Origin of the sequence: Devosia sp. 67-54 (genome assembly GCF_001899075.1) — a bacterium.
Lineage (GTDB): Bacteria > Pseudomonadota > Alphaproteobacteria > Rhizobiales > Devosiaceae > Devosia_A.
In genome coordinates this window covers 108,496-220,119 of the sequence record NZ_MKVA01000008.1, presented here as the reverse complement: position 1 = coordinate 220,119, position 111,624 = coordinate 108,496, and the positions used below count along the sequence as shown (strand labels likewise).

Sequence of the window (111,624 nt, the reverse complement as noted above, 5' to 3'; positions counted from 1 at the left end):
CCACGCCGCGAACACCTGTCAGGCTCGGCAGTTTCATCGTCACCACAGCTCCCGGAGACCGGAGGCAAACGTCTAGCGCGGCGAATGGTTCGGTGCGGCCGCAATCGCACGCGGCGCCTCGCCGCAGCACGAGACGTGATCGCCTCGCGCAGCCGCCATGCGCAACCGGAACGGGATTTTCGCCGTATTCTGCTGCAGGATGGTCATCGATCGGGTGGGGCCGGATTTGCGCGTTCACAATGCCGTCTTGGGTGCCGTCGTCGTGTCGCTGATGTCGATGCCGCTGGCGTCGGCCTGCGAGGGCCTGCGCGATGGTCCCAGGGGTACGGTCACCCGGATCGTCGACGGCGACACGCTGCTGCTCGACAATGGCCTCGTGGTCCGGCTGATCGGCATCCAGGCGCCGCATCTGGCGCTCGGCCGGCCCGGCCTCGAGGACTGGCCGAAGGCGGCCGAATCCAGCCAGGCCCTCAGCGAGCTGGCGCTCGGCAAACCGGTGCTGCTGCGCTATGGCGGCGAGGAGAAGGACCGCTACGGCCGGCTGCTGGCGCAGGTGTTCGTCGCCACGACGCCGGAGCTCTGGGTGCAGCAGCAGATGCTGGGCCGCGGCATGGCGCGGGTCTACTCCTTCCCCGACAACCGCGCCTGCCTGCCGGAGTTGTTCGCGGCGGAGGGGAAAGCGCGCCTCGCCGCCCTTGGCATCTGGGGCGATCCCTATTACAGGGTGCGCCGAGCCGGGCGGCCGGCGGATTTTTCGACGCTTTCGGGACATTACGAGCTGGTCGAGGGGCGCGTGCTCGAGGCCGGCAAGAGCGGTGGCCGCGTCTATCTGAATTTCGGCCGCCACTACAAAGAGGACTTCACCGCCGTGATCGAGGCGAAGGCATTGCGCCTGTTCAGCGACGAGGGGCTCGACCCGCTCAAGCTCGGCGGCGCGCTGGTGCGCGTGCGCGGCTGGATCGACCTCAAGGACGGGCCGCGCGTCGCCATCACGCACCCCGAGCAGATCGAGGTGCTGGCGGTTCCATGAGCGCGCGCACCGTGTCCCGCCTGCTGGTCCTGGCTGCCCTCGCGATCCTCGCCGGCTGCTCGAGCGTGCTCGGTCCGGGCGCCCCGGTGGCGCCGGGCACCGGCCCGCTGGCGCCGCTCGTCTCCGACACGGGCGATCCCGAGGACGACATCATCGGGGCACGCGAAAATCCCCGGATCGTCGCTTCCTATGGCGGCATCTACTCCGACCGGCCGGCCGAGATCATGCTGGCGCAGATCGTCAGCAAACTGCTGTCGGCGGCCGACCAGCCCAACACCAAATTCACCGTCACCATCCTCGACAGCCCCATCGTCAACGCCTTCGCGCTGCCCGGCGGCTACATCTACGTGACGCGCGGCATCCTGGCGCTGGCCAACGACCAGAGCGAGCTGGCGGCGGTGCTGGCGCACGAGATCTCGCACGTCATCCTCAAGCACGCGCAGGCGCGCACCAACCGCATCCGCACCACGGCGCTGGTCGACAAGGTGGTGAGCGGGGTGTTCGGCGGCGATCCCTCGACCGACCAGTCGGCCAACAAGGCGCAGCTGTCGCTCGCCGCCTTCAGCCAGGCGCAGGAGCTGGCGGCCGACAAGGAAGGCATCATGATCGCCGGCAAAGCGGGGTTCGATCCGCATGCGGCGGCGCGCTTCCTCGGCGCCATGGGCCGGTTCGCGCAATACACGTCCGGCGGTGCCGACCAGGGAGCCGACTTCCTGAGCTCGCATCCCTCGACGCCCGACCGCATCCAGAAGGCGACCGAGATCGCGCGCAGCTTCTTCGGCGCGCCGGGCATCGGCCAGCAGGGCCGCCCCGAATACATGGCGGCGATCGACGGCATGATCTATGGCGACAGCCCGCAGCAGGGGGCGATCGCCGGGCAGCGCTTCATCCAGCCCTCGCTCAAATTCACCTTCACGGTGCCCAAGGGCTACAATCTGCAGATCTCCAACGGCGCCGTGGTGGGCGTCGCCGGCGACGGCGAGGCGGTGCGCTTCGACAGCGCCCAGGTGCCCACCACCATGGCGCTCGCCGACTATCTGCGCTCGGGCTGGATTGCCGGGCTCGTTCCCAATTCGGTGCAGAACCGCTCCATCAACGGCTTCGACACCGCCTCGGGCATCGCCAAGACCGACCAGTGGAATTTCCGCGTCGAGGTGGTGCGCTACGGCAGCGCCGTGTACCGCTTCATCTTCGCCGCCCGCATCGACAGCGAGTTGTTCGCGCGCGGCGCCGAGCAGACGCTGCAGAGCTTCCGCGCCACCTCCACCGCCGACCTCCGCCAGATCCACACGCTCAACATCAAGACGGTGGTGGCCGGGCCGGTGGACAGCGCCGATTCCCTCGCCCGCCGCATGGGCGCGGTCAAGGACGCGACCAATCTGTTCTACATCCTCAACAACCTCTACCCGGGCGATCCGGTGACGCCGGGCGCGGCCTACAAGATCATCACGGTGAACTGAGGCGGGCTTTGGCGTCTCGACGATGGTGCCAGCACGATTGCCGCAGTCGAAGTGAGGCTGACTGCTATCCCGGTCACATAACAACGCTTGCCGTAGGCATCGCGGGGTAGCGCGGCTTCGGAGCGAAGCCGGATGAGGAGCCACAACCGCCGAAACAAAAGGCCGGCATCGCTGCCGGCCTTTGCATTTTCGTTTGAGCGAGCCGCCTATGCGGCGGCTTCCTCGGCGTCGGGCTCGGTGCGCGGGCCGCGGCGCGGGGCCTTCTGCAACTGCTTTTCGATCAGTTGCACGGCCTCGGTCAGGGTCAGCTTGTTGACCGCACCGATCTCGCGGCTCATCCGGTCCATCGCCTGCTCGAACAGCTGGCGCTCGGAGTAGGACTGCTCCGGCTGGTCGTCGGAGCGGTAGAGGTCGCGCACCACTTCCGAGATGGCGATGAGGTCGCCGGAATTGATCTTGGCTTCGTATTCCTGGGCACGGCGCGACCACATGGTGCGCTTCACCCGGGCGCGGCCGGTCACCGTCTCGAGCGCCTTCTTGACCACCGGCTCCTCGGACAGCTTGCGCATGCCGACCGATTTGATCTTGGCGGTCGGGACGCGCAGCGTCAGCTTGTCCTGCTCGAACGAGATCACGAACAGTTCGAGCTTCAGCCCCGCCACTTCCTGCTCGTCGATCGAGGTGATCATGCCCACGCCGTGAGACGGGTAGACGATATATTCTCCGGTCTTGAATCCGAGCCGCTGCACAGACTTCTTGGCTACCATGAGATACTCCTTTGACGCCGCCCGGACCGGTTCTTTGCGGAAGACCGTCCTTGTTACTTTTTGCAGCAAGCCCCTGCCGCCGTCCGGTCTCCGCTGGACCGTCCGGTTGATCTGGTGTTCGACAAGGTCAAAAAAAGAGTGCCGCGAGGCACAGGGCTGGTTGCTGCATCGATAGTTAGGACCGTAGCACATTTTTCCGGCAAAATCAAAATTGCCGAATCAGTGCGTTAATTTGGCGCGAGCCGGGGGCGTCCGATTGCTGGAACTGTCCAGAATATGGGCAGTCTCAGTCGCCTTCGCCAGGGGCTTCCGAAAAGTACTTCTCGAACTTGCCCTCGACGCCGTCGAACTCCTTGGCGTCGGCCGGCGGTTCCTTCTTTTCGGTGATGTTGGGCCAGGCGGAGGCGTATTTCGCGTTCACGTCCAGCCATTTGTCGAGGCCGGGCTCGGTATCGGGCTTGATCGCCTCGGCCGGGCATTCGGGCTCGCAGACGCCGCAATCGATACATTCGTCCGGATGGATGACGAGCATGTTCTCGCCTTCATAGAAGCAGTCGACGGGGCAAACCTCGACGCAGTCCATGTATTTGCACTTAATGCAGTTGTCCGTGACGATGTAGGTCATGTGCGGCAGGAAAGTCCTTGGCGCGCGGCGGGAGAGGCCGGCGGTCGCCAGCGGTGCTAACGCTTTTTAGAATGGCTCGCAAGTGAGCCAAAGAGCGCGGATTTCCCGCGATCAAGCCCCGGACGGAAGATCGTTTTCAGGCGAGGCCAAGCAGGATCGCCAGGGCACTGTCCACTGCGGCGATCTCGGCTGGCGCCAGCGTACCGATCGGGTCGCCGAGCTTGCGCACGAGGGCAACGTGAGGTTTGTCCACCATGACCTGTGAGCGTAGCCGCAGGCCATTGCCGGCGCTGGCGTCGACAATCGGTCGGATCGGCTGCTGGTTCTCATGCACGTCTGAGGTAATGGGACAGACAATCCGGGTGACGAGGTCTCGGTCGATATCCGCCTGGACAACCACCGCGGGGCGCGGCTTTCCATAGTCTCCGGAGAGCGCCACGAGGACGATCGAGCCGCGCCGGATCACGATTCGTCCGGAAGCCGATAGTCCGGGATGGGGCCAAGATCGAGATCAGCGGTTACCGCATCAATCCAGGCCATGATCTCTTCTTCCTGTTCGACATTGTTCGCGATCGCCTTGCAGGCGCGCTCGATTTCCCCCGCAACATTGGGATCCTTCAGATCCGGCACCCAGATCGTCCGGGGCACCAGTCCGGCGTCGCGCATGCGCTGCCGGTAGGCGGCCACGCGCTTGGCGGATGACGATCGCGGCTTGTTCTGCGGCGTGCTCATAGCGTTACATGTAACGCTTCAGCCGCCCGCGCTCAAGTCCGGCGACAGATCCTCGTACAGCGCCTGCGCTTCGGCCGGCGGGCCGCGGCGCTCCCCGGCGGCGCGGATCTTCCACACCAGCAGGCGCGACTGGATGGTCATGGTCAGCACGTCGCCCTCGCCCACCTGGCAGTCGGTGCGGGTCTCGCGGGCGGAATTCACCCGCACCGCCCCGGCCTCGATCAGCTTCTGCGCCAGCGTGCGCGATTTCACCGCGCGCGAAAAGAACAGCCATCTGTCGAGGCGCTGCTTGCCCAAGCGCTATTCGGGCTTGGGATTGCGCAGCGCCGCCAGCGCCGCCCAGGGCGAATCCGGATCGAGCGGCGCCTCGCGCTTGTCGCGCGGCCGGTGCTGCTTCCAGTCGTCGTCGCGGTCGGCGCGCTTGCCGGCAAATTTCTTGCCCTCGAACGGCTTCTTGTCGTCGCCGAAGCGCTTGGGGCGCTTGTCGAAGGCCGGCCGGTTCGGCGCGCCGGCCTTGTCGCCGCTCTCGGGACGCGGCGCGGCGCCGTCGCGGTTGAAGCGGCGCGGCGGCCGGGCGCCGTCGGCGCCCTCGGCGCCGTCGCGATGCGGACGCTTGCCGTGGCGCGGATTGTCGGGACGCCGGCCGCCCGGGAACCAGACCTCGTCGAATTCCGGCTCGGCCGGCTCGACCCCGGCGGCCACGACTGCGTCTTCGGAAGGTGCAGGCTCGGCAGGTGCCGGCTCGGCGGTTTCCGGCGGCGGTGGGGCGGCGCCGAGATCGGCGCTGGCGGTCTCGACATCTGCCGCCTCTGCCGGCGGCGTCGCCGGCGTTGCGGCGCCCTCGACCGTTTGGGCGGCCTCGCTGCTGGCCGACGACTCCGCCGACGCATCGAGCTGTGCTTCGGTCGCGACCGGCGGCGTCACCTCGGCCGGCGGCGCCGCGACCTTGGGGGTGCGGCGCACGCGATAGCCGAGCGAGGTCAGGATGGAGTTGAAGTCCTCGCCGGCGGTGCCCAGCAGCGACGTCATCTCCACCGTGACGCGGAAGCCGTTGCCCTCGGCGGCGCCGGCCGGCGCCTCGCCCTGATGCGTCCGCGCATCGAGCGCGATCAGCGGCCGGATGATGTCGGCCAGCCGCTCGAGGATGTCGACGCGCACGGCGCGCTTGCCGGCCACCTTGAAGCCGGCGACCTCATACAGCCTGGGCGAGATTTCCGGATCGATCTGGAACGATGTTCTGCCGGAGAGCACGATGTGCGGCAGCTCGCTCACGCCCGGCTGGCGCAGCCCGCCGTTCTTCAGTGCGAACAGGATCAGCGCCAGCTCGCGCGGCGCCGGCTTCAGCGCCAGCGGCACGTAGATGTGGTAGGCGCCGAACTTGACGCCGAGCTTGCGCAGTTTGGCGCGCACGTCCTGGTCGAGCGCCTTGACCTCGTCGGCCACCATCTGCCGCGGCAGGAGGCCGAGATTTTCGTACAGCCGATAGGCGAGGCCGCGGGCGCTGCCGTCGAGGTCGGCCGGCGCCTCGAGCTGCAGCACCGGCTCGAGCACGGTGTTGACGTGGTGGCGCAGCCAGAGCTGCAGCCGGTCCTGCACGCGTTCGAGATCGGGGCCGGTGAGGCTCTCGTCGGCGAGCACGATCAGCCGTGGCGCATAGAGGCCATCGCCCTCGGCGAGCGCGGCGACGACTTCGCCGCGCCAGCGCATCTGACCGTCGGTCGACAGCACGAACTCCTCGTTCGGCGCTCCGGCCAGCCGGTCGGCGCGCCGGGCGATCTCGGGCGCGATGACCTGCTGCGCCGCGCTCGCGAGGCCCTTGGCGTCGGTGTCGCCGTCGGAACGGGCGAGGGTAAACCTGAAGCCCTGGATAGAGCCGATAACGTGCCCTTCGAGACTGATCTCGCCGTGGTCGTTGATTTCGGGGGTAGCCATGGATCTGTCTCGCAAGTGACGCATCAACACACTGGTGCGCCGGTCCACAAAACGCTGCGTGAGCCGCTCGTGCAGCGCGTCACTCAGCCGGTCCTCGATGTCACGGGTCTTTTCGCGCCAATGCAGAGGGTCTTCAAGCCAGTTTTTCCGGTTGGCGACGTAGGTCCAGGTGCGGATCTGGCGGATCCGGTTGCTGAGCGTATCGATGTCGCCGGAGGCGTTGTCGCAGAAACGCACCTGCTCGGCAATCCAGTCGGTCGCCACTGCGCCGTACCGGCGCAAATCGGTATAAATGCGGGTGATGATCTCGCCATGCTGTGCCGGTGAAATGTCGCGGTAGTCGGGAAGCGCGCAGCACTGCCACAACAATTCGACATTTGCGCGGCCAATGGCGAGATCGCCGCCTTCGTTGCGGGCCACGAACTCCAGCGCCTGCTGGTCGGTGGCGATCGGCACGCGGGTCAGCGCCTTGTGGTCGGGCGTGACCTCGAGGCTTTTCCGCAGCGCCTCAAGCGAGGTGAAGTCGAGCACGCTGTTGCGCCATTGCACCTGTCGCACCGGCTCGAAATCGTGGCCCTCGAGCGCCACCACCAGGTCCTCCTCGAACGGCGCGGCGTTGCCGGTGACCCCGAAGGTGCCGTTGTGCATGTGCCGGCCGGCGCGCCCCGCGATCTGGCCGAACTCGGCCGGCGTCAGCGGCCGCGTCTGGTGGCCGTCGAATTTGCGGTCGTCGGCGAAGGCGACGTGGTGCACGTCGAGGTTGAGGCCCATGCCGATGGCGTCGGTGGCGACCAGGAAGTCGACGTCGCCGTTCTGGTACATCTCGACCTGGGCGTTGCGCGTCCGCGGACTGAGCGCGCCCATCACCACCGCGGCGCCGCCGCGCTCGCGCCGGATCAGTTCGGCGATGGCATAGACCTCGCGGGCCGAGAAGGCGACGATGGCCGAGCGCGCCGGCTGGCGCGAGATCTTCCTGCTGCCGGCATAGAGCAGCGTCGAAAAGCGCGGCCGGTAGACGATCTCGGCGTCGGGCAGCAGGGTGCGGATCAGCGGCGCCATGGTGGCGGCGCCGAGCAGCAGCGTCTCGTGCGCGCCGCGGGCGTTGAGCATCCGGTCGGTGAAGACGTGGCCGCGGTCGAAATCGGTCGCCACCTGGATCTCGTCGACGGCCAGGCACTCGACCGGCATGTCGAGCGGCATGGCCTCCACCGTCGCCACCCAGTAGCGGGCCTTCGGGGGGACGATGCGCTCCTCGCCGGTGACCAGCGCCACGATGTCCTTGCCGACGCGGTCGGCGACGCGGCCATAGACCTCGCGCGCGAGCAGGCGCAGCGGCAGCCCGATCATCCCCGTGCGGTGCGCCAGCATCCGCTCGATGGCGAAATAGGTCTTGCCCGTATTGGTGGGCCCAAGGATGGCCTTGAGGGAGGAGGCGTCGGTCATCGCCGGCCTATGTAGGGGAGGATGCGCCGCGGGCCTAGGGGGATCGGCATGGCAACGATACGCCCGTCGGCAAACAACGTTGCACGCCGCGTGTCTTCACGCGAAGGAACGGCCCCGTCGCTGCCTCACAGATTGAGCTCCGAATGCGAGCCGAGCCGGACGAGGATGAGCCGATCGTCCCCGATGAGCCGGTAGATCAATACCAGATCGGGCCTGACATGGCAGTCGCGGTAGTCCTTCCAGTCGCTGGAGAGGGGATGGTCCCGGTGGCGCGGCTCCAGCGGTTCGTCGCTGGCAAGTGCCGCGATGAGCCGGCGCAATTCCGTCTCGAGAATCTCCCGGTGCCGCCCCTTTGCTTCGCGCTTGAAATCCCGCTTGAAGGCGACCGTGCGTTCAATCGTCCGCATGGAGATCGTCGAACAGCGCATCCACCGTGTCGAAGCGCTTGGTGGCGCCGCGCTCGGTCTCCGCGAACGCTTCCAGCGTTTCGGCGTTGGGCTGGAACAGCGCGGCCGGAATCGCCTTGTCCTGCGCGATCCGCGTCATGAGGACCCGCACCACGTCGCTCACCGTCAGGCCCGAGGCCTGAATGACCTGATTGGCAACGTCCTGGATTTCCCCCGGTACCCGGGCCTGCACCATGCGACTTGCAGCCATATGGTCACCACCTTCAATCGTATTTCACTGCAATACAGTTAGGCCTCTTTTCTGGTATCGGCAAGGTCGCGTTCGTTAACAACTGAAACAAAATGAGAACGAACAGGGGGAGAATCGGCGGCGACTCGGAAATGCCGGTTTGTTCCCCGCTACATCTGGTGGGTAGAGCAGCGAGTCGCCCCAACTCCGGCAAAAGCGTGGCTCCGGGCGGTCGAAAACGCGGCAAGGCCGTTCACACTGCTTACGATTTTATTGATTTTCGCCAGCTTCGGCGCCGACTCGCGAAGAGGTAAACGAGAGGTAAAGGCGCCGGCGGCAAAGTTTTCGCGGCTCGTCACGATCGCTGCCCCGCCGCGCCGCGGCCTTGGCGCCGCCCGTTGGCAAAAAAGCCGTTGACCGTCCCAGAACGGCACGGGCGAAATCTTTACCCGCCGCTAACCATAATTGTGACGGCAGCGCCAGAATCTGCTCGCCGCCCGCATCGTGCGGGCCGCGCTGTCTCCGTTTCGGTCAGTCGGAGCGGGTCGGACCGGAACCGGACGCGTTGCCGCTTGCTTCTCCTTCGAGATTTGGAAGGAGCCACCATGGTCGATACCCCGCCGGCGCGCAAAATCATGCCCGATGCCACGCTCGGGGAGGCGGAGTTCAAGCGGCGCTTCGCGGCGCAGTTCATCGACCCGGCGTTCGACGTCCTCACGCGCGAGCTCGACGCCGTCGCGCAGGCGGCATGGGACGGCTACACGCATTCGCGCAAATCGCCACGCACCCGCAAGGCAGGGCCGGGCTACGCCGATCCCGACTACGACCTCGCCATCGACTGGCTCGAGGCGAAGGCCGCCATTGAGGCGGCGCAGCGCCAGCACGACGCACCGGGGCCGCGCCGCGTGCTGCTGATCAACGGCTCGTCGCGCAGCGAGCACACCTGTCCGGGCGAAAGCTCGAAGAGCTGGCGCCTCATCGACATGGCGCGCGTCGCGATCGAGCAGGCCGGCCTCGTCACCGAGGTGCTCGATCTCAGCCGGCTCGCGTCCGAATACGGGCGCAACATCCATCCGTGCAAGGCGTGCTTTTCCACCGCGGCGGCGCTCTGCCACTGGCCGTGCTCCTGCTATCCCAACTACTCGCTCGGGCAGACGCAGGACTGGATGAACGAGATCTACCCGATGTGGGTGCGGGCGCACGGCATCATGATCGTGTCGCCGGTCAACTGGTATGCGCCGACATCGCCGATCAAGCTGATGATGGATCGGCTGGTGTGCGCCGATGGCGGCAATCCGGACCCGACCAGCACGCACGGCAAGACGGTGTCCGAGGCCAAGGCGCTCGAGCTCGGCGGCTGGGACTATCCGCGCCATCTCGCCGGCCGGCTGTTCTCGGTGGTCGTACACGGCGACGTCGAAGGCGCCGAGAACGTGCGGCGCTCGCTCGGCGACTGGCTCGGCTTCATGCAGCTCGAAGCGGCGGGCAACAAGGCCGAGCTCGACCGCTATATCGGCTATTGGGAGCCCTATGCCACCTCGCACGAGGCGCTCGACCGCAACCTCGAGATCCAGGGCGAGGTCCGGCAGGCGGCCGCGACTTTGGCGGAGGCGCTCGTGGCGCAGCAGGCGGGCCGCTGGACCAGCGCGGGGGCGGCGCTCACGCCGCCGCGGCAGAAATGACGCCGCTCAGTTGAGGCTCGTCAGCACCATCGACAGATCGCCCATCGAGGTGGTGAGCAGCACCCGGTAGGGGACGAAGTAGCCGGTATCGCGCAGCGGCGCGAACCAGACCAGGATACGGTCGTCCTGGGCCAGCGCGTTGGTCAGTTCGCTGGTGGTGTAGTGGCCCGAGATCGGCTTGTACTTCACCTTGCACAGCACCACCGGCCCCTGGTAGCCGGTGCGCGGACTGGTCGCCACGTCGTCCTTGGCGTAGCTGAAATTGAGATCGAACCGCTCGATGCCGGTGAAGATCGGCGCGTGCCGGCTGCACAGCGAACGGTCGAGCCTGTCGCCCTTGAGCACGAACGAGGCGAGGAAGTCGTTGACGCCCAGCAACTGCCCGCGCTCGATCGGGATGCGGTTGATGTTGTTGACGATAGGCGGGGTGACGACGAAGGCGCTCACATTGGAATTGGCGTAGGTCACCTGCACGCGGAATTCGTCGCCGCCCGAATGGGTGGTGAGGTTGAAGGCGTTGGAGACGAGGCCGTCGCCGGTCACGGCGCCGTCCGACGACGCCCGGGCGGTGCCGGCGGCCACCAATTGCGCGAAGCCGCTCACCGTGGCGTTGAGGTCGAGATCGTAGGCGGCGCCGGTCACCGCGAACTTGAAATTGGCGGTGGCGATGATGTTGCCGCCCAGGTTCACGACATAGCTGGCGGTGGCCGCCGTGTCGGCCAGCACGCTACCAGCGAGAACCAGCGACAATGCCAGGGTGGCGGACAGCGTCTTGCAGAGGCGGGCAATGGCCAAGTCGGACCCTCGGGCTCGAACGGCCCCGGGAGGGGCGAATCGCGGCGAAGCCCCAAACTGCCTGCGCCGCCGCGGGGGCGCAAGGCGTTCACGCATGGCTTCTCTTGACGAAAATGGCTGGTTTCTCTATGGAAGCGCCTCGATCAAGGTAGACCTCAGGCCCGCCGCGGGAAAATCCCCGCCACCGGGCCGTTTTGACAGGATTTTCAAGATGGCACGCCGCTGCGAGCTGACCGGCAAGGGTGTGATGGTGGGCAACAATGTGAGCCACGCCCTCAACCGCACCAAGCGCCGCTTCCTTCCCAACCTGCTCAACGTGTCGCTGATTTCCGACGCGCTGGGGCGCACGGTCAAGCTGCGCATTTCGGCCAACGCGCTGCGCTCGGTCGAGCACCGCGGCGGGCTCGATGCGTTCCTGGTCAAGGCCGACGACGCCGACCTGTCGCCGAACGCGCTGGCGCTGAAAAAGGAAGTGCGGGCCGCTCTCGCCGCCTGAGCCGTTCTCGGCTAAGTTTCGACCGCGCCTGCCTCCCGGCCGGCGCGGTTCGCTTTTCCGGGCGCCGGTCTCATGCCGGACGGCCCGTTACAGAAAGGTGCGATATGTTCGCTCGCTTCGCCATGGCGGTCGCCGCCATGATCGCGGTCGTCACCGCGTCCAACATCCTGGTGCAGTTTCCGGTCCAGGCCGATCTCGGCTCGATCCATCTGGGCGACATCCTCACCTGGGGCGCCTTCACCTATCCCTTCGCCTTCCTCGTCTCCGACCTCACCAACCGCTATGACGGGCCGCGCCGGGCGCGCGCCGTGGTGCTGGTCGGGTTCGCGGTGGCGCTGTGCCTGTCGGCCTATCTGTCGACGCCGCGCATCGCCATCGCCTCGGCCACGGCGTTCCTCGTCGGGCAGTTGCTCGACATCGCCGTGTTCTCGCGGCTCAGGAACCGCTTCTGGCTGGTGCCGCCGCTCAGCGCCTCGCTGCTGGGATCGCTGATCGATACGGCGATCTTCTTTTCCATCGCCTTCGCGCCGGCCTTCGGCGTGGTGGATACCTGGTTCGGCATGGCCGACGGATCGCTCGGCATGGGCGCGCCGTGGCTCGGCGTGGGCGCCGAGGTGCCGCTGTGGCTGTCGCTCGCCAGCGGCGATTTCAGCGTGAAGTTCTTGGCCGCACTACTGTTGCTGATGCCTTACCGCCTGCTGATGAACGCGGTGATGCCGTTGCGGCCGGCTGCGGCGTAACGCTCGCGGCGGCCGCCTTGCGCGGCCGCCCGCCCTTGGCCCCATTGGCACGCGCTGCCGCTGCCTTCGCCGGCGATGTCGCCCGGCCGGCGAGCCGCGCCATATATTTGCGCGTTCCGAAAATGCCCGCGAGCAGACCGGGCACGGTGAAGTCAACGTCCAGCGCTTCCCAGTGCAATCCGAAGCCAGTACCCAACACCTCGATGTCGGCAAGCTGCTCGTCCGTTGCGTCCGCGAGCCCCTGCGCCAACCTGGCCGGAAATGCGAACGTGCTTCCATTCTTCAGGTCGATGACAACCCGACCCGACTTACGGTCGTAGTGGGCGGATTTGGCGCGCGGTTCCGTAAGCTCGGCAATTCGCCCGCGCTCGATGGCGGCATCATATTCAGCCTTCGACAACTCAACCATGAATCTGCCTCCATCTCTCCATCAGCATTTCCTGGTGGTCCGTGACAGCCTGTAAGGCCTTCTTGAGGCTGCTCGCTTTCATGCCTGTGGCCTCTAGCACCTCGGGCTTTCCTCCAACTTCCGCGAGCCTGATCTTTGCCTGACCATCGCCAATCACGTGAACGTGCGGAGGCGGATGATCATCGGTAAAGATGACAATCCGCAGGCCGTGCGCACGCAGGATGACGATCATGGGCCATCCATAACCCAACGCGTTGGGTTTTTCAATCCGGCAGGCTGAACTCCAGCAGCAGGCTGCGTTCCCAGTCGTTGAAATTGTTGTCCGAGACCAGGGTGATGCGAGTGTCGCCGGACGGGGTGCGGTGCACGGCGAGGCCCTCCATGTTGTCGATGTCGCCGCCGGTCAACTCGAACAGCACCTCGCCCTTGAGCTCGGCGCCGGGGCGCACTTCGGTGGCGGGAACGCGCACCAGCCGCATGGCGAAGTTGATCAGCACCACGCCGCGTTCGAGCACCAGCAGATCGCCATTGGGCAGGAAGGCGCAGTCGGTGGGCGCCGTGGCGCTGCCGGACCGGTAGCTCAGCGGCCCCTTGTCGTTGCGGCCGAGCAGCCAGGCGGCGTGCAGGCCGTCGCCGACGATGACGCCTTCGGTCAGCAGCAGGGTCGAGCCCGCGACCGGCGAGGCGGGCGGCGCCACGCACACCGCCTCGAGCGATTCATTGGTGCGCGTCCTGGTCAGCCAGTCGGGGATGGCGACCTCCGTGGCCGGCCCCGTGGGCACGCCATTGTCGATGCGGAAATCGGCGACGCGGGTGAGATTTTCGAAGCCGACGCGGACCACCGGCGCCTTGCCCGGCCGCTCGATCACGGTCAGCGCCTCGGCGTCGCGGGCGAAGGCGCGTGGCAGGTCGGCGCCCTTGGAATTCTGGATCGGGTTGATGGCGACGCCGATCAGCGACAGCGGCGCGCCGTTGTCGTCGTAGAGCAACTGCCCGGAGACGAAATTGCCGCGGTCCGAGACCATCACCAGCCGGCCCTCGGTGCCGACGAAGCCGACGCCGGAGAGGCCGCCGAAGGTGTCGGCGACGCTGTTGAGCTCGAGGCCGCCACGGAAGATCAGGCCCTGCGTGCGTTCGCCCAGGCCGACGCCGGCGAAGCGCGACAATTGCACGGCATTGACGGTCACGTCCTCGGCGAGGGCAGGGGACGCAAGGAGCAGGGCGGCCAGGGCCGCCGCCCAGCGCCTCATGCGTAGCGGGTCCTGCGGAACTCCGACGGCGGCTCTTCGTCGAACAGCGCCGCGAGCTCGTCGGTCAGGGCCCCCGCCAGCTCCTCGGCATCGAGCAGCGTCACGGCGCGGCGATAGTAGCGGGTCACGTCGTGGCCGATGCCCACCGCCACCAGCTGGATCGGCGTTCTGGTCTCGATGTCTTCGATCACCTGCCGCAAATGCGCCTCGAGGTAGTTGCCGGCGTTGACGCTCTGCGTCGAATCGTCGACCGGCGCGCCGTCGGAGATGACCATCAGGATGCGGCGGTTTTCGGGCCGCGCCATCAGGCGCTTCCTCGCCCAGTCGAGCGCCTCGCCGTCGATGTTCTCCTTCAGCAGGCCCTCGCGCATCATCAGCCCGAGATTGCGCCGGGCGTGCCGCCACGGCTCGTCGGCGCCCTTGTAGATGATGTGGCGGATGTCGTTGACGCGGCCGGGATTGGCGGGCCGGCCCGCCTCGAGCCAGGCCTCGCGGCTCTTGCCGCCCTTCCAGGCGCGGGTGGTGAAGCCCAGGATCTCGACCTTGACGCCGCAGCGCTCGAGCGTACGCGCGAGGATATCGCCGCAGATCGCCGCAATGGTGATCGGGCGGCCGCGCATCGAGCCGGAATTGTCGATCAGCAGCGTCACCACGGTGTCGCGGAAATCGGTGTCGCGCTCGTGCTTGAAGCTCAGCGCGCCGAGCGGGTCGGTGACCACGCGGGTGAGGCGCGCGGTATCGAGCAGGCCCTCTTCGAGGTCGAACTCCCAGCTCCGGCTCTGCTGCGCCATCAGGCGGCGCTGCAGCTTGTTGGCGAGCCGCGCCACGGCGCCGGCGAGGTTTTCGAGCTGCTTGTCGAGCAGGGCGCGGAGCTGATCGAGCTCCTCGGGCGGACAGAGCTCGGCCGCCTTGACGATCTCGTCGAATTTCTGGGTGAAGATCTTGTAGTTGAACTGGTTGGAGAATTCCTTGGCGTTGGCGCCGGGGGGCGGCAAGGGAGCTTCGTCGCCCGCCTCGCCGGGCTGGTCGTCGTCGGTCTCGGTGAAGTCCTGGTCGGTGCCTTCGGTTTCGCCGGTCTCGTCGCTGTCGCCGGGCGCCTGATCCTCTTCGGCCTCGGCGTCCTCGCTCTCGCCCTCGCCCTGCTCGGGCGTCTTGTCGTCGTCCTGGCCGCGCTCGGGGTCCTGGTCGTCGCCCCTGTCGTCGTCGCTGTCGCCATCGGCGTCGTCGAGCTCGCCCTCCGGAACGAGGTTCAGGTCGCGCAGCACGTGCCGCGCGGCGCGCGCGAACAGTTCCTGGTTCTCGTATTGCTGCAGCAGCGAGGTCAGCGACAGGCCGGCCTTCTGCTCGATCTCCTTCTTCCACAATTCGACCAGCGCATTGCCCGAGGGCGGAATCGTCACCCCGGCGAGCTTTTCGCGCAGGATCAGGCCCAGCGCTTCGGCCAGCGGCGCATCGTCCTTGTTGGCGACCTCGGCGAGGTTGGCGCGGAACAGCCGGTCGTCCAGCATCTCGTGGATGTTGCCAACCATGCCCGGCATGCGGATGCAGCCCAGCGCCTCGACCCGCGCCTGCTCGAGCGCATCGAAGGCGGCGCGCGCCTCGGGCTCGGCCGGCGAGCGGCGACGGTGCACGTCGGGGTCGTGGCTGGCGAGCCGCATGGCCATGGCGTCGCCCTGGCCGCGGGCGATGGCGACGTCGCGGCGCGTCGGCAGGCGCGGCAGGTTGGCGAGCCGCGCCTTGTCGGAGGTCAGTAGCGGCCGGTCGGCCGAAAAGCTCACCTCGAGCTCGGGCTTTGCCGCGACGGCGCGCACCGCCGCGCCCATGGCGCTCTTGAACGCCTGGGTGGTGTCGGGCTTGTTCGCCTTGCTGCGCGGAGCTTGTGCCATCAGTGCGAGCGTCCCTCGGGCCTGTGCACCGCCACGATGAGGAACATCGGCCGGGTGAGTTCGGTCGCCGCCCAATCGGGATTGGCTGCGAGCTGCGCCTCGCTCGGCCGCCACTCGTTTATCGCGCGGCAGGTGAAGCCGGCGCCGGCGAGGGTGTTGAGCATGGTGGCGAGAGTGCGGTGGTACTTCACCACGCCGTCGACGATCCAGTCGGTGCGGCGCGGACCCTCGACGCTGTAGTCGGCGATGGCGAAGGCGTCGCGGCCATCGCTCGCCGGCACCCATTCCGGAACGGCGCGCGCCGCATAGATCGGATGCTCGACCGAGAACACGAGATCGCCGCCCGGCACCAGCGCGGTATGGATCATCGTCGTGATGCGGGTGAAGTCGGCGAGGTAGTGCAGGGTCAGCGCGCTGACCACGAGGTCGGCGCTCTGCGGCTCGAGCACCAGCGTGTCGAGGTCGGCGCGGCGGTAGTCGATGGCGGCATCGGCGCTGGCGGCGCGGGCGGCAGCCAGCATCTTTTCCGACAGATCGTAGGCCAGCACGCGTTGCGCGCCTTCGGCCGCGAGCCAGCGGCTCAGATGGCCGAAGCCGCAGCCGAGCTCGACGACGCGCTTACCGGCGATGGGCGGCAGCAGGGCGCGAAACGACTCCCACTCCGCCGTGCCGTCGAGGCCGAGGCGCGAGCGCGGGAAGTCGCTGTAGCCGGCAAAGAACGCCGGATCGTCGTAGATGTTCTGCGCCATTGCTGCCAGTGCCCGATCAGGCGGTGACCGCCAAATTCGCGGCGCTCTCCGGCAGGTCCTCGCCGAACACGCGCTGGTAGAACTCGGCCACCACCGGGCGCTCGAGCTCGTCGCATTTGTTGAGGAAGGTCAGCCGGAAGGCGAAGCCGAGGTCGCCGAAGATTTGCGCGTTCTCGGCCCAGGTGATCACCGTGCGCGGGCTCATCACCGTGCTGAGGTCGCCGTTGATGAAGGCCTGCCGGGTGAGGTCGGCGAGGCGCACCATGTTGGCCACGGTCTTGCGCCCCTTCTCGTTCTGGTACGACTTGGCCTTGGCGAGCACGATGCCCGCTTCCTTGTCGTGCGGCAGATAGTTGAGCGTGGTGACGATCGACCAGCGGTCCATCTGGCCCTGGTTGATCTGCTGCGTGCCGTGATAAAGGCCCGACGTGTCGCCCAGCCCGATGGTGTTGGTGGTGGCGAACAGGCGGAAGGCCGGGTGCGGGGTGATGACGCGGTTCTGGTCGAGCAGCGTCAGCCGGCCCGAGGATTCGAGCACGCGCTGGATCACGAACATCACGTCGGGGCGGCCGGCGTCGTATTCGTCGAACACCAGCGCGATGTTGTTCTGCACCGCCCAGGGCAGGATGCCGTCGCGGAACTCGGTCACCTGCTTGCCGTCCTTGAGCACGATCGCGTCCTTGCCGACGAGGTCGATGCGGCTCACATGCGCGTCGAGGTTGACGCGGACCAGCGGCCAGTTGAGGCGCGCCGCGACCTGCTCGATATGCGTCGACTTGCCGGTGCCGTGGTAGCCCTGCACCATCACGCGGCGGTTGAAGGCGAAGCCGGCCAGGATGGCGAGCGTGGTGTTGCGGTCGAACAGATAGTCCGGATCGGTCGGCGGGGTATGCGGATCGGTCTCGGCATAGCCCATGACCTTCATGTCGGTGTCGATGCCGAAGGTCTCGCGGACAGAAAATTCCTTGTTCGGCAGGTTCGTATAATCGGCCATTTCCTGGGACTCTTGAGGAGTTTCGAGGCGGCAGGGCGCGCCCGAGGGGGTGCGGGCTCTATAGCAGCATCGTTTATGGGTGGGTAGGGGCCGTTTCGCCCCCGCTTTCGCCCCCCGGATATAGGCGCCGGAGCCCGCGAATCCAAGGCTTTTGCCCCGTATTGGGCGGATCGGCGCCTAGCGCCGTGTCGCCAGCCAGATGGTGTGCCGCGCGCCGCGGCCGCCATGCCGGGCCCGCACCCGCACCGCTTCGGCGGCGAAGCCGGCCTTGCTCAGCCGGCGGGTGAAGCGTTCGTCCGGATGCGCCGACCATGTCGCGAGCACGCCGCCCGGCGTCAGCGCGGCTTTCGCGCGGGCGAGGCCGGGCAGCGTATAGAGCCCGTCATTGCCGTCGCGGCTCAGCCCTTCGGGGCCGTTGTCGACGTCGAGCAGGATGGCGTCATAGGCCGCCCTGGCGCGGCCGATCACCGCGGCCACGTCGGTCACCTCGATGTCGACGCGTGGATCGTCGAGGCAGCCGGCGAACAGCGGCGCCAGCGGGCCGCGCGCCCAGGCGACGATCTCGGGCACCAGCTCGACCACGCCGATGCGCACGTCGGCGGGCATCGCCGCCAGCGCGGCGCGCAGGGTGAAGCCCATGCCGAGGCCGCCGATCAGCACGCGAGCGTTGCGGCGCGACCCGATGCGGCCCCAGCTCAGCGTCGCGAGGTCTTCCTCCGAGCCGGACATGCGGCTGTTCATCAGCGGGTTGGTGCCGGCGAAGATGCAGAACTCGCTGCCGCGCTGCGTCAGCCTGAGGCGCGCGCCGTCGCCGGGAACCGTCGCTGTGCCCAGTTCCACCCATGGCAGCATGGCGCGTCCCTGGTCGGCTCAGGCGCCGACGAAGCCCTTGGTCTTGAGGTGCGAATAGGCGGCGATGATCGAGCGCAGCCGTTCTTCCGAGGCCTTGTCGCCGCCATTGGCGTCCGGGTGGTGGATCTTCACCAGGGCCTTGTAGGCGCGCTTGATCTCGTCGGATTTGGCGCCGGTCTTGAACCCCAGCGTCTCGAAGGCGCGACGGTCGTTCTCGTGCAGCTTGATCTCGCGCTCGGCCTGCGGGCCGCGGGCGTTGGCGCGGCGGTAGCGGGCCCACACATGCAGCGGGTCGGAGAAGCGGCGCTGTCCGGCGCCGCTGCTGTCGCGCTTGGGCATGCGCGGGCCGGCATAGGCGCCGGGCTTGCTGCCCAGGCCCCAGCTCGGGCGCCCGTCGGTCTCGGCGGTGCGGTACAGATGCTCCTCGCGCTCCTTGTCGGTCATGCCGGAAAAGAAGTTGAAGGCGGTGTTGTAGTGCCGCACGTGCTCGAGGCAGAAATGGTGGTACTCGCCCTCGAAGCGGTGGCCCTTGGGGGCCTTGTAGAGGCCGGGCTGGTCGCAGCCCTCCCAGGCGCAATCGGGCACCTCCGGACGCGGGTCCGGCGCATTGTGCCGCGGCTGGATGCGGATGCGGTCGAAGAGCTTGGAATCGATAGTCATCAGTCCTAGTTACGTCCCGAAATGCCGAACGCCCAAGAGGGGTACCCATATGCCTGTTCGCGACGCGATTGTTGCAAAACTTTCTGCCAAATTCGTCCCCGAGCATCTTGAAGTGATCGATGAAAGTTCACGACATCAAGGGCACGCCGGATCGCGGCCGGAAGGCGAAACGCATTTCCGCGTCCGCATCGCCGCCCGCAGCCTCGCCGGCATGAGCCGGGTGGCGCAGCACCGGGCCATCACCGATGCGCTCGGCGACGAATTCGCGGCGGGCGTGCACGCCCTCGCCATCGAGGTATCGGCGTCGCCACAGCGCGAAATGCCGCGTGCCTGAGCCGAAAAAATCGCGGGTGCCGGGGCTGGAGCACCGGTTTGCGGCAGCGCTGTGGCGTTGACTATGTTGTGACGGGACAAGCCGAATTCCAGGCGTTGCGGCGGCAACCTTACCAAAGTACGGCGCAATCCCGGCCCGCTCGTGGCCGCGTGCCACGCCACGAGCAAAGTGTCGCCCCCCTCGCTTTCTAGCACTTGCTGGGCAGGCAGCTTCAGGAGGGCGCAATGAAAATGTCGCTGCAGCGGGCTTTGCGCGCGCGCTGACACCCCATCCCCAAGCTTCCCTCCCTCTCGCCGGGGAGGGATGGATGGACCCCCGGGTCCGTCCCTCCGGCGTCGCTGCGCTCCCGCAAAGAGCGTGGCCCAGCGGTTTGTAGTTCGTCGACCTGGACCCCGACTTGGAGGCAACCACGCGTTCCATACGCGCTGCCGGGGTGACGCCGGAGCTGGGGGCTAGGGGGCGAAGCGGATGTCCAGCTTGATCCCGGCCAGGCCGGACATGCCAACCAGCGCGTCGATGCTGAACAGGTTGATCTTACCGCGCATGAGGTCGGAAATGCGCGGCTGGCTGACTCCCAACCGCCTGGCGGCTACGGCCTGCGTCCAGCCCTGCGCCTTGATGTAGGTTTCGAGTTGATACATCAGGCTCGACAGCACCTTCATGCGTTGCCGCTCGGCCAGATCGTCCTCGATCGCATCCCAGACGCTTTCGAACGACTGGCTAGCGGGTTCGCCGTCTGGCAATGAGGGCTTTGTAGCGCGCCGTCGCGAGCTCAAGGTCGGCGCGGCCGGTGCGTTGAGACTTCTTTTGGAAGCAGTGGAGGACGTAGACCGCTTCTTCGAACTTGGCGATGTAGACGACACGGAACGCTCCTTCTTCATGGATGCGAATCTCGCCGACGCCGGCTCCGATGCTCGGCATCGGCTTCCAGTCCAGCGGTTGCTTGCCCTGCTGTATCCGCCAGAGGTCATGGCCGGCCTGACGGCGGGCGAGAAGCGGGAAATCCCGCAAAGCCTCGCCGGACGAGCCTTCGAAATCGACACGCTTGTCCATATCCGAAACACCAAAATTATACAAGTATCAGTATAAGTCGTCAGTCACGACTTAGTCCCGCATCTCCTCCAGATACGTCCGCACCGCCTGTGGATCGACGTTCTTTTCGATGAAGGCCTGGCCGATGCCGTGGGTAAGGATGAAGGTCAGGGCGCCGCGGACCACCTTCTTGTCCTGGGCGATGGCGTCCATCAGGTAATCGGTGCCGGGCAGGCCGCCGGGGATGTCCTGCAGCGTCGTCGGCAGGCCGGCGCGCTTGAGGTGCGCGGCGATGCGGCCGGTGTCCTGGCTCGGGGCGAGGCCGAGCTTCGCCGAAAAGCCATGCGCCAGCACCATGCCGATGGCGACGCCCTCGCCATGCAGCAGCCGGTCGGAAAAGCCGGTGGCCTTCTCCAGCGCGTGGCCGAAAGTGTGGCCGAGATTGAGCAGCGCGCGCACGCCGGTTTCCTTCTCGTCGGCCAGCACAAAACGCGTCTTGGCGGCGCAGGCGCGGGCGATGGCCTCGGCACGGGCCGGGCCGCCGGCAAAGATCTCCGGCTGCTGCTGCTCGAGCCAGAAGAAGAAGGCCTCGTCGTCGATCAGCCCGTATTTCACCGTCTCGGCGTAGCCGGCGGCGAATTCGCGCGGCGGCAGGGTGGCGAGCGCACCGATATCGGCCAGCACCAGCTTTGGCTGGTGGAAGGCGCCGATCAGATTCTTGCCGTGTGGCGAGTTGATGCCTGTCTTGCCGCCGACGGAGCTGTCGACCTGCGCCAAAAGGCTCGTCGGGAGCTGCACGAAATCCATGCCGCGGCGGGTGATCGCGGCGGCGAAGCCGGCGAGGTCGCCGATGACGCCGCCGCCCAGCGCCAGCACGATGTCGCCGCGCTCGAGCCGCGCTTCGAGCAGGCCCTCGACCACCTCGTTGAGCCGGCCGATCGATTTGCTGGCCTCGCCATTGGGCACCACCACCGTTGCGTGCCTGAGGCCGGCGGCGTCGAGCGCGCGGGTCAGCCGCGGCAATTGCGCCTTGGCCACTTCGCTGTCGGTGACGATGCCATAGCGGCGGCCGGGAAACATCGCCTGCAGCCGTTCCCCCGCGCTTTCGAGCAGATCGGGGCCGATCAGGATGTCGTAGGCGCGCTCGCCCAGCGGCACATGGACAAGGGTCGGCTCAGCCATCGCGGTCTCCAAGGTGCAGCAGCAGTGCCTCGATCACGTCGGAGGCCACCTGGTCCTGCGGCACGTCGCGGCTGACGATGGTGACGTCGGCCTCGGCGTAAGTGGGGTAGCGCCGGTCGATCAGCTCCTGCAGCGTCTGGCGCGGATTGGCGGTCTTGAGCAGCGGCCGGTTGGAGCGCCGTTGCACGCGGGCAAACAGCAGTTCGAAATCGGCCTTGATCCACACCGACACCGCCGAGGCCTTGACCAGCGCGCGGGTCTCGGCGTTCATGAAGGCGCCGCCGCCGGTGCCCAGCACCAGGTCGCGGTCCTTGAGCAGCCGGGCGATCACCCGTACCTCGCCGGCGCGGAAATCGGCCTCGCCGCGGGTGGCGAAGATGTCTTCGATCGACATGCCGGCGGCTTTTTCCACTTCTTCGTCGCTGTCGACGAAATGCCGGCCGAGCCGCGCCGCGAGCCGCCGGCCGACGGTGGTCTTGCCGGCGCCCATCATCCCCACCAGCACGACGGCGCGCCCGTCCAGCAGGGCGTTGAGCTCGTCCTTGTGCGCATCGCGCGGTGGCGGGGCTGCGGTCATCTTGGGTCCCGGGGCGTGGTCCGGGTTGAACCGTTAGGGCCTCCTAAAGTCAATCCCGCTACGATCCGGACCTGCCTCGCCCTTGATCGTGCCGCAGAATGGCGAGACAAAAGCAGTCCATCCACCACGCGGGATTCGATGCCGACCCTCATCCGCCTATTCATCGTGCTCGTGGTGCTGGCCGGCCTGGTGTTTGCCGGCATGATCGCCCTCACCATCATGGTCGATCCGGGCGAGAAGGACATCACCATCAAGATTCCGGCGCGCGAGCTGGTGCCGCCATCGGCGCCGATCGACCTCGACAACCTGCCGGCGCCGGTCAACGTGGCGCCCAAGGACGAGAGCTCCGCCGTCTCCTCGAGCCTGCCCTCGATCGACATTTCGGATTCGGAGGCCGACGAGTCCGGGGTGAAGACGGTCGACACCGGCGCCGAATGAGCAGCGCCCACCTGGTCGAGGCGTTCCTCGAAATGATGAGCGCGGAGCGCAACGCCGCGCCCAACACGCTCGAGGCGTACCGCCGCGACCTCACGGACTATGCCGGCTTCCTCGCCGCCAGGGGCAAGTCGGCCGAAACCGCCGGGCGCGAGCAGGTGGTGGCGTATCTGGCGTTCCTCGACGGGCAGGGGCTCGCGGCCTCGTCGGCGGCGCGGCGGCTGTCGGCGCTGCGGCAGTTCCACAAATTCCTCTGTGCCGACCAGGTCCGGCCCGACGATCCGACGCGCATCGTCGCCAGTCCGCGCAGACGCCGGCCGCTGCCCAAGGTGCTCGGCGTCGCCGAGGTCGACCGGCTGCTGGCGACGGCCGAAGCCGGGGCGAACGCCGAGGCGCCGGAGCATAAGCGGCTCGCGGCGCGCCGGCTCTACGTGCTGCTCGAGCTGCTCTATGCCACCGGCATGCGGGTCAGCGAGCTGGTGAGCCTCAGGCGCGCCGCGGTGATGCGCGATGCGAGCTATCTCAGCATCACCGGCAAGGGCAACAAGGAGCGCATCGTGCCGGTCAACGACCGGGCGCGCGATGCGGTGCGGTCGTGGGTGGCGACGCTGCCGCCGGGGCCGTGGCTGTTCCCCGCCGGCGGCGAGGACGGCTATCTCAGCCGGCAGGTGTTCGCGCGCGACCTCAAGGGGCTTGCCGGCCGCGCCGGCATCGCCAGCGCCCGCGTGGCGCCGCACGTCCTCCGCCACGCCTTCGCCAGCCATCTGCTGCAGGGCGGCGCCGATCTGCGCGTGGTGCAGACGCTGCTCGGCCACGCCGACATCTCCACCACGCAGATCTACACGCACGTGCTGGACGAAAAGCTCAGGACGCTGGTGGAGCAGCACCACCCGCTGGCCGAAAAGAGCTGAGCGTGCGGTCGGCCGACCGCTAGGGCCGCCGCCACACCGTCAGCGACACCCCGGCATCCAGCTCTTCCGTTTCCGCGGCCCGCAGGCCCGCTTGCGCCAGCACGTCCCAGGGCAGGCCGCCGGAAAAGCACGGCACCCCGTCGGGGATGGCGAGGCCGGCCACCGTGACCAGTTCGAAGCTGGTGAAGCCGGGCAGGAACAGGTCGAAGACGCGCTGGCCGCCGGTAACGGCCACCACGCCGTCGGCGATGCCGAGGCCGGCGAGCACGCGCCTGAGCCCGATGCCGCTTGGGTTCCACAGCATGGTGTGATCGTCCCCCGGGGCGCGTTCGAGCCAGGCGACGCGGCTCGTCACCACCAGCCGCTTGCGGCCCGGATTGGGGTGGGCCTCATGGCCGATCCGGCCGAGCACCACCAGCACCGCGCGGTCGAGCGCCGCCTGGAAGCGGCGCCAGTCGGCGTCGTTCCGCAGTGCGGCGGGCATTTTGTGGTCGCGGTCGGCGATCATGCCGTCGGCGGACACGATGGCATGTCCGACAATCTCCAATGCCATCGCGGCCTCCATTCAGTGGGCATTCACGCAAAGCGGGTGAGAGCAGTAGAGTGGCGGCAAATTGCATGCAATTGTTCCGCGAATTGCCACAAAGACTTCGTTACGTCCTGCGAGGGTCCGTCGCAGACCGACTTCACACGATCAGAGGAAACGCCATCGTGCTCAATATCTCCAAAGCGGCGCTGCTCGCCGCCGTGCTCAGCCTCGCGGCCGCCCCGGCGGTGCTCGCCCAGGACAGCAGTTCGTCGTCCGCCGAAGCGAGCGCGCCGGTCACCACCACGCGGGCGAGTTTCGATTCCCGCGTTTCCATCCCGACGGTGACGGCGGTCGATTCGAGCATGGACGAGGTGACGCTGCGCGAGGTGCTGAGCGGCAACCTCGCGGCGCACGCCTCCGAGCTCTCGGCGCTGTCGGCCACCAGCATCACCGTCCCCGAGATCACGCTGACCATCACCACCAGCGAAAACGGCGGCACCCCGCAGGTCACCGAGATGTCGTACAAGGATCTGGTGCTGCGCGACGTCAAGAACGGCATTGCCGCGAGCGCCAGCGTCGGTTCGGCGGTGAGCAAAAGCCCCGAGGGCACCTTCACCTTCGGCAAGATGTCGACGGGGCTGCTCGACATCGGCGGCATCCTCGCGCTCTACGCCATGGTGCCCAGCACCGGCAGCGAACCGCCGCTGAAGCCGATCTACCGCAACTTCACCTGGGACGGCGCCAAATTCGAGGCGGACGGGGTGAGCTGCGATATCGGCAGGATCGCCACCGACGAGTTCGACGCGCGGCCGCTCAAGGTGTCGTTCAAGGAGCTGACCGACGCCGCCAACGAGCTCGAGGCAGCCAAGGACGGGGCGCCGCCGGCCGCCGCCATGGGCAAGGTCGTGACCTTCCTCACCGACATCTTCCAGGCGTTCAAATCGACGCCGACCACGGTGGGCGCCATCGACTGCTCGGGCACCGGCAAGGACGGCAAGCCGTTCGCGCTGACGCTGGGCGGCGTCGAGATGGGCGGCTTCTCGCCGGGCAGCTATCCGGCGGTGACCATCAACGACCTCAAGATCGCCGCCAGCGACGGCTCGGTCGGCCTCAAATCGGCGACCTTCAAGGCGATCGATTTCGGCCAGCCGCTCGATGCGCTCAAGGCGGCGAGCGGCGTCGATCCGGCCTGGTTCGACAAGAACTGGCGCAAGATCATTCCGGCGTGGGGCGGCATGTCGCTGACCGGGCTCGCGGTGGACGTGCCCGATCCCGAGCAGCAAAGCGGCCGCGTGCAGCTCAACGTCGCCGATTTCGACCTGACGCTCGGCGACTATCTGAACGGCATTCCAACCAAGATCAGCAGCTCGGCGCATGGCGTCGACATGCCGCTGCCGCCCGACAGCGACGACGACACGGCCAAGATGCTCAAGGCCATCGGCATCAGCAAGATCAACGCCAGCTACGAGTTCACCGCGAGCTGGGACAAGGCCGGCCAGGCGATCAGGATCGACAACCTCTCGGTCTCGGGCGCCGATCTCGGCAGTTTCGCCCTGGCGGCGGTGGCGGGCAACGCCACCGAGCAATTGTTCGCCGTCGATCCCGATTTGCAGCAGGCGGCCTCGATGGGGGTGACGGTCAAATCCATCACCTTCACCATCACCGACAGCGGGCTGGGCGACAAGCTGGTGCCGCTGCTGGCGGCCGAGCAGAACGCCGACCCCGCGACCTTCCGCACACAGATGGCGGGGGTGGCGGAAGGCGCGGCGCTGCAGATGCTGGGCAGCACCGACGCGGCGCGCGCGCTGGGCGCGGCGGTCGGCGACTTCATGTCGGGCAAGACCAAATCGGTGCGCATCGACGTCACCGCCAAGGACCCCAACGGCATCAGCGTGCCGCAATTGATGCAGGCCAGCGACGATCCGACGGTGCTGGCCAGCGCCGTCGACATCACCGGCAGCTCGCCGAACTAGGGTTCGCTTGACACCGGCAGTCCCGCTCGCCACTTTCCGGCCATGATGCGCAGCGACATCGCTCGCGATTTTCAACGGCCAGGCGGGCGGGAATGCAGTCCTATCTCGATTTCGAAAAACCGGTCGCCGACCTCGAAGGCAAGATCGCCGAGCTGAAATCGCTGTCGGGCGCCGAAAAGGCGGTGTCGATCGACGACGAGGTGGCGGCGCTCACCGTACGCGCCGACCAGGCGCTGGTCGACATCTACAAGCGGCTCACGCCCTGGCAGAAGACGCAGGTCGCCCGGCACCCGCAGCGGCCGCATTTTTCCGACTACATCAAGGGTCTCGTCACCGAGTGGACGCCGCTGGCCGGCGACCGCAAATATGCCGAGGACGCGGCGGTGCAGGCCGGCTTCGGCCGCTTCAACGGCACGCCCGTCGCCATCATCGGGCAGGAGAAGGGCTCGACCACCGAGACCCGGCTCAAGCACAATTTCGGCATGGCGCGGCCCGAGGGCTACCGCAAGGCGGTGCGCATCATGGACATGGCCGACCGCTTCGGCATTCCGGTGGTGTCGTTCGTCGATACCGCCGGCGCCTATCCGGGGATCGGCGCCGAGGAGCGCGGGCAGGCCGAGGCCATCGCCCGCTGCACCGAAAAATGCCTCGAGATCGGCGTGCCCAACCTTGCCATCATCATCGGCGAGGGCGGCTCGGGCGGCGCCATCGCCATCGCCACGGCCAATCGCGTGCTGATGCTCGAAAACTCGATCTATGCCGTGGCCTCGCCCGAGGCGTCGGCCTCGATCCTGTGGAAGGACGCGGCGCGCGCCATGGACGCCGCCAACAACATGAAGATCACGGCGCAGGATTTGCTGGGCTTCGGCGTCATCGACGGCATCATCCCGGAGCCGGCGGGCGGCGCGCATCGCCACCCGCAGACGGTGATGGCCAACACCGCCGAAGCGATCGGCGCGTTCCTGCGCGAGTTCCCCGGCAATCGCGGCCCGCTGCAGGTGCGCGAGCTGCGCCGCGAAAAGTTCATGGCCGTGGGCACGGCGCTGAACTGACGACACGCCACGATGCGGCAATCGTCTCACCTCGCCCCTCAGGGGAGAGGTCGGCGCCTTGGCGAGCGGAGCGAGCCCTTCCCCTATCCCCGCAGCACCCTCATCGCCGCCTCGTGCAGTTCCGGCGTCGCCGCGGCGACGCAATTGCCGCCGGCTTCGGCGGGGCCGCCGTCCCAGGTGGTGACGACGCCGCCGGCATTCTCGATGATCGGGATCAGCGGCGCGATGTCGACGTTCTTGAGCATGGATTCGGCGACGATATCGATGTGCCCGGCGGCCAGCAGGCAATAGCCGTAGCAGTCGAGGCCCCAGCGGATCTGCAGCGTCGCCTGCCGCAGCCGGGCGATGTTGTCGGTGGTGCCGGCGAGCTCGAAGATGTCGGGCGAGGTGGCGGTCACCTTGGCGCGGCCGAGCTCGGTGAGGCCTGAGGTGCGCAGCGGCCGGGTCTCGCCGTGCCGGCTGTAGACCGCCGTTCCAGGCAGGCCGAGATAGGTCTCGCCGGTGAACGGCTGCGCCATCAGGCCGGCGACGGCGCGCCCGCGGTGCATCAGGCCGATCAGCGTGCCCCACACCGGCACGCCGGAGATGAAGGCGCGGGTGCCGTCGATCGGATCGACGATCCAGTCATAGGCGCCGGCCGAGGCCTTGGGGTCCCATTCCTCGCCGATGATGCCGTGCTCGGGAAAGCGTGCCGCGAGCACGGCGCGGATGGCGATCTCGGCGTCGCGGTCGGCGGCGGTCACCGGATCGAAGCCGGTTTCCCACTTGTTTTCCACCGCCAGCGGGGTGCGGAAGCCGGCAAGGGTGCGTTCGGCGGCGGCCTCGGCGGCGGCGAGCAGCGTTGCCTGCACCAGGGCGGGATCGAGGCCGGCGAGGCCATCTGCGGTCATGAAGGGCTCCGGAGAAGATTGTCGTTCTTATGCAGGGCCATAGCAGGCACGGCCCGGCGCAATATCGGCATTTTTGCCGAGGGCAGGTGATTCATTTATGCAACAGGCGGCGCGGCGCGTCTGTTGAAGAGCATGCTGTTGCTTGTCTCGTGCGGCAAATCAGTTCACGCCGAAGCTGCATGATGGATGGGCGGTTCGCGGCGCTGCCGCGACTATCGGCAGTGCGAGCCGCCGTCGTTTCCTCCCTTGACTGGGGCCGCTGCTAGATCGCGCGGCCCCTTCTCTTTGCGGGACCGGTCATTCGGCGGCCTTGGCCGGCTGGTGCAGCGGGGCGGTCAGCAGGCTCATGTCGTAGCCGATCAGCGCCAGGGTCAGCCGGTCGAGCAATTGCCGGATGGCGTTGAAGCCCTCGTTCCGCTCCAGCGTCACTTCGTTCATGTAGAGGTGGCGCGAGATCTCGACCTGCAGCGCGTGGATGCCGTGCTGCGGCCGGCCGTAGGTGCGGGCGATGAAGCCGCCGGCATAGGGGCGGTTGCGCGCCACGCGCAGGCCGGCGCCGGCGAACACCATCTCGCACAGATCGATCAGGCCGGTGGCGCAGGTGGTGCCGTAGCGGTCGCCGAGCACGATGTCGGGGGCCAGCCGGTCGCCCGAGCGGGCGATGCGCGGCATCGAATGGCAGTCGATCAGCACCGCCACGCCGAACGCCGCGACGGCGTCGGACAACAGGCGCTGCAGCGTCGCGTGATAGGGCAGGTAGATGCCCTCGATGCGCATGCGTGCATCCTCCAGCGTCAGCAATTCGCGGTAGATCGGCTTGTTCTCGGCCACCACCCTGGCGATGGTGCCGAGCCCGGCGGCGACGCGCGGGCTCGTGGTGTTGAACCGGTCCGACAGCGGATCGGCGAACATTTGCGGGTCGAGCTCCCACGGCTCGCGGTTGACGTCGAGATAGGCGCGCGGGAAATGCGCCCGCAGCAGCGGCGTGCCCAGATGCGGCGCCCGGGCGAACAATTCGTCGACATAGGCGTCCTCGGACTGGCGGATCGACAGATGGTCGAGCCGGGTCATCTTGAGGAAGCGGTCGGGATATTCGCGCCCGGAATGGGCCGAGTTGAACACGATCGGCGCGGTCAGCCGGCGGGGTCGGATGGTTTCGAAGGCCGGTTTTTCCCAGTAGTCGGACCGCAAATCACACTCCAGCGGGCTTGTGGCAATTATCCTGCATCCCGCTCCCGGCTTTGTCCAGCAGCCGGAAAGCCGCGATATGGCCCGTTGCGATTCGGCAAAACTCGATTAAACATCGCCGTGCCCGGGCAGTGGGCATGTTGCGGGGAGTTCTGAGAGCGATGAAGCGGATTCTTCTGGCCGAAGACGATAACGACATGCGCCAGTTCCTGACGCGCGCGCTCAAGACCGCCGGCTATGAGGTGGTGTCGTTCGACAACGGCAAATCCGCCTATGAGCGGCTGCGCGAGGAACCGTTCTCGCTGCTGCTCAGCGATATCGTGATGCCGGAGATGGACGGCATAGAGCTCGCGCGCCGCGCCACCGAGCTCGATCCCGACCTCAAGGTGATGTTCATCACCGGCTTTGCCGCCGTGGCGCTCAACCCCGACAGCGAGGCGCCCAAGGATGCCTCGGTGCTGAGCAAGCCATTCCATCTGAAGGATCTGGTCAACGAGGTCGAGCGCCTGCTCGCCGCCTGACCGGGCGCTCACGCATGCACCTCGTCCTCGTCGGCGCGCTTGCGCCGGCGGGCAGGCTTGCGGACCTCGCGTCCATGCCGAAAAGCGGCGCGGACGGGGCAAAAGGTTCCCGTCCGGCACGAATCTTTCGGCTTGCCCGCGACGGAACCAAGATGACCTCCTCAGGCTTCAAGGCTCCGGCGAGCGGCAGTTGAAGGGGCAGGTTTGACGGCACGGTGGACCATTGCGGCAGGTGCCGGGGCGCTCGGGCTCGTGCTGCTGGGCGCGGTGCCGGCGGAAGCGGCGGAAGCGGCCGCCCATGGCGGCTCCGAAGTGATGCTGCTGGCCCAGGTGCTGCTGCTGGTGCTGTTCGGGCGCCTGCTCGGCGAATTGATGTTCCGCCTCGGCCAGCCCTCCATCATCGGGCAGATTCTCGCCGGCATCATCCTCGGGCCGACGGTGCTGGGGGCGCTGTGGCCGGGCGCCGAGGCATTCCTGTTTCCCCCGGGCGGCGAGCAGGCGGCCATGCTCGACGGCATCGCCCAGCTCGGCATCCTGTTCCTGCTGCTGCTGGCCGGCATGGAGACCGATCTCGGGCTCGCCTACCGGCTGCGCAGGCATGCCATCGCCGTGTCGCTCAGCGGCATCGCCGTGCCCTTCGCCTGCGGCTTCGCGCTCGGCATGCTGGTGCCCGACTGGGTGCTGCCCGAGGCCGACAAGCGGCTGGTGGCGGCGCTGTTCTTCGGCACCGCGCTCTCCATCTCCTCGCTCAAGATCGTCGCCACGGTGGTGCGCGAGATGAACTTCATGCGCCGCAATGTCGGCCAGCTCATCGTCGCCTCGGCGGTGATCGACGACACCGCCGGCTGGGTGATCATCGCCATTACGCTCGGCATCGCCACCACCGGTTCGGTGGCGCTGGGGCCGCTCGCTATCACCGTCATCGGCACGGCGCTGTTCCTTGCCGTCGCCTTCACCGTCGGCCGCCGCGCCGCCTTCGAGGTGATCCGCTGGACCAACGACAATTTGCACTCCGACCTGCCGGTCACCACCGCCATTGTCGGCATCATGGGCGTGCTGGCGCTCATCACCGCCGGCATCGGCGTGCAGACCGTGCTCGGCGCCTTCGTCGCCGGGCTGCTCATCGGGCAGTCGCCGATCCTCACGCGGCAGATCGACGAACAATTGCGTGGCCTCACCACGGCGCTGTTCATGCCGGTGTTCTTTGGCCTCACGGGCCTCCGCGCCGATCTGCGGGTGCTGCTCGAGCCGACCACGGCGCTCCTCGCGCTCGGGCTCATCCTCATCGCCAGCCTCGGCAAGTTCGGCGGCGCCTTCCTCGGCGCCAAGCTCAACGGCATGAGCCGCGCCGAGGCGCTGGCGCTCGGTTTCGGCATGAATGCGCGCGGCTCCACCGAGGTCATCGTCGCCTCGATCGGGCTCAGCGTCGGCGTGCTCGACCAGCGGCTGTTCTCGGTGATCGTCACCATGGCCATCGTCACCACGCTGATCATGCCGCCGACGCTGCGCTGGGCGCTCGGCCGGCTGCCGCTCAAGGAAGAGGAAAAGGAGCGGCTCGAGCGCGAGGAGTTCGAGGAAGACAGCTACGTGGCGCGGCTCGAACGCATTCTCCTCGTGGCCGACCAGTCGCCCAACGGCAAGCTCGCCTCGACGCTGGCGGGACATCTGGGCGGCCTGCGCAACATGCCGGTGACGGTGCTGGCGCCGCATGACGAGTCCGCCGCCGGCGAGGAGGCGGCGGACGTCGCCGCGGCGCGCTCCGACGCCACGCAGGTCAGGACCGCCTCGGAGGGCGGCATCGCCAAGGCGCAGGAGACCGACGAGACACGCGAGAACAGCCTGCATGTCGAGGCGCGGACCACCGTCGACGACCTCGGCACCGCCATCGGCGCCGAGCTCGACAAGGGGCACGATCTGATGTTCCTCGGGCTCCATCCGGTGGCCGCCGAAGCGGGCGGCTACGAGGCGCGGATCAAGACGGCGCTCGACGCCTTCCGCGAGACCACCGCCATCGCCAGCGCCCGCGGACAATTGTCGCGCCTGCCCGATGCGACGCTGCGCATCCTGGTGCCGATCAGCGGCGATGCCCGCTCGATGCGGGCGCTCGAGCTCGGCGTGCTCATCGCCAAGGCCGGCAATGGACGCGTCGCCGCCATCTCGGTGCCGCAGGAGGACGAGGGCCGGCCGCGCACCGAGGCGCAGCTCGAAGCGCTGTTCGAGCATGTGCGCGAGATCGGCCGGCATTACGAGGTCGAGGTGCGCACCATCCGCGCCGGCGGCAACCGCGAGCTCGGCATCCTGACGCAGGCGCGGCGCGGCCGCTACAATTTGCTGCTGGTGGGCGTCGGCCGCCGCGCCGGCGACCGGCTGTCGCTGGGCACGCTGGCCGACACGCTGCTCGACACCGCCGACCGCTCGCTGCTGTTCTTCGTCACCGACTAGGGCAACGCATCGAATCATGGAATCGGCGAGCGCCCCGCACGCACTCCGCCAGCCCGCGGGGCGGGCGGTGATTGACGCTTGACCCCGCGGCGGCTTTTATGGTCTATCCGCGCCGCGACGGCCCCGACCGTCGCCTCGGAGAGATGGGTGTATAGCTCAGCGGGAGAGCACTACCTTGACATGGTAGGGGTCACAGGTTCAATCCCTGTTACACCCACCATCTCTTTGAAATACAACGCCTTTCGGCGTTCCTGCAGGATGGGTGCGTAGCTCAGCGGGAGAGCATCGCCTTCACACGGCGGGGGTCACAGGTTCAATCCCTGTCGCACCCACCATCCTTTCCGGGCTTTTTGCTCATGCACAGACTGTGCTCAGCCCGTGCAATTGCTCCGCAGGGTCAAAACTCTAGGCTCTTTGACGCCCTTTGTAGGTGTGACGGGCTAAAGCGGGCGTAAACCGAGAACGTGATCCTGGTTGAGCTGTGGCCCAAATATTGCGCGATTTCCTCAAACGTCACGCCAGCCTCAGCCATCCACACCGCCGCAGTGTGGCGGAGATCATGCGGCGTCACGTCCTCCAAGCCAGCGCGACGGACGGCGGCCGCGAACCCTCGCTTTATGTTCAGAACTCGATGGCCGGCATACTCGATGACGAACGGAGTCTGCGCGACAGCCTTAGCTGCTTCAAGGTCGGCCCGTAGTTGATCGTTGATCGGTACCGACAATGCGCGTCGCTTACGGTTATGCTCGCCCGGCACAACTAGGTAAATGCGGCCCCGCTCAAAGTCGACGCGGTCCCAAGTCAGATCCAGCAACGCGGAGCGACGGGCCGCGGTCTGCAGAGCCAGACGAACGAATAGCTTTACATGGGGCTGGAAACATCCACCGAGCAGCGCTCTCGCTTCAACCTTGGTGAGGTAGCGATCGCGAGGGGGAGGGGCGCTGGGTGCTTCAAACCGCGCCGTCGCGATCTTACTCCAATTTAGAGCCTGTCTGATGACGTTGATCTCCTTCAGGATCGTTCCATCACTCCGACCCATCGCCCGGCGATGTTGTGCGAACTTCTCACAGAGAAGCGGAGTAATCTGATCGGGCCTAAGATGGCCGAAGGTGGACCTCGCATTAGCCCATGCACCAGCCAGCCGATTGTAATCTCGGATGCGCCCGTTTTTGTATCCGAGATAGGCCTCCACGTAGTCGCCAACCGTAGAACCGACCGGCGCCGCCATGTCCCGCTGGAAGTCGGCTAGGCGGCGTTCTGCTTCATCCCGCAGGGCGGTACGTAGGGACTGACGTTTCGTTTGACCTCTGGCATCGGTCCAGACTGCGTAGAATTTTCCGCGGTATAGTTTGGCGCGGTAGTCGGGCATTCTTCGAACTCTCTCACTGCGGTAGCTGGGATGCGTATTAGCCGACCAACTCTAAAGTGCCGCAGGGTGCCCTTTGCGATGAGGTCTCGGACGTGTTGAGCCGACACCCCCCATCGCTGAGCGAGTTCCTCGCTTGAGAATGGTCTGCTTCCGTTGTTTGGTTGGGCGTCCATGGCCTGTTCGTGCCGCAGGTCAGGGACCGGTCGACGGGCAACGAGGTGTCCGTTGTCTATGCTTGTTCTGTGCCTCATGACCGCCCATATGGCGAACACTGGGGCGGCGTTCCAGCGCCGCCATTCTCAAATCCAATAGACTAGAAAACGAGCTCGGCTCCCGAGGGAGCCGAGTATGCTCAAGACCTAGTCCGCGGTGGTTGTCGGGTTGACCTCCTGTTCACCAAGCGCGATGCGGGACATTAGGTGCTGGTAGATTTCGGGCACCTCTTCTCCCGCGATGATGAGCAGGGCGGCGGCTACTTGGATGGTTCGGACGGCATCGTTGTTGTCCTCGCTCAGCTGAATGTTCGAGTAGTGGAGGTCCAGCTCGATGGAGAGGTGGCGCACGAGCTCCTTGACGAGCCGTTGATGGATCGGGTCCATGGTGGTGAGTTTCCTTGATGATGAGTTGGCCGGCGCCGCCTCCGGTTGTACTCATTTATGATACGTTGCTGTGCCATCAAGGGGCGGCGAAACTTTTTTTGAGGGTGAAGTGTGAGGGACGTTTGGGAGGAGCGAGCTCGGGAACTCGTCCGAGGGGCGATGATCGCCAAAGGGATCACGTACTCTGAACTGGCCCAGCTCATGACCAGTGGCGGCACGCCGGAAACAGATCAGAACCTCAGAAACAAGATTAGTCGGGGTTCATTTACCGCCGCCTTCCTGTTGCAGGTCTCAGAGGCGATGGGGCTGGATGTCGAGTTTGTCGAGCGAAAAGGCCGGTCCGCGTAGGCCGTCTAGCTGTCGTTTCCAAGCAGGTTGTTCAGTCTTTGGAAGGGACTGATGCCGCCGATGCCGGCGTGAGGTCGGATGGTGTTGTAGGCATCGGTCCACTGGCCGATGGCCTGGTTTCGATGGGCTGAGGAGATGTAAGGCCGGGCATAGACCCACTCTCTGAGCGAGGTCTGGATGAAGCGCTCGGTCTTGCCATTGGTGCGCGGGGTGTAGGGTCGGGTGCGGACGTGGCGGATGCCGGCCTGCTGCATTGCCTGGGCGAAGAGCTTGGAACGGTAGGCCGAGCCATTGTCGGTCATGACCCGTTCGACCCTGACCCCGAGGCGCTCGAACCAGTTGAGGGCGCGGCCGAGGAAGGCCGTGGCGTGCTCGCGCCCAAGGCCATCGAGCACTTCGGTATAGGCGAGCCGGGAACAGTCATCGACAACCACATGCAGATGTTCCCAGCCGATGCCCTCGACACTGTCGCGGCGATTGCCGGTCACACGATGGCTGGGACGGGCGATGCGGCCTGCTGCCTGCCAGACGTTGGCAAAGGGGTAGACAGCTTTAGGCTCGACGCGCCGTCGTACGGCTTTTCCCTCCCGGATCGGTTCAAGGAAATCGGCTAAGGATCGATCACAGCAACGTCACCCTGTCCCCGCTTTGGCAAGCCAACGCATTAGAGTTCGTGGAACCGGGCCTGATCCGCTTGTTCGAGCACGGGCTGCGAGAACCCACTCGCGCCACTCATTGTCTTCCAGTATGGCCTTGGCAGCAGCCAGGTTACCACCACGCCGCCTCAACTCTCCGACTAGGGCGTCGCGAAACACCGACACGGTTACACCTGCCTCGTCGCACCATGATTCAAGGGTGGTTGGCTTCGCGCCAACGTGTTTTGACTTTCGCGAGCGTGCGGCATTGATCGTCGCCAGCCACCTGGGGTCCTTAAGTAGCACTTGGATTGCGGACATTCGACTTAGCCGTCGCTCAACCATTAGAAGCCGAACTTGTTGGGCTACCCGCCACTGGGGATCGCTAAGAGGCATCGCTATCACTTTCGGACAACTGGAGGGACAAGCTCCCCGGGGCCCCCCTCTCTCTGCTGAGGTGGGATTAGTCTATTGGATGAATTTTTCCCCTGGTGGGGGATACTGCGAGGGAGTCTTAGGTGGCCATGTGTCAGCGTCCAACCGGCGGAACGACGGCCCTTACGCCGTGGATCATTGTACCCCCGGGGCGAGTTCCCGACTCGACGGTCATTCCGAACTCTTCCTGAGCCTCCCGCAGCAGCATGAGGAAACGATCCGCGCGCACGGGTCTCACTCCTTTACCGAGACGGAATGTCGACCATATTCCGAACAGCTCAGAGAAGCTAAGACTTCCACCCGCCGCTTGTGGTCCGACGAGAATGCCATTGCACTCCATGAGGAAATACCGAACAGAATTGTTCTGAGCGGCCATAATGTCACTGATATGTGAGTGGGACCCCGGCAGCGTGTAGCGTCCTTGCTTCCGTAGTCGAACAAAGCCGTCGACGGCCCAAGCTACGATTGCCTCGCGCTCACTGGCAACGATGATGCTGTCCAGATCGACTATCTTCTTTTCGTCCGGCACTCGCCGTGTCCATTCAAGGATCAACCACCTTCGATTGAAGCCACCGCTAGGGTCCCGGGTTCTCGGGGGGTGATTGGAGGAAAACCATTGCGCGCAGCGAGGAGCAAACTCGAACGGCTGTTGGTTCTTTCGCTGGGTCTGGATCGACTCACCAACTACGACCTGCTTGAAGATATCACCGGGGATGGGGCGACTCTCCGACAACTCTCCCGCCACGTTCAATACCTTGCCGTACATCTCCGCCGGCAGAAACTTGTCGCTCCAATCATTCGGAGACACGGACGACACGCTCCCGTTAGGCAGCAGGTTGCGCATGATAGACATAAGCACCGACTTGCCGGAGCCAGGCGCACCGTAGAGCAGGATTGCGCGCTGATACGTCGGACCGTGCGAGAACAAGGTCGCTCCCATTGCCTCCTGCAACGCCGCGACCTTCTCTGTGCAGTCAGAATCGTCCCCCCAACTGTCCTGGAGATACTTGGCGAAGTTGGGCATGTTTCCTGCTGCGTCGGGAAGATAGCGGTAGGGCAACACATAAGTCATCCCGTGGTCAGGGCTGTGATCGACTAGGTCCATATCCTCGGTGAGGAACCCGTTGGCGAAATTTAGGCCGCGAACGTCAACACTGGCGAGCTCGCTAGCCACATTCGTTTCGATCACCTTCAATACGCCGTTGTAGTCGGACGCGCGTTTGGATGTTTCGTAGAAGCCAAAGTCCTCCTGAATGACCTTCAAGAGGTCGGTGCGGCTCTTCTTCTGCCAGAATGCGCCTCCCCATTGCCAGAAGTTGCCTGCTGCGAACTTGAGCTCGCCGAATTGTTCAATCTGCTCCGCAGCAGCCTTAGCGATCTCTTGCTGGTTCTCGCCGGAGACTGAGCCACGTCGGAGCCTCGCAAGGTCCTGCTTCAGAGCCCGCAACGTCACGGTGGAGGCCGACTGCCCAGCGATAAAGCGGAGTATATGTTCCTCATCCACTGCGCTGACTGTCTCGTTAGCGCGCGCCATCCGTTGCAGGGCAATGTGAACTTGCCTAGTCCAGTCCCTCGAGCCGGCTGCATGTTGCTGAAACTCGGCCGCTAACCAGTTGAGCAAACGATCAGCGTCCCACTTTTCATCATCCGGCGTTAGCGCTAGCCCGAGCCGTTCCTTGTCCTCTGACGACAAACCCCGGTCCCATCCCACGGGAAGAGCTCTAGGCCGTTCGCCAGTAACGTCGCGGACCAGGAACTCGACGACCTTTTTCTGGGCCTTTTCAACCGGGAGTGGATCGCCAATGACCTGTTCGACGTATGATTCGACCCAATGAGCCATCTCGCCAAGCGCCTCAAGCAACGTCCTCTCACCACGAACGACCGCCCTGGCAAGGAGGCCCGCGTGGGACACCATGGTGTTGTCGCGTGCACCGGCAGGGACGAAGGACGTGATCTTGGTCTGACCGCCACCGGTGTCTACCTCCATTCCAGCACCTTTTAGGGCACCACGGATCAGGTCCTCGATGCCGAAGGGCAGGGTCGGACAGGCCTTTGCAACGTCATAGAGGTTGCAGTTGGCGGTGTACGGCCGCCGGGTGTCGGGGTGGATCGAGGGCGGCAGCACGATCTGCGTCCCCTTGGACAGGACTTCGCAGACCATCTGGTTGTCGACCGTCTTGATGCGGGTCGTCCGCTCACCATTGTAGCGGTAGATGCGGACCATTCCCTTCTTGCCGACACGCGTCCAGGGCGTGGGCGGCAGCAGGTCGTCGAGGACACGCAACACCTTGGGGTCGTCGGTATCGATATCGATCGCCACCAGGCCGGCGGTCGGCCCCAGTGGTAGTCCGATGTTGTTGTCGGGGAAGGTATTCAGCCACACGTCGCGCTCTTCCTGGGTCGGGAAGGTGTCGGCATACATCTGCCAGCGTTGGATAGCCGGCCGCTTCTCCTGGTACATGAGCGGGATGGCCGGAAGGCCCGCCGCCCAGTAGAACGGGGCCTCGGTGGTGAAGATAGAAGTCTTGTCAGGTGAGCGGGTCATGGATCATGCGCGAGTTGTACATGACCACGCAGATGGGTCTCGGTCGTCCAGGTTGAAGGGGCGATCGAAACAGAGTCCATGGGATATCGAGATGGAGGTCGTTGGGCATCGCCGTGCCTGCGCGGTACGCAGTTAGGAGGCCGAGAATGAAAGCACAATGGGCCGTAGGCGCCCGTGCTCGCTAATCGAGCTCCAAACAACCGGGACAACCCGTAACCAGATCAACAGGCCCCACGTAGTGCGGAATGGCAGAAGCATTGGTCAGTCAAAAGCGAAGGAGTACACCTTTTTTATTGGCGCCCGAACGGCTTGCGCCCGCCATGGGGTCAAACATCGCGCGCAAAAATGTCGTCGCTCACCAATACTATCATATCTCTGCATCCGCCACGGCATCAAAAGCTACGATGAGCCCCTTACGCTGGACGCGCTATTCGGCCTTCAGTATCCGTCTGGCGGCAAGCTCTATTCGCCCTTGAAGTTGACCTCAACAACGAGCCGGTGCGCCGCGCTGACTTCGCCACCACGACGTCTCTCCCAGTTTTCCTAATTCTGGCGTTTCTGAACTCTAGGGGACTTGAACTTTGACCCTGCCAGCGACATGTATCATCCGCGCGACGCAAAGATGCGCTCGAAACGAGATAGTCAAAGCGTCTTCGCGGGATCACTCCTGATGGCTTACCGGAAAAATCCCGCAAACGCTGGTCTAGCGTCGCGAGTTTTGGCTACCCCAAGGGACCCCGCGCGAGAATAAGGAGAACTGGTCATGACCAGCTTCCTCTTGTTCGAAGCCAGCAAGCCGGACGGTACGAACTACCGCCTCGCCTTGGCACTTCCTGTGCCCTGGGCTTCGTGGTTTGTCGCCATCGGGCGGCTTTTCTAAAGGAAGAGGGCGCCCCTTGTCATTGGCTTGCTACGAAGTCTTCGGCTCGCTCTAGGGACTTGGCAGCGTTCAGGAGATCGCCGGCATTCAACTGGTCGGTCTCCTTCGAGGCGACCGAGACGCATGTCCCGATTGCCACCACCGCGTCGTTGACTTGGTTGCCCACAGCTTGGCCTACTTCGGCCACGAGATTGTCGAGCAGCATTTCGGCGTTACGCCCGACGGCATGCGCTTCTTCGGGGTACTCACCCTCAAGAGCAAATACACTGGTCATACCGCCACCGTGGGGCTGCGGAACAGCCACGACAAGCGCTTCCCATCTCGATAGGCTTCGGCTCTCGCGTGTTCGTTTGCGACAACCTCGCGTTCGTCGCCGACATCGCCATCAAGCGCAAGCACACGGCGAACGCGAAGCGCGACTTGCCCGGCCTCATCGGGGAGATAATCGAGCCCCTGGCGCTTACCCGCGAGAAGCAGCACCAGAAGCTCCTCACCTACTAAGAGACGGAACTTTCCGAGGTGCAGGCCGACCACGCCATCATGCAGTTCTATCGCGATGACGTCATAAATGTGCAGCGCATCCGCCGGCGCCGCTTCAACCCGACGACGCGCATGCTGGTGCGGCCGACCCACGACGATCTGCTGGCGCTTCACTCGCGACATATGCACGCCACCGTTGGATTCGAGTGCTTCCACGGCTGGACCGATCTGCTCGATGCGCTCTTCTGCTGGCTGACGGAAATCGCGCCGCAGCCCGACTGGCAGCCGGTCCAGATCAACGAGAAGTTTGCCAGCCTGCGCCTCTACTGGACCGGCGACCTTCCCGACCTTGCCCAGCAGGCGATCGAGGCAGCCGAACATGTGTGTCCGGTCATGTTGCGAGGTTTGTGGTGCGCCCGGTGAGCTTCAGAGCAATGTGGGCTGGATGACGACACGTTGCAGGCTCGATGTGGACTGAGGGGGCGCCCCAACGAGCGACGATGACCGCTGACGGCAGCTCCTGGCCGATATCGTTGATTTAGTCGGCGATTTGGCTGTGTTCGCTCCTGTGATTGGCCCGTTTGGCTGGTCGGGAGGCCGAGCGCGGACGGAGCGGAGCCCCGCCGGATATGCTCGGGCCGCCGCTCGCCTCTAGCCAACAGATGCACGTAGTGGGTTTCGGATGAACGCTAGGATTGTCCGTAGTCATGCAAACTCGCTAGGAGGTCGGAAGGACGATGCGTACCATGAAGCCTTTGTCCGAGCCCTGTACCGGCGAAATTAGCTCCAAATGCCCTCCAGCCTGCTGGACGAGGCTCACGACAATAGCGAGCCCAAGTCCGGCGCCCTGTCCACGATCACTGGCGCGCACGAACCGATCCGTGAGACGAGACAGTCGATCCGCCGGGACGGATGCTCCGCCGTTACTGATTTCCACCGAGCCCGCCCCTGCCCTGACAGTGATCGGCTGGCTGAGATCTCCGTAGCGATGGGCGTTCTCAAGCAAATTGCGGATCGCAATGCCGAAGGCGTCAACATCCATCGTGGCGAACAGGTTGGCATCCGGGGAGACCTCGTAGTGCAGGGTTCCCTCGGAGCGCAGCGTTCGCCTGAAATCGTCTACAACGACGTCAAGTGCTGGCAACAGATTGACGGCCCCGGCCGATGCGCCGAGACCTGCCTCTGCGCGTGCGAGCTGCAGGAGTTTTTCCGACAGATGCTTGAGGCGCATCAGCGAGGCCTCGATCTGAAGGGCGCGCTCTTTCGTAGGGCCGTCGCCCAGTTCTGCGACTAGCCGTTGCGTTTGCGCCAGACTGCCGGCGATCGGGGTTCTAAGTTCATGGGCGCTGTTAGACGCGAATGCCCGCTCAGCCTCGAGCGCCATGCTTACGCGGCTGATCAAGTCATTCACCGCACCTGCGATTGGTTGCAACTCCCGGGGCAGCTCATCAGCGGCGACCGGGGCGAGACTGGTGGCGTGCTGCTCCGCAACTCGCGCACTGAACGTTCGTACTGGGCGAAGCCCCGTTCGCACGGCTGTGTAGATCCCTAGCGCTGATAGCGGAACCAAGAGACCGATCGGCCACAGTAGTGCGAGAACACTGCTCCAAAGAGAGTCAGCGCGATGGGCATTGCTTTCCGCAACCTGCGTGAACGCCTGACCGCTCGGGTCCCCTACGGTGTAGACACGCCAAGCTCCAGCGTCGGCAAACCCGCCTTTGAGGGGAACTTCGAAGGCTGTTTCTGGTGCGTCGTGGGAGCGCAGCAGAACATGGCCATCGGCCACGCGCACCTGATAGACAATGTACTCAGCGCCACCGTCGTCGAGCAGTGGAACTTCATGGCCCCGGTCGTCGACGTGTAGTTCGTTCGACTCGTCCCGGAGGCTGTCCACGGCCAGTGACAGGATGCGTTCGGCGGTCTCCCTGAGTCCGCCGTCAAACGCATCGTTGAGGCGAGCGCGCAGTGTGTTGGCGGCGAGCAGCGCCGACAGCAGCCACAGGATCACCGCCGCCAGCGTCAGCGTCCAGATCAGTCGCCGGGTCAAGCTCGGTGCGGTCATGAAGCAGCCAGCCGATATCCCATGCCACGCGATGTGTGGATCAGGTGATGGCCCAGCTTTTTGCGCAGACGGCTGACATAAACCTCTACCGCATTGCTTTCGACTTCGGCGCCGAATTCGAACAGCGCATCTTCCAGTTGTGCCTTGGAAATCACGACACCCGGATGCTGAGCAAGTCTGTCCAGGATCGCCCATTCGCGTGCCGTTAGATCGAGGCCTTGACCGTCGACGGCAGCAGTCCGGCGTGCCTGATCGATCGTCAGTGGACCGATCTTGATGAGGGGATTGGCGTTGCCGGTATACCGCCGTGAGACGGCCGATACGCGCGCCAAAAGTTCTCCCAGATCGAAAGGCTTGACGAGATAGTCGTCGGCTCCCGCGTTGAGACCATCGATGCGGGTCGTCAGCTGGTCCATCGCCGTGAGGATGATCACCGGCACCCCCTCATTCATGCGCCTTAGCGCTCGCAGGAATCCGAGACCACTTCCGTCAGGGAGACCAAGATCGAGCAGGACCAGGTCGTATGAAGTCGTCGCACGTGCGTGCGCCGCGTCGGCAATCGACAGCATCCAGTCGGTTGCGTGCCCGTTGGCGCCAAGGTGATCGCGCACCGCGCCTCCAAGCATTTCGTCATCCTCAACCAACAATATTCGCATCATAACTCAAAGATGGCGGTGCTGCGTCATACGCGGCGAGACTTACACCAACCTTACGGGCGTTAATGTGGTGCGTCAGGTTCATGTCAGTTTACGGGCGCTGACTACCGGCAACGCATCATTCTGCAAGGCCCGTCCCGTGAAGAAGACCCTGTTTTCGATCGCCTTCATTGCCGCCTCTGGTGTCTACGTAGCCGCGGCAAACCATGTCTTGCCGTTCGGCGACCAAGATACGCCGCCTCCAATCCCTCAAAGTGTGGCACCTGCGGCCTTCACTACGCTCCCTCAGAGAGCACCGTCTGGGTCTTTGCAGGCCGCGTCGTCCGAGCCCTCGAGCAGCCAGCTTGCCCCGACGATCGCCGACGCAAAGCCAGTTGCGGTCGCGCCCGCCCTTAAGCGGCAACTCACTGCGCCGATCATCGCCGAGATCACGTCGAGGCCAGTCCCGCCGCTGCCACGCCCGCGGCCAACCCCACCTCCCGCCGCAGTAGAGACTGCAGCCTCTGTCGACACGGCAGCGGCAAGCTCGAGCGGATATCGCGACGGCACTTATACCGGGACGAGCGAAAACGCCTACTACGGCCGGGTTCAAGTGCAGGTGACCGTTGCCAATCACCAGATCGCAGCAGTCAAAGTGCTGTCGTACCCCAGCGACCGCCGTACCTCGCGCTACATCAACAGCCAGGCGCTGCCGATGCTGAAGCAGGAAGTGATTGCTGCCGACAGTGCTAATGTCGACACGGTGTCCGGTGCGACGCTGACCAGCGAGGCCTATCTGCGCTCGCTCGGCAACGCGCTGCAGCAAGCTGGCGGCGCCGGTGCGTGAGACCCGCCTGATCATGGGCATGCCGATCACCGTCGACGTAGTTGAGGATGTGGACGGCCGCGCAGCTGAAGCGGCGTTCCAGTATTTCAACAATGTGGACGAACGCTTCAGTCCGTACAAGCCAGCGAGCGAGCTCTCCGCGATGAACCGCGGCGAGCTGCGCGGCGCGCGGCTGAGCGCCGAGATGACCGAGGTGCTGGGGCTTGCCGAGCTGACGCGGCACGAAACGGCCGGCTACTTCGACATCCGACGGCCCGATGGCCTGATTGACCCGTCCGGTCTGGTCAAGGGCTGGGCTATCCGCAACGCGGCGCGGCTCGTGGAAGGGCTCGGCTTTCGCAACTACTGTCTCGAGGCGGGCGGCGACATTCAGTGCCGCGGCCACAACGAGCGGGGCCAGTGCTGGCGCGTCGGCATCCGCAGCCCGTTCTCGGAGCAGGAAATCATCAAAGTGCTGGTGCCTGGCGATGCTGGCATCGCCACGTCCGGCAGCTATGTCCGGGGCGAGCACATCTATGATCCACATAGAGCGACCGCCGCGTCCGGCGACATTGCTGGCATGACAATCGTAGGCCCCGATGCCTACGAGGCAGACCGCTTCGCCACAGCCGCCTTCGCCATGGGCAGGGACGGTATCGCTTTCATCGAGGCGTCGTCCGGGCTTGAGGGCTACGCCATCGACAGCAACCATGTGGCGACGATGACTTCCGGCTTCCAGAGGTTCATCGCGTCATGATTTCCCTCATCGACCGCTTCATCGACCGCGTTACCATGTATCGGCTGGTCCTTTGGTATCTCGTCGGTCTTGTGCTCGTGGCTGCTGTGCTCGGCACGCTCCACCTGATCGCCGTCGATCCCATCGCGCTCGCTTTATCGACGGTGCTGGTGATCACCGGCGGCTGGATCGCCAACCAGATTTTCGCTCGTGTCTTCGGCGCGATCCCCAACGTCGAGAGTATCTACATTACCGGCCTGATTATCGTGCTGATCATGGACCCGGCGCCGCTCGGGGATCTCTCAGCGGCCGGGGCGATCGTGTTTGCGTCCGCTTGGGCGATGGCCTCGAAGTTTATCTTCTCGGTGCGTCGGCGGCACGTCTTCAACCCGGCGGCACTCGGCGTGGCGCTCCCCGCGCTGCTGCTCGACCATCCGGCGACCTGGTGGGTCTCGGGGCAAATTTGGCTGATGCCAATTGTCGTCATCGGCGGGCTGCTGATCGTGCGGAAGCTGCGGCGGTTCGATCTGGTGCTTGCCTTCGCGGTTGCCAACCTTGGTGTCACTGTGCTGACCGGCAATCCCTCCGACGCGCTGCAGTCGATGCGCTTCGCCCTCTTCGACTCCCCGTTCTTCTTCTTCGCCTGTGTCATGCTGACCGAACCCCTGACTGCACCCCAAGGCAAAGTCTGGCGCCTCATTTACGGTGTAGTGGTCGGTGGGTTGGCCGCGCCCAACGTCGCCATCGCCCGTTATTACTTCACGCCCGAGGTCGCCCTGCTGGTCGGCAACCTGTTGACCGTGATCGTGAGCCCTCAGGGCCGCGTTGTCCTGACGCTCGAGCGGATCGAGCAGGCTGCAGCGGGCGTCTACGACTTCGTCTTCCAGCCCGACCGGAAACTCGCGTTTGCTGCCGGGCAGTATCTCGAATGGACGCTGCCGCTGCAGGGGTCGGACAGCCGCGGCAACCGCCGCTACTTTACCATTGCATCGTCGCCCAGCGAGGACGCAGTGCGGCTCGGCGTGAAGTTCTCTCCGCGGGGGAGCGCGTTCAAGCGGGGGCTGTCGCAGTTGCAGCCCGGCGACCAGATCGTGGCATCGCAGTTGGCAGGCAGCTTCACGCTACCGCGCAATCGGCGGCGCAAGCTCGCCTTCATCGCTGGTGGGATCGGCATGACGCCGTTTCGCTCAATGCTTGAGGAACTGCTCGAACGCGGCGAAACGCGGCCAATCAAAGTGCTCTACGGCAACAACCGCCTCGATGAAGTCGCCTATGCCGACGTACTGAAGCGAGCCCGCGACGAACTGGGCATCCCAACCTGGTATGCGGTGCGCGACGCCACGGGCGCGACGTCGGACATGAAAGTCGGTTTCATCGACGCCGACATGATTGAGGAGCGCATCCCGGACTATCGCGATCGCACCTTCTATGTCTCGGGACCGCAACCAATGGTGAGCGCGACGCGCGAGTCGCTGCGTGAGCTCGGCGTCCCAGCCTGGCGCATCAAGACGGACTTTTTCCCCGGCTTGGCTTGAGCGACGCTGGTCCCGCTCTCGGCCTGAGTTACAGGATCTTCGCCGGTGGCATTGGCCTGTCGTGAACGACCTGCCAGAAGGCAATGTCCATGGCCCCGGTCCGGCTCGGAAACCACGGGAAGTGGCCGTAGTAGAACGATAGCTGCCGACCGGACTCGTTGGCACTCTTCCCAGCCACCAGATATTCGTAGAGGGCCGACGCAAGCCCCGTGCGGTCTGCCCCGTGATTGCAATGAACCAACAGCGGGCGTGGAAGGGTCTCGAGCGCGCTGATCAACTCTCCCATCAAAGCCTTGTCGGGGATTTCGTAGGCAGAAAGCGTCACGTCCACGAACTTTACGCCGTGGGCAGCGGCCGTCTGTCGCTCGGCTGCATACCACGCGTCGCTTTCCGATCCGCCACGAAGGTTGAGGATGGTCTTGATGTGCTCATCCGCCAAAACCTTTTCGAGCTGCGCGGACCCAAGGGTATTGGAGCGGTAGACGCTCCCAGGCTCCACGGCATGGAAGTTGCCCGTGTACTGAATAAAGGTCGCCCACCCGCCCGCCATGACTCCAGCGAGGAGGAGGAGAGCGGCAATCCCCAGAGCCACGCGCCGGAGCAGACGCAGTCTTCCGCCTTGCCTTGATGCGGTTTTAACCGCCGGATCACGTCGAGTCATTCCAGTGTCCAAGCATCATCTGTGTGTAGCAATTGCTACATAGATGATATATTGTTGCATTTACAACACATGGCGATGAGAATGAGTGCGCTGACGACCCGCATTGAGGCTGCGCTGCCAGGGCTCCGCATTGCGGAGCAGAAGATGGCCAGGCATTTCCTCCGCCATCCGCAGGACGCCATCCTTGGCTCTGCGGCGCAGATCGCCGAACGATTGGGAACCAGCGACGCTACGGTCGTGCGCACCGCGCGGGCACTGGGATATGGCAGCCTTGCCGAGCTGCGTGCGGCGTTCGTCGAGGACTTGATGACGCCACCGCCCGCCGAACGCCTCGCGCGCACGCTGAAGGCCGCCAAAGGCGCCAAGGGTGGCGTTCTGGAACACGTCCTCGCCGTACATCAGGACAGCCTCAACGCCTTCGACGATCCGGACTTTGCGAAGTCATTTAGCGATGCGTTGTCGACGCTGACGAAATCCCCAATGCGACATGTCTTTGGCGTTGGGCCTTCCGGGGCCTTGGCGGACTACGCCGCGCTGCAGTTCAATCGCATCGGGCTCCGATCGACCTCGCTCAACGCCACCGGAATAGCGCTTGCCGACCGGCTTCTCGCGCTGCGGCCGCGCGATGCAGTGATGATCATTGCCTATGCGCCTCTCTACCGTGAAGTGCGGGTGACGCTCGAGCGGGCACGGCAGGTCGGCGTCAGAATCGTTCTTATCAGCGATAGTCTCGGTCCCCTGATTGACGGTCCACTCGATGCCATCCTTACGGTCCCTCGTGGCAAAGCGGGACACCTCGCGACGCACGGGGCAACCATGGTGCTACTCGATGCGATGGTGGCCGGCTTGGCTGAACGCCAGGGACAATCAGCTCTCGGGGCGCTTTCCGACTTCGGGGACCTCAGGGGCAAACTCGACCGCGGCTGGAGTCGACGTGGCACGCGGCAGGCCGGCAGAGGAGAACCGCGATGATGTGGGCGACCGTCGGGCCCGCAGTTGTTGCGGCGTTCCTTGCGTCGCTGGTTGAATTCGTCGAGGCGTTCACCATCGTCCTGGCAGCCTCCACGATAAAGGGATGGCGGCCGGCGTTGGTGGGAGCCGGTGCCGGCGTCGCCGTGCTGGTCGTCCTTGTCGGCCTGTTCGGGCCTTTGCTGCGACTGGTGCCCCTCCACATCCTGCAGTTGGTCATCGGTGTGCTGCTGCTTCTGTTTGGTCTGCGCTGGCTCCGAAAGGCGATCCTGCGCTATGGCGGCGTGATTGCACTTCACGATGAAGACAAGGCGTTCGCAGCCGAGGAGGCGCGGCTTCGGGCCGACGGCCAGCGACCGGGGGCGCGCCTCGAATGGCTTGCCGGCCTGACTTCATTCAAGGCCGTCGTCCTTGAAGGCCTCGAGGTCGTCTTCATTGTCATTGCAGTCGGCACCGACCATGGCCTCGTCGTTCCGGCATCGCTCGGCGCACTGGCCGCCGGCGTTCTCACGGTGCTGCTTGCGGTCACGGTCCATAAGCCTTTGGCGCGCGTACCCGAAAACACGCTGAAGTTTGGTGTCGCGGTTCTGCTCTCGGCTTTTGGCACGTTCTGGACCGGAGAAGGCCTGGGCGTCGATTGGCCAGGAGCCGATCTCGTCATCCTTGCGTTTGTAGCGGTCTATCTCGTCTTCGGTGTTGCTGCCATTGTCTTTATCCGGCAGTTTCGGGGGGCCATTGCCTGATGCAACTCATTCGCCTTGTTGCCGGTGAACTCTTTGGCTTGTTCGTCGACGACGAGTTCCTGGCCATCGCCATCTTGGTGGTGGTCGCCATCACCGGAGTGCTGTCGGTTTGGACGAGCGTGCCAAAGGGCTTAGTTGGAACTCTGCTGCTTGCCGGTTGCCTGACAGTCGTCGCGATGAGCCTCGCGCGCACTTTGCGTCGGTAGGCGTTGGCGCGCCGGAGCGGGCTGTGGGTCATGCCGCTATGCTCCGGATAAGAAAGAGCCCAGCGCCGACGGCAATGACGGAGCCCAGGACCGATGCCAGGCCGTAGACGAGTGCTGGCCAGGGCTCTCCCCGTTCCCATAGTGTCATCAGGTCCAGCGAAAAAGCGGAGAACGTTGTGTAGCCGCCCAGAACGCCGGTCATGAGGAAAGATGCGCCAAGGCTGCGGCACGTCACCTCGTAGGCCGAGCCGGGCCGCAACCGCCCATCACCAAGCAGCCCGTGACGTTGATGATCAGCGTACCAACCGGATAGTCGGGTCCGAGAACGCGCAGCACCAATGTGTTGACGCCATAGCGCAATGACCCGCCGATGCCGGCGCCGCCGAAGACGATCAAACAGGAAAGCAAGCTATCCATCGGCGCAGCTACCCGAGAACGTCGCAGATGCGGCAAGGGTGCATGGAAATCCCACTCCCGATGAAGCCGCCCTTGACCTTCCCATGATGGGAAGGTCCATATTTGGTATGGGGCCGATCATTGGGTGACCATGACGATTGCTGGAGCGACTACCACGGCCAAAAGGACTGCGGCTAAAGGAACCCGACGCTTCAAAAGATGTTTGACCGACATGGCTGCCGGTCTTGCACCGCAATTTCGCGTGTTGCTTTTGCTGATCCTTTTTTCCCTTGGCGCGTCGGCCCACGCCGTGGCCATGGGCACGGAGCCTATGCCCGCTGACAAGGCATTCATGGTCACAGCCGCAATGCCGATGCAGATGGCGGTGGCAGACGCTCACGATGCCAACTGCGCCCACCACTGCGACTCTCGAGGACCATCCTGCTGCCTTATGGGTCAATGCCTGCTCGGAGTTGCGCCGGCGAGCCCACCGGCCTTTCTGTCGACGGCGAAAGCCGAGCCCATGGCCGGTCCAATGATGGTCCCGACGGCGCCCATCATCATCCGGCCGTTCCGACCGCCGGCCATGGTCTGAAGTTGCCATTGAACCCGCCCGTCACGGCGGGGGTCCAATTTCAACCTCACGATCACGAGAATCAAATGACGACCAACCTTGCAACCGCCGCTCTTGCGGTGACCTCGATTATCGCCTTCATGGGTCCTTCCATTGCGGCCGATGCCACCGACGCAGGCCGCAACCTGCCCGACATCTGCAAGCCCACCGCCATGGGCAACCCGGACATGGGCAACATGAAGGGAATGGACATGACCAGCATGGATCAGGCCCATCAGGACCTCATGAAGGGCATGGCCGACATGAACTCCCATATGGATGAGGGCATGATGGCCAAGGACATCGACGTCGCTTTCGTGTGCGGGATGATCCCGCACCATCAAGGCGCAATCGACATGGCCAAGGCCGAACTCGCCCATGGGGACGATCCATGGGTCAAGCAGATGGCGCAAAGCGTCATTGATGCCCAGACCAAGGAAATCGCCGAGATGCTCGACTGGCTGAAGAAGCAGACAAAGTAGCCAGGCAGCTTCGGACGGACCACGCCAGTGGTCCGTCCTGGCACCGATGGCGCCCTCGCTTGCTATCGATATCCTGCCGCATCCGTCCGAGCGTGGGCTCGAGCGGTCGTTCGGTTTTTTGACGTCATCAGTCGCGCATGTCGCGCTCCTTATGTCGTTGCTCTACCTCTGGTCCGCACGTCCCATTCTCCTACCGCCGCCCAAGCCGATCGATGTGCAGGTCCTGAGCGAAACGGACTACGCGCGGGTAACGGAACCGTCCCCGGCGTTGCCCTTCCCATCGGTGCAACCCGCGCCACTGCAGCTCCCGCGAGCCGAAGCCTCGATCGCGAAGCCCGAAGAAACTTTGCGGCAACGAGCGCCTTCGGTGCCGCCGCCGGCCGTCCCTTCCATGACGCACGCCACCAGACTATTCGCGACGGCTCTCCTCAAGGAACCCGCGAGCACAGAGGTCCGCCTGACGCTGTCGACGCTTGATCGCTACGAGCGCATCACGCAACTCTGCAACATCGAGTCGACCGAACAGATCAGGCGCTCGATCAACGGCTCGAACCCCGACACCGTCTCGGCCGCGGCGTTTGCCGAGACATCGCTTGCCAACCTGACGATGACTGTAAACGGCGGCGCATATCGCAGCGGACGAAACTGGTACGCCCTCAGCTTCGTCTGCACGGTGCTGCCCGACTTGAGCGGAGTTGCCGACTACAGCTTCAAGACCGGTGCGGCGATCCCGAAGGATCTCTGGGAGGAACACAACCTCAATGCCCAGGACGACGATGACGAATAGCAAGTGCTCGAGAAACAGCTCTACAAACCTTGGAGAAAGTCATGACACACAATCAGATGCAGGGAGCGCACCAGCGGTCGCACGGCCACCCCTATCTGTGGCTGGCTGCAAATCTGGTTCTCAGTCTCGCTGCCATGTATGTCCTCATGTTCACGATGATCGATAGCTGGGGCGATTTCCGCAACAACATCAATATGCTCTACATGTCGTTGACGATGCTCTGTCCGATGGGCGTGATCATGCTGCTGACCATGCGCGGCATGTATTCCAACCGCCGCGCCAATATCGCGCTCTATGCGGGCTTCGTTTTCGTATTCATCGCGAGCCTCGCCGGCATCCGCACCCAGACGCCCGTGGGCGACATGCAGTTCATCGCTTCGATGATCCCTCACCACTCCGGCGCGATCCTGATGTGCCGCGAAGCGCAGATCCATGATAGCGAGCTCAAGTCTCTTTGCGCGGAGATTTCTGCCGGCCAGCGCCGCGAGATCGACCAGATGAATGCGATTGCCAGCCGTCTCTCAGGCAAGCAATGAACGGCACCCGTCCGTCCCCTCTGCGCAAGTTGTCCGCTTCGTCGCCTGGCCCTGCCTGGTGTTGATCGCCGTGCTCACGGTCTCCCCAGTCTCGTGGCGACCCGACTTTGGCCACGCCCGCGCTCGCGGCAGCTGAAGTAGCTCAAATCATACAGCGCTGTAAGCTTGCCGAAAGGCTCCTGTGAGGAGCACTGCATAACCTGGCGACTTGCAAGGGGAGAGCCGCCATGCGTCGTCGCACAGCCATTGGGGTTCTAGCAGCTTCACTCGCAGGAGCCGCCCTCCCTCACGCCGCCTTGGCTTCTGTTCCAACGCCCTACGACTGGACTGCCAGCCCGCCCTTCGACGATAGGCAGGCCTTCATCGATTGGATGGTCAAGAACCGAGGGGAGGATCCGGGCTATCTGGGCGAGCGCTACGACCGCTTCCTGCAGTTGATCGCACATCACGACGTCTGGGACACTCGCAACAAGCGAGCCTTCCTAATGGTGCCGCGCGAACGGTTCGTAACCGCGCCCAATCTGACCCGCGCCTATCAGGTGCACTATCTCGACATCGGCTTTGGCGTGACGATCACCGGTCCACATTCGGTGGCCCGGATGACCAATTCGATCGATGTACAGAAGGGCGAGCGCGTGCTCGAGATCGGCACAGGATCCGGTTATCAATCGGCCTATCTCTCGAACCTTACCGACCAAGTCTATTCGATCGAGATCATCAAGCCGCTGTTCGAGCGTACCGGCGGCGTCTACGCCGACCTGATCGCCGAGGGGTACACCGAGTATAAGGCGATTCAGCGCCAGAATGCCGATGGCTACTATGGCTGGGCGGACGCTGCGCCCTTCGACAAGATCATTGTGACGTGCGGTATCGACCATGTGCCGCCCGATCTGCTCAAGCAGCTCAAGCCCAATGGGCTCATGGTCATCCCGATCGGACCGCCCGGAGCGCAGCACGTGCTCAAGATCACCAAGCGCACCGACACGGCGGGAGCCGTGACCGTGACGCGGTCCGACATTTACGGCGGCGCGATCGTCAACTTCGTGCCGTTCACCAAGCTCGAGGGCGACAAGATCGTGGGTACGCACTCCGGTTAATAGATGCTCGTGCTCGCCCTGCTCGCTGGCTGCAGTACCGCGAGAAATGCGGGGATGGCTATGAGGTAAGCAGCCGCACTGACCTTGAGCACCGCCGGAAGGTCGAAGGTTGTGGCGATGATGGGCACTGCCGCGGCGCCAACGACCGAGAAGCAGCCGTTGATCCCCCACGCCCAGACGAACATGTGGTCCTTGCCCAGCCGCGCAAGCCACGCCATCGCCGTCGCCATAGGGTAGCCCATGAGAAGCGCCGGCGGCGCAACCAGCACGAAGCAGCATGGCAGGCGCAGCGGGAACGCCAAGGCGCCGATCTTGTCGAGCACCGGATCGAGGAACAGCCCGTAGGCGAAAAGCAGCACCGCGATGCCGACGAGGATCAGCGGCAGGATGACTTTCGCGCCGTCGACGATGCGGTCGGAGAAGTAGCTGCCGATGCCGGAGAAGACGAGCATGCCGGAAATCAGCACCGAGGCCGAGATGGTCGGGTTGGCGAGCGCCACGGCGAAGCGGCTGATCAGCCCGACCTCGACCGTGATGTAGCCGAGGCCCAGCGCTGCGAAGTAGGCGATGGTGCCGAGCTTGCCCGGCGCCCGCGCGAACACGCTGCGCCAGCCAATCAGCATCGGCAGCCCGATCAGCACCGTGGCGGTCGCCGCAGCGATGCCCAGCGTCGCCCAGAGCAACAGGTAACCCCAATCGTCCTGGAACAGATCGAGCCGGTCGAGGGTCCGCGGCAGGTCGTCGAACTTCTCGTAGGCGGCAAAGTACGGGCGAGCGTTGGTCAGCGGGCGCGTGTCGAAGACGTAGTCGCGCGCGTGCTCGATGGCGCCGCCCCCGAGTGTCCAGTACCAGAACAGGCGGCCGAGCGTGGTCGCGGGTTCGGCCGTGCCGGTGTTGTCGGCGCTGTCCGGCACGTCGAGCGTCGGGTCCGCGACTTCGGACGACGTCGTGGTCGTCGTCGGGTTGGCCGCGTCGGCATCGCCGCTGCCGAAGATCGAGTCTTCGTATTGCGCGAGGATAGTCGGCGTCACGCTGTCGTCGACGGCAAAGCCGGGCGAGTAGATCTCGTCCCACGACATCGAGCTCGTGTATTTGCGCAGCTTGTCGATCTCCGCGTCGGTGAAGCCGCCTTTGCGGTAGAGGAGCGTCGTTGTCGACAGATAGCCCGAGGCGACGAAGATCGAGCGCGACGCGGTCGTCGGGTCGAACTGCCTGGCCGCATCGGCCAGGGTAGAATAGAGTTTCAGGATCGACTTGGGCGGCTCTTCCTTGTTCCACGCCGTGATCGACAGGATGCCGTCGTCGCTCAGCGCCCGCATGTAGTCGACCATCGCCTCGCGCGTGTACGCATACTTCTCAGTAATGGCGAAGCCGCCGGGATTGGAGAGACCCACCGAGTCCGCGAGGCTCAGGTCGATCACGTCGTAGCGGTTGATGGTGTGCTTCAGATAAAGCCGGCCGTCGTAGTCGACCACCTTCACGCGCGGATCGCTGAGGATGCTGCTGCTGGCGTCGCGGATCGCCGGATCGTCGAAGGCCTGCAGCACCGCCGGGTTGCTCTCGGCGATGGTGACGCTCCTCGCACCGGAATGCAGTGCCGCCATGGTCGAGATGCCGCCGCCGAACTGCACGACGAACGCATTGGGCGTGCTGCGCAGCACGTAGGGAAACGCCATCGGCAGGTAGTGGAAGTAGTTATTCGCCTCCTCCGGCGGCTCATGCATGATGCCTTCCGGTCCCTCGCCATCGATGTACATGGCGACGAACGAGTTGCCCGGCAGCTCCGGTAGGTTGAACGCCGCGTTGTCTGACAGGCCCGGCGAGAAGTGCATGTAGGAGCTGGCGTAGATCTGCAGGTCGCCGAACGGCGAGATCGAGCGATAGATGCGGTGCCCGTCCGGAAAGTTCCGCGCATAGGCGACGCCCTTGTATTGCGATGTCGCAATGTCCGGGATGCCGGTTAACCCCGGCAGCCAGAGATAGGCGCCGACACAGGCGATACCGAGCACCGACGAGACAAGGCTGCCGAAGACGTGCCCGCTCAGGCCGAACCAGAGGATGGCACTCAGCATCCAGAGCGTCAGCGGCACGGCGATCAGTTGCTCGGGCGGAAGCAGGTACATCGCCATCAGAATGACGAAGCCGCTGACGCCGGAGCCGACGAGATCGGCAAAGTACACCCGGCCGAAGCCTTCGCGGTTCCTCAGGAACACAATTCCAAGGACCATCGCGCCGGCAAGGAACGGCAGTAGGTACAGCACGAAGTTCGCCGCAAGCCGCCACACCTGGCTCGGATCGGAGACGAGGAAGATAGCGTTGAACGGCACCGCCTGCGCGGTGAGATTGGCGGCGACCGCGAGCGGTCCGAGCAACAGCAGCGCGGTGCCGGCGGCGCCGCGCCAATGCCGGTCGAACCAGCCGCGTACGACGAAGATGACGACGCTCGACAGGCCGAAGCCGAGCAGCGCCAGGCTGACCACGAGCGAACCAAAATGCGCCCAGCTCCCCACCGCGAAGACCCGCATGATAGCAATCTGGAGCGCGATCACGGCGCCCGCCAGCAGCCCCACTGCCAGATAGAGCGGCGTACGCGCGGTGATGGCAATCGTCGGAGCGGTCGGCGTTGCAGGCATGCTGCTCCTCTTGACCAGCACTACAGGATCAAAACCAGCGTCAGCAACCCGGCGACGGTGCTGAGTGCGCCATAGATGCCCATGATGGTCTCCAACGCTTGTTCGAAAGTCTCACGTCGGCCCTGGTGTGCGCGCTTCGTCTTACATGGGACTTACACCCGCCTTACAGAGGGGTTATCGGAAGTTAACGGCGGGCCCGAGACAACGTCGGGACGTGACCTTACAACACTGTAAAATGACCACGCCGCCGCGCCGTGGTAACGCCACGCCCTGTGAAGGGGAGTACCATGACCGATACCGCCGAGACCGTAGGCTATGCCGTCGTGCAGACAGCCAAGGTCCCGGAAGTAGCCCTAACATTCTGGGTCGTGAAGGTCTTGACGACCGGCCTCGGCGAGACAACCTCGGATTATCTTGTCCGGGCTTTTGATCCCCCGTTGGTGATCGCGCTTAGTGGCGTCGCCCTCACCGTCGCGCTCGTTGTGCAATGGATCATCCCCGTCTTCTCCAAATGGCGCTACTGGATCGCCGTTTCTCTAGTTGCCGTATTTGGGACGATGGTGGCGGATGTCATTCACGTTGTGTTGGGTGTTCCTTATCTGGTTTCCACGGTCGTATTTCTCGGTGGCCTCCTTATCGTGTTCGCTTGTTGGTGGTGGGTCGAGAAGACGCTTTCCATTCACAGTATTTACACGAGACGGCGCGAGAGCTTTTACTGGTTGACGGTCCTCGCTACGTTCGCTTTAGGCACCGCGGCCGGTGATATGACGGCCACCACGCTCGGTCTCGGCTATTTCGTTTCAGGCGTCATGTTTCTGGCGGCGTTCCTGGTCCCTCTCGTCGTACGCCGCTGGGCGGGCGCCAGTGAGATTTCGACGTTCTGGATCGCCTATATCCTGACACGGCCGCTTGGCGCGTCCTTTGCCGACTGGCTGGGAGTCGGACCGGAACGCGGCGGGGTGGGCCTCGGCACGGGTTTCATCAGTCTGGCACTCGTTGTCGTGGCCTGGGGCATTGTCGCCCTCAGCACGTTCGATGCGGCTGCCATCTCCGCTCGCCTGGACCGAAATTGATCACCGCATGTTTCCGGTGTGACCAAGCGAATAGCGGCCCGGCTGGGGCCACACCGCGAGGCCGTGCGGCTCGCGCCCAACCGGCACTTTGCTGACGGCCCCACTGGTGGTGTCGAACATGTAGACCTCGTTGTCGAACCGTCCGGACAACCACAACTGCTTGCCGTCGGCGCTGACATTGCCCATGTCGGGGCTGCCGCCGCCTGGGATCGGCCACTGTGCAACGACTGCTCTGGTGGCGAAGTCGATCACACTGACACTACCGGGTCCGTGTCTGCTGGCCCGATGCATGCTGTGCGAGCCACGGTTGGACACGTAGAGTTTGGTTCCGTCGCGGCTGACGGTCAGCCCGTGCGCGCCGGGACCGGTCGGGATGAAGCCGGCAATTGTGAAGCTTTCCCCATTGACCAGGTGGACGCCGTCCGCGGCCATGTCGGCAACGTAGAACACCTGGCCATCGGGAGACAGACGAATGTCCTGCGGCATCGACATTTTGGGTAAGGCGAGCGTGCCGAGCACCTCTCGATTGCGCAAATCGACCTTGAGCAATGCGCCATTGAACTCGCAGGTGAAGATCGCATAGGAGCCGTCGGCGGCGAAGTCGGCATGGTTGATGCCGTGACAGGTCGGCGTCGGAATCTGCGCCTCGAGCGCCATCGTTTTGGGGTCGCGTAGGTCGAGGCGCCGCAGCGCCTCGTCGACGACGATGGCGGCGCTGCCGTCGGGCATGAAGTACATGTTGTAGGGATCTGGCACCTTGACGGGTAGCCCCGGTTTGCCGGTTGTCGGATCGATCGGCGTCAGGCTGCCGTTGCGGTTGCCGCGCCCATTGTTGGCGACCCACAGCGTGGTCAAATCCCAGGACGGGATGACGTGCTGTGGCCGCACACCGACCTTGAATGTATTCACCACCTTGAGCGTTGACGGATCGATGACCGACACCGTATTGGCCGAGTGGTTCGGCACGTACACGCGAGGCAGGTCGGCGACCACGGCCCAGCTTAGATGGCCGACCCCGATCTGGCTGTAGATGTTGATGGCCGCGGGAGGTTCAGGAGTCGGCGGGGCGGCGCTCGAACCGCTCGGCGCGATCGACGGCGCATCCACGCCCCGCATGGTCATGGCGCTGCCAGGTCCACCGTCAGCCGCCGGTACGGCGGCAGCCAGTCCAATACTCACCAGCGCGGTGACAAGCGTTGCTGCCACGAGCTTCATTTTGGCTGCCTGCCGATAAAGGCGCGGATATCGGCGACGGTGGTGCTGACGATCAGATCGACGCCAAGTTGACCGAAAGCCGCAGATGATCGCGATGGATCGCCGCCATAGACCCCGTCGGCGGGGCCGAGGGCCGGCGATGCCGCGAGCCGATCCTGCCGGACCATCGCGGGGTCTACCGCCAGCATCAGGGACGTGTCGGCCAGTGCGGCGTGCGTGCCAATCTCGGTCCGCTTGACGCCGGCTGCGAGAAGCTTGTCGATGTAGCCGGTCTGCGTGACTTTGTAGTAGTTTCGGTCGGCAAAGACCCGAACTCGTGTCTTTGCCCACTCGGCATTGAGGTTGTCGGCGACGGCGCTTTCGTCGGCCTGATAGCCGCCATGATCGCCGATCAGCACGATGGTCTTGAAGCCGTGCAGCTTGAAGCTGCGCGCCGAGGAGTCGAGCAGCGCCTTGAAGGTGGTATCGCTGATGGTGATCGTGCCGGGAAATTTCATATGCGCCGTGGGCGGGCTGATCGACCCCTCGGGTACGTACGAAACCACGGGTGCCACCAACGCGTTGCCGAGTTGCTCGGCAATCTTTTGCGCCAGCGCCTTGACCCGCGCGTCGTGCTTGCCGAGCGCCATCGCCGGGCCGCTTTGCTCCACCCCGCCGATCGGCACAATGATCGTCGTCGTGCCTGCCTTGATCTCGTCGCGCAACTCGGTCCAGGTCTGATCCTCGAGGAAGACCGAGGCTGCTGTCGCCGGGGTAGCATGCAGGCCCGACATCGCCATGAGGACCGTCGCCGCAATAGCCGCCCGGCGTGAAAATATCGCTCGACCTGCCGCCGAGCTGAGATTGAGGCACAAGGCGTTGTTCACCGCAGTTCTCGCATCTGTGAAACGGCGGCATGCTCGGCCCGCCACGTTGCATTGGCCAGCGCGATCGCAGCAGCACAGACCAGGGCTGCGAGAGCGCCGATGACGTAGACCCAAGGGACAGCGGGCGCTTCGGGCGGCGGATCGAAGACACCCTGCAGAACCACGATGAGGATCTCCGCCACGATCGTCCCCGTCACCGCGCCGGCAATGATCCCTGCGACGAGGATCAGACCGCCTTCGCTCCAGACGAAGGCTCGGAGGGTTCGCCCCTTGGCGCCCAAGACCTTGAGGATAGTGAAGTCGCGGCGGCGGTCGGCGAAGCCGAGTGCCAGGTTCAGGCCGGTGGCCGCGGCCCCGAGCAAAACGGCGAACGCCAGTTCGATGCGGGCGAGGCCGCTGACATCGACCGCGGTCAGGCTGGTGCCGATCGTGTGGACGGCGTCGAGCAGCGAGCTTACCTGCTGTCCTTTGCCTCTAAGCAACGACGCCACGCCCCGTTTGACGGCATCGACGTTTCCTGTGGCCCGGATCAGCACCACCTCGTTGGCATCGACGCCTGTCATCTGCGCAACATAGCTGGCATTGGCGACAAGGAAGCTGTCATGGGGAGCCGTCGGGAACTCGCGCGCCACGCCGACAAAGGTGAACGGGATCGCGCGATAGGCGTGATCCCGTCCCTGCAGTCTCAGGTTGATCTGGTCACCAAGGCTGAGTTGGAAGTCGTTCACAGTTTCCTCGGAGACGAGGACGCCGTCCGCTCGGCCCGCCAGCGCGCTCATCGTCGCCACCGCGTCTCCACCCTGAAAATAGGCGTTCGACAAGTCCGTCGCGCGGCCGATCTTCATTGGGTCGATGCCGTAAAGGTCCTGCAGATCAGTGCCAACATAGGCGTAGCGATGTTGCATGGGCTCGACATTCGCCACGCCGGCCAGCCGGCGGATCGCATCGATGTAGGCGCCGGCCGGCGTGGTCGTTGCTCCCGTGACCGTAATGTCGGCGCCATTGGTCAGCTCGGCATCGACCCGCGCCTGGGCCTCATAGGTAGAATTGAAGATCGCTGTGGACACGAGAAATGCGGTCGCAAGCGCGACGAGCGCGACCGCGAGCGCCAGGCGGTTTCGCTGCCAGCTCAAGGCGGACGATACCAAGGGAGCCGCGATCCCGGCGAGGGGCGACACAGCTCGGGTGAGGACGGCCCGGCCGCCCCGTAGCGCGAGGCGCGTCAACCGTATCGTCAGTAACCCCGCCCCGATCCAGAACAGAAGGGGCGACAGGAAGGCGGTGTAATCGACCGCAGTCGCCGTGACACCTTCCGTGGCAAGCACGATCTGGTAGCCGCTGGCCGCTGTCCTCCAAAAGATCAGGCCCGACAGGGCCAGCAGGAGAATGTCCAGGTAGAGCCGCTCCCACAATGCGGTGCGCGCCCGATACTCGGGTCGGCGCAGGGCCATCACGGACTGGCCCCGTGCTGTCATCAGTGCGGGGATGAGCGCCGAAGCGATGGAAAGGACAATGCCGACGCCAAAACCGACACCGAGCGGAGTTACGCCGAACGAGTCGATCTCGAACCCGGCGAGGATCGACGCCGCCGCGACTGCCAGCCCGACTCCCAAGATGGCCGCAATACCGCCGACAACGCCCGCCTCCGTCGCTATCAGCCCGAGCCGGCGTGCGACCGTCGCGCCTCTCAGCCGTAGCAGCGCCTGGTCGCGAGCGCGCGTCTCCTGGCCCGAGCGGACGATGATGAAAGCAAGGAGCACCCCAAGGACTGCCCCAGGCAGACCGAGAAAAAGAAACAGCACTTTGGCGTACAGCGCATCGCCGCGCGTTGCGTCGAGCTGCGCCGCGAGGTTGTTGCCGACCACTCCTGTGCCTGCGAAGCGGGCCTCCAGATTGCGTCCGAGGCCCGCTGCCTTGGCAAAGGCGTCGTTGGGGTCGGTACTGAGAATCGTTCGATCGATGACGACATGCAGTTGCGTGCGTGGATTGCCCGGCCCGCCCGCGGGATAGAGCTGCTGCCAGACGTCGAGTGGCAAGAGGATCGCGTTGTCAGGTGGGGCAGCCGGGGCGGCTCCGGGTGGCACTCCGACGGCCTGGAAGAAGGCATCCGCCGATTTGAGATCGACGATGCCGGTGATTTTTACCCGTGACGTATTCGACGCCGTGAGCTTGAGCGTAACCGTATCGCCAGGCTTGGCGTGCAGATTGGCAGCGGTTTGCTGCAGCAGCACCGGTCCCGACATGTCACCTGCAAGCAGGCGGATGTCATTGCCGCGATCCTTGAAGTAGTCGGTCGCAAGTCCCACCGCCTTACCGGCACCGGTGGTCTGGGTTGTGCCGTCGGCGCGAAGCTCGAACCCGGCGACATCGCCATAACCGACTTGTGCGATTGCCCGGATCGGCACCGCACCCCGGATGATCTGCTCAGCGGCTGCGGGGTCGCCACCGGGCACGAGCTCGACCTGCAGGTCGGTGGTCAGACCGAGCAGGGCGCGCTCAGTCATCGACCGCGAGCTTTGGTCGATGAAGACCGCCAGATCGGTCACCATCGCAACCGCAAGGCAAAGGCAGGCGATGGTTCCGGCGATGCGTCCGAACCGACTTCGCACCAGGCCTGCGAGCCAACTCAAGGTCATACCGGGATCTCCGCAAGATGCCCGTGGTCAAGCGTCCAGCATCGTTGCGTGGAGGCAGCCACCATCGGATCATGGGTGGCAATAACCAGGGCTGTTCCGGAATCGTCCGCCCAGCCGTCGAGCATATCCAGCACTCGATTGGCGGTTTCATGATCGAGTTGGCCGGACGGCTCGTCGGCAAGCAGCAAGCGCGGCGTTGTCACCATCGCTCGGGCCAACGCAACACGCTGCGCCTGGCCGCCGGAGAGTTCTGACGGCAGTTTCGAGGCGAGATCACTCAGGCCAAGTCGGGACAAAAGGCCCAGGACGTCGCCCGGCCGAGTTACCGTCGAGATGAGCAGCGGCAGCCGCACGTTCTCTTCGACGGTCAGCCATGGAATCAGGCTGGGTGACTGGAAGGCCAGTCCAATATCGGTGGCCACAGGATGCCCGTAGAGAGGCCATCTCACCTCTCCCGCCGTCGCTTCGTCCAAACCGGCGATCAGGTTGAGAACCGTGGACTTGCCGCTCCCTGAGCGTCCCATCAGCGCAATGCGGTCGCGCTCGAAGATGTCAAAGGTCACGTCAATGAGCGCGGGCGCCGACGCACCACGATAATCCTTGCGGACATGATCGAACTGCACGAGCGCCGTCACGCGACCGCTCCGTCGTTGAGCTCGAGAATACGGTCCGCCTTACCGGCCAAAGAAGGACTGTGGGTGGCAATCAGAATTGCTGCGCCATCGGCCTGCGCGCGCTTGAGCAGTGAAATGATGGCGGTCTCGTTGGCTTCATCGACCTCACCGGTCGGTTCATCGCAGATCAGGACACTCGGGAGCGTCGACAGGGCTACCGCGAGACCCGCACGCGCGGCTTCGCCGCCCGAAAGTGTTTCTGGGAGAGCCTGCACTCTATGGCCCAAGCCCACCCGGTCCAGCAGCGCTTCCGGCGCTGGCAAGTGCTTCTTGCCCGAAAGCCGCTGTTGAAGCCGGAGATTGTCGATCACCGCGAGGTGCGGAAAGAGGTTGCCGGACTGCATCATGATGCCCACGCGTTCGGCTCGCAGCCGCGCGCGCACGCGCTCTGGTGCGCGACTGATCCGTTCGCCGGTGATTGCGACGTAGCCGCCGTCCGGATCGTCGAGGCCTGCGACGCAGTTGAGCAGGGTCGACTTTCCGCTGCCCGACGGCCCGGTCACCGCAACCAATTCGCCGCTTCGCAGTCGGAGACTGACGCCGCGCAGGGCAAAGATTTCCTCCTCGCCCACATGATAGAAGCGGTAGAGATCTGACGCCTCCAGCACCACCCCGCTCATTGCACCCGCAGGGAGTTGGACATCAGGTTCCACTGGTCGACGTTGTCCGCCCCGTTCGGCGCCGACATATCGAGCACGGCCAGCTTGCCGCTCGGGCCCCGCAGGTAAAAGCGAACCTCTTCGAGCCGGATCTGCTTGCTCGTCACGGCGTTAGGCTCCGAATTGGCCGAATAGTCGACGCGTACTGCCCTACCTCCGTCGAGCTTGACCTCCTTCACGGCGATGATCTTCACGGCCCGCCCGCCGGCGACGAGATCTTTGGCCTCGTGACTGGTCACGGACGACACCGAGGGGGACGACGCGGTCGTCTGCGTCGTCAGCTCGACGCGATTGTATTTGTCGGAAAAGATCGCGCCATTGGCCTCGTCAGCACGGGCCCAGCCCTCCGGGACTTTCATGGTCACCCCGGCTCCCTGATAGTCGACGAAGACCTGGGTGTCGGGAATGTCGCCGGGTGGGTTCTTCTCGGAAGCGACGGGCTTTTCGACCGCAATTGAAACTGCCGGCAACGAAATTGCTGCACCAGCGGAGAGTGCCAGGGCGAATGCGAGGCTACGAGATGTCATGTTCCGGGCTCCTGTTCTGGAAGCCCAGGCTCGGCCCCTGGTCTTACGTCCGTATGTCCGGTTTCTTACAGATCTGTATGATCCAACCTTGGTCATGCGGCCAGCGATCGTACACTACGGTTCACGAGTGGAATTGCGTTCCTGCGATACGAGCCAAGGGACGTTGGCATCGACGAAAAACATGCTCGCCGGCGCCACGCCAGCAGCGTCCCCACCTCGGACCGATGAAAGACCCAAGGTCAGCTGCAGTCGAGCCCAACGCCCCATGAAGCAATGACTGGAGCGCTGGTGGGTCCGCCCAATCCCAGCAGGAGTAGGCATCTGCTCTTCAGCTTACAGCCGCCTTACACGCTCATTAAATCGTCGGGCCGCGTGCCGTGCGACTGCTCCGATTGAAAGGTGACTGAAAGCTTGGCGGCCTAAGGTTCGAGCGTCGAGGACCGAAACGGCCCGACGCTATGGGAGGCTTCAATGCTTGCGGACAACCGCCCGCGCGTTGCGCGCGGCGACAGGACTTTCTGCATCCTTTTTCCAGCGCCCGTTCGGGGAGCGAAATGACCTCCAGTGCAAGCGGCGGCGTCAAGCTGATCGGCGTGACCAAGCGTTTCGTCACGCCCACGGGGGCGGCGATGACGGCCATCCGCGACATCAACCTCACGGTCGAGCCCGGCCAGTTCGTCACCATCGTCGGGCCCACCGGCTGCGGCAAGTCGACGACCCTGACCCTGGCGTCGGGACTGGAACTGCCCAGCGCAGGCTCGGTGCTCGTCAACGAGCAGCCGGTCACGGGCATCACCAAGGGGGCGAGCTTCGTCTTCCAGACCGACGCACTGATGCCCTGGAAATCGGTCGAGGCCAATGTCGCGCTCGGCCCGATGTTTCGCGGCACCCGCAAGGCGGAGGCGCTGCGGTTGGCGCGCGACTGGCTGGCGACGGTCGGGCTGTCGGGCTTCGAGAAGCATTATCCGCACCAGCTTTCGGGTGGCATGCGCAAGCGCGTGAGCCTCGCCGCGGCGCTCATCAACGAACCTACCATGCTGATGATGGACGAGCCCTTCTCGGCGCTCGACGTGCAGACGCGCGCCATCATGTCGAACGAATTGCTGGCGCTGTGGGAGAAGTCCCGCCCGTCGGTGATGTTCGTGACGCACGACCTCGAAGAGGCGATCGCGCTCGCCGACAAGGTGGTGGTCATCACCGCCGGGCCTGGCACGGTGAAAGCGACCTACGACATCGACCTGCCGCGCCCGCGCGGTGCCGTGCAGGAGATCCGCTTCGATAAGCGCTTCCTCGAGCTCTACCAGCAGATCTGGGAGTCGCTGCGCGAGGAGGTCGAGCGCGCCTACATCCGACAGATCGAATCCAACCGGCAGAGAGGTGCGGCATGACCATCGAGGCCAACGCGGCGGCCACCCCGCTCGCCACCACGCCATCCACCGACGAGCAGACCATCGCGCGCGCCGCCCGCGAGCGCATCCAGCGCCGGCGCTTTGCCGTGCGTGCCACGCAACTGGCGGTCGCCGTGTTGCTGCTCGGGCTCTGGCAGGTGGGCGCGATAGTCGGCTTCATCGATCCATTCTTCTTCGGCTCGCCGCTCGGCATCGTGCAGCGCCTCGCCGACTGGTTCGTCAACGGCACCGCCTATGGCTCGTTCTGGGAACAGCTGTGGATCACGCTGGAGGAATCGCTCCTGGGCTTCGTCTTCGGCGTCGGCAGCGGGGTGATCTTCGGCATCCTGCTCGGCGAGGTGCCGTTCCTCGCGGACGTCTTCAGCCCCTATATCAAGATCATCAACGCCCTGCCGCGCATCGTACTCGGTTCGATCTTCGTGATCTGGCTCGGCCTTGGCCTGCCCTCGAAGGTCCTGCTGGCCGCGGTGCTGGTGTTCTTCGTCGTCTTCTTCAACGCCTTTCAAGGCGTGCGCAGCGTCGATCGCAACCTCGTCTCCAATGCGCGCATCCTGGGCGCATCGCGCCTGCAGGTGGTGCAGCATGTAGTGATCCCGTCGGCCATGACCTGGATCATCGCGAGCCTGCACGTGGCGCTTGGCTTCTCGATCATTGGCGCGATCGTCGGCGAGTTCCTGGGCTCGCAGGGCGGCCTCGGGCTGGTCATCGCCACGGCGCAGAACACCTTCGACTCCAACGGCGTGTTCGGCGCCATGCTGGTCATCGGAGTGGTCGCCTTGGGGGCCGAAGCATTGATGACGCAACTGGAGCATCGCCTGCTCGCCTGGCGTCCAAAATCGCCGTCGGAGAACAGCATCGCCGGCATCTAACCGGGCCGAGCCGGAAGCCTCGGAAATCAACGTGGAGGAGAAAGACTATGTCGAAAAAGACGCTCGTTGCGATTACTACTGCGCTTGCTGCGACATGCAGCCTCGCTGGCGTGGCGATCGCTGCGGATGCCCTGCCCAAAGTCACCCTGATGGTCGGTGGTATCGATAAGCAGATCTACCTCGAATATCAGCTGGCGCAGAGCCTGGGGATGTTCAAGAAGTATGGCGTCGACATGCAGCTCAGCACCGAGCAGGCGGGCGGCGTGGGTGCCGAGGATGCAATGATCTCGGGCCAGGTCGATATGGCCGGGGCGTGGTACGTGCACACCATCGACTTCCAGCAGAAGGGCAAGGATGTCATCAACCTCATCCAGCTCGCGGTGGCGCCTGGCGAGCGCATCATGTGCGCTACCGGATCCAACGTCAAAACGCCGGCCGACTGGAAGGGCAAGAGCGTCGGCGTCACCGACATCGGCTCGGGCACGGACGATCTCGTCAGCTACGTTTCGACCCGCGCCGGACTGACCTCCAAGGACTATACCAAGATCGCTGCCGGCCAGGGCCAGACAATGATCGCGGCGCTCAAATACAACAAGGCGGTCTGCGGTATCACCAGCCAGCCGACGGTCAACGCCATCACCAAGCTCAAGGTCGGCTATTCGGCCATCGACCTGTCGACCGGTGAGGGCACGCAGAAATGGCTGGGCGGCGACTATCCGGCGGCCGGCGTTCTGGTACGAGGCGAATGGCTGAAGGACCACCAGAAGGAGGCGCAGGCTGTGGTCAACGCTCTCGTCGCCACCCTCGCGTGGATGAAGTCGCACACCGCTGCCGACGTTGCCGACGTGATGCCCAAGGACTTCGTCTCCAACCAGCTCGTCTCCAAGGACGAATACATCGCCGCGCTCAAGGCTGATTGGGGCCAGTTCAACCTCGAAGGCCTCGGCAAGATGCCGGCCAACGGCCCGCAGACGGTCTTCGACATCCAGAAGGCGGCCGGCAAGGTGACGGGAACGGTCGATCTCAGCAAGACCTACACCGACCAATATGTCGATGCGGCGATCAAGGCCGAAGGTCTGTAATATCCAAGGGGCGGCCCTGTCGGCCGCCCCGCCATTTGTCCGCTGGCAAATCTGTCGCTCGGCTGGCATGACTGGAGAATGAAACGGCGTGGGGCCGCCGATCGCCCCGCCCACACTGCGCGGACTCTGATAGGGGAGGATGCATGAGACCGCTTGCGACGATGCTCTTTGCCGTGTCGCTCTTCGCCGCGCCAATATCCACCGCGGCGGCGGCGGACGTATCGCTGATGGTTGGCGGCATCGAAAAGCAGATCTATCTGCCGGTGGTTCTTGCGCAGCGCCTCGGCTATTTCCGCGATGCGGGCGTGGATGTTGAACTCCTCAGCGAGCCGGCCGGCGTCGAGGCGGCCGATGAGATGCTGGCGGGAGCGGTGCAAGGGGTGGTCGGCTTTTACGACCACACCATCGAATTGCAATCGCTCGGCAAATATACCCAATCGGTCATCCAGTTCGGACTCGCGCCCGGCGAAGTGGAAGTCGTTTCGAGCCAGCATCCCGAGATACGGTCGGTCGCAGACCTCAAGGGCAAGCATGTCGGCATCACGGGCCTTGGGTCATCGACCGACTTCCTGACCGCGTACCTGCTGGTCCAGAACGGCCTTAAGCTCAGTGAGGTCACGCCGGTGCCGGTGGGCGCCGGCGATAGCCTCATCGCGGCGATGGCGCACGATCAGGTGCAGGCAGCCATGACCACGGAACCGACTGTTTCGCGCCTGCTCGCCAGCGGCGCGGCGCGCGTTCTCGTCGATACGCGTACCCTGGCGGGCAGCAGTGCCGTGTTCGGCGGTCCCTATCCCGCGAGCTGCCTCTACATGGAAACGTCGTGGGTCGATGCGCACAAGGACATCGTGCAGAAGCTCGCGCGGGCGCTCGTCCGAACGCTGCACTTCATCGCCGACAACGACGCCGAGACCATCGCCGGCGCTATGCCGTCGGATTTCTATGTCGGTGACAAGGCACTCTATGTCAGCGCCCTGGCGGCGGGAAAGCAGATGTTCTCGCCTGATGGGCGAATGCCGGAGGGCGGACCGGACACCGTGCTTCGGGTGCTCAGCCAGATCCGCGGCAACCTCAAGGGGAAACCGGTCGATCTGAGCAAGACCTACACCAACGTCTTCGTCGACAGCGCTGGCGCGAGCTAGCTCACCGCGGCGGGGAGGCGAACCTCAACCGCAAATCCTTTGCCTGCACGGGGCGCTGGAAGGTCTATTGTCCCACCCATCGATTCCACGACCTCCGACACGATCGACAGGCCGAGCCCACTACCCCCTGGCCGAGCATTCCTGCCACGCCGAAATCTCTGCAGCAGCCCCGTTCGGTCCTCATCCGTAGCTCCCTCGCCGGTATCTTCGACCCGCAGGATCACGTCTCGGACGCCCCTGCGGACGGCGATTGTCGCCTCGGCTCCTGCACCCGCATGGGCAATGATGTTCTCGACCAGATTGGTCACGAGCTCGACAAGCATGACGTCCGACCCGACGACGCCGGCGGGGCCGTCGGAATCGAACGCCATCTCGATGCCGGCATCGAGGGCCCGACTGGCCGCCTCGAGAACCACCTGATGCGCGATATCGCTCAGATCGATCGTTTCCGATTGGAGCGCTGTTCGGTTGTGATCGACACCGCCCAGTGTGAGGAGCTGGCTGGTCATACGGGCCATCGAAGTCAGGTTCGAATCGACCTCCGTCAAGGCGAGGTCGATCTCGGACCGCTCCCGTGAGCGGAGCGCGTAGTTGACCTGAGTCTTGATCACCGCCAGTGGCGTTCGCAATTGGTGCGCGGCGCTATCGAGGAAACGCCGCTGCCGCTCGAGCTGTTGCCGCAGCCGGTCCATGTGGGCGTTGAGCGCCTGAACGAGCGGGCGGATTTCGGTCTGCACCCTGTCCGCGTCGAAGGGCTCGAACTGGTCCGGCCGCCGGTCGCGTACCTCCTGGCGCAGGCGCAGCAGCGGCGCCAGTTCGCGGCTGATCCCGAACCAGATCGAGATCGCGCCGGCGACCACCAGGGCTCCTTGCTCCAAAAAGCCGCGCATCCACAAGGTCGTGACCAGCGCGTTGCGCGCCTTGAGGGTCTCGCCGACCGAAACCCGCACGATCACGCCACCCGTCGGGGTGACGACCGTCTGCAGGAAGTCCACAGCCCGCATCGGCTCTTCGTCACGAAAGACCGTCTCGAAAAACAGCAAATTGCCGCGGCCAGTCTTCGTCGGCGTGTCGAGCCCGGGATAGCCGGCGATGAGATTGCCGGCTGAATCGGTGACGGCATAGGCGACTTCATCATGGCTTTCCGAGGCGAATAGCTCAAGGGCGGCCGGCGGAATCGTCACGACCAGCGAGTCGTCGGAATAGGCGACCTCCTCGGCGATCATCCGCGCTGAGGCAGTCAACTGCTGGTCTGTGACGATGTTGGACAGGCGAAACGCCTGCTCGTAGGACAACCAGGCTCCGATGCCGAGCACCAGCAGCCCCGGAATGATCAGCCAGGCCAGAAGATTGACCCGGATGCTGCCGCTTTTCATTCCTGCAGCCTCAGCAAATAGCCCAGCCCACGTAGCGTCGCGATCACGACCGATGATCCTTCCAGCCGTTTGCGGAGGCGATGAACGATGACTTCCACGGCGCTCAGATTGACATCGTCGTCGAAACCGTAAGTGCTCTCGAGCAACCGTTCCTTGCTCACCGGCTGGCCCTGCCGGCGCATCAGCGCCTCAAGCACGGCGGCCTCGCGCGGCGATAGCGCCAGGTCGGTCTCGCCGAGGCGAAAAGCCCGGCCGGTCTGATCGAAGGTCAAGGGACCAATGCTGATTTCGCGTCGCGCCGGTGCATGACTGCGCCGCAGCAAGGCACGCATGCGGGCTTCGAGTTCCTCGATTTCGAAAGGTTTGGTCAGATAGTCGTCGGCACCCAGATTGAGGCCCTCGACCCGGCTCTTCAGATCATTCCGGGCGGTGAGGATCAGGATGGGCAGGGAGAGTTGATGACGGCGGATCTCCCGGATCAGATCGAGGCCGCTCATCCCTGGAAGACCGAGGTCGACGAGCGCGATATCGTATTGGCCCAGGTCCGTGCCGGCGATGACGCTTTCCGCGTCCGTAAGAGCGTCCACAGCATAGTTCTCGCCCTGCAAAAGCTTGGCGAGCCACGTGGCCAGCGATGAATTGTCTTCAACCAGCAGGAGTCTCACCCGCAGAGCCTACATCGAGAGGCTGCCGCCGAATACTGCTAGACGATCCCGACGGTCGGAAAAGCCACCGTTACGACGAGACCCGGCGCGCGGTCGCTGACAACAATGCTGGCACCGTGCAAATCGGCGATCGCCCTGACCAGGCTGAGGCCCAAACCGCTGCCGGGCGTTGTTCGGCTCTTCTCCAACCGATAGAGCCGCTGAAAGACTTTGTCGTACTCATCCGGCGGAATACCCGGGCCGTTGTCAGCAAAGGTCAGGATGACCTGCCTGTTCTGAACCTCCCCGGTGACCTCGATCAGAGTTCCGGGCGGGCAGTGCCGGATCGAGTTTTCGATGAGATTGGCGCTCAGCTGGATCAGCAGTTCCTGGTCGCCATCGATGTCCGGCATCGCCGGAGGGCGTCGTACGACTAGAGTCTGGTGTTCCTCATCGGCCACATCGCCATAGGCATCAGCGATGCGGTCGAGAATGTCCCCCATCCGGACGCGGACAAAGCGCGCCCGCCGGGCGCCCGCCTCGATCTGAGCAATCCTGAGCAAGGCATCGAACGTCGAGTTGATACGATGGATTTCGAATTCAACCTGAGCCAGCTGGTCGGAGACGTTTTCTCCACGATCGCTCGCGAGCGTTGCCGACTCGACGCTGATCGCGAGGCGGTTGAGCGGCGTCTTTAAATCGTGCGCGATGTTGACGCTGACCTGCCGCATCCCCTCGACCAATGCGGATAGCCGATCGAGTGCGGCATTCACCTGTCGGGTGAGCTGATCGATATCATCGTTGCGCCGTCCGGGCGGGATCCTGGCATCAAGCTCGCCCTGACCGATTCTGGTCATCGTAGCCGCGATGACATCGATCCGCTTTTGCGCCCGAGTGGCTAAAACGGTTCCTGCACCCACCACGATCACGAATGTCACAAGCCCGGCACAGGCCAGCATCAACAGCGCCAGTCGACCGACTTCGCGGGTCTCCGCAAAACTGCTGCCCACGAGCAAGCGGTTGAGTCCGGCTTGCCCGACAAAGACCCGAAACCGCTCCGACTGGGCATCGGCAAGACCGAGCTCCTGTCCGGTCTGCGTCGTCCATCCGTTAGCCTTGGGCAAACTCTGAACATCACCCGCAAGACGGGCGCCCGTCTCCGAGATGAGGCCATATATCTGATCGTGATTGAGGGTCGACCTCGAATGGCTGGTGACCGAATCGATGAGATCAGCCTGGTCGCTGTCGCCATAGGACTCGGCGATAACCCGGAACGTGTCGCCGATGGTCTGATCCATCCTGGATTCGAGTTCGCGGCCGATGAGCTCAAACGCCGCGAAACCGGCAATCAACATGGCTACGAAAAATGTCGCGCCCAGGATGAGCGCGACACGGAACGGCGTGCTCTTGAGCAGCCCTAGGCTAGTCATGCATCACGTAGCCCGTATTGCGGACGGTGTGCAGTAGTTGCTGCCCGTACGGTCGGTCGATCTTGGCCCGCAACCGACTGATATGGGTTTCGACGACGCTGGTCTGCGGGTCGAAATGGAAGTCCCAAACGCGTTCCAGAAGCATGGTACGGGTCACCACCCGGCCCTCGTTGCGCATCAGATATTCGAGCAGCGCGTATTCGCGCGGCAAGAGATCGATCGGCTTACCCTCGCGCCGGCAGGTGCGGCGAACGAGGTCGAGTTCGAGAGCACCGATCTGCAGTGTCGTCTTTTCCACCTGTTGCGGTGGGCGTCGCGCCAGCGCGTTGACCCGGGCCAGCAACTCGGAGAACGCGAAGGGCTTGACCAGGTAATCGTCACCGCCGGATTCGAGGCCTTCCACTCGATCGTCAACGCCATTCACCGCAGTCAAAAAGATAACGGGGGTCGAGACCCCCGTCGCACGAAGCGCCTTCACCAGAGACAGACCATCGAGGCCCGGGAGCATTCGATCGACCACGATCACGTCGAACTTCATCCGGCTGCCGTGCGTCAGGGCATCCCGGCCGTCCGTCAAGCTGTCGACGACGTGACCGGCCTCCGTCAGTCCGTTGCGTACATATTCCGCCGTTCTCTGGTCGTCCTCGACCACCATGATGCGCATTGATGACCTACGCGTTATCGCGCCGCCTCGAGAACTTCTTCGCCGTCCCGGTTACGGATCGACATATAGACCACTGTACACACGATGATCAGCAAGAACATCGCGCTGGTCACGATCGTTCCGAGGCCCAACCCACCGTACTGCCGTGGTTGCGACAGAAGATCGCCGAACGAAGCCCCAAGCGGGCGAGTCAGGATGTAGACCAGCCAGAAGCCCAGGATTGGATCGAGCTTCAGGAAGAAATATCCGATCGCCAGCGATGCGATGATCATGCCGAACAATATCCCGGTGGCAAGATAGCCAAGCGAGAACTGCTCCGCGACCAGGTCGCCGGCGGCTGTGCCGAGTGCAAAAGTGAACAGGATTGCGAGCCAGTAGAATGCCTCCCGGCGTGTCGTGATGACCGTGTGGATCGAGAGCGTTCCCTCGATCCGCCACCAGACAACGAAGGTGATCGCAAGTAGGATCGAGAAGGTAATCGTGGTCACGATGAGCGGTACGCCAAAATTGTCGACCAGATTATCGGTGATCAGCGTACCGACGATGCTGATCAGAACGACGGCCAGCCAATACGGCGCCGGCACGTAGCGCTTCTGCCAGAACTGCCAGACGAGTGCAGCGATCAGCACCGCCGCCATCAATAGGGAGGTAGTGGTCAGGCCGAGACCGAGCTGCACGCTGAGATAGTCGGCAGCGGTTTCGCCCATGGTCACGGCCATGAGCTTGATGAGCCAGAAGTCAGGTGTCACGCGTGGAACGCGATTATAGGCGGACTGGCCGGGAAAGGTGGTTGCGGTCATGGTTTGTCCTCACGGGGCCTTGCTGGGATCATTGAGCGTCGCCATCAGCGTCGCGAGCGCATCCTTGACGGCGGCCGGATCGGGCTTGCTCTTGCGGATGGCGCTGAAGGCCGCGTCGTTGGCGGAGTCGATGTTGCCCCACTGCGTCTGGTTGAGCGGGCGGATCGCCGTCTCGGCACCGTCCCAAGCGGTCTCATAATCGGTGATACGCCTGGCCCCGCCAGCGATGTCACCCTTGTCCACGAGCGCCTGGACATCAGCGATGATCGCCTTGAAGTTCGAAAGGTCGCCCAGGCCGCGTTCAGCAGCGACGGCGGTGTTGGCGGTGTAGAGCTCGTAGCCGCTGAACATCGCGACCGGAACCGCGATCAGCACGATCGCGAGGAAGACTTGCTTCATGTGGGAATCCGAAGGGTTGGGCGTCTGTCCGCGACAGGCGCAGTTCGGGGTTAGGATGGCCACCTCACAACCGACTGGCAGCCGGATTACAGTTCTGTAAGAGAGGCCCGAAAAACCGTGGGGTCTCCGGGCCTTTCGCTTAGTTTGAACCGCTCTCACCGCTTTCGGCGCTGTCGTCCCCGTTGCCGTCTTCGGGCTCCACCGGATCGGCGGCATTTCCCTGATTGTCGGCAACGTCCGTGCTGGCCGCCACCTTGCCGGTCCTCGCATCGACGGTGAAATTGCTCTCCGTACCATCGGGCATCTGAACGGTGACGTTGTACACTGGTGCAGACGCCGATCCGGCGAGGGCCAACTCGACGACCTTGCCTTGGCCATTGGCTTCAACTGCGGCCACGGCCTCTGCCACCGAGACAGTCGCGCCCGACAAGGCCGACGACTCGGCGCTGCTCGAGGTGACGGCGAACGACGCCGAGCTTGCAGCCGCGGCCAACAGGAACGCCAGGACGGCGGCGAGTTTGATACGCATCGATATTTCTCCTTACGCACCAGGCGGGAGTGCCCGGTTGCGCAAGAGCTACGTCTCCGATCTCGCAGCAGACTGTCAGTGCGCATACAGATCTGTAGTGAAGTGGCCCCATTGTTGCCGCATCGGACCGATTTGCCGTGGTTCAACCTCATTCGGGTCGGAGCCGTGGCCATATCGAGCAGAACTATGCTAGCCTAGGTAGTTCCCGATGGCCTGTCTCCTCATGGGGAGATAGCTCGTGCGTTCGTCCCGTTCAGCGACATGACCGACGTCCAGAAAGTTCAGGTGGAATCTCGCATCAAAGGGAAGGTCGTTCAGTGGATGCTTCCGATCCACGAGGTGTCAAAATCCAACGACCAAATTTGGATATCCGCTCCGATGCAGTTGCTCCGTGCGCCATCTCCAGTAAGAAGCAAACCGTTGCGGGTGTAGCTCAATGGTAGAGCAGAAGCTTCCCAAGCTTATTGTGCCCGACGGCCAACCATAAGGTACATCCTTTCCGGCACATGGCCACCTCCGGCCGACGGCGGTTGCGCTGTTGATGGCGGTGCTCTTTGGTTCAATCGAACCGACTTAGCCATCTTGGGCAGGGTTAGACCAATCAGTTTGGGCCTGGCTAGGTTGACAACCATCTGAAAACAGCCCCTTTGGCGAACGACCCACGCCTTCACACGGCGGGGGTCACAGGTTCAATCCCTGTCGCACCCACCATCCTTTCGAGAAGCACCGGATCCGTCCGCCATGGCCAGCGCGCCGATGGGCACCGTATCGCCGATTTCGTCGCGCCGCTCGATCCGCGGGCTTAGGGGCCTGCAGCAGCGCGGCCTCGCCGGCGCCGATGCCGATCCCGAACTCGAGCGCGTCACCGAGCGCTATGCCGTGGCGGTCACCGAGCCGGTGGCCGCGCTGATCGCCGCCGACCCCGACGGGCCGGTGGCCCGGCAATACCTGCCCACGATCGCCGAAGCGGTGTCGCTGCCCGACGAGATCGTCGATCCGATCGGCGATGCCGCGCATTCGCCGGTGCGCGGCATCGTGCACCGCTACCCCGATCGCGTCCTGCTGAAGCTCACCCATGCCTGCCCGGTCTATTGCCGCTTCTGCTTTCGCCGCGAGCAGGTCGGGCCCGGCGGCGAGGCGCTGGGCAAGGACGATGTCGAGACCGCGCTCGACTACATCCGCAGCCATCCCGAAATCTGGGAGGTGGTGTTCAGCGGTGGCGACCCGCTCCATCTGCCGCCGAAAAAGCTCAAGGCGGTGCTCGCCGAGATCGACGCCATGCCGCATGTCGAGGTGGTGCGCTTCCACAGCCGCGTGCCCGTGGTGCTGCCGGCCGCCATCGACGGCGCCATGCTCGAGGCGCTCGCGGGGCGCGCCGCGCGCTATGTCGCGGTGCACGTCAACCATCGCGACGAGCTGACGCCCGAAGCGATCGCGGCGCTCCACGCCATGACGCGCAGCGGCATCACGCTGCTCAGCCAGACCGTGCTGCTCAGGGGCATCAACGACGACGCGGCGGTGCTGGCCGGGCTGTTCCGCGCGCTCGTCGCCCACAACGTCAAGCCGTACTATCTGCACCATCTCGACCGGGCGCCCGGCACCTCGCATTTCCGGGTCTCGATGGCGCGCGGGCAGGAGATCATGCGGCAGTTGCGCGGCCGCGTCTCCGGCCTCTGCCAGCCGACCTACATGCTCGATATCCCGGGCGGCCACGGCAAGGTGCCGATCGGCCCGAACCATGTCGAGGCCGTGCCCGGCGGCTACCGCGTCACCGACCCCAACGGGGTGGCGCACGCCTTTCCGGAAGCGCCGTAGCTACTGCTTTTTCTTGCGCGCGGCGTGCAGCACCTGCCGGACGCAGGGGGCGTTGTCGCCCAACTCGGCCTTGCCGGGCGCCCGGGTGAGGCCGAAACAGGCGGCGTCCGCGGCGTTGAACAGCACGCCATAGCGCGGTCCCGGCGCCACCTCCTGGAAGGCCATCATGGCGCGGCCGGAGAGGCCATTGGCCGCGGCGCGCTGCGAGATGGCGAGGTCGCACTCGTCCATCTTCTCGCCGTTGCGGGCATCGAAGCAGGAATGGATCAGCAACTGGCCGCCCTTGTCGATGCGGCGATATTTGCCGGCGACGAACACCACGCTGGCGCAGGCCGAGGCGCACATCGCCTTGCCGCGCACCACGGTGGTGACGCCGAGCGCGCCGATCACGTCGGCCATCTCCATGGCGTCGACGACGCTGCCGCCGGGGCTGTCGAGCCACAGCGCGCGGGTGCCGTGGCGGTCGATGCTGGCGCGGCTGAGGGCGCGGGCCAGCCGGCCGGCATCGCCGGGGCCGATGACGCCGCGCGCCGACACGATGCGGCCGCCGCTGCCGTCGTTGAGCAGGGAGAACTGCATGGCCTCCGCCGGAACGGCGGCGTAGCAGGCGAGCAGCGCGGCGATCAGTCCGAGCAGGCGGAGCATCGAGGCATCCTCAAACACGCGGCGCTCATCCTATGCCGCCGCCCGAGCCGCGCGAAGCGGGTAGCACGGCGATGTGAAACCGGCCGGTCTTAGCCGCCGGTTAACCCATGCAGAATTGTCGCGGCAGCTGTGTTCCCGGCGCAATTGACTTTCTACGCATGCTTATCATATGTGCGCTTACCATAAGTACACGTAGGAAAAGATGAAGCAGGAGTTCAGCAATCCGCATTTCGAGAAGGAGAAGTCCATCGGCTTCCTCGTTCACGAAGTGGCGCGGCTGTTCCGCCGGCGCTTCGAGGACGAAGCGCGGATCCACGGCGTGACGCTGCCGCAATGGCGCGCGCTGGTCGAGATCCACAAGAACGAGGGCATCTCGCAGGTGTCGCTGGCCGGCTGCATCGACACCGACCCGATGACGCTGAGCGGCATCCTCGACCGGCTGGAAAAGCGTGGCCTGGTCGAGCGTTATCCCGATCCTAACGACAGCCGTGCCAAGCTCGCGCGGCTGAGCGAAGAGGGCGGGGCGCTGGTCAGGACCGCCCGCCATGTCGGACGCGAGCTCTACGAGAATGCCCTGGCCGGGCTGGACGAGGCGCAGCGCGCCGAGATCGCCGCCGGCCTCATCTGCATCCGCAACAATCTGAACAATATGACTGCCGAAGAGAAGGAAGCCGTCTGATGAACGCCCGCGTTACCGAACCCAAGGCCGGGGAAGCGACGATCGTGAACATGCCCCGCGCCGAGAAGGGCCAGACCACGGCAGAGGCTCCCGCGCCGCAGTCCGCACCGCCGCCGCAGGCCGCCGCGCCCGAGGCTGCGCCCAAGAAGAAGGGCGGCTCGCGCCGCCTGATCCTGATGATCGCGGTGCCGCTCGTGCTGGTCGTCGGCGGTGGCTATTTCTGGCTCACCGGCGGCCGCTACGAGGATACCGACAACGCCTATGTGCAGCAGGCCAAGGTGTCGCTCAGCGCCGACATCGCCGGCCGCATCACGACGGTCAACGTCACCGAGAACCAGCCGGTCAAGGCTGGAACGGTGCTCTTCACCATCGATCCGCAGCCCTACCAGATCGCCCTCGACCAGGCCAATGCGGCGCTCGCTTCGGCGCGCGTCAATGTCGAGCAGCTCAAGGTCGCCTACGGCACCGCGCAGGTGCAGCTCAAGGCCGCGCAGCAGACGCTGGTGATCCGGCAGGCGGCGTTCGACCGCAAGCAGTCGCTGGTCGAGTCCGGGGTCAATTCCGACTCGACGCTCGACGACGTCAAGCTGGCGCTGCAGCAGGCGCAGGCGGCGGTCGACCAGGCCAAGCAGCAGGTCGCGGCCTCCACCGCGGCGCTGGCCGGCAATCCGGACATCGCCATCGACCAGCATCCGGCGGTGCTCGCCGCCCAGGCGCAGGTCGAAAGCGCCGAGCGCAACCTCGCCAAGACCTCGGTGAAGGCGCCGGCCGACGGCATCGTCGCCAACGTTTCGAGCCTCAATGCCGGCCAGTTCGTCGCCGCGGGCACCACCATCGCCACGCTGGTCGAAACCAACGGCACCTGGATCGAGGCCAATTACAAGGAAACCCAGCTCGCCGACATCAAGGTCGGCCAGCCGGCGGAAGTGAAGGTCGACGCCTATGGCGACAACCTCGACTGCCGCGTCGCCAGCATCGGCGCGGCGACCGGCTCGGAGTTCTCGCTGATCCCGGCGCAGAACGCCACCGGCAACTGGGTCAAGGTGGTGCAGCGCCTGCCGGTGCGCATCGAATGCCCGCCCAGCCAGCAGGTGGCCATGCTGAAGACCGGCATGAGCGCCAACGTCACGGTCGATACCGGCCACTCGACGCTCGACAAGCTGCTCGGCAAGTAATCCGCGGGGCGCGGGGACACCGGTTCCCGCGCCCGCCGCCTTTTTGTTTCGGAGGCCATCGATGGCCAAAGCACCGCAGCACCTCTCCCAGCCCACCATCGTGGTCAAGCACAAGGGCCTGCTGACGCTCGCCCTGATGCTCGGCACCGTCATGCAGGTGCTCGACACCACCATCGCCAACGTGGCGCTGCCGCATATGGCCGCCTCGCTCGGCGCGGCGCAGAACGAGATCACCTGGGTCCTCACCTCCTATATCGTCGCCGCCGCCATCGCCACGCCGCTCACCGGCTGGGTCAGCGACCGCATCGGCCAGAAGCGGCTGTTCGTGGCGTCGGTGATCGGCTTCACCGTCGCCTCGGCGCTGTGCGGCATCGCCACTAGCCTGCCCGAAATGGTGCTGTTCCGCATCCTGCAGGGCATCTGCGGCGCCATGATCGCGCCGCTGGCGCAGACGGTGATGCTCAACATCAATCCCAAGGAGCGCTTTGGCCAGGCCATGGCCATCTACGGCATGGGCATCATGGTCGCCCCGATCATCGGGCCGACGCTGGGCGGCTATCTGACCGAGAGCTTCGACTGGCGCTGGGTGTTCCTCATCAACCTGCCGGTCGGCGTCGTCTGCGTGATCATGCTGCTCACCTTCATGCCCAAGAATGAGATCAGGATCCGGCGCTTCGACTTCTTCGGCTTCGCCATGCTGGCGCTGGCGGTCGGGGCGCTGCAGATGCTGCTCGACCGCGGCGCCGACAATGGCTGGTTCAGCGCCACCGAAACCTGGCTCGAGCTCGGCCTGGTGGTCGCCGGCCTGTGGGTGTTCCTGGTGCATTCGTTCACCGCGGAACAGCCGTTCATCGACCTGCGCATCTTCAAGGACATGAACTTCACGCTGGGCTCGGTGTTCATGTTCGTGGTCGGCATCACGCTGTTCTCGGGCCTGGCGCTGCTGCCGCCGCTGCTGCAGAACCTGATGGGCTATCCGGTGATCTTTTCCAGCATCATGATGGCGCCGCGCGGCCTCGCCACGATGGCGGCGATGATGATCGTCGGTCGGCTGACCGGCAAGGTCGATGCCCGCATCATGATGCTGTTCGGCACCAGCTTCATGGTCTACTCGCTCTACGCCATGACCGGCTTCGACCTGCAGATGGACTACTGGCCGGTGGTGTGGACGGGCGTGCTGCAGGGCTTCGGCATGGGCTTCGTGTTCGTGCCGCTCTCGACCATGGCGTTCGCCACCATGGCGCCGAAGTTCCGCGCCGACGGCACCGCCATGTTCAGCCTGGTGCGCAACATGGGGCAGGGCGTCGGCATCTCCATCGTCACGGCCGTGCTCTCCAACATGATGCAGGTCAACCACGAGGAGCTGGGCGAGCGGCTGACCGCCACCTCGCAGGCCGTCGCCACGCAGATGCCGAGCCTGCTCACCGGCAACCCGCAGATCGTGTCGATCATCAACGGCCTCGTCACGCAGCAGGCGGCGATGCTGAGCTATCTCGACGATTTCTGGCTGATGATGCTGCTCAGCCTCAGCGCCATCCCGCTGATCCTGCTGCTGCGCGGCCCCAAGAAACCGCCGGCCAACGCCAAGCCGAAGTCGCAGGACGAGGTCGCCCTCGAACGCGCCCACGCCATGGCGGAATAAAAGCGGTTGGCCGAGCGAGCCCTTTAGGGATCGATCGGACAGAGCGCAAACGAAACCGCGGTTGGCCGAGCGAGCCCTTTAGGGATCGATCGGACAGAGCGCAAACGAAACCGCGGTTGGCCGAGCGAGCCCTCTCGGGATCGCTCGGCCAGAGCGCAAGCGAAACGACGGTTGGCCGAGCGAGCCCTTTAGGGATCGATCGGCCAGAGCGGAAACAAGACCGCGGTTGGCCGAGCGAGCCCACTCGGGATCGATCGGCCAGAGCGCAGGAACTCCTCTACCGACCTCCTCCAGGTCAGTCGGAGCCCGACTCGCCGCAAGCGAGCCGGGCTTCATCATCTCGACGACGGCGCCGCGTCGCGGCCTTCACCACCGCGTGCGCGCCTTGCCGATCCGCCGCTTCATCCCTAAATCTGGGCGTCCAATGACCATGCCGTCCGTCTCCAGCAGCTCCCGTCCGCGCGCGGGCAAGAACGCCTTCCGTCCGCGCGGCGGCGCCGCCGAGGAGCAGCAGCTCGATGCGACCTGGGCCGAAATGCTCGGGCCGATGCTCTACATCTACCGGCGCTACTGGGACGAGGCCAAGCTGCTGCTGGCGGGCGTCGCGTTCATCGTGCTCTGCTCGGCGACCGCCGGCATCGCCGCCCCCTACGTGTTCTCGCGGCTCGTCGACACGCTGCGCGCCGATAGCTGGGGCGAGACCATCATCTGGGCCTTCGTCGGCTACGGCCTGCTGTTCGGGCTCAGCCAGGCGCTCAGCAACATGGTCAACTACATGGCGATGATGAGCGCCGAGAACCTCAACTTCATCGCTGGAACGGCGTTCTTCGAGCGGCTGCTGAAAAAGACCATCAACTTCTTCATCGACTACAATCCGGCCGAGATCCAGCAGGCCAAGTCGCGCGGCCAGAACGCGGTCTATACGCTGGTGCAGCTCGGGCTGATCGTCTTGATCCCCGGCATCATCCAGATCACGCTGACGCTGTTGGTGCTCGGGGCCTCGATCAATCTCGAGATCGTGGTCATCGTCTTCGTCTATGGCGCGGCGTTCATCGCCTTCACCTTCTTCGCCAACCGCTGGACGCGGCCCTATCTCGACGCCGCCATCAAGGCCGACCAGGCCAATTCGAAATTCGTCGGCAATTCGATCAACGCCATGGAGACGCTGCGCTATTTCGGCGGCGACCAGTGGGTGGCCGGACGCTTCGCCGAACAGGCGCGCGAGGTGCGCGACAGCTGGGCGAGCTTTGCCACGCGGCGCATCTTCTACTCGCTGGTGTTCGGCGCCATGCTCGCGGCGCAGATCGGCATCACCTATTTCGTGCTGCTGCCGCGCTACCGCGCCGGCGAGCTCACCATCGGCGACGTGGTGCTGTTCGATTCACTGCTGCTGCAGCTCAACCGGCCGTTCCAGACCATCGGCTCGTCGATCGACGACGTGCTGCGCTCCTATTCGCGCTTCATCCCCTTCGCCAAGATGTGGGGCGCGCCCGAGGAGCCCGACGTGGCGCCGCATCCGGATTTCCGGCTGGCCGCCGGCAGCATCGTCTTCGAGCATGTCGGCTACGCCTATCGCGACAAGCCGGCGGTGTCCGACGTGAGCTTCACCGCGCGCCGCGGCCGGCTCAACTTCCTCACCGGCGAGACCGGCTCGGGCAAGACCACGCTGTTCAAGATCGCGCTCAAATCGCTGGAGCCGCGCGAGGGGCGGGTGCTGATCGACGGCGTGCCGCTCAGCGATATCGCGCGGGCCGACTGGTATTCGGTGATCGGCGTCGTGCCGCAGGAGATCATGCTGCTCAACGACACCATCACCTCCAACATCATCCTCGGCCGGCCGCTGGACGAGGCGCGGCTGCGCAGCGCTGTCGAGCGCGCCTCGATCGCCAAATTCATCGACGGGCTGCCGGAGAAATTCGACACCCGCATCGGCGAGCGCGGCCTGAAGCTCTCGGGCGGCGAGCGGCAGCGCGTCGCCATTGCGCGGGCGCTTTATGCCGATCCGCAGATCCTGTTCCTCGACGAGGCGAGCTCGGCGCTCGACGAGCGCACCGAGGCCGAGATCATGGGCGAAATCCGCGCGCTGGCCGACGAGATGACCATCCTCGCCATCACCCACCGCAAGACGGTGATCGCGCCGGGCGACGTGGTGGTGGAACTGACGCCCGAAGGCGTCAGCGAGCGGATCGCCGCCTGAAGCCGGTCGCTGGTTCGAGGTTCAGCGGCGCCGCGTTCCCTCGCAACGCCCTAGAGCTTGCCGAGCAGCATCAGCACCGGCGTCAGCGCCAAGGTGCCGACGAGAATATAGAGCCAGAGCGTCTGGGCGACCTGGGGCATACACCTATCCCTTTGTGATATCTGGCGATTGTGCCGGGACAGGGTGAACGGAAGGTTAATTTCGGGCGCCGCTAGTGCAGCCGGTCGCCCGGTTCGAGCCGCTCGAGCAGATGCGGCCGGCCGCCGCGCCAGACGACGATATCGACCACGTCGCCGCTGCGGGTGAGCACCGACGCCACCTGCTCGGCGTCGCGCACCGCTTCGTCGAGCTGCGGATAGAGCGGGCCGACGGCGCCACCCATGGCGATGCTCCAGCCGCCGCTTTGCGGGATGATGTCGTAGCGGATGCGCGTCATGGCCGGTCCCGTGTGCTCCGATCGCGACGCTTTGCCGAGCTAATGCATTGATCGGGCGGCCGGTTTCACCCACGCGTCACAAAATTTTGCGACATGTCTTTTCTTAGTGACAGCTCGTCGGCGCCGGTGCGAGAGTCCTGCCATCAAGACCGGCTTGAGCCGCTGTCCGGCGGGCAGCACCCCGAAGGGCTGTGACCGGGCGCCACCAATCGCAATTCCAAATGCCGTCAAAGGAGATTGCGCGACATGGCAATTCTTTCTCCTCTGCGTCAGATGCTCGTCGTCGAAGACGAAGCGCTGATCCTGCTCGACATCGAGCAGACGCTGGTCGAGGCCGGCGTCGGCCGGGTGCTCACCGCCACCACCAGCGCGGAGGCGCTGGCCATCATCGAAACGACGCCGCTCGATGCGGCGGTGCTCGACCTGCGCCTCGGGCGGGCGGAGACCAGCGAGGAGCCGGCGCGCCGGCTGCAGCAGAAGGGCGTTCCATTCGTCTTCCTGTCGGGCAGCACCGCGATCGTCGAGAGCTTCGCCGACGTGCCGCTGGTCAACAAGCCGTTCTCGACGGACGAGCTCGTCGCGGTGCTGCAATCGCTGCTGCCCGAGAACGACGTCGCCGCCGCCTGAAGCGGCCGATCGCGGGCCGGCGAAAATTGGGCTTGCCAAGTCCGCCATTTGCCGGCACCCTCACGGTGAGTTCAACAGCGAGAGGAGGTGATCCAGTGCATCAGAAATCGAAGGTTTCCGTTGGTCTTGGGTCGTTGCGCTTTCATATGGAGCAGCCTCTGTAGTCGTCGCAGCGGTCCGGCAGTTCGATCTGCAAAAGACCGCGGAAGACCATGCGAGATCGGGAAGGGCCGTCGTGAGACGGCCCTTTTCTTTTGCCGCCGGCAAATGCGGCGAGTCCGTGGCGCCAGGGTGAAGCGGGCATGAATGGACCGGTCCGGGGCAGTTCAGGCTTGGCAGGGCACAGTGCCAGGCTCACAGCGTCAATATCCACGCTAAGAAGACTGAAGGAGACACCCCCATGTCACGCTTCCCCAAGCTCTCCACTTTCGCCAAATCCGCTGCGGTCGCGCTGGTCCTCGGCGGCGCCACGCTCGGCGCCGCGATGCCGGCGCAGGCGGCCCCGCCGCAGATCGATTTCCACTTCGGCTTCGGCGGGGGCGGCGTGTCGATCGGCGGCGGCCAGTACTGCCTCAGCGACCGGCAGGTCCGCCGCCTCCTGCAATGGCAGGGCTACGAGAACATCCGCTTCACCGACCGCCGCGGCCGCATCGTGTCGGCGCGGGCCGAGAAGTATCACCGCGCTTACATCGTCAGCGTCGATAGCTGCCGCGCCCGCATCGTCTACGTGCAGCGCCTGCATCCGCGTCCCTGGGATCCGCGTCCGTGGGACCATCGCGGCCGCTGGTAGGCCCGAGACTGCCGCAATCGCCGGAAGGGCCGCCCGCGTGGCGGCCCTTTCGTCTGCCGGCGCTTGCCTTTCCCCCGTCCGGGGCGATAGACCGCAGCGCCATGAACGCCCTGACGCAAACCGCCGCCGCCACGCGGCTCATGCCCTACCAGTCGCGCCGGACCTTTGCGATCATCTCGCACCCGGACGCCGGCAAGACCACGCTCACCGAAAAGCTGCTGGCCGCGTCGGGCGCCATCAACCAGGCCGGCGCCGTGCGCGGCCGCGCCAACCAGCGCTCCACCCGCTCGGACTGGATGGAGATCGAGCAGCAGCGCGGCATCTCGATCACCTCGTCGGTGATGACCTTCGAGCATGACGGGCTGACCTTCAACCTGCTCGACACCCCCGGCCACTCCGACTTTTCGGAAGACACCTATCGCACCCTGACGGCGGTCGACGCCGCGGTGATGGTGATCGACGTCGCCAAGGGCATCGAGGCGCAGACGCTGAAGCTGTTCGAGGTGTGCCGGCTGCGCGACATCCCCATCATCACCTTCGCCAACAAGGTCGACCGCGAGGGCAAGGACCCCATCGCCATCCTCGACGAGATCGCCGACACGCTGGCGCTCGACGTGACGCCGGTGGTGTGGCCGCTGGGGCAGGGCGTCGACTTCAAGGGCACGGTCGATCTCGTCGGCAGGCGCATCCTTGCGCCGTCGGGGGCGGTGCTGCGGCAGTTCGACGATCCCGACACGCTGCTCAACGACGCGGCGCTCACCGCCGATCCGGTGGTCGAGGCGTCGCTCGAAGCGCTGGAGCTGGCGCGCATCGGCTACCCCGAATTCGACCTCGAGACCTACCGCGCCGGTCACCTGACGCCGGTGGTCTTCGGTTCTGCCCTCAAGACCGTGTCGGTGGCGGAACTGCTGCGCGCGCTCGGCACCTGGGCGCCCGAACCGAGGCCGCAGCCGGCCGAGCCGGCGCCGATCGATCCCGGCGAGCCCAGGGTCACCGGCTTCGTGTTCAAGGTGCAGGCCAACATGGACGCGCACCATCGCGACCGCGTCGCCTTCGTGCGGCTGAGCTCGGGCACCTTCCAGCGCGGCATGAAGCTTCGCAACGTCCGCACCGGCAAGGATCTCGCCGTCGCCAACCCGATGTTCTTTCTCGGCCACGACCGCGAGCTGGCGGAAGAGGCGGTGGCCGGCGACATCGTCGGCATCCCCAATCACGGCACGCTCAGCGTCGGCGACACGCTGACCGAGGGCGCGCAGATCAAGGTCACCGGCATCCCCAATTTCGCGCCGGAAATCATCCGCCGCGTGCGCCTCACCGATCCGATCAAGGCCAAGCAGCTCGGCAAGGCGCTCAGCGATCTCGCCGAAGAGGGCGTGGCGCAGGTGTTCCGCCGCATGATCGGCGGCGACTACGTGGTGGGCGTCGTCGGACAGCTGCAGCTCGAGGTGCTGCAGGCGCGCATCCTCAAGGAATACAACGTGCCGATCTCGTTCGAGAGCATCAATTTCGAGATGGCGCGCTGGGTGCGCTCCGACGACAAGGCGGCGCTCGACAAATTCATCAGCGCGCAGAAGCTCGAATTCGCCGAGGACAAGGACGGCGATCCGGTCTATCTGGCGCAGTCGGCCTGGTGGCTCGGCCGCGCCCAGCGCGACAACCCCGGGATCGAGTTCCTGGCGACCAAAGAGCGCCACTAACCCCAACGGAGCGTTACATGACCATCACCCGCCTGCACCCCGGCAAGCGCCTGAGCGAGGCCGTCAAGCACGGCAACACCCTGTATCTCGCCGGCCAGGTGGCCGACAATCCGAACGGCACCATCGAGGAGCAGACCAAGGAGGTGCTGGCGGCCATCGACAAGGTGCTGGCCGAGGCCGGCACCAGCAAGAGCAAGCTGCTGAGCTGCCAGGTGGTGCTCAACAACATCGCCGATTTCGCCGCGATGAACAGCATCTACGATGCCTGGATCGACCCGGCCAACCCGCCCGCCCGCGCCTGCATCGAAGCCCGCCTCGCCTCGCCGGCGCTCAAGATCGAAATCATCGCCATCGCGGCGCTGGATTAGCCACGGATCGAGCGGGAGGGGAGCATGAGCAGCGAGACGATCGGCTTCCTGGGCCTGGGGCTCATGGGCCACGGCATGGCCAGGAACATCGTCGAGAAGGGCTTCCCGCTCGTCGTCGCGGCGCACCGCAACCGGGCGCCCGTCGACGATCTCGTCAAGCGCGGCGCGGCCGAAGCGGCGTCGCCGCGCGAGCTGGCGGAGCGGAGCAGCATCGTGCTGCTGTGCGTCACCGGCTCGCGCGAGGTCGAAGCGCTGGTGCGCGGCAAGGACGGGCTCAAGGCCGGCCTCAAGCCGGGCTCGATCGTCGTCGACTGCTCGACCGCCGATCCCAATTCCACGGTGGCGCTGGCCGACGAGCTCGCCGCGGCCGGCATCGGCTATGCCGATGCGCCGCTCGGCGGCACGCCGGTGCAGGCGGCCGAAGGCAAGCTCAGCGCCATGGTCGGGGCGAGCGACGAGGTGTTCGGGCGCATCGAGCCGGTGCTCGCGACCTGGGCCGGCAAGATCGTCCATATCGGCGGCGTCGGCGACGGGCACCGCATGAAGCTGCTCAACAACTTCCTGTCGCTGGGCTACGCCGCCATCTACGCCGAGGCGCTGGCGCTGTCGGTCAAGGTCGGCATCTCGCCGGAACGCTTCGACAGCGTCATCCGCGGCGGCCGCATGGACAACGGCTTCTACCAGACCTTCATGGGCTACACGATCGAGGGCAACCGCGAGGCGCACAAATTCACCATCGCCAATGCCCTCAAGGACCTGACCTATCTCGAATCGATGGCCGACGCCGCAAAGCTGTCCAACCCGGTGGGCAATGCGATCAAGAACTCTTTCGCGCTGGCCTTCAACACCGGCGGTGACGGCGCGGAGAACTACGTGCCGCATCTGCCCGAATATGTCGGCCGCGCCAGCGGGGTCGACCTCACGCCAAAGAGGCTCAAGCCATGACCATGCCCACCCGCACCCTCGGCAAGACCGGCTACGGCGTCAGCGCGATCGGGCTCGGCTGCTGGCAGCTGGGGGGTGATTTCGGGCCGGTGGGGGACGAGACGGCGCGCGATATCCTGAGGACCGCCCGCTCGCTCGACGTCAATTTCTGGGATACCGCCGACGTCTATGGCGGCGGCCAGTCGGAGAGCCGCATCGGCGCCTTCACGGACAAGAAGGGCGTTCTCGTCGCCACCAAGCTCGGGCGCGGGCCGGAGTTCGAGGGGATGACGCGCTACACGCGCGAGCGGGTCAAGCAGAGCCTCGCCGGCTCGATCGGGCGGCTCGGAGTCGAGACGCTCGACCTGGCGCAGCTCCACTGCATCCCCATCGAGGTGCTGCGCGACGGCGAGATCTTCACCTGGCTCGACGACATGCGCGCGGCCGGCATGATCCGCCATTGGGGCGCCAGCGTGCAGACGGTGGAGGAGGGCATGCTCGCGCTGCGCGCCGACACCTGCACGGCGCTGCAGACCATCTTCAACCTGTTCCGGCAGGACGCCATCGACAGCCTGTTCCCGGCCGCGCAAAAGGCCAACGCCGGCATCATCGTGCGCCTGCCACTCGCCTCCGGCCTGCTGTCGGGCAGGATGAGCGCAAGCACCACCTTCACCGCGCAGGATCATCGCAGCTACAACCGCGACGGCCAGGCCTTCTATGTCGGCGAAACCTTCTCGGGCCTGCCGTTCGAGCGCGGCGTCGCCTTCGCCGACGAGATCAAGCACTGGCTGCCCGCCGGCATGAGCCTCGCGCATCTGGCGCTGCGCTTCATCCTCGACCAGCCGGCCGTCTCCACCGTCATCGCCGGCGTCACGCGGCCGGCGCAGCTCGAGGACAACGTGGCCGCCGCGGCCATGGAGCCGCTGGAGGCGCCGCTGGTCGCCAGGCTGCGCGATTTCTACCTCGAGAAGGTGCGGCCGGAAGTGCGCGGCGGCATCTAGGCCCTCTCACAGCCTCTCGACCGCCCTTCCAATGCCCGGCCGCAGCACCTAGATTGGATGCACCCTCCTCCCGAGTGCTCCACATGTCCGTGCATGCCGCCTTCGACCTCGTCCGCGACGAGACGATCCCCGAAATCGCTTCCGAAGTCCGCCTCTACCGCCACAAGAAGACCGGCGCCGAGGTGCTGAGCTTCGTCAACGACGACGAGAACAAGGTGTTCGGCATCACCTTCAAGACGCCACCCGAGGATTCGACCGGCGTCGCGCACATCCTCGAACATTCGGTGCTGTGCGGCAGCCGCAAATATCCGGTGAAGAAGCCGTTCGTCGAGCTGCTCAAGAGCTCGATGCAGACCTTCCTCAACGCCATGACCTTTCCCGACAAGACCGCCTATCCGGTGGCGTCGCAGAATTTGCAGGACTTCTACAACCTCGTCGACGTCTATCTCGACGCGGTGTTCTTCCCGCTGATCTCGGAGGACACGTTCCGGCAGGAGGGCTGGCACTACGAGGCCGACGGCACGCAGATGCCGCTGGCGTTCAAGGGCGTGGTGTTCAACGAGATGAAGGGCGCCTATTCGTCGCCCGCCGCCGTGCTGGGCAAGCTCAGCCAGCAGGCGCTGTTCCCCGACAACGCCTATGGCGTCAATTCGGGCGGCGACCCCAAGGCCATCCCCGACCTCACCTACAGCTATTTCAAGAATTTCCACCGCCGCTTCTACCATCCGTCGAACAGCAAAATCATGTTCTATGGCGACGATCCGGCCGACCGCCGGCTGGAGCTGCTCGACGCCTATCTCAGCCAGTTCGAGGCGGCGCCGATCGATGCCGAGGTGCGGCTGCAACCGCGCTGGAGCGCGCCGCGCCACATCGAATCGCGCTACGCGGCGAGCGATGCCGAACCCGGCAAGAAGACCGGCATGGTGCAGGTCAACTGGATGCTCGACGAGCTCGAGAGCCCCGAAACCGTCATCGCGCTCAGCGTGCTCGAGCACATCCTGCTCGGCACGCCGGCCTCGCCGCTGCGCAAGGCGCTGACCGAATCCGGACTGGGCGAGGGGCTGACCGGCTCCGGCCTCGCCGACGATCTGCGGCAGCCCTATTTCACCGTCGGCATGAAGGGCATCGACGAGGCCGATGGCGGCAAGGTCGAGGCGCTGGTGCTCGATACGCTCGCGGCGCTCGCCCGCGACGGGCTCGATCCGCTCACCGTCGAAGCCTCGATGAACTCGTTCGAGTTCGCGCTGCGCGAGAACAACACCGGCTCCTTCCCGCGCGGCATGGCGCTGATGTTCCGCACCATGCGCAACTGGCTGCATGGCGGCGATCCGTTTGAGGCGCTGCATTACGAAACGCCGCTCGCGGCGGTGAAGGGCAAGGTGGCGGCCGGCGAGCGGTTGTTCGAAACGCTGATCCAGACGCTCTTGGTCGACAACCGGCATCGCGTCACCGTGCTGCTCAAGGCCGATCCCGACCTCGCCGCCGAGGACGTGGCCGAGGAGCGGGCCCGGCTCGACGCGGCGGCCGCCGACATGGACGAGGACGAGCGCGAGGATGTGGTCGAAATGACCGCCCGGCTCAAGGCGCTGCAGGAAGAGCCCGATCCGCCGGCGGCGCTGGCCAGGATTCCCTCGCTCGGCCTTGCCGATCTCGACCGCTCCAACAAGCCGATCCCGATCGAGCGCGGCAGCCTGGCCGGGGCGCGGCTCTACACGCATCTGCTGCCCACCAATGGCGTGATCTATCTCGATCTCGGCTTCGACCTCCGCCGCATCCCGGCCGAGCTCGTGCCGTATCTGTCGATCTTTTCGCGCGCGCTGTTCCAGACGGGCACGGCGAAGGAAGATTTCGTGTCGCTGATGCAGCGCATCGGCCGCTCCACCGGCGGCGTCGGCGCCAGCCGCTCGATCGGCACCATGCGCGACACCAGGACCACCGCGGCGTGGTTCTTCGTCCGCGGCAAGGCGGTGCCCGACAAGGCGGCGGAGCTGCTCAGCATCATCACCGACGTGCTCACCGGCGCGCGGCTCGACAACCGCGAGCGCATCAAGCAGATGCTGCTCGAGGAAAAGGCCGGGTTCGAATCCTCGCTCGCCGGGCGCGGCAACGGCCTCGCGGCGTCGCGGCTGGGGGCGGCGATGAATCCGGCGGCGTGGGCCAACGAGGCCTCGAGCGGCATCACCTATCTGTTCTTCCTGCGCGAGCTGATCCAGCGCGTCGACAGCGACTGGGCGTCGGTTGAAGCGGCGCTCTACCGGCTGCGCGACCTGCTGATCGACCGCAAATCGATGGTGGTCAACGTCACCACCGATGCCGGCATCTGGGCCGGGCTCGAGCCGCAGCTCGCCGCCTTCGTTGCCAGCCTTCCCGCCGCCGCCGGCGCGGTGCAGGACTGGCCGGTGGCGACGCCGAAATCGGAGGGGCTCACCTTTCCCGGCCAGGTCAATTTCGTCGCCAAGGGCGCCAATCTCTACGATCTGGGCTATGTGCACAGCGGCGCCACGGCGGTGGCGCTGCGCCACCTCAACACCACCTATCTGTGGGACAAGGTGCGCGTACAGGGCGGCGCCTATGGCGGCAGCTCGAGCTTCGATCCGTTCTCGGGCGGCTTCGCCTTCACCTCCTACCGCGACCCCAATCTGCTGGCGACGCTCGATGCCTACGACCAGGCGGCGGCCTTCCTCGCGGCCGGCGTCGGCGAGCAGGACCTGGTGCGCTCGATCATCGGCGCCATCGGCGCCATCGACACCTACCGGCTGCCCGACGCCAAGGGCTACATCTCGCTGATGTGGGAGCTCACCGGCAACACCGACGCCAACCGCCAGCAGCGCCGCGACGAAATCCTCGGCGCTACTGCCGCCGATTTCAGGCGCTTCGGCGACGTGCTGGCGCAGGTGGCGCGCACCGGTCAGGTCGCCGTCCTCGGCTCCGCCGCCGCCATCAAAGCCGCCAACGACGACCGCGGCGGCTTCCTGGCGGTGACGCGGGTGCTGTAAGGCGGCGTGGCCGGCAGTCCTGTCCCCGCGCCTCTCGCAGTCGCATCAATGGCTTGCGCCCCGTTTCGTGTTTCCGCGTCCACCCCCTTCGCGGCGGGGCGTATATTGCGGCTACCGTCCACCGCATGACCGCGGGGCTCTGACGAGGGGCCGGGTGGACGGGGCGGGTGGAGTGGCGGTCGCGCTGCTCCGGGTCCAGCCTTCGGGTCGCGGGGTGGGTCGGCACCGGCCGGCGAGGGCATCTGATGCCCCTGTCGCGCAACCGGCAAGCCGGCCGCCCTCCCGCCCGACTGTTCCCAAAATCCCGCCGCGGAGTGTGCGCTGGGTGCCTCGCACTCAGTTTCATATCCGGAGGCGCCCGGCGCCCTCCGTCCGCGGCCCCGCTTGCGCCGCGGCAGGGTAACACCCGAGGCCCGAGGGTCGTCGGACGTCTCGCGCTGCCCGCAAGAAAGGTGAACCGCCCTCCGCTCCCTCGCGTTATGATCGGCACCATGGAGCCCTTCCTCACCCGCGATCTGCGCATCGCGCCCAACGGCCTCTATATCGATCCGCCGCAGCCGCAGGCGCGGGCCATCATCACGCACGGCCATGCCGACCATGCGCGCTCGGGCCATGGCGCGGTGCTGGCGACGCCCGACACCATCGCCATCATGCAGACGCGCTACGGCGCCGACGCCGCCGGGCGCTGGGAGCCGCTGCCCTATGGCGAACGGCGCGACGTCGACGGCGTCACGATCAGCCTGCATCCGGCCGGCCACATCCTCGGCTCGGCGCAGGTGCTGCTCGAGCATCGCGGCCAGCGCATCGTCGTCACCGGCGACTACAAGCGGCTCGAGGATCGTACGGCGCAGCCCTTCGAGCTCGTCCGCTGCGACCTGCTGGTCACCGAGGCGACGTTCGGGCTGCCGGTGTTCCAGCATCCAAGGCCCGCCGACGAGATCGCCCGCCTGCTGCGCTCCATCGCGGCCTTCCCCGAGCGCGCCCACGTCATCGGCTGCTACGCGCTAGGCAAGGCGCAGCGCGTCATCTCGCTGCTCAGGCAATCCGGCTACGACGCGCCGATCTACCTGCACGGCGCCATGATCCGGCTGTGCCAGCTCTATGCCGAACGCGGCATCGCGCTGGGCGAGCTCAGGCCGTCGCTGGACGTGCCCAAGGCCGAGCTCGCGGGGCAGGTGGTCATCGCCCCGCCCTCGGCGATCAAGGACCGCTGGTCGCGGCGGCTGCCCGATCCGGTGCTGGCCGTCGCCTCGGGCTGGATGAGCGTCAAGCAGCGCGCCCGGCAGTCCGGCGTCGAGCTGCCGCTGGTGATCTCCGACCATGCCGACTGGAACGAGCTGCGCGACACCATCACCGGGACCGGCGCCGCGACCGTCTGGGTCACGCATGGACGCGAGGACGCGCTGGTCTATTGGAGCCAGCAGCAGGGGCTGGCCGCCGAGCCGCTGCGCATCGAGGCGTACGAAGACAGCGAGCTCGAGGGCGAATGAAGAAATTCGCGCAATTGCTCGAGCTCCTGGCGCTCACCCCGTCGCGCAACCGCAAGCTCGAGGCGATGATGCAGTATTTCGCCTCGACCCCGGACCCCGACCGCGGCTACGCGCTCGCCATCCTCACCGGGGCGCTGACCTTCAAGAACGTCAAGCCGGCGGTGCTGCGCGAGGTGGTCACCGCCGAGGTCGACCCGCACCTGTTCGCGCTCAGCTACGACTATGTCGGCGACCTGGGCGAGACCATCGCGCTGATCTGGCCGCACCATGGCGCGCAGCAGGACCTGCCGTCGCTCACCGAGCTGATCGAGCTGTTCAACACCACCTCGAAATCCGAGCTGTCGAAGCTGATCGCCTCGCTGCTCACCCGCGCCGCGATCAACGAGCGCTGGGCGCTGGTGAAGCTCGCGACCGGCGCCCTGCGCATCGGCGTCAATGCTCGCCTCGCCAAGACGGCGCTGGCGGAGATGAGCGGCAAGGAATTGCAGCAGCTCGAGGAGATCTGGCACGGGCTCGACATGCCCTATGCCGAGCTCTTCGCCTGGCTCGACGGCACCGCTCCGCGGCCCGATGTCGACCACGCCTCGCGCTTTCATCCGCTGATGCTCTCCAATCCCATCGACGAGGCGAAGGATCTGGCGGTGCTCGATCCGGCCGAGTTCTCGGCCGAGTGGAAATGGGACGGCATCCGCGTGCAGCTCATCCTCGGGCGGGGCCGGGCGTCGCTGTTCTCGCGCACCGGCGACGACATCGCCACGGCATTCCCCGACCTCGTCGACAACGTCTTCGGCGAAGGCGTGCTCGACGGCGAGCTGCTGGTGGGGCGCGCGTTCGAGGCGGCGCCGTTCAACGATCTGCAGCAGCGGCTCAACCGCAAGGTGGCGACGCCAAGGCTGCTGGACGAGTTTCCCGCCTTCGTGCGCGTCTACGACATGCTGTTCGACGGCAGCGACGACATCCGCACGCTGCCCTGGAGCGAGCGCCGCCGCCGTCTCGAAGCCTGGTTCGCGCGGCATCCGCAGACGCGCATGGACGTGTCCGAAATCCTGCCGTTCGCCGATTGGGAGCAGCTGGCCGAGCTGCGCCGGCGCGGCGCCGCCGAGCACGGACACGAAGGCGTCATGCTCAAGCTCAGGAGCTCGCCCTACGTGCCGGGCCGGCCCAAGGGGCTGTGGTTCAAATGGAAGCGCGACCCCAACGTGGTCGACGCCATCCTGATGTATGCGCAGCGCGGGCACGGCAAGCGAAGCTCGTTCTATTCCGACTACACGTTCGGCGTCTGGGCCGGCAACGAGATCGTGCCCATCGGCAAGGCGTATTTCGGCTTCACCGACGAGGAACTGAAGCACCTCGACAGATGGGTGCGCAACAACACGGTGCAGGCCTTCGGCCCGGTGCGCGAGGTGAAGAAGGAGCTGGTGTTCGAGGTGGCATTCGACAGCGCGCAGCGCTCGAGCCGGCACAAATCCGGGGTGGCGCTGCGCTTTCCGCGCATCAGCCGCATCCGCTGGGACAAGCCGGCGGCGGAGGCGGCGACGCTCGCCGACATGCAGATTTTCGTGGAGGCCACCTGATGTCGTCGCAATCCATCCAGAAGAAGATCGACGAGCTGACCCGGCAGATGGCCGAGGCGGCGGCCGCCGAGGATTTCGAGCGGGCGGCGGCGCTGCGCAACGACATCGAGCAGCTCAAGGGGCCGGCGGTTCGCAAGCCGCCGCCGGGGCAGATGGGCCTCGGCACCAACATTCCGGTCGCTGCGCCGCCCAGGGGGTGGGTGCGGCCGAAGAAGCCGAGCCCGATGACAACGAATGTCAGGTCGCGCGGCAAGCCGAAATAAAGCGGGGCTGCAAGGTTTCTGCAACCATCCTGTGGTTTTGCGGCAGTTTGAACCCCATTGGGCTGCCCCGGTAATGCAATTGTTTACCCTCCCCGTCGCCTACTCGGCCGCACTTGGAAGGCGCGCTTCGGCGCGTCGGGGCCGCATGGATGTGAACCGGGCGATCGACGGGAACGAGGCACGCCGGCTCGAGGCGATCGAGCTGGCGGTGAACGAGTCGAATTCGGCCATCTACGTCACTGACGATGCGGCCAGGATCATCTTCGTCAACCGCACCTTCACCGACATCCTCGGCTGGGAGCCGCACGAGGTCTATGGCCGGCGCGCCCGCGACGTCCTGGGCAGCGCCCGCTACGGCAATGTCGACTACGAGCGGCTGTGGGCCGATCTCTCCCGCGGCCGCACCGTGCGCGAGGAGGTGCGCACCTACGATCGTTTCGGCCAGGAGCTGTGGCTGACCATGGTCCTGCGCCCGATCATGGGCGATGACGGGCAGTGCGATCACCTCATCGGCTTTCTCGAGAACACCACCGAGCTGCGTCACATCCAGAGCCTGCAGCGCGACGTGCTGGAAGCGGTGGCGCAGGAGATGCCGCTCGAAGGGGTGATGACGCTGATCTGCGAGCGCGTCGAGACCATGTTCCCCGAGATCGTCTGCACCGTGCTGGCGGTCGACCAGGACCAGCGCCTGCGTCCGCTGGCGGCGCCGTCGCTGCCCGACTATTACGCGCAGGCGGTCGACGGCCTGGCGGTCGGACCGTCCACCGGCTCGTGCGGCACCTGTGCGTGGCGCGGCGAAGCGGTGACGGTGGTCGACATCGCGACCGATCCGCTCTGGGCCGAGTACAAGCAAATGCCGCTGCCGCTCGGGCTCGTCGCCTGCTGGTCGAGCCCGATTAAGCTCAAGACCGGTCGGGTGGCCGGCACCTTCGCCTTCTACTTCCGCGACAAGCGCGGCCCCGATGCCTGGCATCAGCAGGTGGTCGACGCCTGCGTGCAGCTTTGCATCCTCGCGCTCGAGCGCCACGCGAGCAAGGAGAGCATTGCGCGCCTTGCCTATTACGACGGGCTGACGGGCCTGCCCAACCGCGCCAAGCTGCGCGAGGAGATGGAGCGCCGCTTCGACCAGGCGGCCGACCCGCAGGCGGCGCTGGTGTTCATCGACATCGACCACTTCAAGGACGTCAACGACACGCTCGGCCACGCCATTGGCGATTCCTTCCTCAATGAGATCGCCGAGCGGCTCGAGGCGGTGGTGTGGCCCGAGGACATCGTGGCGCGGCATGGCGGCGACGAGTTCGTCATCGTGCTGGCGGGTGCCGATGCGCCCCGGGCGCGTGCGGTGGCCGAAGTGCTGCTCGAAAAGCTGAGCGAGCCGGTGATCGTCGACGGCGTGTCGCTGCCGGCCTCGGCCAGCATCGGCATCACGCTCTGCCCCGAAGACGGGCGCGACGCGGCGACGCTGCTGCGCAACGCCGACACGGCGATGTACGTCGCCAAGGCCGAAGGGCGCGGCACCTACCGCTTCTTCGATGCCGAGATGAACCGCAAGGCGCAGGACCGGTTGCTGCTCGGAGCCCTGCTGCGCGACGCCGTGGCGACGCGCCAGCTGCGGCTCGCCTACCAGCCGCAGATCGATGCGCGCAGCGGCGCCGTCGCCGGCGTCGAGGCGCTGGCGCGCTGGCAGCATCCGGCGCTGGGCATCATTCCGCCGACCCGCTTCATTCCGCTGGCCGAAGATTGCGGGCTGATCGAAGCGATCGGCGAATTCTGCCTGTTCGAGGCCCTGAGCCAGCTTCGCCGCTGGGACGATGACGGCCACGACGTGCCGCAGCTCGCGGTCAACATCTCGGCCATCCAGTTCGGCAACCCGGCGTTCCCCGATCTGGTCAGCCGGGCGCTGGCGGCGAGCCGCATCGCGCCGCAGCGGCTGACCATCGAAATCACCGAGAGCGTGATGATGGGGTCGTCGCCCGCCGCCGCCGCCAACGCCACCATGCTGCGCGACATGGGCGTGGTGCTGTCGATGGACGATTTCGGCACCGGCTATTCGAGCCTCAGCCATCTGGCGCGGCTGCCGGTCAAGGAGCTGAAGATCGACCGCAGCTTCATGGCCAATATCGAGGACAGCGAGGCGGCGCGCACGCTGGTCACCGCCGTGATCCGCATCGGCGAAAGCCTCAAGCTCAGGGTCGTCGCCGAGGGCGTCGAGACGCTGGCGCAGCGGCGGTTCCTCGAAGCGCTGGGCTGCGACGTGCTGCAGGGCTATCTGTTCGGCGAGGCCATGCCGCCCGCCGGCTTCGCCGACTGGCTGGAGCTGCACCAGGGCCAGCCGATGCGGGGCGTCGCTTAGCCGGCCTGCGCCAGGCGCTCGGTCGCGAGCTTCTTGATCTCGCGCAATTCGCCGAGCGTGGTCTGCAGATCGCTGAGCTGCTGCTCGAGCATCCGGGTGCGCTGGTCGACCATGTCGAGCAGCAGGCTCACCTGCGCGCGCTGCGTGCGGTCGGCCTCGTACAGGCTCAGATAGTCGGAGATGTCGCGCAGCGAAAAGCCCAGCCGTTTGCCGCGCAGGATCAGGATCAGCCGGGCGCGGTCGCGGCGGCGGAAGACGCGGGTCGAGCCGACGCGTTCGGGGGTGAGTAGGCCCTTGCTCTCGTAAAAGCGGATGGCCCGGGTGGAGATGCCGAACTCGCGGGCGAGGTCGGCTATCGCAAACAGGTCGCGGGTCTCGCTCTCACGCCGGTTCACTCTTTTTCCCCTTCATCGCCTGGTACTCCTCGCGCAGCTCCTTCTTGCTGAGCTTGCCGATGAGCGTTTTCGGGAGCTGGTCCTTGAAGATGATCTCGCGCGGCATTTCAAGTTTGTTGAGCCGTTCGCCGATGAATTTCTTGAGCTCGGCCTCGCCGATCGTCTGGCCTGCCTTGAGCTTGACGAAGGCCACCGCGGCCTCGCCGCGATAGTCGTCGTGCACGCCGATGACGTTGGCCTCGTCCACCGCCGGATGAGCGATCAGCGCCTCCTCGATGGTGCGCGGATAGACGTTGAAGCCGGACGAGATGATGAGGTCCTTGATGCGGTCGACCAGGAACACATATCCCTCGTCGTCGATGTAGCCGACGTCGCCGGTGCGCAGCCAGCCGTCCATGAAGGCGTCCCGGGTCGCCTCCGGGTTCTCGTAATAGCCGAGCATGACCTGCGGCCCCTTGACCTGCAGCTCGCCGCGCTCGCCGAGCTTGGCCGGCTGCATGGTCTCGATGTCGACGAAGCGGATGTCGGTCGCCGGCACCGGCAGGCCGATCGACATCGGCTTGCTGGGCGCGCGCAATGCGGCGCAGCAGACCACCGGCGAGGCCTCGGTCAGGCCGTAGCCTTCGGCAAGGATGGCCTTGCTGATCTTGGCGAACTGGCTGCGTGCCTCGTTCGGCAGCGCGGCGCCGCCGGAGATCACCACGTCGAGGCAGTCGAGCAGCTTTGCCTGCTCCGGTCCGAGCTTGCTCATCGCCTGGATCAGCGTCGGCACCGCCGGCAGCACATTGGGGCGCTCGGTCCGCAGCATGGCGAGGAAGCCCTTCATTTCGAAGCGTGGCATCATCACGACCAGCGTGCCGTTGCAGAGCGGCACGTTCATGCACACGGTCATGGCGAAGATGTGGAAGAAGGGCAGGATGGCGACGACCTTGCTGGGCGGGTAGAACAGGCCGCAGCCCCAGGCATCGATCTGGCTCATGTTCGCCGCGATGTTGGCGTGGCTCAGCATGGCGCCCTTGGGCAGGCCGGTGGTGCCGCCGGTATATTGCTGCACCGCCACGTCCTTTTCCGCATTGATCGACACCGCGGTCGGCGTCCGGCCGGCGGCGACGAGGTCGTGGAACCAGGCGACGGTGGCCGACGGGGTGACGCTCGCGAGGTCGCCGCGCTTGGCGATGGAATAGAGGATGCGCTTGACCAGCGGCAGCGCCTGCGGGAAGCGGCAGGCGATGATCTTCTTGACGTGGCCCGCGGCCACCAGCGCCTCGGCCTTCTCGTAAATCTGCTTGAGGTCGAGCGTCACCACCACGTCGGCGCCGGCGTTGGAGGTGATGTGCGAAAGCTCGTGCACGGTGTAGAGCGGATTGCAGTTGACCACGGTGCCGCCGGCCAGCAGCACGCCGTAATAGGCGGCGACGTAGAACGGCGTATTGGGCAGCAGCAGCGCCACGCGCTTGCCCTTGCCGACGCCGTAGTCCGTCTGCAACGCGCCGGCGAAGGCGCGGATCATGCGGGCCAGTTCGCCGAAAGTCGTCTTGCCGCCGAGAAAATCGAGGGCGACCTTGTCCGGCGTCCTGGCGCAGGCGGCGAGCACCTGCTCGTGCACCGGGGTGAGGTTCAGCGTCACGTCCCAGGTGATGCCCTCGGGATAGTGGTCCACCCATGGACGCGGATGGTCGGCGGCGCCTGCAGAAGCCATTGATCCTCCTCCTCGGGTCTGTGCCCGTCCCGTGGGAACTAGAGCATGGGTTGACCTATGCGTCAAAGGCTGGACGTAACGGCAATGCCTGGAGTGTCGTTAACGGCTGTTGGTTGACGTATACGTCAATCCAACGTTATGCTGTTTGAACACATGGGATCGCAGGGTTAAGAGCAGACACGCGAATCCAATCGTGCGGCGGTTCGAGCGGAGGACGGGACATGCTGGCGCTTGTCGTCATCGTCATCGCAATCGTGGCAGCCCTGGCGCTGGCCATGCGGCGGGCGAAACTCTGGCACTGGGCGCTCGCCGCCCTGGTCGTCGGCGTGCTCACCCGCTTCGGCTGGAGCCCCGACGGGGCAACCTTCGGCATCTACACCGACCTCGCCGGCTGGATCCTGGCGCTGCTGCCGGCCGTGCTGCTCGGCCTGCTGTCGATCGGCGCCATCCGGCGCGCCGTGGTCATCGGTCCGGCCTACACCCTGGTCAAGTCGATCCTGCCGCGCGTGTCGCGCACCGAGCAGGAAGCGCTCGATGCCGGTACCGTCGGCTGGGACGCCGAGCTGTTCTCGGGCCGCCCGCGCTGGGACAGGCTGCTCAACATCAAGAAGGCGACCCTGACGCCCGAGGAACAGGCGTTCATGGACGGGCCGGTCAATACCGTCTGCGCCATGATCGACGATTGGGACGTGCGCCACAACCGCGCCGACCTGCCACCGGAGGTGTGGGCCTACCTCAAGGAGCAGGGCTTCCTCGGCATGCTCATCGGCAAGGAATGGGGCGGGCTCGGCTTTTCGGCACAGGCGCAGAGCCAGGTGGTGAGCAAGGTGGCGAGCCGCTCGGTCGCCGCCGGCATCACCGTGATGGTGCCCAATTCGCTCGGACCGGGCGAGCTGCTCGAAAAATACGGCACGCCCGAGCAGAAGGAAAAATATCTCCGCCGCCTCGCCAAAGGGCAGGAGGTGCCGTGCTTCGCCCTCACCGGGCCGTATGCCGGCTCGGATGCGGCGAGCATGCGCGACGTCGGCGTCGTCACCTACGACATGTACCAGGGCAAGAAGACGCTCGGCGTCAAGGTGAGCTGGGACAAGCGCTACATCACGCTGGCGCCGGTGGCGACGCTGATCGGCCTCGCCTTCCACCTGCACGACCCCGACCATCTGATCGGCGACACGGACAATCGCGGCATCACCCTGGCGCTGATCCCGGCCGATTTCCCCGGCGTCGAGATCGGCCGGCGGCACTATCCGGCGCGCGCGGCGTTCATGAACGGCCCGATCAAGGGCCGCAATGTCTTCATCCCGATGGAGTTCCTGATCGGCGGGCTCGACTATGTCGGGCAGGGCTGGCGCATGCTGATGGAATGCCTCTCCACCGGACGCGCCATCTCGCTGCCGGCCATCGGCACGGTATCGATCAAGCATGCGCTGCGTGTCACCTCGGCCTATGCCCGCATCCGCCGGCAGTTCGGCATCCCGGTCGGGATCATGGAAGGCGTCGCCGAGCCGCTGAGCCGGCTGGTGCGCTCGGCCTACACCTTCGAGGCGGCGCGCGGCCTCACCGCGGCGATGGTCGATGAAGGGCAGAAGCCGGCGGTGGTTTCGGCGCTGCTCAAATACCGCACTACCGATGCCATGCGCGACCGGGTGAACGACGCGCTCGATATTCATGGCGGCCGGGCGGTGCAGGACGGGCCGTCGAACTATCTGTTCGCCGGCTACATGACGACGCCGGTGGCGATCACCGTGGAAGGCGCCAACATCCTCACCCGCACGCTGATCACCTTCGCGCAGGGTGCGCTCCGGGCGCATCCCTATCTCTATGCCGAAATCGCCGCGGCGCAGGATACCGACCGCCGCCGGGGTGCCGCTGCGTTCGACACGGCGTTCTGCGGCCATGTCAGCTTCATGCTGCGCAACATGGCGGGCTCTTTCCTGCACGCGCTGAGCGGCGGGCGCTTCGCGTCGACGCCGGTGCAGCACGAAATGGCGCGCTGGTACCGGGCGCTCGCCCGCTATTCGCAGTCGTTCGCGCTGGTCGGCGACTGGACGGTGGCGTTCCTCGGCGGCGACCTCAAGCGCAAGCAGCGCATTTCGGGGCGCATGGCCGACATCCTGTCCGACCTGTACCTGATCTCGGCGGTGCTCAAGCGCTACGAGGACGAGGGGCGCATCCGCGACGACGCACCGCTGGTCGATGCCATCGTCAAGGATCATCTGTTCGCCGTGGAGCAGGGCTTTGCGGCGGTATTCGCCAATTTCCCCAACCGCTTCCTGGGCTGGCTGATGAGCGTCTTGGTGTTCCCGCTCGGGCGGCACCAGCGGCCGGCGTCGGACCGCGAGACCTACCGCTTCGCCCGCGCCGTGATGCGGCCGGGGACGTTCCGCGACCGGCTGACCATGGGCACCTATGTGTCGATGGATCCCAAGGACGTGACGGGGGTGCTCGAGGATGCGCTGGTCAAGGTGACGCGCGCCGAGGAGATCGAGGCAAAGTTCGTCAAGGCGGTGAAGAAGGGCGTGGTCGAGCGCCGGCTGGACCGCGACGCGATCACCGACGCCGTCGATGCCAAGGTGCTGACCGAATCGGAGGCGGCGGTGCTGCGCCTTGCCGACCAGGCGACCGACCGCGTCGTCCGGGTTGACGATTTCGAGTTCGACGAACTGGCTGCAAAGCAACTGACGCGCCGGGCCGAGACCGGCCGCGCGGCGGAATAAGAGGATCGCACCGTGCCGCAACCGCAAATGCCCGCCATGACCAATTGGCGCTTCGAGGTCGATTTCGAGAACATCGGCTGGCTGACCATCGACACGCCGAAATCGCCGGTGAACACGCTGAGCCGGCTGTCGATCAGCGAGCTCGAAACGGCGCTGCTGCGGATCGAAGATCTGATCGCCAGCGGCGAGGTGGTGGGGCTGGTCATCCAGTCGGGCAAGGACAGCGGCTTCATCGCCGGCGCCGACGTCAGCGAATTCGACCAGATGTCCGATCCGGCGGTCCTGCCCGAGGCGCTGAAGCGCGCGCATGCGGTGATGGACCGGATCGAGAAAATGAAGGCGCCGGTGATCGCGGCGATCCACGGCTTCTGCCTCGGCGGCGGACTGGAGCTGGCGCTTGCCTGCCACTACCGGATCGCGGTCAATGACGACAAGACGCGCGTCGGTTTCCCCGAGGTCAATCTCGGCATCTTCCCGGGCTTCGGTGGTACCGGCCGGTCGATCCGGCAGGCCGGGCCGGTCGCGGCCATGCAGGCCATGCTCACCGGCCGCATGATCAAGGCGAGCGCAGCCCGACGCATGGGTCTCGTCGACAAGCTGGTGCGGCAGCGCGACATGCTGCATTGGGAAGCGCGCAAGGCGGTGCAGCAGAAGCGCCGGTCGGGACCGGCGCCGTTCATCGACCGCGTCATGGCGTGGGGTCCCATCCGCAGCCGGATCGTCGCCAGGATGCGGGCCGAGACGGGCAAGAAGGTGCGCAAGGAGCACTATCCTGCGCCGTTCGCGCTCATCGATCTGTTCGAGCGGCATGGCGACAATTGGCGCACCATGGTCGATGCCGAGGCGGGCAGCTTCGTGCCGCTGATGGCGACCGACACGGCGCGCAATTTGCGGCGCGTGTTCTTCCTCAGCGAGAGCCTCAAGAAGCAGGGGCTGCGCGGCAAGGAGAAGCCGAGCTTCGCCCGCGTGCATGTGATCGGCGCCGGCGTCATGGGGGGCGACATCGCCGCTTGGTGTGCGCTGCGCGGCCTGGGCGTGACGCTGCAGGATCTCGACATGGAACGGATTGCGCCGGCGCTGGCGCGCGCCAAGTCGCTGTTCCGCAAGCGGCTCAAGGACCGCACGGCGGTCAATTCGGCGGTGGCGCGGCTCGAGGCCGACCCGACCGGCAAGGGGATCGCGCGGGCCGATGTGATCATCGAGGCGGTGGTCGAGAACCTCGAGATCAAGCGAAAGATCTTCGCCGACGTCGAAGCCAGGGCGCGGGCCGACGCCATCCTCGCCACCAACACCTCCTCGATCGAGCTCGAGCGCATCGCCGAAGGCCTGCACGATCCGTCGCGGCTGATCGGACTGCACTTCTTCAATCCGGTGGCGCAATTGCCGCTGGTCGAGGTGATCCGCTCCGGCTTCAATGTCGACACCGATGTGGCGCGGGGCGCCAGCTTCGCGCTGGCGATCGGCAAGAGTCCCGTTCCGGTCAAGTCGGCGCCGGGCTTTCTCGTCAACCGCGTGCTGATGCCCTACATGATGGGGGCGGTGCAGCGCGTCGAGAACGGCGAGAGCAAGGAACTGCTCGATGCGGCGGCGGTCGCCTTCGGCATGCCGATGGGGCCGATCGAGCTGATGGATACCGTCGGGCTCGATGTCGGCGCCAGCGTCGCGCACGAGCTCGGCCAGTCGCTGCCCGACAATTCGCGCTTTGCCGCGCTGGTGGCGCAGAAGAAGCTCGGCCGCAAGACCGGCGAGGGCTTCTACAAATGGGTCGACGGCAAGGCGCAGAAGGGGCCGGTGCCGGCGCACAGCGATCTCGCCGGGCTCGGCCGCGAGCTGGTGAAGCCGCTGGTCGACACCACCGAAGTGGTGGTCGGCGAGGGCGTGGTCGCCAATGCCGATCTCGCCGATATCGGCGTCATTCTCGGCACCGGGTTCGCGCCGTTCCTGGGTGGGCCGATGCAAGCGCGCAAGGAAGGGAAAGCCTGAAATGGCGGAGTTGAGAAAGATCGCCATCGTCGGGTCGGCGCGCATTCCGTTCTGCCGCGCCTATACCGGCTATGCCGAGGAAACCAATCTGTCGATGCTGGCCGCGGCGCTGGGCGCCCTCGCCGACAAGTTCGGGCTCAGGGGCGAAGCCGTCGGCGAGGCGATGGGCGGTGCGGTGCTGTCGCACAGCCGCGATTTCAACCTGGCGCGCGAGGCGGCCCTCGACGCCGGCTTGTCGCCGCGCACGCCGGGGACCAGCCTGCAGATCGCCTGCGGCACCAGCCTGCAGGCGGCGCTCGGCCTCGGCGCCAAGATCGCCATCGGCGAGATCGACAGCGGCATCGCCTGCGGCACCGATACCGTCTCGGATTCGCCGATCGTGTTCGGCAGCAAGTTCCAGCACCGGCTGGTCGAGCTCAACCGCGCCCGCACCCCCAAGGAGAAGCTGGCGGCGTTCAAGGGCTTCACCATGGGCGAGCTGGCGCCGGTGGCGCCCTCGACGCAGGAGCCGCGCACCGGGCTCAGCATGGGCGAGCATTGCGAGCTGATGGCGCGGCAATGGGGCATCAGCCGCGAGGCGCAGGACGAGCTGGCGCTGGCCAGCCACCTCAATGCGTCGCGCGCCTACGACGAGGGCTTCCACGACGATCTGGTGGTGCCGTTCGCCGGGGTGCTCAAGGACAACAATATCCGGGCCGACACCAGCCTCGAAAAGATGGCGACGATGAAGCCGGCGTTCGACCGCAGCTCCGGCAAGGGCACGCTGACGGCGGCCAATTCGACGCCGCTCACCGACGGCGCCGCGGCGGTGCTGCTGGCCAGCGAGGAGTGGGCGAAAGCCCGTGGGCTGCCGATCCTGGCCTACCTCACCTTCGGGCAGGTGGCGGCCAATGATTTCGCGCATGGCGACGGGCTGCTGATGGCCCCCACCATCGCGGTGAGCCGCATGCTGGAGCGCGCCGGGCTGACGCTGCAGGATTTCGACCTCTACGAGATCCACGAAGCGTTCGCCGCGCAGGTGCTGTGCACGCTCAAGGCGTGGGAAGATCCGGACTATTGCCGCACCGTGCTCGGCCGCGACGCGCCGCTGGGCTCGATCGATCGCAGCAGGCTCAACCCCAAGGGATCGAGCCTGGCCTACGGCCATCCGTTCGCCGCGACCGGCGCCCGCATTCTTGGTCTCGCCGCCAAGGAGCTGGCGACCGAAATGAAGCAGCGCGCCCTCATCTCGGTGTGCACCGCCGGCGGGCAGGGCGTGACGGCCATCCTCGAACGGGCCGCGTGAGTTTTGCTGCGCTGCTTATTGTCGCCATGCCACCGTTTGGCAGGCATTGTTCCGACGACGCCTCGCGCCGTACCCGCCGTCCTACCGATTGCGTAGGCGGTTCAACGCATTAGGTGACGAGGACAAGCCATTGACGCTTACGTCATGCTTTCGCTTGTCAGTGGACGCTTTTGCCATATAGGGTTCGGTCAATCTTGACCGGCGGGTCAAATCCGCAGGCCCAAAAGAGATGCCCCGAGCCATGAATTCGGGGCTGTCGGGAAACGTCAACGAGGAGATGCTAATCCAATGAAACTTCAAGCCATTCTGGGGGCGGCCGCGGTCGCGGTGACCCTTTTGGGCACGACCGCCCTGACGATGCCGGCGTTTGCCGCCAGCGTGCCCGACGGCACCAAGCTCGCCGCGGACCAGACCTTCAACTACCGCGTGCTCGACAACATCAACTCGCTCGACCCCGATATCGTCGAAGACGTCGATACCTCCTACGTCGTCGGCAACCTCTTCGAGGGCCTCTACAACGAAGATGCCAAGGGCAATCCGGTTCCCGGCGCCGCCGAGAGCTATGACGTCAATGCCGACAACACCGTGTTCACCTTCCACCTGCGCGATGCGGTGTGGTCGAACGGCGATCCCGTCAAGGCCAGCGATTTCGTCTACAGCTGGCGCCGCGCGGTCGATCCCAAGACCGGCTCCAACTATTCGTATTTTCCCGGCCTCGTCGGCGTGAAGAACGCGGACGACATCGTGGCCGGCAAGCTGCCGCCGGACCAGCTCGGCGTGAAGGCCATCGACGACAAGACGCTGGAAGTCGACCTCAACAAGTCCGTGCCGTATTTCGTGCGCACCACGGCGCACGCGACGCTGTTCCCGGTCCCCGAGGCGGTGGTCGAGAAGTTCGGCAATGACTGGACCAAGCCCGAGAACATCGTCGGCAACGGCGCCTATGTGCTGGCCGAGAACAAGCCCGGCGAGCGCGTGACGCTGAAGCGCAACCCGAAATACTGGGACGATGCCAAGACGGTGCTCAACACCATCAACTTCCTCACCATCAACGACGAGAACCAGGGCGTGACCCGGTACCTGTCGGGCGAGGTGGACCAGACCGACGTTCCTGCCGGCCAGTATCCGAGCATGAAGCAGAAGTACCCGGATGAGGCGCATTCGGTGCCGCAGCTTTGCACCTACTATTTCGACATCAACATGACCGACAAGCAGCCGGTCGAGGCGCTCAAGGACGTGCGCGTGCGCGAAGCCATCTCGATGGCGATCGACCGCGACGTGATCGTCAACAACGTGCTGCAGGGCGGCCAGATCCCGGCCTACTTCTTCACGCCGCCGGCCACCGCCGGCTTCAAGGCGCCCGACGTCGAGATGGCCAAGATGAGCCAGGCCGATCGCGACGCCAAGGCCAAGCAACTGCTCGCCGACGCCGGCTACGGCCCCGACAAGCCCGTCAGCTTCACCTATGTCTACAACACCTCGGAAGCGCACAAGAAGATCGCCACCGTGGTGTCGCAGATGCTCAAGGAGAAGCTGGGCATCAACATGACGCTGCAGGACATGGAGTTCGCCACCCTGCTCGACAAGCGCCACCAGCGCGATTTCGAAGTGTCGCGTGACGCCTGGTGCGGCGACTACAACGAAGCGTCGACCTTCGAGGGCCTGATGGACTCGACCTCGTCGCAGAACAATTCGGGCTATTCCAACCCGGATGTCGACAAGTGGCTGAAGGAGTCGTCGACCTCGGCAGATCCGAACCAGCAGTACCTGCAGATCGAACAGCAGGTGGCCAAGGACATTCCGATCATCCCGATCTACTTCTACACCAAGGTGTTCCTGCAGAAGACGGACGTGAAGGGCTGGCCCTACGACAACGTCGAGCAGGTCTGGTACGGCAAGGACCTCTACAAGACTGCCGGCTGAGCCGAGCGTCTGAGATCGAAGCCCCGCGCATGATTGCGCGGGGCTTCAGCCATTGCGGTCATGCCGCGCCGAACCGGAACACCCTTATATGCTGCTTTTCATCCTCAAGCGGTTGGCCATAGCGATCCCCACGCTGCTGGTGCTGATCGTATTGTCCTTCTTCTTGATGAAGATGGCGCCGGGCAATCCGTTCACCGGCGAAAAGAACCTGCCGCGCGACGTCCTCGCCAACATCTATGCGCGTTACGGCCTCGACAAGCCGGAGTGGCAGCAACTGGTCGAGTACGTCTGGAACATCGTGGCGCATTTCGATTTCGGGCCGTCCTTCAAGTACAAGGACCGGTCGGTCAACGACATCATCGCGCAGGGCTTCCCGGTCACGCTGACCTACGGCTTCTGGGCCTTCATCGTGTCTGCGGTGGTCGGCATCAGCATGGGCGTGATCGCCGCCGTGAAGCAGAACAGCTGGGCAGACTATCTCGCCGTCGGCGTCACCATCGGCGCGCAGGTGGTGCCGAATTTCGTGCTGGCGCCGATCCTGGTGCTGATCTTCACGCTGTGGCTACACTGGCTGCCGGGCGGCGGCTGGAACGACGGCAAATGGCCCTACGTCATCATGCCGGTGATCGCGCTGTCGGCGACCTACCTCGCCAACATCGCGCGCATCACGCGCTCGTCGATGCTCGAAGTGCTGCACTCCAATTTCATCCGCACGGCGCGGGCCAAGGGCCTGCCGGGCTACAAGGTGGTGATCAAGCATGCGCTGAAGCCGGCGCTGCTGCCGGTGGTGTCGTATCTGGGGCCGGTGTTCGTCGGCATGATCACCGGCTCGGTGGTGGTCGATCTGTACTTCTCCACCGGCGGCATCGGCCAGTGGTTCGTCAACAGCGCGCTCAACCGCGACTATTCGACGATCCTGGGCGTTACCGTGCTGCTCGGTGCCCTCACCATCGCCGGCAATCTGGTGGTCGACGTGCTCTACGCATGGATCGACCCCAAGATCCGCTACTAGGAGCCAACAAGAATGCTGGCTGAAACACGCGTCGAAACTCCAAGCGCCGAACCGGAAGTCGGGCCGGCGGCGCTGATCAAGGGCCGCTCGCTCTGGCAGGACGCCGGCGTGCGCTTCATGCGCAACAAGGCGGCGGTGGTCAGCGTCATCGTGCTGATCGCCGTGGTGCTGTTCACCTTCATCGGCCCGTTGTTCGCCGCCTGGTCGATCGAAAAGATCGACTGGAGCATCATCGGCATGGTCGCCGAGAAGGGGCAGCCCTCGATCGAGACCGGCCACTTCTTCGGCGCCGACGAAGTCGGGCGCGACCTGTTCTCGCGCGTCATCCAGGGCACGCAGATCTCGCTGGCGGTCGGCATCCTCGGCGCCGCGGTGGCGGTGGTCGTCGGCACGCTCTACGGCGCCGTTGCCGGCTATTTCGGCGGGCGGCTCGACAGCGCCATGATGCGGTTCGTCGACATCATCTACTCGATCCCGTTCCTGTTCATCCTCATTTTGATGCTGATCATCTTCGGCCGCTCCTTCGTCGTGCTGTTCATGGGCATCGGGCTCATCTCCTGGCTCGGCATGGCGCGCGTGGTGCGCGGGCAGACGCTGACGCTCAAGAACCGCGAATTCGTCGAGGCGGCGATCGCCACCGGCGTCAAGCCGCTCGCCGTGGTGTTCCGCCACATCGTGCCGAACCTGCTGGGCATCGTCGTGGTCTATGCGACGCTGCTGATCCCCGAGATCATCCTGCTCGAAAGCTTCATCTCGTTCCTCGGCCTCGGCATCCAGGAGCCCAACACGTCGCTCGGCGCGCTGATCTCGGAGGGCGCGCAGACGATGCAGTATGGCGAGCTGTGGCAGATCGGCTTCCCGCTCGCCTTCTTCGTCGTCATCCTGTTCAGTTTCTTCTTTGCCGGGGACGGGCTGCGCGACGCGCTCGACCCGAAGGACCGCTGATGCCGCTGCTCGAAGTCAAGGATCTGTCGATCGGGTTCCACATGCCCGGCCGCGACGTTCAGGTGGTCAACAAGGTCAGCTTCGCGCTGGAGCAGGGCGAGACGCTGGCGATCGTCGGCGAGAGCGGTTCGGGCAAGACGCAGACGGCGTTCTCGCTGATCGGGCTGCTGGCCCAGAACGGCTTTTCATCGGGCAGCGTGCTGTTCGAAGGCCAGGAGATCCTCGGCCTGCCCGAGGCCAAGCTCAACAAGGTGCGGGCCGAAAAGATCGCCATGATCTTCCAGGACCCCATGACCTCGCTCAATCCCTACATCCGGGTGGGCGAGCAGCTGGTCGAAGTGCTGGTGCTGCACAAGTCCATGACGCGGGCCGCGGCGCAGGCCGAGGCCATCCGCATGCTCGACGCGGTCAAGCTGCCCGACGCGCGCAACATCTTCACCCGCTTCCCGCACGAATGTTCCGGCGGCATGCGGCAGCGCATCATGATCGCCATGGCGCTGCTGTGCCGGCCGAAGCTCCTGATCGCCGACGAGCCGACGACGGCGCTCGACGTGACCGTGCAGGCGCAGATGCTCGAGCTGTTCAAGTCGCTGACGGCGGAGTTCGGCACGGCGCTGATCATCATCACGCACGATCTGGGCGTGGTCGCCGGCCTCGCCGACCGCATGCTGGTGATGTATGCGGGCCGCGCGGTGGAGACCGGCGCGGTCGACGAGCTGTTCTACGATCCGCGGCATCCCTATACGCTCGGCCTGCTCAACTCGACGCCGAACGTCGAGGAGAAGACCGAGCGGCTCAATTCGATCAGCGGTTCGCCGCCGAACCTTGAGCACCTGCCGCGCGGTTGCGCCTTCCATCCGCGCTGCGCCTTCCGGTTCGAACGCTGTTTCAGCGAGGTGCCGCAATTGCTCGAATTCGGCGAGGGCAGTCGCAGGAAGGCGTGCCACTACGCCCGGGCGCTGGTTGCAGAGGAGAGCGCGGCGTGAGTATCGACACCGGCACCGAGCTGCTGCGCATCGAGAACCTGTCCAAGACCTTCTCGATCGCCGGGGGCATGTTCAAGCCGCGCCTGAAGCTCAAGGCGTTGCAGGATATTTCCTTTTCCATCCAGCAGGGCGAAACGCTGGGCATTGTCGGCGAAAGCGGCTGCGGCAAGTCGACGCTCGGCCGCTGCATCCTGCAATTGCTGCGGCCGGACGAAGGCCGAGTGCTGTGGCTGGGCAAGGACCTGATGGCGCTCGACGCCGAGTCGATGCGCCGGAAGCGGCGCGACCTGCAGATCATCTTCCAGGACCCGCAGGCGTCGCTCAATCCGCGCATGACGGTGGGCGAGATCGTCGCCGATCCGCTGAAGACGCTGCTGCCCGAGCTCAACGCGCAGCAGCGCCGCGAGCGGGTGATGAAGATGATGGAGGCGGTGGGCCTGCAGCCCGAAATGATCAACCGCTATCCGCACGAATTTTCCGGCGGGCAGGCGCAGCGCATCGGCATCGCGCGGGCGCTGATCACCGAGCCCAAGCTGATCGTCTGCGACGAGCCGGTGTCGGCGCTCGACGTGTCGATCCAGGCGCAGATCCTCAACCTCCTGAGCGAGCTCAAGGCGCAGTTCGGGCTCACGCTGATCTTCATCTCGCACAACCTGTCGGTGGTGCGGCACGTCTCCGACCGCATCCTGGTGCTCTATCTCGGCCGCATGGTGGAACTGGCGCCGGGCGACCAGCTCTACGACGATCCCAAGCATCCCTACACCAAGGCGCTGCTGACGGCGGTGCCGATCGCCGATCCGAAGCGGGCGCGGCAGCGCAACATCGACGCGCTGACCGGCGAGATTCCGTCGCCGATCAATCCGCCCTCCGGCTGCACCTTCCGCACCCGCTGCCGCTACGCCATCGGGCTCTGCGCCGAAAAGCGGCCGCCGCTCGAGAGCGCCGGCGACGGCCGGCTGGTCGCCTGCCATCGCTGGCAGGAGATCGACCACATGCCGGGCATGGAAGCGGCGGCCGAGCGGGCCTAGCTCGGCTGGCTGCCGCCGTCGGCGGCGCGCCGGCCGGGAGCGCCGCTGACGGTGCGGCGGCGGCGGTCGGGACCGGCATAGCCCTGGGCGGCGACAAACGGGCGCGGGGCCGCCTCGAATGCGGCGAGGCGCAGCGCGATGTGCTGCACCGAGAACGGCTTGCGCAGGAATTCGCTGACACCGGCGTCGCGCGCTGCCGCGATCAGGGCAGCCGATGGCGCCGCCGCCATGGCGATGATCGGCACATCGCGGTTGCGCTGCTGATCCGCCTGCCGGAGGGCGCGGATGCCTGCGAAATCGCCCTCGGCGGCAAGCTCGGCGTCGATCAGCGCCAGGCGGTAGAGATGGGTGGCGAAGGCGGAGGCGGCCGCGGGGCAGTCGTGAACCGTGTCGACCTGCCGAATCCGCAGGGATCGCAGCATCTCGGCGACCAGGCCGGCCATGTGCAGCGAGCGGTCGGCAACGAGGGCGCGAAAGTCGGGCGAGGGGTTGAACATGGCGCCCAGAATAGCCCGTCGGCATTGCGGCCGCGTTAAGCGGATAGCCACAATATCGAGCGGTCGCAGAATCGCCCGCCAAGGGCGTCGGCGGCGTTGACAGAGGCGGGTTTTGCCTCTATCCGTCTGCCCACTCCAAAGGGCGCGCGGCGCCTCTTTTTGTTTTGTCCCGAGGTTGCCCGATGAAAGTCCGCAATTCACTCAAGGCCTTGATGGGGCGTCACCGCGCCAACAAGCTGGTGCGCCGGCGCGGCCGCGTCTACATCATCAACAAGGTCGACAAGCGCTACAAGGCCCGCCAGGGCTGAGGTTTCCGCCTGTTGTGACGTCGAAAAAGGCCCGCTGTGCGGGCCTTTTGTTTTGTACTTTGGACGATAGGGCATTTCGCGGCCGGATAGACGCCGGTGGGCGCGTGGCCCCCACCTCCAGCCCTCCCCGCGAGGGGGAGGGGAGCCCGACTGAAATACTATGCCAGCGGCTCCATCGCCTCCCTCCCCCTTGCGGGGAGGGACCGAGGGTGGGGGCCCCAGGCGCTGGATTGCGTCCGCCAAGACGCCCTGGTCAGGCCGCGAAGGCGGCGAGGATGCGGATCCAGGAGCGGATGCCCTTGTGGAAGCTCTTGAGGTTGTATTTCTCGTTGGGCGAGTGGATGCGGTCATCGGCATTGGCGTAGCCGATCAGCAGCGTATCGAGCCCGAGGATGCGCTTGAAGTCGCCGGCCACCGGAATCGAGCCGCCCGAAGCGCGCAGCGCCGCCTGCCTGCCCCATTCCTCGGCGAGGGCGGCGCGGGCCTGCTGCAGGAACTTGCCGGTGGTGGGCACCGACATCGCCGGGCTGCCGCCATGCTCGTGGAACTCCACCGAGCAGTCGGCGGGGATGCGGGCGCGGACATGGGCGCGGAACGCCGCGCGCACCTTGCCGGGGTCCATGTCGGCCACCAGGCGGAACGAAATCTTGGCGCTGGCCTTGGCCGGGATCACCGTCTTGAAGCCGTCGCCGGTGTAGCCGCCGGTCATGCCGTTGATCTCGCAGGTGGGGCGCGACCAGGTCTGCTCCAGCACCGAACGGTTCTGCTCGCCGGCGGGGATCGACAGCCCGACATCGGCGAGGAAGGCGGCGCCGTCGAAGCTGAGGCTCTGCCAGCTCGCCATGGTGGTGGCGTCGACCTCCTTCACGTCGTCGTAGAAGCCGTCGATCGCCACCGACCCGTCGGGGCGCCTGAGGCTGGCGATGATGTCGGCCAGCACCTGGTTGGGGTTGCGCGCGGCGTTGCCGTACATGCCCGAATGCAAATCCTTGTTGGCGGCGGTGATGATCACCTCCTCGCCGACGAGGCCGCGCAGCATGGTGGTGATCGAGGGCGTCTGCGGGTCGAGCAGATCGGTGTCGCACACCAGCGCCACGTCGGCCGCCAGTTCCTCCTTCGCCGAAGCGAGGAAGGGCGGCAGGTTCTTGCCGCCGGATTCTTCCTCGCCCTCGAGGCAGAGCGTGATGTTGATCGGTAGCCGTCCGGTGGTGGCGCGCAGCGCCCGGCAGGCCTCGACGAAGGTCAGCAACTGGCCCTTGTCGTCGGAGGTGCCGCGGCCCACCAGGTGCACGTCGCCGTCGGGCTGGGCGATCTCGGTCAGCTCGAACGGATCGGTCGACCACAGGTTCAGCGGGTCGACCGGCTGCACGTCGTAATGGGCGTAGAACACCGCCTTCGGCCCCGCGACCTTGGGGGCATGCGCTACGACCACGGGGTGGCCGGGCGTCGGCCGGGCGGAGGCGGAGAAGCCCTCCGAGGCAAGGTCGGCAACCAGCCAGTCGGCGGCGCGCTGGCATTCGGCCTTGTAGGCGGCGTCGGTCGAAATCGACTTGATGCGGACCAGGTCCTTGAGGCGGCCGAGGCTGTCATTGATATGCGCATCGGCATAGGCGAGGGCGCTGTCGAGTTCGGTCTGGCTCAAGGGCATGGTATCGATCCGTTGCTGTCTGGCTCGGGGTTACGCCGTGCCGCAATTGAAGGCAAGCGGTGGGAGGTCAAGCGTCGACGACCACATAGTCGTCCTCGACGCGCACCGGCACGGTCTCGG

General features: G+C 65.5%; 109 protein-coding genes, 2 tRNA genes and 3 pseudogenes (2 of these 114 cut by a window edge). 57 read left to right on the top strand and 57 right to left on the bottom strand.

The annotated features are described in order from the left end of the window. On the bottom strand, positions 1–37 hold the 5' portion of the coding sequence (locus BGO82_RS14315) for an acyltransferase (protein ID WP_291306282.1). Its footprint begins 1,070 nt before the window's first position; 37 of the gene's 1,107 nt are visible here — the first part of the coding sequence; its start codon is at positions 35–37; its stop codon lies beyond the left edge, outside the window. 210 nt (positions 38–247) lie between these two features. Between BGO82_RS14315 and BGO82_RS14310 the strand changes: the two genes are divergently transcribed. Together BGO82_RS14310 and BGO82_RS14305 are read left to right on the top strand one after the other, a co-directional pair. Beyond that, positions 248–1,030 (top strand): thermonuclease family protein, encoded by a 783-nt coding sequence (locus BGO82_RS14310; protein WP_291306281.1) that lies wholly within the window; start codon positions 248–250, stop codon positions 1,028–1,030. Beyond that, on the top strand, positions 1,027–2,490 hold the full coding sequence (locus BGO82_RS14305; RefSeq protein ID WP_291306280.1) for a M48 family metalloprotease: 1,464 nt from the start codon (positions 1,027–1,029) through the stop codon (positions 2,488–2,490). The genes BGO82_RS14310 and BGO82_RS14305 overlap by 4 nt, the downstream gene beginning before the upstream one ends. Positions 2,491–2,696: 206 nt before the next feature. Here the strand turns inward: BGO82_RS14305 and BGO82_RS14300 are convergent, their stop codons facing one another. The 8 genes from BGO82_RS14300 to BGO82_RS14265 form a co-directional block, all read right to left on the bottom strand. Further along, positions 2,697–3,257 carry a CarD family transcriptional regulator gene (locus tag BGO82_RS14300; RefSeq protein WP_291306279.1) on the bottom strand — a complete coding sequence of 187 codons (561 nt, stop codon included), beginning with the start codon at positions 3,255–3,257 and terminating at the stop codon, positions 2,697–2,699. A gap of 286 nt (positions 3,258–3,543) precedes the next feature. Continuing rightward, positions 3,544–3,882 carry a ferredoxin FdxA gene (gene fdxA / locus BGO82_RS14295; RefSeq protein WP_291306278.1) on the bottom strand — a complete coding sequence of 113 codons (339 nt, stop codon included), beginning with the start codon at positions 3,880–3,882 and terminating at the stop codon, positions 3,544–3,546. Between the two features lie 136 nt (positions 3,883–4,018). Then, positions 4,019–4,348: a type II toxin-antitoxin system PemK/MazF family toxin gene (locus BGO82_RS14290; RefSeq protein ID WP_291306277.1), complete on the bottom strand. Its 330-nt coding sequence runs from the start codon at positions 4,346–4,348 to the stop codon at positions 4,019–4,021. After that, on the bottom strand, positions 4,345–4,614 hold the full coding sequence (locus tag BGO82_RS14285) for an antitoxin MazE family protein (protein ID WP_291306276.1): 270 nt from the start codon (positions 4,612–4,614) through the stop codon (positions 4,345–4,347). The genes BGO82_RS14290 and BGO82_RS14285 overlap by 4 nt, the downstream gene beginning before the upstream one ends. An 18-nt stretch (positions 4,615–4,632) precedes the next feature. Then, positions 4,633–4,911, bottom strand: coding sequence for an RNA-binding S4 domain-containing protein (locus BGO82_RS14280; protein ID WP_291306275.1), 279 nt, complete (start codon positions 4,909–4,911; stop codon positions 4,633–4,635). Positions 4,912–4,914: 3 nt separating this feature from the next. After that, positions 4,915–7,989, bottom strand: a complete 3,075-nt coding sequence (locus BGO82_RS14275; RefSeq protein ID WP_291306274.1) for a helicase-related protein — start codon at positions 7,987–7,989, stop codon at positions 4,915–4,917. Between the two features lie 125 nt (positions 7,990–8,114). Further along, the gene (locus BGO82_RS14270) at positions 8,115–8,396 is read right to left on the bottom strand and encodes a type II toxin-antitoxin system YafQ family toxin (protein ID WP_291306487.1); all 282 of its coding nucleotides are present in this window, start codon (positions 8,394–8,396) and stop codon (positions 8,115–8,117) included. Beyond that, positions 8,383–8,646 (bottom strand): type II toxin-antitoxin system RelB/DinJ family antitoxin, encoded by a 264-nt coding sequence (locus BGO82_RS14265; RefSeq protein ID WP_291306273.1) that lies wholly within the window; start codon positions 8,644–8,646, stop codon positions 8,383–8,385. The genes BGO82_RS14270 and BGO82_RS14265 overlap by 14 nt, the downstream gene beginning before the upstream one ends. A gap of 584 nt (positions 8,647–9,230) precedes the next feature. Between BGO82_RS14265 and BGO82_RS14260 the strand changes: the two genes are divergently transcribed. Beyond that, a complete protein-coding gene (locus BGO82_RS14260) occupies positions 9,231–10,307 on the top strand; it encodes a flavodoxin family protein (protein WP_291306272.1) in 1,077 nt (358 codons plus the stop codon). Between the two features lie 6 nt (positions 10,308–10,313). On the opposite strand, the gene BGO82_RS14255 is transcribed toward BGO82_RS14260, so the two are convergent. Further along, a complete protein-coding gene (locus BGO82_RS14255) occupies positions 10,314–11,102 on the bottom strand; it encodes a DUF3108 domain-containing protein (protein WP_291306271.1) in 789 nt (262 codons plus the stop codon). A gap of 211 nt (positions 11,103–11,313) precedes the next feature. Between BGO82_RS14255 and rpmB the strand changes: the two genes are divergently transcribed. Both rpmB and BGO82_RS14245 read left to right on the top strand, forming a co-directional pair. Further along, the gene (gene rpmB, locus BGO82_RS14250) at positions 11,314–11,598 is read left to right on the top strand and encodes a 50S ribosomal protein L28 (RefSeq protein ID WP_291306270.1); all 285 of its coding nucleotides are present in this window, start codon (positions 11,314–11,316) and stop codon (positions 11,596–11,598) included. 104 nt (positions 11,599–11,702) lie between these two features. Then, on the top strand, positions 11,703–12,338 hold the full coding sequence (locus BGO82_RS14245; protein ID WP_291306269.1) for a queuosine precursor transporter: 636 nt from the start codon (positions 11,703–11,705) through the stop codon (positions 12,336–12,338). A gap of 10 nt (positions 12,339–12,348) precedes the next feature. Here the strand turns inward: BGO82_RS14245 and BGO82_RS14240 are convergent. The 8 genes and pseudogenes from BGO82_RS14240 to BGO82_RS14205 all read right to left on the bottom strand — a co-directional run. Continuing rightward, a pseudogene (locus BGO82_RS14240) lies at positions 12,349–12,747 on the bottom strand (DUF2442 domain-containing protein); the annotation flags it as partial. Continuing rightward, positions 12,740–12,979, bottom strand: coding sequence for a DUF4160 domain-containing protein (locus BGO82_RS14235; protein WP_291306268.1), 240 nt, complete (start codon positions 12,977–12,979; stop codon positions 12,740–12,742). The pseudogene BGO82_RS14240 and the gene BGO82_RS14235, both read right to left, overlap by 8 nt. A gap of 31 nt (positions 12,980–13,010) precedes the next feature. Further along, complete coding sequence (locus BGO82_RS14230) at positions 13,011–13,997, bottom strand: esterase-like activity of phytase family protein (RefSeq protein WP_291306267.1); 987 nt, start codon at positions 13,995–13,997, stop codon at positions 13,011–13,013. After that, a complete protein-coding gene (gene cobT / locus BGO82_RS14225) occupies positions 13,994–15,883 on the bottom strand; it encodes a cobaltochelatase subunit CobT (RefSeq protein ID WP_291306266.1) in 1,890 nt (629 codons plus the stop codon). The genes BGO82_RS14230 and cobT overlap by 4 nt, the downstream gene beginning before the upstream one ends. Continuing rightward, positions 15,883–16,632, bottom strand: coding sequence for a class I SAM-dependent methyltransferase (locus BGO82_RS14220; RefSeq protein WP_291306265.1), 750 nt, complete (start codon positions 16,630–16,632; stop codon positions 15,883–15,885). Before BGO82_RS14220 ends, cobT begins: the two co-directional genes overlap by 1 nt. A 16-nt stretch (positions 16,633–16,648) precedes the next feature. Beyond that, positions 16,649–17,626 (bottom strand): cobaltochelatase subunit CobS, encoded by a 978-nt coding sequence (gene cobS, locus BGO82_RS14215; RefSeq protein ID WP_291306264.1) that lies wholly within the window; start codon positions 17,624–17,626, stop codon positions 16,649–16,651. A 177-nt stretch (positions 17,627–17,803) separates the two neighbouring features. Beyond that, the gene (locus BGO82_RS14210) at positions 17,804–18,478 is read right to left on the bottom strand and encodes a hypothetical protein (protein ID WP_291306263.1); all 675 of its coding nucleotides are present in this window, start codon (positions 18,476–18,478) and stop codon (positions 17,804–17,806) included. Positions 18,479–18,496: 18 nt separating this feature from the next. Continuing rightward, complete coding sequence (locus BGO82_RS14205) at positions 18,497–19,138, bottom strand: J domain-containing protein (RefSeq protein ID WP_291306262.1); 642 nt, start codon at positions 19,136–19,138, stop codon at positions 18,497–18,499. 49 nt (positions 19,139–19,187) lie between these two features. Here BGO82_RS14205 and BGO82_RS14200 point away from each other — a divergent pair, with 49 nt between their 5' ends. Then, a complete protein-coding gene (locus tag BGO82_RS14200; protein ID WP_291306261.1) occupies positions 19,188–19,472 on the top strand; it encodes a BolA family protein in 285 nt (94 codons plus the stop codon). Positions 19,473–19,924: 452 nt separating this feature from the next. Here BGO82_RS14200 and BGO82_RS14195 read toward each other — a convergent pair whose 3' ends face one another. Genes BGO82_RS14195 through BGO82_RS14180 form a run of 4 tightly spaced genes read right to left on the bottom strand, consistent with a single transcriptional unit; the run spans position 19,925 to position 22,263 of the window. Then, positions 19,925–20,215, bottom strand: a complete 291-nt coding sequence (locus tag BGO82_RS14195) for an XRE family transcriptional regulator (RefSeq protein ID WP_291306260.1) — start codon at positions 20,213–20,215, stop codon at positions 19,925–19,927. Next, complete coding sequence (locus tag BGO82_RS14190) at positions 20,193–20,525, bottom strand: type II toxin-antitoxin system RelE/ParE family toxin (RefSeq protein ID WP_291306259.1); 333 nt, start codon at positions 20,523–20,525, stop codon at positions 20,193–20,195. The genes BGO82_RS14195 and BGO82_RS14190 overlap by 23 nt, the downstream gene beginning before the upstream one ends. Positions 20,526–20,576: 51 nt before the next feature. Then, positions 20,577–21,686, bottom strand: coding sequence for a 3-dehydroquinate synthase (gene aroB / locus BGO82_RS14185; RefSeq protein ID WP_291306258.1), 1,110 nt, complete (start codon positions 21,684–21,686; stop codon positions 20,577–20,579). After that, entirely contained in the window at positions 21,679–22,263 is a 585-nt protein-coding gene (locus BGO82_RS14180) for a shikimate kinase (protein ID WP_291306257.1), read from the bottom strand. The genes aroB and BGO82_RS14180 overlap by 8 nt, the downstream gene beginning before the upstream one ends. A 138-nt stretch (positions 22,264–22,401) precedes the next feature. Between BGO82_RS14180 and BGO82_RS14175 the strand changes: the two genes are divergently transcribed. Further along, positions 22,402–22,701 (top strand): hypothetical protein, encoded by a 300-nt coding sequence (locus BGO82_RS14175; protein WP_291306256.1) that lies wholly within the window; start codon positions 22,402–22,404, stop codon positions 22,699–22,701. After that, positions 22,698–23,609 (top strand): site-specific tyrosine recombinase XerD, encoded by a 912-nt coding sequence (locus BGO82_RS14170; RefSeq protein WP_291306255.1) that lies wholly within the window; start codon positions 22,698–22,700, stop codon positions 23,607–23,609. The genes BGO82_RS14175 and BGO82_RS14170 overlap by 4 nt, the downstream gene beginning before the upstream one ends. A 19-nt stretch (positions 23,610–23,628) precedes the next feature. Here the strand turns inward: BGO82_RS14170 and BGO82_RS14165 are convergent, their stop codons facing one another. Beyond that, positions 23,629–24,162, bottom strand: a complete 534-nt coding sequence (locus BGO82_RS14165; RefSeq protein ID WP_291306254.1) for a dihydrofolate reductase — start codon at positions 24,160–24,162, stop codon at positions 23,629–23,631. Between the two features lie 158 nt (positions 24,163–24,320). On the opposite strand from BGO82_RS14165, the gene BGO82_RS14160 reads away from it, so the two are divergent. Next, positions 24,321–26,111: a hypothetical protein gene (locus BGO82_RS14160; RefSeq protein WP_291306253.1), complete on the top strand. Its 1,791-nt coding sequence runs from the start codon at positions 24,321–24,323 to the stop codon at positions 26,109–26,111. A gap of 92 nt (positions 26,112–26,203) precedes the next feature. Then, positions 26,204–27,163 (top strand): acetyl-CoA carboxylase carboxyltransferase subunit alpha, encoded by a 960-nt coding sequence (locus BGO82_RS14155; RefSeq protein ID WP_291306252.1) that lies wholly within the window; start codon positions 26,204–26,206, stop codon positions 27,161–27,163. A gap of 83 nt (positions 27,164–27,246) precedes the next feature. Here the strand turns inward: BGO82_RS14155 and hisN are convergent, their stop codons facing one another. Together hisN and BGO82_RS14145 are read right to left on the bottom strand one after the other, a co-directional pair. Next, complete coding sequence (gene hisN / locus BGO82_RS14150; RefSeq protein ID WP_291306251.1) at positions 27,247–28,053, bottom strand: histidinol-phosphatase; 807 nt, start codon at positions 28,051–28,053, stop codon at positions 27,247–27,249. A 297-nt stretch (positions 28,054–28,350) separates the two neighbouring features. Further along, entirely contained in the window at positions 28,351–29,244 is an 894-nt protein-coding gene (locus tag BGO82_RS14145) for an N-formylglutamate amidohydrolase (RefSeq protein ID WP_291306250.1), read from the bottom strand. A gap of 158 nt (positions 29,245–29,402) precedes the next feature. Between BGO82_RS14145 and cpdR the strand changes: the two genes are divergently transcribed. The 5 genes from cpdR to BGO82_RS14120 all read left to right on the top strand — a co-directional run bounded on the left by cpdR (position 29,403) and on the right by BGO82_RS14120 (position 32,539). Continuing rightward, on the top strand, positions 29,403–29,762 hold the full coding sequence (gene cpdR / locus BGO82_RS14140; protein ID WP_291306249.1) for a cell cycle two-component system response regulator CpdR: 360 nt from the start codon (positions 29,403–29,405) through the stop codon (positions 29,760–29,762). Positions 29,763–29,776: 14 nt separating this feature from the next. Further along, the gene (locus tag BGO82_RS14135; protein WP_291306248.1) at positions 29,777–29,956 is read left to right on the top strand and encodes a hypothetical protein; all 180 of its coding nucleotides are present in this window, start codon (positions 29,777–29,779) and stop codon (positions 29,954–29,956) included. A gap of 10 nt (positions 29,957–29,966) precedes the next feature. Further along, positions 29,967–32,204, top strand: coding sequence for a cation:proton antiporter (locus BGO82_RS14130; RefSeq protein WP_291306247.1), 2,238 nt, complete (start codon positions 29,967–29,969; stop codon positions 32,202–32,204). Between the two features lie 145 nt (positions 32,205–32,349). After that, positions 32,350–32,424, top strand: a tRNA-Val gene (locus BGO82_RS14125). Between the two features lie 40 nt (positions 32,425–32,464). After that, positions 32,465–32,539 (top strand) — tRNA-Val (locus BGO82_RS14120). A 62-nt stretch (positions 32,540–32,601) separates the two neighbouring features. Here BGO82_RS14120 and BGO82_RS14115 read toward each other — a convergent pair. From BGO82_RS14115 to BGO82_RS14110, 3 genes and pseudogenes are all read right to left on the bottom strand, one after another. Beyond that, on the bottom strand, positions 32,602–33,573 hold the full coding sequence (locus BGO82_RS14115) for a site-specific integrase (protein WP_291306246.1): 972 nt from the start codon (positions 33,571–33,573) through the stop codon (positions 32,602–32,604). A gap of 14 nt (positions 33,574–33,587) precedes the next feature. Further along, a pseudogene (locus BGO82_RS21070) lies at positions 33,588–33,746 on the bottom strand (excisionase family DNA-binding protein); the annotation flags it as partial. Between the two features lie 186 nt (positions 33,747–33,932). Then, the gene (locus BGO82_RS14110) at positions 33,933–34,172 is read right to left on the bottom strand and encodes a hypothetical protein (RefSeq protein ID WP_291306245.1); all 240 of its coding nucleotides are present in this window, start codon (positions 34,170–34,172) and stop codon (positions 33,933–33,935) included. Between the two features lie 111 nt (positions 34,173–34,283). On the opposite strand from BGO82_RS14110, the gene BGO82_RS14105 reads away from it, so the two are divergent. Beyond that, a complete protein-coding gene (locus BGO82_RS14105; protein WP_291306244.1) occupies positions 34,284–34,520 on the top strand; it encodes a DUF6471 domain-containing protein in 237 nt (78 codons plus the stop codon). A 5-nt stretch (positions 34,521–34,525) separates the two neighbouring features. On the opposite strand, the gene BGO82_RS14100 is transcribed toward BGO82_RS14105, so the two are convergent. The 4 genes from BGO82_RS14100 to BGO82_RS14085 form a co-directional block, all read right to left on the bottom strand. Beyond that, positions 34,526–35,008, bottom strand: coding sequence for an integrase core domain-containing protein (locus BGO82_RS14100; protein WP_291306243.1), 483 nt, complete (start codon positions 35,006–35,008; stop codon positions 34,526–34,528). 676 nt (positions 35,009–35,684) lie between these two features. Further along, positions 35,685–38,135, bottom strand: a complete 2,451-nt coding sequence (locus BGO82_RS14095) for a phage/plasmid primase, P4 family (RefSeq protein WP_291306242.1) — start codon at positions 38,133–38,135, stop codon at positions 35,685–35,687. Positions 38,136–39,034: 899 nt separating this feature from the next. Next, positions 39,035–39,289 carry a hypothetical protein gene (locus BGO82_RS14090; RefSeq protein ID WP_291306241.1) on the bottom strand — a complete coding sequence of 85 codons (255 nt, stop codon included), beginning with the start codon at positions 39,287–39,289 and terminating at the stop codon, positions 39,035–39,037. Then, positions 39,286–39,495: a hypothetical protein gene (locus tag BGO82_RS14085; protein ID WP_291306240.1), complete on the bottom strand. Its 210-nt coding sequence runs from the start codon at positions 39,493–39,495 to the stop codon at positions 39,286–39,288. The genes BGO82_RS14090 and BGO82_RS14085 overlap by 4 nt, the downstream gene beginning before the upstream one ends. A 39-nt stretch (positions 39,496–39,534) precedes the next feature. On the opposite strand from BGO82_RS14085, the gene BGO82_RS14080 reads away from it, so the two are divergent. Further along, positions 39,535–39,918 carry a hypothetical protein gene (locus tag BGO82_RS14080; protein ID WP_291306239.1) on the top strand — a complete coding sequence of 128 codons (384 nt, stop codon included), beginning with the start codon at positions 39,535–39,537 and terminating at the stop codon, positions 39,916–39,918. A 295-nt stretch (positions 39,919–40,213) separates the two neighbouring features. On the opposite strand, the gene BGO82_RS14075 is transcribed toward BGO82_RS14080, so the two are convergent. Both BGO82_RS14075 and BGO82_RS14070 read right to left on the bottom strand, forming a co-directional pair. Next, positions 40,214–41,557, bottom strand: a complete 1,344-nt coding sequence (locus tag BGO82_RS14075; RefSeq protein ID WP_291306238.1) for an ATP-binding protein — start codon at positions 41,555–41,557, stop codon at positions 40,214–40,216. Beyond that, a complete protein-coding gene (locus BGO82_RS14070) occupies positions 41,554–42,213 on the bottom strand; it encodes a response regulator transcription factor (RefSeq protein WP_291306237.1) in 660 nt (219 codons plus the stop codon). The genes BGO82_RS14075 and BGO82_RS14070 overlap by 4 nt, the downstream gene beginning before the upstream one ends. 139 nt (positions 42,214–42,352) lie before the next feature. Between BGO82_RS14070 and BGO82_RS14065 the strand changes: the two genes are divergently transcribed. From BGO82_RS14065 to BGO82_RS14055, 3 genes are read left to right on the top strand one after another with little or no spacing between them, the layout of a single operon-like run. Then, positions 42,353–43,039, top strand: a complete 687-nt coding sequence (locus tag BGO82_RS14065) for an FMN-binding protein (protein WP_291306236.1) — start codon at positions 42,353–42,355, stop codon at positions 43,037–43,039. After that, entirely contained in the window at positions 43,032–43,775 is a 744-nt protein-coding gene (locus BGO82_RS14060) for an FAD:protein FMN transferase (RefSeq protein ID WP_291306235.1), read from the top strand. The genes BGO82_RS14065 and BGO82_RS14060 overlap by 8 nt, the downstream gene beginning before the upstream one ends. Next, positions 43,772–45,289, top strand: coding sequence for a hypothetical protein (locus BGO82_RS14055; RefSeq protein ID WP_291306234.1), 1,518 nt, complete (start codon positions 43,772–43,774; stop codon positions 45,287–45,289). Before BGO82_RS14060 ends, BGO82_RS14055 begins: the two co-directional genes overlap by 4 nt. A gap of 28 nt (positions 45,290–45,317) precedes the next feature. Here BGO82_RS14055 and BGO82_RS14050 read toward each other — a convergent pair whose 3' ends face one another. Continuing rightward, a complete protein-coding gene (locus tag BGO82_RS14050; protein WP_291306233.1) occupies positions 45,318–45,950 on the bottom strand; it encodes a tyrosine-protein phosphatase in 633 nt (210 codons plus the stop codon). 81 nt (positions 45,951–46,031) lie between these two features. Here BGO82_RS14050 and BGO82_RS14045 point away from each other — a divergent pair, with 81 nt between their 5' ends. Genes BGO82_RS14045 through BGO82_RS14035 form a run of 3 tightly spaced genes read left to right on the top strand, consistent with a single transcriptional unit; the run spans position 46,032 to position 47,868 of the window. Beyond that, a complete protein-coding gene (locus BGO82_RS14045) occupies positions 46,032–46,922 on the top strand; it encodes a MurR/RpiR family transcriptional regulator (RefSeq protein ID WP_291306232.1) in 891 nt (296 codons plus the stop codon). Further along, a complete protein-coding gene (locus tag BGO82_RS14040) occupies positions 46,919–47,662 on the top strand; it encodes a TMEM165/GDT1 family protein (protein ID WP_291306231.1) in 744 nt (247 codons plus the stop codon). The genes BGO82_RS14045 and BGO82_RS14040 overlap by 4 nt, the downstream gene beginning before the upstream one ends. Further along, positions 47,662–47,868, top strand: a complete 207-nt coding sequence (locus BGO82_RS14035; RefSeq protein WP_291306230.1) for a hypothetical protein — start codon at positions 47,662–47,664, stop codon at positions 47,866–47,868. The genes BGO82_RS14040 and BGO82_RS14035 overlap by 1 nt, the downstream gene beginning before the upstream one ends. 28 nt (positions 47,869–47,896) lie before the next feature. On the opposite strand, the pseudogene crcB reads toward BGO82_RS14035, so the two are convergent. Then, positions 47,897–48,276: pseudogene (gene crcB, locus BGO82_RS21065) on the bottom strand (fluoride efflux transporter CrcB). A gap of 648 nt (positions 48,277–48,924) precedes the next feature. Between crcB and BGO82_RS14020 the strand changes: the two are divergent. The 4 genes from BGO82_RS14020 to BGO82_RS14005 all read left to right on the top strand — a co-directional run bounded on the left by BGO82_RS14020 (position 48,925) and on the right by BGO82_RS14005 (position 51,779). Continuing rightward, entirely contained in the window at positions 48,925–49,359 is a 435-nt protein-coding gene (locus tag BGO82_RS14020) for a DUF305 domain-containing protein (protein ID WP_291306227.1), read from the top strand. A gap of 46 nt (positions 49,360–49,405) precedes the next feature. Then, positions 49,406–50,146 carry a DUF930 domain-containing protein gene (locus BGO82_RS14015; protein ID WP_291306226.1) on the top strand — a complete coding sequence of 247 codons (741 nt, stop codon included), beginning with the start codon at positions 49,406–49,408 and terminating at the stop codon, positions 50,144–50,146. Positions 50,147–50,202: 56 nt separating this feature from the next. Continuing rightward, positions 50,203–50,682 carry a DUF305 domain-containing protein gene (locus BGO82_RS14010; RefSeq protein ID WP_291306486.1) on the top strand — a complete coding sequence of 160 codons (480 nt, stop codon included), beginning with the start codon at positions 50,203–50,205 and terminating at the stop codon, positions 50,680–50,682. Between the two features lie 227 nt (positions 50,683–50,909). Next, on the top strand, positions 50,910–51,779 hold the full coding sequence (locus BGO82_RS14005; protein WP_291306225.1) for a protein-L-isoaspartate O-methyltransferase: 870 nt from the start codon (positions 50,910–50,912) through the stop codon (positions 51,777–51,779). Here BGO82_RS14005 and BGO82_RS14000 read toward each other — a convergent pair. Beyond that, entirely contained in the window at positions 51,776–54,412 is a 2,637-nt protein-coding gene (locus BGO82_RS14000; protein ID WP_291306224.1) for a hypothetical protein, read from the bottom strand. The genes BGO82_RS14005 and BGO82_RS14000 overlap by 4 nt on opposite strands. Before the next feature lie 287 nt (positions 54,413–54,699). Here BGO82_RS14000 and BGO82_RS13995 point away from each other — a divergent pair, with 287 nt between their 5' ends. Continuing rightward, on the top strand, positions 54,700–55,485 hold the full coding sequence (locus tag BGO82_RS13995; RefSeq protein ID WP_291306223.1) for a hypothetical protein: 786 nt from the start codon (positions 54,700–54,702) through the stop codon (positions 55,483–55,485). On the opposite strand, the gene BGO82_RS13990 is transcribed toward BGO82_RS13995, so the two are convergent. From BGO82_RS13990 to BGO82_RS13965, 6 genes are read right to left on the bottom strand one after another with little or no spacing between them, the layout of a single operon-like run. Continuing rightward, positions 55,486–56,700, bottom strand: coding sequence for a YncE family protein (locus BGO82_RS13990; RefSeq protein ID WP_291306222.1), 1,215 nt, complete (start codon positions 56,698–56,700; stop codon positions 55,486–55,488). Further along, positions 56,697–57,566: a creatininase family protein gene (locus BGO82_RS13985; RefSeq protein ID WP_291306221.1), complete on the bottom strand. Its 870-nt coding sequence runs from the start codon at positions 57,564–57,566 to the stop codon at positions 56,697–56,699. The genes BGO82_RS13990 and BGO82_RS13985 overlap by 4 nt, the downstream gene beginning before the upstream one ends. Beyond that, on the bottom strand, positions 57,563–60,202 hold the full coding sequence (locus BGO82_RS13980; protein WP_291306220.1) for an FtsX-like permease family protein: 2,640 nt from the start codon (positions 60,200–60,202) through the stop codon (positions 57,563–57,565). Before BGO82_RS13980 ends, BGO82_RS13985 begins: the two co-directional genes overlap by 4 nt. After that, entirely contained in the window at positions 60,199–60,837 is a 639-nt protein-coding gene (locus BGO82_RS13975; RefSeq protein WP_291306219.1) for an ATP-binding cassette domain-containing protein, read from the bottom strand. The genes BGO82_RS13980 and BGO82_RS13975 overlap by 4 nt, the downstream gene beginning before the upstream one ends. Next, positions 60,834–61,496 carry an ABC transporter ATP-binding protein gene (locus BGO82_RS13970; protein ID WP_291306218.1) on the bottom strand — a complete coding sequence of 221 codons (663 nt, stop codon included), beginning with the start codon at positions 61,494–61,496 and terminating at the stop codon, positions 60,834–60,836. The genes BGO82_RS13975 and BGO82_RS13970 overlap by 4 nt, the downstream gene beginning before the upstream one ends. Beyond that, on the bottom strand, positions 61,493–62,062 hold the full coding sequence (locus BGO82_RS13965; RefSeq protein ID WP_291306217.1) for a hypothetical protein: 570 nt from the start codon (positions 62,060–62,062) through the stop codon (positions 61,493–61,495). The genes BGO82_RS13970 and BGO82_RS13965 overlap by 4 nt, the downstream gene beginning before the upstream one ends. 554 nt (positions 62,063–62,616) lie before the next feature. On the opposite strand from BGO82_RS13965, the gene BGO82_RS13960 reads away from it, so the two are divergent. The 4 genes from BGO82_RS13960 (at position 62,617) to BGO82_RS13945 (ending at position 66,564) form a co-directional block, all read left to right on the top strand. Further along, entirely contained in the window at positions 62,617–63,450 is an 834-nt protein-coding gene (locus BGO82_RS13960; protein WP_291306216.1) for an ABC transporter ATP-binding protein, read from the top strand. After that, the gene (locus tag BGO82_RS13955) at positions 63,447–64,340 is read left to right on the top strand and encodes an ABC transporter permease (RefSeq protein WP_291306215.1); all 894 of its coding nucleotides are present in this window, start codon (positions 63,447–63,449) and stop codon (positions 64,338–64,340) included. The genes BGO82_RS13960 and BGO82_RS13955 overlap by 4 nt, the downstream gene beginning before the upstream one ends. Positions 64,341–64,450: 110 nt before the next feature. Continuing rightward, entirely contained in the window at positions 64,451–65,422 is a 972-nt protein-coding gene (locus BGO82_RS13950) for an ABC transporter substrate-binding protein (protein WP_291306214.1), read from the top strand. A 143-nt stretch (positions 65,423–65,565) separates the two neighbouring features. Continuing rightward, positions 65,566–66,564 (top strand): ABC transporter substrate-binding protein, encoded by a 999-nt coding sequence (locus BGO82_RS13945; protein WP_291306213.1) that lies wholly within the window; start codon positions 65,566–65,568, stop codon positions 66,562–66,564. Here the strand turns inward: BGO82_RS13945 and BGO82_RS13940 are convergent. The 7 genes from BGO82_RS13940 to BGO82_RS13910 form a co-directional block, all read right to left on the bottom strand. After that, positions 66,561–67,940 carry a sensor histidine kinase gene (locus BGO82_RS13940; protein WP_291306212.1) on the bottom strand — a complete coding sequence of 460 codons (1,380 nt, stop codon included), beginning with the start codon at positions 67,938–67,940 and terminating at the stop codon, positions 66,561–66,563. The two genes, BGO82_RS13945 and BGO82_RS13940, sit on opposite strands and share 4 nt — an antisense overlap. After that, positions 67,937–68,605 (bottom strand): response regulator transcription factor, encoded by a 669-nt coding sequence (locus BGO82_RS13935; protein ID WP_291306211.1) that lies wholly within the window; start codon positions 68,603–68,605, stop codon positions 67,937–67,939. The genes BGO82_RS13940 and BGO82_RS13935 overlap by 4 nt, the downstream gene beginning before the upstream one ends. A 38-nt stretch (positions 68,606–68,643) precedes the next feature. Further along, positions 68,644–70,014: a HAMP domain-containing sensor histidine kinase gene (locus BGO82_RS13930; protein ID WP_291306210.1), complete on the bottom strand. Its 1,371-nt coding sequence runs from the start codon at positions 70,012–70,014 to the stop codon at positions 68,644–68,646. Beyond that, positions 70,007–70,678, bottom strand: coding sequence for a response regulator (locus BGO82_RS13925; protein WP_291306209.1), 672 nt, complete (start codon positions 70,676–70,678; stop codon positions 70,007–70,009). The genes BGO82_RS13930 and BGO82_RS13925 overlap by 8 nt, the downstream gene beginning before the upstream one ends. Positions 70,679–70,692: 14 nt before the next feature. Further along, positions 70,693–71,478, bottom strand: a complete 786-nt coding sequence (locus tag BGO82_RS13920) for a hypothetical protein (RefSeq protein ID WP_291306208.1) — start codon at positions 71,476–71,478, stop codon at positions 70,693–70,695. Between the two features lie 9 nt (positions 71,479–71,487). Beyond that, the gene (locus BGO82_RS13915; RefSeq protein WP_291306207.1) at positions 71,488–71,877 is read right to left on the bottom strand and encodes a hypothetical protein; all 390 of its coding nucleotides are present in this window, start codon (positions 71,875–71,877) and stop codon (positions 71,488–71,490) included. Between the two features lie 139 nt (positions 71,878–72,016). Continuing rightward, entirely contained in the window at positions 72,017–72,406 is a 390-nt protein-coding gene (locus BGO82_RS13910) for a PepSY domain-containing protein (RefSeq protein ID WP_291306206.1), read from the bottom strand. 741 nt (positions 72,407–73,147) lie between these two features. On the opposite strand from BGO82_RS13910, the gene BGO82_RS13905 reads away from it, so the two are divergent. After that, entirely contained in the window at positions 73,148–74,221 is a 1,074-nt protein-coding gene (locus tag BGO82_RS13905; protein WP_291306205.1) for a lysine-2,3-aminomutase-like protein, read from the top strand. Here the strand turns inward: BGO82_RS13905 and BGO82_RS13900 are convergent, their stop codons facing one another. Then, a complete protein-coding gene (locus BGO82_RS13900) occupies positions 74,222–74,866 on the bottom strand; it encodes an ATP-dependent Clp protease proteolytic subunit (protein WP_291306204.1) in 645 nt (214 codons plus the stop codon). 202 nt (positions 74,867–75,068) lie between these two features. Between BGO82_RS13900 and BGO82_RS13895 the strand changes: the two genes are divergently transcribed. The 4 genes from BGO82_RS13895 to BGO82_RS13880 all read left to right on the top strand — a co-directional run bounded on the left by BGO82_RS13895 (position 75,069) and on the right by BGO82_RS13880 (position 80,559). Continuing rightward, positions 75,069–75,545 (top strand): MarR family transcriptional regulator, encoded by a 477-nt coding sequence (locus BGO82_RS13895; protein WP_291306203.1) that lies wholly within the window; start codon positions 75,069–75,071, stop codon positions 75,543–75,545. Continuing rightward, on the top strand, positions 75,545–76,720 hold the full coding sequence (locus BGO82_RS13890; RefSeq protein WP_291306202.1) for an HlyD family secretion protein: 1,176 nt from the start codon (positions 75,545–75,547) through the stop codon (positions 76,718–76,720). Before BGO82_RS13895 ends, BGO82_RS13890 begins: the two co-directional genes overlap by 1 nt. A 61-nt stretch (positions 76,721–76,781) precedes the next feature. Further along, positions 76,782–78,362 (top strand): DHA2 family efflux MFS transporter permease subunit, encoded by a 1,581-nt coding sequence (locus BGO82_RS13885; RefSeq protein ID WP_291306201.1) that lies wholly within the window; start codon positions 76,782–76,784, stop codon positions 78,360–78,362. Positions 78,363–78,786: 424 nt separating this feature from the next. Further along, positions 78,787–80,559 (top strand): ABC transporter ATP-binding protein, encoded by a 1,773-nt coding sequence (locus BGO82_RS13880; protein WP_291306200.1) that lies wholly within the window; start codon positions 78,787–78,789, stop codon positions 80,557–80,559. Positions 80,560–80,770: 211 nt separating this feature from the next. On the opposite strand, the gene BGO82_RS13875 is transcribed toward BGO82_RS13880, so the two are convergent. Next, positions 80,771–80,995, bottom strand: coding sequence for a hypothetical protein (locus BGO82_RS13875; RefSeq protein WP_291306199.1), 225 nt, complete (start codon positions 80,993–80,995; stop codon positions 80,771–80,773). Positions 80,996–81,241: 246 nt separating this feature from the next. On the opposite strand from BGO82_RS13875, the gene BGO82_RS13870 reads away from it, so the two are divergent. The 11 genes from BGO82_RS13870 (at position 81,242) to BGO82_RS13820 (ending at position 95,078) form a co-directional block, all read left to right on the top strand. Then, on the top strand, positions 81,242–81,622 hold the full coding sequence (locus BGO82_RS13870) for a response regulator (RefSeq protein ID WP_291306198.1): 381 nt from the start codon (positions 81,242–81,244) through the stop codon (positions 81,620–81,622). 400 nt (positions 81,623–82,022) lie between these two features. Beyond that, positions 82,023–82,412 carry a hypothetical protein gene (locus tag BGO82_RS13865; RefSeq protein WP_291306197.1) on the top strand — a complete coding sequence of 130 codons (390 nt, stop codon included), beginning with the start codon at positions 82,023–82,025 and terminating at the stop codon, positions 82,410–82,412. 101 nt (positions 82,413–82,513) lie between these two features. Continuing rightward, a complete protein-coding gene (locus BGO82_RS13860) occupies positions 82,514–84,109 on the top strand; it encodes a peptide chain release factor 3 (RefSeq protein ID WP_291306196.1) in 1,596 nt (531 codons plus the stop codon). A gap of 17 nt (positions 84,110–84,126) precedes the next feature. Next, the gene (locus BGO82_RS13855) at positions 84,127–84,477 is read left to right on the top strand and encodes a RidA family protein (RefSeq protein WP_291306195.1); all 351 of its coding nucleotides are present in this window, start codon (positions 84,127–84,129) and stop codon (positions 84,475–84,477) included. Between the two features lie 24 nt (positions 84,478–84,501). Then, complete coding sequence (locus BGO82_RS13850; RefSeq protein WP_291306194.1) at positions 84,502–85,422, top strand: NAD(P)-dependent oxidoreductase; 921 nt, start codon at positions 84,502–84,504, stop codon at positions 85,420–85,422. Continuing rightward, entirely contained in the window at positions 85,419–86,402 is a 984-nt protein-coding gene (locus tag BGO82_RS13845; RefSeq protein ID WP_291306193.1) for an aldo/keto reductase, read from the top strand. The genes BGO82_RS13850 and BGO82_RS13845 overlap by 4 nt, the downstream gene beginning before the upstream one ends. A gap of 83 nt (positions 86,403–86,485) precedes the next feature. After that, a complete protein-coding gene (locus BGO82_RS13840; protein ID WP_291306192.1) occupies positions 86,486–89,398 on the top strand; it encodes an insulinase family protein in 2,913 nt (970 codons plus the stop codon). A 491-nt stretch (positions 89,399–89,889) separates the two neighbouring features. Continuing rightward, the gene (locus BGO82_RS13835) at positions 89,890–90,888 is read left to right on the top strand and encodes a ligase-associated DNA damage response exonuclease (protein WP_291306191.1); all 999 of its coding nucleotides are present in this window, start codon (positions 89,890–89,892) and stop codon (positions 90,886–90,888) included. Continuing rightward, a complete protein-coding gene (locus tag BGO82_RS13830; RefSeq protein WP_291306190.1) occupies positions 90,885–92,462 on the top strand; it encodes a cisplatin damage response ATP-dependent DNA ligase in 1,578 nt (525 codons plus the stop codon). The genes BGO82_RS13835 and BGO82_RS13830 overlap by 4 nt, the downstream gene beginning before the upstream one ends. Then, positions 92,462–92,725, top strand: a complete 264-nt coding sequence (locus BGO82_RS13825) for a UvrB/UvrC motif-containing protein (protein ID WP_291306189.1) — start codon at positions 92,462–92,464, stop codon at positions 92,723–92,725. The genes BGO82_RS13830 and BGO82_RS13825 overlap by 1 nt, the downstream gene beginning before the upstream one ends. A 145-nt stretch (positions 92,726–92,870) precedes the next feature. Beyond that, a complete protein-coding gene (locus BGO82_RS13820; protein WP_291306188.1) occupies positions 92,871–95,078 on the top strand; it encodes an EAL domain-containing protein in 2,208 nt (735 codons plus the stop codon). Here the strand turns inward: BGO82_RS13820 and BGO82_RS13815 are convergent. After that, on the bottom strand, positions 95,075–95,473 hold the full coding sequence (locus tag BGO82_RS13815) for a MerR family transcriptional regulator (RefSeq protein WP_291306187.1): 399 nt from the start codon (positions 95,471–95,473) through the stop codon (positions 95,075–95,077). The two genes, BGO82_RS13820 and BGO82_RS13815, sit on opposite strands and share 4 nt — an antisense overlap. Next, a complete protein-coding gene (locus BGO82_RS13810; RefSeq protein ID WP_291306186.1) occupies positions 95,460–97,172 on the bottom strand; it encodes a long-chain fatty acid--CoA ligase in 1,713 nt (570 codons plus the stop codon). Before BGO82_RS13810 ends, BGO82_RS13815 begins: the two co-directional genes overlap by 14 nt. Before the next feature lie 221 nt (positions 97,173–97,393). Between BGO82_RS13810 and BGO82_RS13805 the strand changes: the two genes are divergently transcribed. The 8 genes from BGO82_RS13805 to BGO82_RS13770 all read left to right on the top strand — a co-directional run bounded on the left by BGO82_RS13805 (position 97,394) and on the right by BGO82_RS13770 (position 109,051). Then, the gene (locus BGO82_RS13805; RefSeq protein WP_291306185.1) at positions 97,394–99,889 is read left to right on the top strand and encodes an acyl-CoA dehydrogenase; all 2,496 of its coding nucleotides are present in this window, start codon (positions 97,394–97,396) and stop codon (positions 99,887–99,889) included. A gap of 12 nt (positions 99,890–99,901) precedes the next feature. Continuing rightward, entirely contained in the window at positions 99,902–101,872 is a 1,971-nt protein-coding gene (locus tag BGO82_RS13800) for a 3-hydroxyacyl-CoA dehydrogenase NAD-binding domain-containing protein (protein WP_291306184.1), read from the top strand. 1 nt (position 101,873) lies between these two features. Next, entirely contained in the window at positions 101,874–103,157 is a 1,284-nt protein-coding gene (locus BGO82_RS13795; RefSeq protein ID WP_291306183.1) for an acetyl-CoA C-acetyltransferase, read from the top strand. Positions 103,158–103,445: 288 nt separating this feature from the next. After that, positions 103,446–105,080 (top strand): peptide ABC transporter substrate-binding protein, encoded by a 1,635-nt coding sequence (locus tag BGO82_RS13790; protein WP_291306182.1) that lies wholly within the window; start codon positions 103,446–103,448, stop codon positions 105,078–105,080. Positions 105,081–105,168: 88 nt separating this feature from the next. Beyond that, positions 105,169–106,092 carry an oligopeptide ABC transporter permease OppB gene (gene oppB, locus BGO82_RS13785; protein WP_291306181.1) on the top strand — a complete coding sequence of 308 codons (924 nt, stop codon included), beginning with the start codon at positions 105,169–105,171 and terminating at the stop codon, positions 106,090–106,092. 12 nt (positions 106,093–106,104) lie between these two features. Further along, positions 106,105–107,037 (top strand): ABC transporter permease subunit, encoded by a 933-nt coding sequence (locus BGO82_RS13780; protein WP_291306180.1) that lies wholly within the window; start codon positions 106,105–106,107, stop codon positions 107,035–107,037. Beyond that, positions 107,037–108,023, top strand: a complete 987-nt coding sequence (locus tag BGO82_RS13775; protein WP_291306179.1) for an oligopeptide/dipeptide ABC transporter ATP-binding protein — start codon at positions 107,037–107,039, stop codon at positions 108,021–108,023. Before BGO82_RS13780 ends, BGO82_RS13775 begins: the two co-directional genes overlap by 1 nt. Continuing rightward, positions 108,020–109,051: a dipeptide ABC transporter ATP-binding protein gene (locus tag BGO82_RS13770; protein WP_291306178.1), complete on the top strand. Its 1,032-nt coding sequence runs from the start codon at positions 108,020–108,022 to the stop codon at positions 109,049–109,051. Before BGO82_RS13775 ends, BGO82_RS13770 begins: the two co-directional genes overlap by 4 nt. On the opposite strand, the gene BGO82_RS13765 is transcribed toward BGO82_RS13770, so the two are convergent. Next, complete coding sequence (locus BGO82_RS13765) at positions 109,048–109,548, bottom strand: response regulator (protein ID WP_291306177.1); 501 nt, start codon at positions 109,546–109,548, stop codon at positions 109,048–109,050. The two genes, BGO82_RS13770 and BGO82_RS13765, sit on opposite strands and share 4 nt — an antisense overlap. A gap of 182 nt (positions 109,549–109,730) precedes the next feature. Between BGO82_RS13765 and ykgO the strand changes: the two genes are divergently transcribed. After that, positions 109,731–109,856, top strand: coding sequence for a type B 50S ribosomal protein L36 (ykgO, locus tag BGO82_RS13760; protein ID WP_291306176.1), 126 nt, complete (start codon positions 109,731–109,733; stop codon positions 109,854–109,856). Positions 109,857–110,109: 253 nt separating this feature from the next. On the opposite strand, the gene BGO82_RS13755 is transcribed toward ykgO, so the two are convergent. Further along, positions 110,110–111,504: a M20/M25/M40 family metallo-hydrolase gene (locus BGO82_RS13755; protein ID WP_291306175.1), complete on the bottom strand. Its 1,395-nt coding sequence runs from the start codon at positions 111,502–111,504 to the stop codon at positions 110,110–110,112. Positions 111,505–111,571: 67 nt separating this feature from the next. Continuing rightward, positions 111,572–111,624, bottom strand: partial view of a Rieske (2Fe-2S) protein gene (locus BGO82_RS13750; protein ID WP_291306174.1) — the 3' end only. The gene runs 361 nt beyond the window's last position; 53 of the gene's 414 nt are visible here — the last part of the coding sequence; its start codon lies beyond the right edge, outside the window; it ends in the stop codon at positions 111,572–111,574.

Coding starts and splice junctions, on each gene's coding strand:
- BGO82_RS14275 (WP_291306274.1), bottom strand. CDS start 7,989: ATGACCGACGCCTCCTCCCTCAAGGCCATCCTTGGGCCCACCAATACG.
- BGO82_RS14005 (WP_291306225.1), top strand. CDS start 50,910: ATGCGTCGTCGCACAGCCATTGGGGTTCTAGCAGCTTCACTCGCAGGA.
- BGO82_RS13880 (WP_291306200.1), top strand. CDS start 78,787: ATGACCATGCCGTCCGTCTCCAGCAGCTCCCGTCCGCGCGCGGGCAAG.
- BGO82_RS14010 (WP_291306486.1), top strand. CDS start 50,203: ATGCAGGGAGCGCACCAGCGGTCGCACGGCCACCCCTATCTGTGGCTG.
- BGO82_RS14015 (WP_291306226.1), top strand. CDS start 49,406: ATGGCGCCCTCGCTTGCTATCGATATCCTGCCGCATCCGTCCGAGCGT.
- BGO82_RS14155 (WP_291306252.1), top strand. CDS start 26,204: ATGCAGTCCTATCTCGATTTCGAAAAACCGGTCGCCGACCTCGAAGGC.
- BGO82_RS13890 (WP_291306202.1), top strand. CDS start 75,545: ATGAACGCCCGCGTTACCGAACCCAAGGCCGGGGAAGCGACGATCGTG.
- oppB (WP_291306181.1), top strand. CDS start 105,169: ATGCTGCTTTTCATCCTCAAGCGGTTGGCCATAGCGATCCCCACGCTG.
- cpdR (WP_291306249.1), top strand. CDS start 29,403: ATGAAGCGGATTCTTCTGGCCGAAGACGATAACGACATGCGCCAGTTC.
- BGO82_RS14205 (WP_291306262.1), bottom strand. CDS start 19,138: ATGACTATCGATTCCAAGCTCTTCGACCGCATCCGCATCCAGCCGCGG.
- BGO82_RS14305 (WP_291306280.1), top strand. CDS start 1,027: ATGAGCGCGCGCACCGTGTCCCGCCTGCTGGTCCTGGCTGCCCTCGCG.
- BGO82_RS13900 (WP_291306204.1), bottom strand. CDS start 74,866: ATGCTCCGCCTGCTCGGACTGATCGCCGCGCTGCTCGCCTGCTACGCC.
- BGO82_RS13845 (WP_291306193.1), top strand. CDS start 85,419: ATGACCATGCCCACCCGCACCCTCGGCAAGACCGGCTACGGCGTCAGC.
- BGO82_RS13825 (WP_291306189.1), top strand. CDS start 92,462: ATGTCGTCGCAATCCATCCAGAAGAAGATCGACGAGCTGACCCGGCAG.
- BGO82_RS13755 (WP_291306175.1), bottom strand. CDS start 111,504: ATGCCCTTGAGCCAGACCGAACTCGACAGCGCCCTCGCCTATGCCGAT.
- BGO82_RS14230 (WP_291306267.1), bottom strand. CDS start 13,997: ATGAGGCGCTGGGCGGCGGCCCTGGCCGCCCTGCTCCTTGCGTCCCCT.
- BGO82_RS13810 (WP_291306186.1), bottom strand. CDS start 97,172: ATGGCTTCTGCAGGCGCCGCCGACCATCCGCGTCCATGGGTGGACCAC.
- BGO82_RS13965 (WP_291306217.1), bottom strand. CDS start 62,062: ATGACATCTCGTAGCCTCGCATTCGCCCTGGCACTCTCCGCTGGTGCA.
- BGO82_RS14175 (WP_291306256.1), top strand. CDS start 22,402: ATGCCGACCCTCATCCGCCTATTCATCGTGCTCGTGGTGCTGGCCGGC.
- BGO82_RS13955 (WP_291306215.1), top strand. CDS start 63,447: ATGACCATCGAGGCCAACGCGGCGGCCACCCCGCTCGCCACCACGCCA.
- BGO82_RS13820 (WP_291306188.1), top strand. CDS start 92,871: ATGGATGTGAACCGGGCGATCGACGGGAACGAGGCACGCCGGCTCGAG.
- BGO82_RS13865 (WP_291306197.1), top strand. CDS start 82,023: ATGTCACGCTTCCCCAAGCTCTCCACTTTCGCCAAATCCGCTGCGGTC.
- BGO82_RS14115 (WP_291306246.1), bottom strand. CDS start 33,573: ATGCCCGACTACCGCGCCAAACTATACCGCGGAAAATTCTACGCAGTC.
- BGO82_RS13875 (WP_291306199.1), bottom strand. CDS start 80,995: ATGACGCGCATCCGCTACGACATCATCCCGCAAAGCGGCGGCTGGAGC.
- BGO82_RS14050 (WP_291306233.1), bottom strand. CDS start 45,950: ATGACTCGACGTGATCCGGCGGTTAAAACCGCATCAAGGCAAGGCGGA.
- BGO82_RS14190 (WP_291306259.1), bottom strand. CDS start 20,525: ATGGACAAGCGTGTCGATTTCGAAGGCTCGTCCGGCGAGGCTTTGCGG.
- BGO82_RS14165 (WP_291306254.1), bottom strand. CDS start 24,162: ATGGCATTGGAGATTGTCGGACATGCCATCGTGTCCGCCGACGGCATG.
- BGO82_RS14045 (WP_291306232.1), top strand. CDS start 46,032: ATGAGTGCGCTGACGACCCGCATTGAGGCTGCGCTGCCAGGGCTCCGC.
- BGO82_RS14300 (WP_291306279.1), bottom strand. CDS start 3,257: ATGGTAGCCAAGAAGTCTGTGCAGCGGCTCGGATTCAAGACCGGAGAA.
- BGO82_RS14200 (WP_291306261.1), top strand. CDS start 19,188: ATGCCTGTTCGCGACGCGATTGTTGCAAAACTTTCTGCCAAATTCGTC.
- BGO82_RS13945 (WP_291306213.1), top strand. CDS start 65,566: ATGAGACCGCTTGCGACGATGCTCTTTGCCGTGTCGCTCTTCGCCGCG.
- BGO82_RS14245 (WP_291306269.1), top strand. CDS start 11,703: ATGTTCGCTCGCTTCGCCATGGCGGTCGCCGCCATGATCGCGGTCGTC.
- BGO82_RS13980 (WP_291306220.1), bottom strand. CDS start 60,202: ATGACCTTGAGTTGGCTCGCAGGCCTGGTGCGAAGTCGGTTCGGACGC.
- BGO82_RS13835 (WP_291306191.1), top strand. CDS start 89,890: ATGGAGCCCTTCCTCACCCGCGATCTGCGCATCGCGCCCAACGGCCTC.
- BGO82_RS13765 (WP_291306177.1), bottom strand. CDS start 109,548: ATGTTCAACCCCTCGCCCGACTTTCGCGCCCTCGTTGCCGACCGCTCG.
- BGO82_RS14265 (WP_291306273.1), bottom strand. CDS start 8,646: ATGGCTGCAAGTCGCATGGTGCAGGCCCGGGTACCGGGGGAAATCCAG.
- aroB (WP_291306258.1), bottom strand. CDS start 21,686: ATGGCTGAGCCGACCCTTGTCCATGTGCCGCTGGGCGAGCGCGCCTAC.
- BGO82_RS13855 (WP_291306195.1), top strand. CDS start 84,127: ATGACCATCACCCGCCTGCACCCCGGCAAGCGCCTGAGCGAGGCCGTC.
- BGO82_RS13895 (WP_291306203.1), top strand. CDS start 75,069: ATGAAGCAGGAGTTCAGCAATCCGCATTTCGAGAAGGAGAAGTCCATC.
- cobT (WP_291306266.1), bottom strand. CDS start 15,883: ATGGCACAAGCTCCGCGCAGCAAGGCGAACAAGCCCGACACCACCCAG.
- BGO82_RS14270 (WP_291306487.1), bottom strand. CDS start 8,396: ATGCGGACGATTGAACGCACGGTCGCCTTCAAGCGGGATTTCAAGCGC.
- BGO82_RS13905 (WP_291306205.1), top strand. CDS start 73,148: ATGGCCAGCGCGCCGATGGGCACCGTATCGCCGATTTCGTCGCGCCGC.
- BGO82_RS14235 (WP_291306268.1), bottom strand. CDS start 12,979: ATGATCGTCATCCTGCGTGCGCACGGCCTGCGGATTGTCATCTTTACC.
- BGO82_RS13925 (WP_291306209.1), bottom strand. CDS start 70,678: ATGCGCATCATGGTGGTCGAGGACGACCAGAGAACGGCGGAATATGTA.
- BGO82_RS14040 (WP_291306231.1), top strand. CDS start 46,919: ATGATGTGGGCGACCGTCGGGCCCGCAGTTGTTGCGGCGTTCCTTGCG.
- cobS (WP_291306264.1), bottom strand. CDS start 17,626: ATGGCCGATTATACGAACCTGCCGAACAAGGAATTTTCTGTCCGCGAG.
- BGO82_RS13780 (WP_291306180.1), top strand. CDS start 106,105: ATGCTGGCTGAAACACGCGTCGAAACTCCAAGCGCCGAACCGGAAGTC.
- BGO82_RS14090 (WP_291306241.1), bottom strand. CDS start 39,289: ATGACCAGTGTATTTGCTCTTGAGGGTGAGTACCCCGAAGAAGCGCAT.
- BGO82_RS14210 (WP_291306263.1), bottom strand. CDS start 18,478: ATGCTGCCATGGGTGGAACTGGGCACAGCGACGGTTCCCGGCGACGGC.
- BGO82_RS13885 (WP_291306201.1), top strand. CDS start 76,782: ATGGCCAAAGCACCGCAGCACCTCTCCCAGCCCACCATCGTGGTCAAG.
- BGO82_RS13920 (WP_291306208.1), bottom strand. CDS start 71,478: ATGACCGCAACCACCTTTCCCGGCCAGTCCGCCTATAATCGCGTTCCA.
- BGO82_RS14220 (WP_291306265.1), bottom strand. CDS start 16,632: ATGGCGCAGAACATCTACGACGATCCGGCGTTCTTTGCCGGCTACAGC.
- BGO82_RS14075 (WP_291306238.1), bottom strand. CDS start 41,557: ATGACCGCACCGAGCTTGACCCGGCGACTGATCTGGACGCTGACGCTG.
- BGO82_RS14070 (WP_291306237.1), bottom strand. CDS start 42,213: ATGCGAATATTGTTGGTTGAGGATGACGAAATGCTTGGAGGCGCGGTG.
- BGO82_RS13860 (WP_291306196.1), top strand. CDS start 82,514: ATGAACGCCCTGACGCAAACCGCCGCCGCCACGCGGCTCATGCCCTAC.
- BGO82_RS14000 (WP_291306224.1), bottom strand. CDS start 54,412: ATGCCTGCAACGCCGACCGCTCCGACGATTGCCATCACCGCGCGTACG.
- BGO82_RS14260 (WP_291306272.1), top strand. CDS start 9,231: ATGGTCGATACCCCGCCGGCGCGCAAAATCATGCCCGATGCCACGCTC.
- BGO82_RS13775 (WP_291306179.1), top strand. CDS start 107,037: ATGCCGCTGCTCGAAGTCAAGGATCTGTCGATCGGGTTCCACATGCCC.
- BGO82_RS13970 (WP_291306218.1), bottom strand. CDS start 61,496: ATGAGCGGGGTGGTGCTGGAGGCGTCAGATCTCTACCGCTTCTATCAT.
- fdxA (WP_291306278.1), bottom strand. CDS start 3,882: ATGACCTACATCGTCACGGACAACTGCATTAAGTGCAAATACATGGAC.
- BGO82_RS13850 (WP_291306194.1), top strand. CDS start 84,502: ATGAGCAGCGAGACGATCGGCTTCCTGGGCCTGGGGCTCATGGGCCAC.
- BGO82_RS13915 (WP_291306207.1), bottom strand. CDS start 71,877: ATGAAGCAAGTCTTCCTCGCGATCGTGCTGATCGCGGTTCCGGTCGCG.
- BGO82_RS13960 (WP_291306216.1), top strand. CDS start 62,617: ATGACCTCCAGTGCAAGCGGCGGCGTCAAGCTGATCGGCGTGACCAAG.
- BGO82_RS14170 (WP_291306255.1), top strand. CDS start 22,698: ATGAGCAGCGCCCACCTGGTCGAGGCGTTCCTCGAAATGATGAGCGCG.
- ykgO (WP_291306176.1), top strand. CDS start 109,731: ATGAAAGTCCGCAATTCACTCAAGGCCTTGATGGGGCGTCACCGCGCC.
- BGO82_RS13930 (WP_291306210.1), bottom strand. CDS start 70,014: ATGACTAGCCTAGGGCTGCTCAAGAGCACGCCGTTCCGTGTCGCGCTC.
- BGO82_RS13805 (WP_291306185.1), top strand. CDS start 97,394: ATGCTGGCGCTTGTCGTCATCGTCATCGCAATCGTGGCAGCCCTGGCG.
- BGO82_RS14110 (WP_291306245.1), bottom strand. CDS start 34,172: ATGGACCCGATCCATCAACGGCTCGTCAAGGAGCTCGTGCGCCACCTC.
- BGO82_RS13830 (WP_291306190.1), top strand. CDS start 90,885: ATGAAGAAATTCGCGCAATTGCTCGAGCTCCTGGCGCTCACCCCGTCG.
- BGO82_RS13995 (WP_291306223.1), top strand. CDS start 54,700: ATGACCGATACCGCCGAGACCGTAGGCTATGCCGTCGTGCAGACAGCC.
- BGO82_RS13990 (WP_291306222.1), bottom strand. CDS start 56,700: ATGAAGCTCGTGGCAGCAACGCTTGTCACCGCGCTGGTGAGTATTGGA.
- BGO82_RS13940 (WP_291306212.1), bottom strand. CDS start 67,940: ATGAAAAGCGGCAGCATCCGGGTCAATCTTCTGGCCTGGCTGATCATT.
- hisN (WP_291306251.1), bottom strand. CDS start 28,053: ATGACCGCAGATGGCCTCGCCGGCCTCGATCCCGCCCTGGTGCAGGCA.
- BGO82_RS14055 (WP_291306234.1), top strand. CDS start 43,772: ATGATTTCCCTCATCGACCGCTTCATCGACCGCGTTACCATGTATCGG.
- BGO82_RS14035 (WP_291306230.1), top strand. CDS start 47,662: ATGCAACTCATTCGCCTTGTTGCCGGTGAACTCTTTGGCTTGTTCGTC.
- BGO82_RS13910 (WP_291306206.1), bottom strand. CDS start 72,406: ATGCGTATCAAACTCGCCGCCGTCCTGGCGTTCCTGTTGGCCGCGGCT.
- BGO82_RS14285 (WP_291306276.1), bottom strand. CDS start 4,614: ATGAGCACGCCGCAGAACAAGCCGCGATCGTCATCCGCCAAGCGCGTG.
- BGO82_RS14180 (WP_291306257.1), bottom strand. CDS start 22,263: ATGACCGCAGCCCCGCCACCGCGCGATGCGCACAAGGACGAGCTCAAC.
- BGO82_RS14020 (WP_291306227.1), top strand. CDS start 48,925: ATGACGACCAACCTTGCAACCGCCGCTCTTGCGGTGACCTCGATTATC.
- BGO82_RS13840 (WP_291306192.1), top strand. CDS start 86,486: ATGTCCGTGCATGCCGCCTTCGACCTCGTCCGCGACGAGACGATCCCC.
- BGO82_RS14095 (WP_291306242.1), bottom strand. CDS start 38,135: ATGACCCGCTCACCTGACAAGACTTCTATCTTCACCACCGAGGCCCCG.
- BGO82_RS13870 (WP_291306198.1), top strand. CDS start 81,242: ATGGCAATTCTTTCTCCTCTGCGTCAGATGCTCGTCGTCGAAGACGAA.
- BGO82_RS13790 (WP_291306182.1), top strand. CDS start 103,446: ATGAAACTTCAAGCCATTCTGGGGGCGGCCGCGGTCGCGGTGACCCTT.
- BGO82_RS13795 (WP_291306183.1), top strand. CDS start 101,874: ATGGCGGAGTTGAGAAAGATCGCCATCGTCGGGTCGGCGCGCATTCCG.
- rpmB (WP_291306270.1), top strand. CDS start 11,314: ATGGCACGCCGCTGCGAGCTGACCGGCAAGGGTGTGATGGTGGGCAAC.
- BGO82_RS14135 (WP_291306248.1), top strand. CDS start 29,777: ATGCACCTCGTCCTCGTCGGCGCGCTTGCGCCGGCGGGCAGGCTTGCG.